At 71.3% G+C, this 112,998-nt stretch carries 105 protein-coding genes, 23 tRNA genes and 2 pseudogenes (2 of these 130 only partly in view); 39 read left to right on the forward strand and 91 right to left on the reverse strand.

From position 1 onward, the window contains the following. On the reverse strand, positions 1–185 hold the 5' portion of the coding sequence (locus AB0368_RS16645; RefSeq protein ID WP_366154748.1) for a potassium channel family protein. Its footprint begins 268 nt before the window's first position; only the first 185 of its 453 coding nucleotides appear in the window; the start codon lies at positions 183–185; the stop codon falls past the left edge of the window. A gap of 65 nt (positions 186–250) precedes the next feature. Here AB0368_RS16645 and AB0368_RS16650 point away from each other — a divergent pair, with 65 nt between their 5' ends. Next, positions 251–715, forward strand: a complete 465-nt coding sequence (locus AB0368_RS16650) for a GNAT family N-acetyltransferase (protein WP_366154749.1) — start codon at positions 251–253, stop codon at positions 713–715. Here AB0368_RS16650 and AB0368_RS16655 read toward each other — a convergent pair. The 4 genes from AB0368_RS16655 to AB0368_RS16670 all read right to left on the reverse strand — a co-directional run bounded on the left by AB0368_RS16655 (position 699) and on the right by AB0368_RS16670 (position 3,658). After that, positions 699–1,442: a 2-phosphosulfolactate phosphatase gene (locus AB0368_RS16655; RefSeq protein WP_366154750.1), complete on the reverse strand. Its 744-nt coding sequence runs from the start codon at positions 1,440–1,442 to the stop codon at positions 699–701. The two genes, AB0368_RS16650 and AB0368_RS16655, sit on opposite strands and share 17 nt — an antisense overlap. 4 nt (positions 1,443–1,446) lie before the next feature. Continuing rightward, entirely contained in the window at positions 1,447–2,478 is a 1,032-nt protein-coding gene (ligD, locus tag AB0368_RS16660; RefSeq protein ID WP_366154751.1) for a non-homologous end-joining DNA ligase, read from the reverse strand. A 78-nt stretch (positions 2,479–2,556) separates the two neighbouring features. Then, the gene (locus AB0368_RS16665) at positions 2,557–3,075 is read right to left on the reverse strand and encodes an LPXTG cell wall anchor domain-containing protein (protein WP_366154752.1); all 519 of its coding nucleotides are present in this window, start codon (positions 3,073–3,075) and stop codon (positions 2,557–2,559) included. Positions 3,076–3,169: 94 nt separating this feature from the next. After that, positions 3,170–3,658, reverse strand: coding sequence for a PH domain-containing protein (locus tag AB0368_RS16670; RefSeq protein WP_366154753.1), 489 nt, complete (start codon positions 3,656–3,658; stop codon positions 3,170–3,172). A gap of 69 nt (positions 3,659–3,727) precedes the next feature. Between AB0368_RS16670 and msrB the strand changes: the two genes are divergently transcribed. Beyond that, positions 3,728–4,135, forward strand: a complete 408-nt coding sequence (gene msrB, locus AB0368_RS16675) for a peptide-methionine (R)-S-oxide reductase MsrB (RefSeq protein WP_366154755.1) — start codon at positions 3,728–3,730, stop codon at positions 4,133–4,135. Between the two features lie 20 nt (positions 4,136–4,155). Here msrB and AB0368_RS16680 read toward each other — a convergent pair whose 3' ends face one another. The 7 genes from AB0368_RS16680 to AB0368_RS16710 form a co-directional block, all read right to left on the reverse strand. After that, positions 4,156–4,572, reverse strand: coding sequence for a hypothetical protein (locus tag AB0368_RS16680; RefSeq protein WP_366154756.1), 417 nt, complete (start codon positions 4,570–4,572; stop codon positions 4,156–4,158). Positions 4,573–4,620: 48 nt separating this feature from the next. Continuing rightward, entirely contained in the window at positions 4,621–5,100 is a 480-nt protein-coding gene (locus AB0368_RS16685; RefSeq protein ID WP_366154757.1) for a dihydrofolate reductase, read from the reverse strand. Then, positions 5,097–5,894 (reverse strand): thymidylate synthase, encoded by a 798-nt coding sequence (locus AB0368_RS16690; RefSeq protein WP_366154758.1) that lies wholly within the window; start codon positions 5,892–5,894, stop codon positions 5,097–5,099. The genes AB0368_RS16685 and AB0368_RS16690 overlap by 4 nt, the downstream gene beginning before the upstream one ends. Positions 5,895–5,966: 72 nt before the next feature. Continuing rightward, entirely contained in the window at positions 5,967–6,215 is a 249-nt protein-coding gene (locus AB0368_RS16695) for a hypothetical protein (protein ID WP_366154759.1), read from the reverse strand. Between the two features lie 74 nt (positions 6,216–6,289). Then, the gene (locus tag AB0368_RS16700; RefSeq protein ID WP_366154760.1) at positions 6,290–6,496 is read right to left on the reverse strand and encodes a DUF397 domain-containing protein; all 207 of its coding nucleotides are present in this window, start codon (positions 6,494–6,496) and stop codon (positions 6,290–6,292) included. A gap of 31 nt (positions 6,497–6,527) precedes the next feature. Further along, complete coding sequence (locus tag AB0368_RS16705) at positions 6,528–7,133, reverse strand: NAD(P)H-dependent oxidoreductase (RefSeq protein WP_366154761.1); 606 nt, start codon at positions 7,131–7,133, stop codon at positions 6,528–6,530. Positions 7,134–7,205: 72 nt separating this feature from the next. Continuing rightward, positions 7,206–7,481, reverse strand: a complete 276-nt coding sequence (locus tag AB0368_RS16710; protein ID WP_366154762.1) for an isoamylase early set domain-containing protein — start codon at positions 7,479–7,481, stop codon at positions 7,206–7,208. A gap of 74 nt (positions 7,482–7,555) precedes the next feature. On the opposite strand from AB0368_RS16710, the gene AB0368_RS16715 reads away from it, so the two are divergent. Continuing rightward, the gene (locus AB0368_RS16715) at positions 7,556–7,999 is read left to right on the forward strand and encodes a GNAT family N-acetyltransferase (protein ID WP_366154763.1); all 444 of its coding nucleotides are present in this window, start codon (positions 7,556–7,558) and stop codon (positions 7,997–7,999) included. Here AB0368_RS16715 and hemQ read toward each other — a convergent pair whose 3' ends face one another. Beyond that, positions 8,000–8,704, reverse strand: a complete 705-nt coding sequence (hemQ, locus tag AB0368_RS16720; RefSeq protein WP_366154764.1) for a hydrogen peroxide-dependent heme synthase — start codon at positions 8,702–8,704, stop codon at positions 8,000–8,002. After that, positions 8,701–10,104 (reverse strand): FAD-dependent oxidoreductase, encoded by a 1,404-nt coding sequence (locus AB0368_RS16725; protein ID WP_366154765.1) that lies wholly within the window; start codon positions 10,102–10,104, stop codon positions 8,701–8,703. The genes hemQ and AB0368_RS16725 overlap by 4 nt, the downstream gene beginning before the upstream one ends. A 100-nt stretch (positions 10,105–10,204) precedes the next feature. On the opposite strand from AB0368_RS16725, the gene AB0368_RS16730 reads away from it, so the two are divergent. Continuing rightward, the gene (locus AB0368_RS16730) at positions 10,205–10,387 is read left to right on the forward strand and encodes a hypothetical protein (protein ID WP_366154766.1); all 183 of its coding nucleotides are present in this window, start codon (positions 10,205–10,207) and stop codon (positions 10,385–10,387) included. On the opposite strand, the gene hemE is transcribed toward AB0368_RS16730, so the two are convergent. Next, complete coding sequence (gene hemE / locus AB0368_RS16735) at positions 10,377–11,411, reverse strand: uroporphyrinogen decarboxylase (RefSeq protein ID WP_366154767.1); 1,035 nt, start codon at positions 11,409–11,411, stop codon at positions 10,377–10,379. The two genes, AB0368_RS16730 and hemE, sit on opposite strands and share 11 nt — an antisense overlap. An 86-nt stretch (positions 11,412–11,497) precedes the next feature. Here hemE and AB0368_RS16740 point away from each other — a divergent pair, with 86 nt between their 5' ends. Then, positions 11,498–12,067: a DUF3000 domain-containing protein gene (locus AB0368_RS16740; RefSeq protein WP_366154768.1), complete on the forward strand. Its 570-nt coding sequence runs from the start codon at positions 11,498–11,500 to the stop codon at positions 12,065–12,067. Positions 12,068–12,148: 81 nt separating this feature from the next. Here the strand turns inward: AB0368_RS16740 and AB0368_RS16745 are convergent, their stop codons facing one another. Next, the gene (locus tag AB0368_RS16745; protein ID WP_366154769.1) at positions 12,149–13,141 is read right to left on the reverse strand and encodes a S1C family serine protease; all 993 of its coding nucleotides are present in this window, start codon (positions 13,139–13,141) and stop codon (positions 12,149–12,151) included. A gap of 169 nt (positions 13,142–13,310) precedes the next feature. Here AB0368_RS16745 and AB0368_RS16750 point away from each other — a divergent pair, with 169 nt between their 5' ends. The 6 genes from AB0368_RS16750 (at position 13,311) to AB0368_RS16775 (ending at position 21,473) form a co-directional block, all read left to right on the forward strand. Next, positions 13,311–14,630, forward strand: a complete 1,320-nt coding sequence (locus AB0368_RS16750; protein ID WP_366154770.1) for an HRDC domain-containing protein — start codon at positions 13,311–13,313, stop codon at positions 14,628–14,630. A 247-nt stretch (positions 14,631–14,877) separates the two neighbouring features. Continuing rightward, entirely contained in the window at positions 14,878–16,074 is a 1,197-nt protein-coding gene (locus AB0368_RS16755; protein WP_366154771.1) for a thiolase family protein, read from the forward strand. 5 nt (positions 16,075–16,079) lie between these two features. Next, positions 16,080–18,140: a 3-hydroxyacyl-CoA dehydrogenase NAD-binding domain-containing protein gene (locus tag AB0368_RS16760; protein ID WP_366154917.1), complete on the forward strand. Its 2,061-nt coding sequence runs from the start codon at positions 16,080–16,082 to the stop codon at positions 18,138–18,140. Between the two features lie 148 nt (positions 18,141–18,288). After that, on the forward strand, positions 18,289–19,137 hold the full coding sequence (locus AB0368_RS16765; RefSeq protein ID WP_366154772.1) for a hypothetical protein: 849 nt from the start codon (positions 18,289–18,291) through the stop codon (positions 19,135–19,137). A 107-nt stretch (positions 19,138–19,244) separates the two neighbouring features. Next, complete coding sequence (locus AB0368_RS16770; RefSeq protein ID WP_366154773.1) at positions 19,245–20,252, forward strand: hypothetical protein; 1,008 nt, start codon at positions 19,245–19,247, stop codon at positions 20,250–20,252. A gap of 165 nt (positions 20,253–20,417) precedes the next feature. Continuing rightward, complete coding sequence (locus tag AB0368_RS16775; RefSeq protein WP_366154774.1) at positions 20,418–21,473, forward strand: DUF2637 domain-containing protein; 1,056 nt, start codon at positions 20,418–20,420, stop codon at positions 21,471–21,473. Between the two features lie 170 nt (positions 21,474–21,643). On the opposite strand, the gene AB0368_RS16780 is transcribed toward AB0368_RS16775, so the two are convergent. The 6 genes from AB0368_RS16780 to dxs form a co-directional block, all read right to left on the reverse strand. Continuing rightward, a complete protein-coding gene (locus AB0368_RS16780; RefSeq protein ID WP_366154918.1) occupies positions 21,644–22,843 on the reverse strand; it encodes a HAMP domain-containing sensor histidine kinase in 1,200 nt (399 codons plus the stop codon). Positions 22,844–22,869: 26 nt separating this feature from the next. Beyond that, complete coding sequence (locus AB0368_RS16785) at positions 22,870–23,559, reverse strand: response regulator transcription factor (RefSeq protein ID WP_366154919.1); 690 nt, start codon at positions 23,557–23,559, stop codon at positions 22,870–22,872. Between the two features lie 87 nt (positions 23,560–23,646). Beyond that, the gene (locus tag AB0368_RS16790; protein WP_366154775.1) at positions 23,647–24,972 is read right to left on the reverse strand and encodes a hypothetical protein; all 1,326 of its coding nucleotides are present in this window, start codon (positions 24,970–24,972) and stop codon (positions 23,647–23,649) included. Positions 24,973–25,050: 78 nt separating this feature from the next. After that, positions 25,051–26,412, reverse strand: coding sequence for a PQQ-binding-like beta-propeller repeat protein (locus tag AB0368_RS16795; protein WP_366154776.1), 1,362 nt, complete (start codon positions 26,410–26,412; stop codon positions 25,051–25,053). 2 nt (positions 26,413–26,414) lie between these two features. Beyond that, a complete protein-coding gene (locus AB0368_RS16800; protein ID WP_366154777.1) occupies positions 26,415–27,734 on the reverse strand; it encodes a PQQ-binding-like beta-propeller repeat protein in 1,320 nt (439 codons plus the stop codon). A 44-nt stretch (positions 27,735–27,778) separates the two neighbouring features. Further along, positions 27,779–29,701, reverse strand: a complete 1,923-nt coding sequence (gene dxs / locus AB0368_RS16805; protein ID WP_366154778.1) for a 1-deoxy-D-xylulose-5-phosphate synthase — start codon at positions 29,699–29,701, stop codon at positions 27,779–27,781. Between the two features lie 126 nt (positions 29,702–29,827). Here dxs and AB0368_RS16810 point away from each other — a divergent pair, with 126 nt between their 5' ends. After that, positions 29,828–31,231, forward strand: coding sequence for a cation:dicarboxylase symporter family transporter (locus AB0368_RS16810; protein ID WP_366154779.1), 1,404 nt, complete (start codon positions 29,828–29,830; stop codon positions 31,229–31,231). Here AB0368_RS16810 and AB0368_RS16815 read toward each other — a convergent pair. Both AB0368_RS16815 and AB0368_RS16820 read right to left on the reverse strand, forming a co-directional pair. Further along, positions 31,161–32,414 carry a TRAM domain-containing protein gene (locus AB0368_RS16815; RefSeq protein ID WP_366154780.1) on the reverse strand — a complete coding sequence of 418 codons (1,254 nt, stop codon included), beginning with the start codon at positions 32,412–32,414 and terminating at the stop codon, positions 31,161–31,163. The genes AB0368_RS16810 and AB0368_RS16815 overlap by 71 nt on opposite strands. Next, the gene (locus AB0368_RS16820) at positions 32,411–34,483 is read right to left on the reverse strand and encodes an APC family permease (RefSeq protein WP_366154781.1); all 2,073 of its coding nucleotides are present in this window, start codon (positions 34,481–34,483) and stop codon (positions 32,411–32,413) included. The genes AB0368_RS16815 and AB0368_RS16820 overlap by 4 nt, the downstream gene beginning before the upstream one ends. A 111-nt stretch (positions 34,484–34,594) precedes the next feature. Between AB0368_RS16820 and AB0368_RS16825 the strand changes: the two genes are divergently transcribed. Continuing rightward, the gene (locus AB0368_RS16825) at positions 34,595–35,260 is read left to right on the forward strand and encodes a TrkA family potassium uptake protein (RefSeq protein WP_366154782.1); all 666 of its coding nucleotides are present in this window, start codon (positions 34,595–34,597) and stop codon (positions 35,258–35,260) included. A 1-nt stretch (position 35,261) separates the two neighbouring features. After that, positions 35,262–35,936, forward strand: a complete 675-nt coding sequence (locus AB0368_RS16830; RefSeq protein WP_366154783.1) for a TrkA family potassium uptake protein — start codon at positions 35,262–35,264, stop codon at positions 35,934–35,936. A gap of 5 nt (positions 35,937–35,941) precedes the next feature. On the opposite strand, the gene AB0368_RS16835 is transcribed toward AB0368_RS16830, so the two are convergent. The 4 genes from AB0368_RS16835 to dut form a co-directional block, all read right to left on the reverse strand. Beyond that, on the reverse strand, positions 35,942–36,709 hold the full coding sequence (locus tag AB0368_RS16835) for a DUF3159 domain-containing protein (protein WP_366154784.1): 768 nt from the start codon (positions 36,707–36,709) through the stop codon (positions 35,942–35,944). After that, positions 36,706–37,083 carry an OB-fold nucleic acid binding domain-containing protein gene (locus tag AB0368_RS16840; RefSeq protein WP_366154785.1) on the reverse strand — a complete coding sequence of 126 codons (378 nt, stop codon included), beginning with the start codon at positions 37,081–37,083 and terminating at the stop codon, positions 36,706–36,708. The genes AB0368_RS16835 and AB0368_RS16840 overlap by 4 nt, the downstream gene beginning before the upstream one ends. 141 nt (positions 37,084–37,224) lie before the next feature. Beyond that, on the reverse strand, positions 37,225–37,947 hold the full coding sequence (locus tag AB0368_RS16845; protein ID WP_366154786.1) for a DUF3710 domain-containing protein: 723 nt from the start codon (positions 37,945–37,947) through the stop codon (positions 37,225–37,227). Between the two features lie 20 nt (positions 37,948–37,967). Further along, positions 37,968–38,459, reverse strand: a complete 492-nt coding sequence (gene dut, locus AB0368_RS16850) for a dUTP diphosphatase (RefSeq protein WP_366154787.1) — start codon at positions 38,457–38,459, stop codon at positions 37,968–37,970. Between the two features lie 93 nt (positions 38,460–38,552). Between dut and AB0368_RS16855 the strand changes: the two genes are divergently transcribed. Next, entirely contained in the window at positions 38,553–39,035 is a 483-nt protein-coding gene (locus AB0368_RS16855; RefSeq protein ID WP_366154788.1) for a DUF3093 domain-containing protein, read from the forward strand. On the opposite strand, the gene AB0368_RS16860 is transcribed toward AB0368_RS16855, so the two are convergent. Next, entirely contained in the window at positions 39,022–39,792 is a 771-nt protein-coding gene (locus AB0368_RS16860) for a hypothetical protein (RefSeq protein WP_366154920.1), read from the reverse strand. The genes AB0368_RS16855 and AB0368_RS16860 overlap by 14 nt on opposite strands. A 204-nt stretch (positions 39,793–39,996) precedes the next feature. Then, complete coding sequence (locus AB0368_RS16865) at positions 39,997–40,293, reverse strand: DUF4193 domain-containing protein (protein WP_023561654.1); 297 nt, start codon at positions 40,291–40,293, stop codon at positions 39,997–39,999. A 387-nt stretch (positions 40,294–40,680) separates the two neighbouring features. On the opposite strand from AB0368_RS16865, the gene AB0368_RS16870 reads away from it, so the two are divergent. Then, a complete protein-coding gene (locus tag AB0368_RS16870; protein WP_366154789.1) occupies positions 40,681–41,220 on the forward strand; it encodes a LytR C-terminal domain-containing protein in 540 nt (179 codons plus the stop codon). A 17-nt stretch (positions 41,221–41,237) separates the two neighbouring features. Here AB0368_RS16870 and AB0368_RS16875 read toward each other — a convergent pair whose 3' ends face one another. Then, positions 41,238–42,056 (reverse strand): inositol monophosphatase family protein, encoded by an 819-nt coding sequence (locus AB0368_RS16875; protein ID WP_366154790.1) that lies wholly within the window; start codon positions 42,054–42,056, stop codon positions 41,238–41,240. A gap of 254 nt (positions 42,057–42,310) precedes the next feature. Between AB0368_RS16875 and AB0368_RS16880 the strand changes: the two genes are divergently transcribed. Both AB0368_RS16880 and AB0368_RS16885 read left to right on the forward strand, forming a co-directional pair. Further along, positions 42,311–43,858, forward strand: a complete 1,548-nt coding sequence (locus AB0368_RS16880; RefSeq protein ID WP_366154791.1) for an RNA polymerase sigma factor — start codon at positions 42,311–42,313, stop codon at positions 43,856–43,858. A gap of 498 nt (positions 43,859–44,356) precedes the next feature. Beyond that, entirely contained in the window at positions 44,357–44,596 is a 240-nt protein-coding gene (locus tag AB0368_RS16885) for a hypothetical protein (protein ID WP_071805837.1), read from the forward strand. Between the two features lie 96 nt (positions 44,597–44,692). On the opposite strand, the gene AB0368_RS16890 is transcribed toward AB0368_RS16885, so the two are convergent. From AB0368_RS16890 to AB0368_RS16900, 3 genes are all read right to left on the reverse strand, one after another. Beyond that, positions 44,693–46,423: a DEAD/DEAH box helicase gene (locus AB0368_RS16890; protein ID WP_366154792.1), complete on the reverse strand. Its 1,731-nt coding sequence runs from the start codon at positions 46,421–46,423 to the stop codon at positions 44,693–44,695. Positions 46,424–46,513: 90 nt separating this feature from the next. After that, positions 46,514–47,128 carry a TRIC cation channel family protein gene (locus AB0368_RS16895; RefSeq protein WP_366154793.1) on the reverse strand — a complete coding sequence of 205 codons (615 nt, stop codon included), beginning with the start codon at positions 47,126–47,128 and terminating at the stop codon, positions 46,514–46,516. A gap of 16 nt (positions 47,129–47,144) precedes the next feature. Next, positions 47,145–47,363 carry a DUF3039 domain-containing protein gene (locus tag AB0368_RS16900; protein WP_366154794.1) on the reverse strand — a complete coding sequence of 73 codons (219 nt, stop codon included), beginning with the start codon at positions 47,361–47,363 and terminating at the stop codon, positions 47,145–47,147. Between the two features lie 166 nt (positions 47,364–47,529). Here AB0368_RS16900 and AB0368_RS16905 point away from each other — a divergent pair, with 166 nt between their 5' ends. Together AB0368_RS16905 and AB0368_RS16910 are read left to right on the forward strand one after the other, a co-directional pair. Then, positions 47,530–48,477 (forward strand): pseudouridine-5'-phosphate glycosidase, encoded by a 948-nt coding sequence (locus tag AB0368_RS16905; RefSeq protein ID WP_366154921.1) that lies wholly within the window; start codon positions 47,530–47,532, stop codon positions 48,475–48,477. Next, positions 48,474–49,364, forward strand: coding sequence for a PfkB family carbohydrate kinase (locus AB0368_RS16910; protein ID WP_366154795.1), 891 nt, complete (start codon positions 48,474–48,476; stop codon positions 49,362–49,364). The genes AB0368_RS16905 and AB0368_RS16910 overlap by 4 nt, the downstream gene beginning before the upstream one ends. Here the strand turns inward: AB0368_RS16910 and AB0368_RS16915 are convergent. After that, positions 49,361–49,705: a DUF3099 domain-containing protein gene (locus AB0368_RS16915; RefSeq protein ID WP_366154796.1), complete on the reverse strand. Its 345-nt coding sequence runs from the start codon at positions 49,703–49,705 to the stop codon at positions 49,361–49,363. The two genes, AB0368_RS16910 and AB0368_RS16915, sit on opposite strands and share 4 nt — an antisense overlap. A gap of 171 nt (positions 49,706–49,876) precedes the next feature. Here AB0368_RS16915 and AB0368_RS16920 point away from each other — a divergent pair, with 171 nt between their 5' ends. Continuing rightward, on the forward strand, positions 49,877–52,201 hold the full coding sequence (locus AB0368_RS16920) for a bifunctional diguanylate cyclase/phosphodiesterase (protein WP_366154797.1): 2,325 nt from the start codon (positions 49,877–49,879) through the stop codon (positions 52,199–52,201). On the opposite strand, the gene AB0368_RS16925 is transcribed toward AB0368_RS16920, so the two are convergent. Then, positions 52,155–52,733 carry an HhH-GPD-type base excision DNA repair protein gene (locus AB0368_RS16925; protein ID WP_366154798.1) on the reverse strand — a complete coding sequence of 193 codons (579 nt, stop codon included), beginning with the start codon at positions 52,731–52,733 and terminating at the stop codon, positions 52,155–52,157. The two genes, AB0368_RS16920 and AB0368_RS16925, sit on opposite strands and share 47 nt — an antisense overlap. Positions 52,734–52,804: 71 nt before the next feature. Here AB0368_RS16925 and AB0368_RS16930 point away from each other — a divergent pair, with 71 nt between their 5' ends. Together AB0368_RS16930 and deoC are read left to right on the forward strand one after the other, a co-directional pair. Continuing rightward, positions 52,805–53,533, forward strand: coding sequence for a GntR family transcriptional regulator (locus AB0368_RS16930; RefSeq protein ID WP_366154799.1), 729 nt, complete (start codon positions 52,805–52,807; stop codon positions 53,531–53,533). After that, positions 53,530–54,234: a deoxyribose-phosphate aldolase gene (gene deoC / locus AB0368_RS16935; RefSeq protein ID WP_366154800.1), complete on the forward strand. Its 705-nt coding sequence runs from the start codon at positions 53,530–53,532 to the stop codon at positions 54,232–54,234. Before AB0368_RS16930 ends, deoC begins: the two co-directional genes overlap by 4 nt. On the opposite strand, the gene AB0368_RS16940 is transcribed toward deoC, so the two are convergent. Next, positions 54,228–57,455: a hypothetical protein gene (locus AB0368_RS16940; RefSeq protein ID WP_366154801.1), complete on the reverse strand. Its 3,228-nt coding sequence runs from the start codon at positions 57,453–57,455 to the stop codon at positions 54,228–54,230. The two genes, deoC and AB0368_RS16940, sit on opposite strands and share 7 nt — an antisense overlap. A gap of 119 nt (positions 57,456–57,574) precedes the next feature. Between AB0368_RS16940 and AB0368_RS16945 the strand changes: the two are divergent. Then, positions 57,575–57,757, forward strand: a pseudogene (locus AB0368_RS16945) (hypothetical protein); the annotation flags it as partial. A 19-nt stretch (positions 57,758–57,776) separates the two neighbouring features. Continuing rightward, positions 57,777–58,199, forward strand: a complete 423-nt coding sequence (gene dtd, locus AB0368_RS16950; RefSeq protein WP_366154802.1) for a D-aminoacyl-tRNA deacylase — start codon at positions 57,777–57,779, stop codon at positions 58,197–58,199. On the opposite strand, the gene AB0368_RS16955 is transcribed toward dtd, so the two are convergent. Further along, positions 58,196–58,981, reverse strand: coding sequence for a sporulation protein (locus AB0368_RS16955; RefSeq protein ID WP_366154803.1), 786 nt, complete (start codon positions 58,979–58,981; stop codon positions 58,196–58,198). The two genes, dtd and AB0368_RS16955, sit on opposite strands and share 4 nt — an antisense overlap. A 268-nt stretch (positions 58,982–59,249) precedes the next feature. Here AB0368_RS16955 and sigB point away from each other — a divergent pair, with 268 nt between their 5' ends. Beyond that, positions 59,250–60,248: an RNA polymerase sigma factor SigB gene (sigB, locus tag AB0368_RS16960; protein ID WP_366154804.1), complete on the forward strand. Its 999-nt coding sequence runs from the start codon at positions 59,250–59,252 to the stop codon at positions 60,246–60,248. A gap of 64 nt (positions 60,249–60,312) precedes the next feature. Beyond that, a complete protein-coding gene (locus AB0368_RS16965; RefSeq protein WP_366154805.1) occupies positions 60,313–60,663 on the forward strand; it encodes a YrdB family protein in 351 nt (116 codons plus the stop codon). A 26-nt stretch (positions 60,664–60,689) separates the two neighbouring features. Here the strand turns inward: AB0368_RS16965 and AB0368_RS16970 are convergent, their stop codons facing one another. The 4 genes from AB0368_RS16970 to AB0368_RS16985 all read right to left on the reverse strand — a co-directional run bounded on the left by AB0368_RS16970 (position 60,690) and on the right by AB0368_RS16985 (position 65,673). Continuing rightward, complete coding sequence (locus AB0368_RS16970; RefSeq protein ID WP_366154806.1) at positions 60,690–61,439, reverse strand: SRPBCC domain-containing protein; 750 nt, start codon at positions 61,437–61,439, stop codon at positions 60,690–60,692. After that, positions 61,436–61,747: a metalloregulator ArsR/SmtB family transcription factor gene (locus AB0368_RS16975; RefSeq protein ID WP_366154807.1), complete on the reverse strand. Its 312-nt coding sequence runs from the start codon at positions 61,745–61,747 to the stop codon at positions 61,436–61,438. Before AB0368_RS16975 ends, AB0368_RS16970 begins: the two co-directional genes overlap by 4 nt. Positions 61,748–61,836: 89 nt before the next feature. Beyond that, positions 61,837–64,392 carry a GNAT family N-acetyltransferase gene (locus tag AB0368_RS16980; protein WP_366154808.1) on the reverse strand — a complete coding sequence of 852 codons (2,556 nt, stop codon included), beginning with the start codon at positions 64,390–64,392 and terminating at the stop codon, positions 61,837–61,839. Between the two features lie 96 nt (positions 64,393–64,488). Then, positions 64,489–65,673 (reverse strand): acetoin utilization protein AcuC, encoded by a 1,185-nt coding sequence (locus AB0368_RS16985; RefSeq protein WP_366154809.1) that lies wholly within the window; start codon positions 65,671–65,673, stop codon positions 64,489–64,491. Positions 65,674–65,901: 228 nt separating this feature from the next. Here AB0368_RS16985 and AB0368_RS16990 point away from each other — a divergent pair, with 228 nt between their 5' ends. Then, positions 65,902–66,600, forward strand: coding sequence for a metal-dependent transcriptional regulator (locus AB0368_RS16990; protein WP_366154810.1), 699 nt, complete (start codon positions 65,902–65,904; stop codon positions 66,598–66,600). Between the two features lie 63 nt (positions 66,601–66,663). Here AB0368_RS16990 and AB0368_RS16995 read toward each other — a convergent pair whose 3' ends face one another. Together AB0368_RS16995 and AB0368_RS17000 are read right to left on the reverse strand one after the other, a co-directional pair. Beyond that, positions 66,664–67,218, reverse strand: a complete 555-nt coding sequence (locus AB0368_RS16995; protein ID WP_366154811.1) for a hypothetical protein — start codon at positions 67,216–67,218, stop codon at positions 66,664–66,666. Positions 67,219–67,282: 64 nt separating this feature from the next. After that, positions 67,283–67,516 (reverse strand): DUF5522 domain-containing protein, encoded by a 234-nt coding sequence (locus AB0368_RS17000; RefSeq protein WP_366154812.1) that lies wholly within the window; start codon positions 67,514–67,516, stop codon positions 67,283–67,285. Between the two features lie 60 nt (positions 67,517–67,576). Here AB0368_RS17000 and AB0368_RS17005 point away from each other — a divergent pair, with 60 nt between their 5' ends. Continuing rightward, a complete protein-coding gene (locus tag AB0368_RS17005) occupies positions 67,577–68,059 on the forward strand; it encodes a hypothetical protein (RefSeq protein ID WP_366154813.1) in 483 nt (160 codons plus the stop codon). Continuing rightward, the gene (locus AB0368_RS17010; protein ID WP_366154814.1) at positions 68,049–68,957 is read left to right on the forward strand and encodes an alpha/beta hydrolase; all 909 of its coding nucleotides are present in this window, start codon (positions 68,049–68,051) and stop codon (positions 68,955–68,957) included. The genes AB0368_RS17005 and AB0368_RS17010 overlap by 11 nt, the downstream gene beginning before the upstream one ends. On the opposite strand, the gene AB0368_RS17015 is transcribed toward AB0368_RS17010, so the two are convergent. From AB0368_RS17015 to AB0368_RS17030, 4 genes and pseudogenes are all read right to left on the reverse strand, one after another. Further along, a complete protein-coding gene (locus AB0368_RS17015; protein WP_366154922.1) occupies positions 68,932–70,110 on the reverse strand; it encodes an MFS transporter in 1,179 nt (392 codons plus the stop codon). The genes AB0368_RS17010 and AB0368_RS17015 overlap by 26 nt on opposite strands. A gap of 133 nt (positions 70,111–70,243) precedes the next feature. Next, a complete protein-coding gene (locus tag AB0368_RS17020) occupies positions 70,244–73,156 on the reverse strand; it encodes a vitamin B12-dependent ribonucleotide reductase (RefSeq protein WP_366154815.1) in 2,913 nt (970 codons plus the stop codon). Positions 73,157–73,496: 340 nt separating this feature from the next. Beyond that, positions 73,497–73,919: pseudogene (gene nrdR, locus AB0368_RS17025) on the reverse strand (transcriptional regulator NrdR); the annotation flags it as partial. Between the two features lie 689 nt (positions 73,920–74,608). Then, the gene (locus AB0368_RS17030) at positions 74,609–74,935 is read right to left on the reverse strand and encodes a LysM peptidoglycan-binding domain-containing protein (protein WP_366154816.1); all 327 of its coding nucleotides are present in this window, start codon (positions 74,933–74,935) and stop codon (positions 74,609–74,611) included. Positions 74,936–75,244: 309 nt separating this feature from the next. Here AB0368_RS17030 and lexA point away from each other — a divergent pair, with 309 nt between their 5' ends. Then, positions 75,245–76,000, forward strand: a complete 756-nt coding sequence (gene lexA, locus AB0368_RS17035) for a transcriptional repressor LexA (protein WP_366154923.1) — start codon at positions 75,245–75,247, stop codon at positions 75,998–76,000. Between the two features lie 171 nt (positions 76,001–76,171). Here lexA and AB0368_RS17040 read toward each other — a convergent pair. From AB0368_RS17040 to hflX, 25 genes are all read right to left on the reverse strand, one after another. After that, a tRNA-Cys gene (locus AB0368_RS17040) sits at positions 76,172–76,247 on the reverse strand. A gap of 39 nt (positions 76,248–76,286) precedes the next feature. Then, positions 76,287–76,360: transfer RNA gene (locus tag AB0368_RS17045), tRNA-Arg, on the reverse strand. 8 nt (positions 76,361–76,368) lie between these two features. Then, a tRNA-Tyr gene (locus tag AB0368_RS17050) sits at positions 76,369–76,451 on the reverse strand. Between the two features lie 5 nt (positions 76,452–76,456). Next, positions 76,457–76,530: transfer RNA gene (locus tag AB0368_RS17055), tRNA-His, on the reverse strand. A 15-nt stretch (positions 76,531–76,545) separates the two neighbouring features. Then, a tRNA-Val gene (locus AB0368_RS17060) sits at positions 76,546–76,619 on the reverse strand. 405 nt (positions 76,620–77,024) lie between these two features. Next, a tRNA-Glu gene (locus AB0368_RS17065) sits at positions 77,025–77,098 on the reverse strand. An 11-nt stretch (positions 77,099–77,109) separates the two neighbouring features. Next, a tRNA-Val gene (locus tag AB0368_RS17070) sits at positions 77,110–77,182 on the reverse strand. A 28-nt stretch (positions 77,183–77,210) separates the two neighbouring features. Then, positions 77,211–77,298 (reverse strand) — tRNA-Ser (locus AB0368_RS17075). Positions 77,299–77,370: 72 nt separating this feature from the next. Further along, positions 77,371–77,445, reverse strand: a tRNA-Pro gene (locus tag AB0368_RS17080). A gap of 43 nt (positions 77,446–77,488) precedes the next feature. Next, a tRNA-Arg gene (locus AB0368_RS17085) sits at positions 77,489–77,561 on the reverse strand. A gap of 1 nt (position 77,562) precedes the next feature. Next, positions 77,563–77,639 (reverse strand) — tRNA-Ile (locus tag AB0368_RS17090). A gap of 6 nt (positions 77,640–77,645) precedes the next feature. Continuing rightward, positions 77,646–77,731, reverse strand: a tRNA-Ser gene (locus tag AB0368_RS17095). Positions 77,732–77,736: 5 nt separating this feature from the next. Then, positions 77,737–77,808 (reverse strand) — tRNA-Asp (locus tag AB0368_RS17100). A gap of 1 nt (position 77,809) precedes the next feature. Continuing rightward, a tRNA-Ala gene (locus AB0368_RS17105) sits at positions 77,810–77,886 on the reverse strand. A 14-nt stretch (positions 77,887–77,900) separates the two neighbouring features. Continuing rightward, positions 77,901–77,975, reverse strand: a tRNA-Leu gene (locus AB0368_RS17110). 37 nt (positions 77,976–78,012) lie between these two features. Beyond that, positions 78,013–78,085 (reverse strand) — tRNA-Thr (locus AB0368_RS17115). Between the two features lie 51 nt (positions 78,086–78,136). Further along, a tRNA-Leu gene (locus AB0368_RS17120) sits at positions 78,137–78,209 on the reverse strand. A gap of 6 nt (positions 78,210–78,215) precedes the next feature. Beyond that, positions 78,216–78,287, reverse strand: a tRNA-Gln gene (locus AB0368_RS17125). A 175-nt stretch (positions 78,288–78,462) separates the two neighbouring features. Then, positions 78,463–78,537: transfer RNA gene (locus tag AB0368_RS17130), tRNA-Gly, on the reverse strand. A 37-nt stretch (positions 78,538–78,574) separates the two neighbouring features. After that, positions 78,575–78,651 (reverse strand) — tRNA-Gly (locus AB0368_RS17135). Positions 78,652–78,662: 11 nt separating this feature from the next. After that, positions 78,663–78,736: transfer RNA gene (locus AB0368_RS17140), tRNA-Glu, on the reverse strand. Between the two features lie 134 nt (positions 78,737–78,870). Further along, a tRNA-Ala gene (locus AB0368_RS17145) sits at positions 78,871–78,942 on the reverse strand. 213 nt (positions 78,943–79,155) lie between these two features. Continuing rightward, a tRNA-Trp gene (locus AB0368_RS17150) sits at positions 79,156–79,229 on the reverse strand. Between the two features lie 396 nt (positions 79,230–79,625). Continuing rightward, positions 79,626–81,521, reverse strand: coding sequence for a hypothetical protein (locus tag AB0368_RS17155; RefSeq protein WP_366154817.1), 1,896 nt, complete (start codon positions 81,519–81,521; stop codon positions 79,626–79,628). Between the two features lie 141 nt (positions 81,522–81,662). Next, a complete protein-coding gene (gene hflX / locus AB0368_RS17160; RefSeq protein WP_366154818.1) occupies positions 81,663–83,054 on the reverse strand; it encodes a GTPase HflX in 1,392 nt (463 codons plus the stop codon). A 172-nt stretch (positions 83,055–83,226) separates the two neighbouring features. On the opposite strand from hflX, the gene AB0368_RS17165 reads away from it, so the two are divergent. Further along, positions 83,227–84,687: an NAD-dependent malic enzyme gene (locus AB0368_RS17165; protein ID WP_366154819.1), complete on the forward strand. Its 1,461-nt coding sequence runs from the start codon at positions 83,227–83,229 to the stop codon at positions 84,685–84,687. Here AB0368_RS17165 and AB0368_RS17170 read toward each other — a convergent pair. Genes AB0368_RS17170 through miaA form a run of 3 tightly spaced genes read right to left on the reverse strand, consistent with a single transcriptional unit; the run spans position 84,648 to position 87,237 of the window. Then, positions 84,648–85,460 (reverse strand): glycerophosphodiester phosphodiesterase family protein, encoded by an 813-nt coding sequence (locus AB0368_RS17170; protein ID WP_366154820.1) that lies wholly within the window; start codon positions 85,458–85,460, stop codon positions 84,648–84,650. The genes AB0368_RS17165 and AB0368_RS17170 overlap by 40 nt on opposite strands. Then, positions 85,460–86,305 (reverse strand): diaminopimelate epimerase, encoded by an 846-nt coding sequence (gene dapF, locus AB0368_RS17175; protein ID WP_366154821.1) that lies wholly within the window; start codon positions 86,303–86,305, stop codon positions 85,460–85,462. The genes AB0368_RS17170 and dapF overlap by 1 nt, the downstream gene beginning before the upstream one ends. Positions 86,306–86,313: 8 nt before the next feature. Next, positions 86,314–87,237 (reverse strand): tRNA (adenosine(37)-N6)-dimethylallyltransferase MiaA, encoded by a 924-nt coding sequence (gene miaA, locus AB0368_RS17180; RefSeq protein ID WP_366154822.1) that lies wholly within the window; start codon positions 87,235–87,237, stop codon positions 86,314–86,316. A gap of 172 nt (positions 87,238–87,409) precedes the next feature. Between miaA and AB0368_RS17185 the strand changes: the two genes are divergently transcribed. After that, positions 87,410–88,618, forward strand: a complete 1,209-nt coding sequence (locus tag AB0368_RS17185) for a DUF349 domain-containing protein (protein ID WP_366154823.1) — start codon at positions 87,410–87,412, stop codon at positions 88,616–88,618. Between the two features lie 30 nt (positions 88,619–88,648). On the opposite strand, the gene AB0368_RS17190 is transcribed toward AB0368_RS17185, so the two are convergent. Genes AB0368_RS17190 through AB0368_RS17200 form a run of 3 tightly spaced genes read right to left on the reverse strand, consistent with a single transcriptional unit; the run spans position 88,649 to position 92,140 of the window. Continuing rightward, entirely contained in the window at positions 88,649–90,085 is a 1,437-nt protein-coding gene (locus AB0368_RS17190) for a GGDEF domain-containing protein (RefSeq protein WP_366154824.1), read from the reverse strand. Between the two features lie 40 nt (positions 90,086–90,125). Next, complete coding sequence (miaB, locus tag AB0368_RS17195; RefSeq protein ID WP_366154825.1) at positions 90,126–91,616, reverse strand: tRNA (N6-isopentenyl adenosine(37)-C2)-methylthiotransferase MiaB; 1,491 nt, start codon at positions 91,614–91,616, stop codon at positions 90,126–90,128. A gap of 38 nt (positions 91,617–91,654) precedes the next feature. After that, positions 91,655–92,140: a hypothetical protein gene (locus tag AB0368_RS17200; protein ID WP_366154826.1), complete on the reverse strand. Its 486-nt coding sequence runs from the start codon at positions 92,138–92,140 to the stop codon at positions 91,655–91,657. 138 nt (positions 92,141–92,278) lie between these two features. On the opposite strand from AB0368_RS17200, the gene AB0368_RS17205 reads away from it, so the two are divergent. The 4 genes from AB0368_RS17205 to AB0368_RS17220 all read left to right on the forward strand — a co-directional run bounded on the left by AB0368_RS17205 (position 92,279) and on the right by AB0368_RS17220 (position 95,655). After that, complete coding sequence (locus AB0368_RS17205) at positions 92,279–93,025, forward strand: amino acid ABC transporter ATP-binding protein (RefSeq protein ID WP_366154827.1); 747 nt, start codon at positions 92,279–92,281, stop codon at positions 93,023–93,025. Positions 93,026–93,077: 52 nt separating this feature from the next. Further along, the gene (locus AB0368_RS17210; RefSeq protein WP_366154828.1) at positions 93,078–93,929 is read left to right on the forward strand and encodes a glutamate ABC transporter substrate-binding protein; all 852 of its coding nucleotides are present in this window, start codon (positions 93,078–93,080) and stop codon (positions 93,927–93,929) included. 146 nt (positions 93,930–94,075) lie between these two features. Next, positions 94,076–94,750 carry an amino acid ABC transporter permease gene (locus AB0368_RS17215; RefSeq protein ID WP_366154829.1) on the forward strand — a complete coding sequence of 225 codons (675 nt, stop codon included), beginning with the start codon at positions 94,076–94,078 and terminating at the stop codon, positions 94,748–94,750. Beyond that, complete coding sequence (locus AB0368_RS17220; protein ID WP_366154830.1) at positions 94,747–95,655, forward strand: amino acid ABC transporter permease; 909 nt, start codon at positions 94,747–94,749, stop codon at positions 95,653–95,655. Before AB0368_RS17215 ends, AB0368_RS17220 begins: the two co-directional genes overlap by 4 nt. A 148-nt stretch (positions 95,656–95,803) precedes the next feature. On the opposite strand, the gene rny is transcribed toward AB0368_RS17220, so the two are convergent. The 8 genes from rny to AB0368_RS17260 form a co-directional block, all read right to left on the reverse strand. Then, complete coding sequence (gene rny / locus AB0368_RS17225) at positions 95,804–97,528, reverse strand: ribonuclease Y (RefSeq protein ID WP_366154831.1); 1,725 nt, start codon at positions 97,526–97,528, stop codon at positions 95,804–95,806. Between the two features lie 868 nt (positions 97,529–98,396). After that, a complete protein-coding gene (locus tag AB0368_RS17230; RefSeq protein WP_366154832.1) occupies positions 98,397–99,569 on the reverse strand; it encodes a hypothetical protein in 1,173 nt (390 codons plus the stop codon). A gap of 321 nt (positions 99,570–99,890) precedes the next feature. Next, positions 99,891–100,628, reverse strand: coding sequence for a hypothetical protein (locus AB0368_RS17235; protein WP_366154833.1), 738 nt, complete (start codon positions 100,626–100,628; stop codon positions 99,891–99,893). Between the two features lie 625 nt (positions 100,629–101,253). Further along, entirely contained in the window at positions 101,254–101,943 is a 690-nt protein-coding gene (locus AB0368_RS17240; RefSeq protein ID WP_366154834.1) for a regulatory protein RecX, read from the reverse strand. A 425-nt stretch (positions 101,944–102,368) separates the two neighbouring features. Further along, entirely contained in the window at positions 102,369–103,415 is a 1,047-nt protein-coding gene (recA, locus tag AB0368_RS17245; protein ID WP_366154835.1) for a recombinase RecA, read from the reverse strand. A gap of 197 nt (positions 103,416–103,612) precedes the next feature. Further along, the gene (locus AB0368_RS17250; protein ID WP_366154836.1) at positions 103,613–103,813 is read right to left on the reverse strand and encodes a DUF3046 domain-containing protein; all 201 of its coding nucleotides are present in this window, start codon (positions 103,811–103,813) and stop codon (positions 103,613–103,615) included. A 136-nt stretch (positions 103,814–103,949) separates the two neighbouring features. Next, positions 103,950–104,612, reverse strand: a complete 663-nt coding sequence (locus tag AB0368_RS17255) for a UdgX family uracil-DNA binding protein (protein ID WP_366154837.1) — start codon at positions 104,610–104,612, stop codon at positions 103,950–103,952. Positions 104,613–104,716: 104 nt separating this feature from the next. Then, positions 104,717–106,060: an aminotransferase class I/II-fold pyridoxal phosphate-dependent enzyme gene (locus tag AB0368_RS17260; protein ID WP_366154838.1), complete on the reverse strand. Its 1,344-nt coding sequence runs from the start codon at positions 106,058–106,060 to the stop codon at positions 104,717–104,719. A gap of 46 nt (positions 106,061–106,106) precedes the next feature. Here AB0368_RS17260 and AB0368_RS17265 point away from each other — a divergent pair, with 46 nt between their 5' ends. Both AB0368_RS17265 and AB0368_RS17270 read left to right on the forward strand, forming a co-directional pair. Beyond that, the gene (locus AB0368_RS17265; protein ID WP_366154839.1) at positions 106,107–107,345 is read left to right on the forward strand and encodes a bifunctional pyridoxamine 5'-phosphate oxidase family protein/GNAT family N-acetyltransferase; all 1,239 of its coding nucleotides are present in this window, start codon (positions 106,107–106,109) and stop codon (positions 107,343–107,345) included. 542 nt (positions 107,346–107,887) lie between these two features. Continuing rightward, a complete protein-coding gene (locus tag AB0368_RS17270) occupies positions 107,888–108,766 on the forward strand; it encodes a leucine efflux protein (RefSeq protein ID WP_366154924.1) in 879 nt (292 codons plus the stop codon). A 6-nt stretch (positions 108,767–108,772) separates the two neighbouring features. On the opposite strand, the gene AB0368_RS17275 is transcribed toward AB0368_RS17270, so the two are convergent. The 4 genes from AB0368_RS17275 to AB0368_RS17290 all read right to left on the reverse strand — a co-directional run. Then, a complete protein-coding gene (locus AB0368_RS17275) occupies positions 108,773–109,594 on the reverse strand; it encodes a sporulation protein (RefSeq protein WP_366154840.1) in 822 nt (273 codons plus the stop codon). Positions 109,595–109,605: 11 nt separating this feature from the next. Beyond that, entirely contained in the window at positions 109,606–110,760 is a 1,155-nt protein-coding gene (locus tag AB0368_RS17280) for a hemolysin family protein (RefSeq protein WP_366154841.1), read from the reverse strand. Next, positions 110,757–112,052 carry a hemolysin family protein gene (locus AB0368_RS17285; protein ID WP_366154842.1) on the reverse strand — a complete coding sequence of 432 codons (1,296 nt, stop codon included), beginning with the start codon at positions 112,050–112,052 and terminating at the stop codon, positions 110,757–110,759. Before AB0368_RS17285 ends, AB0368_RS17280 begins: the two co-directional genes overlap by 4 nt. 96 nt (positions 112,053–112,148) lie before the next feature. After that, a protein-coding gene (locus AB0368_RS17290; protein ID WP_366154843.1) for a M28 family peptidase crosses the window boundary here: on the reverse strand, positions 112,149–112,998 show its 3' portion. The gene runs 656 nt beyond the window's last position; 850 of the gene's 1,506 nt are visible here — the last part of the coding sequence; its start codon lies off the right edge, out of view; it ends in the stop codon at positions 112,149–112,151.

Genomic DNA, 112,998 nt, shown 5'->3' on the forward strand with positions numbered 1-112,998 from the left:
ACGGTCGATGCGGTGACCACGGCCCACCACAGCGCCTCGCCGAACGACTTCCCCTCGAAGAACGTGAAGAGCACGGCGCAGACGAGGATCAGGACCAGGTACGACGAAGCCAGCGCCCGCGGCGAGTTGGCGAGCCAGACCATTCCCCGATAGATCTGCCGAAACGGCAGGAGCAGTAACCGCATGGCGTCATCGTGCCCCGGACCCGCCACGGTGGGGCTCAGCCCGACGGGCGTGTCACCATGACCACGTGGCCGACTTGATCTTCCGTACCGCGTCCCGCGCCGACGTACCCGCGATCCTGGAACTTCTCACCGACGACGAGATCTCCCGCTCCCGGGAGTCGTCCCCGACGCCCGAGTCGGTGGACGCCGCGTACTGGTCGGCGTTCGAAGCGATCGACGCCGATCCGCGCAACGAGCTGATCGTGGCCGACGCCGGCGGCGAGGTCGTCGGCACCTGCCAGCTCACCTTCACCCCGTCGCTGAGCCGCCGCGGCACCGAGCGGATGACCATCGAGGCTGTCCGCATCCGCCGCGACCAGCGCGGGCGCGGCCTGGGCCGGCAGATGATGGCGTGGTCCCTCGACCGCGCCCGGGCGCGCGGCTGCCGCCTGGCCCAGCTGACCACGGACAAGCGCCGCGCGGACGCGCACCGCTTCTATGCGTCCCTGGGCTTCGAGGCCAGCCACGAGGGTTTCAAGATCGCCCTCTGACCAGGAACCTGTCGCCCGAGAGGACGGGGACGCTCCGGCAGCGGTCGATCTCGGCGGCTATCTCCACGTCCTCCCCGAAACCCTTCTCGATGAGTTCCCTGCCGCTCGCGCACGCACGGAGCCTCGCCGGCAGCTCCTTCTCCACCGCGGCGAAGGCGGCCGCCGAGGCTTCGGCCTCCGGCGAGGCGTCCCGCAGGCCGGCGGCCTGCAGACCGTGGATGACAGCGCCCGCGCCCCACAGATCCTCGACAGCCGGTCGCAGGCTGCCGTCGCCCCACTTCTCACCCGCGGCGATGACCGCCACGGTCCCTCCCGGCGAATGCGCGATCCACTGCGCCACGGCGGAGAAGTTGCGTAAGGCCGCGCCCACGACCGTCGCCCCACGCTCGCCGGTCAACAGGGAGATCGTGGACCCGTTCGGCGAGGGCAGCAGGATGCGCGGCACAGGGTTCGCGCGGATGGTCGCCGGGGACAGGCTGAGGTCGCCCGGCCCGGCCACCGAACGGCCGACCGCGAGGACAGCGTGCCGCTCGGCCGCATGACGGGCGGCCGTCTCATCGTTCCAGCGGTACGGCAGGACCTCCGCGCCGGCCTCCACGGCGACGCTGAGAGTGGTCGTGAACGACAACACGTCCACGACGACCACCACGTCGGCGTCCTCCCCGACGGCCCGGGCTCCGGCCAGCCCCCAGTCGAATCGGAGCCGGTACGAGCGTTGCGAGTGCAAGGCGTCAGTTCTTGTTCTTCAGGTCCCGGTCCTTCGAGGGCTGCACCCGTTTCGGCTCGCCCGGCATCTTCGGGTGGTCCGGGGGATACGGCAGGTCCCCGGCGCCCGCCTTCTCGTCGCGTTCCGACCACTCCAGCAGCGGCGTGATGTCGTGGGCCACGTCGTCGATGCCCGCGTGCGCGTCACCGGCCTCGGCGATCCGCGCCGGAACCGTCCGCAGGTCGAAGTCGTCCGGCTCCACCTCGGTCAGCTCCGCCCACGTGACCGGGGTCGAGACTGTCGCCCGCGCGTTGGCGCGCAGTGAGTACGCGCAGGCGATCGTCCGGTCCCGGGCCATCTGGTTGTAGTCGATGAACACCTTGTCGCCGCGCTGCTCCTTCCACCACGAGGTCGTGATGCGGTCGGGGCTGCGCCGCTCGATCTCCCGGGCCAGGGCGATCGCCGCCCGGCGTACCTGGACGAACGACCACTTCGGCTGGATCCGGACGTAGACGTGCACGCCCCGGCCGCCGGAGGTCTTCGGGTACGCGGCCCAGCCCAGCTCGTCGAGCACCTCGTGGGCCACGCCGGCCGCGGCCACCACGTCACCGAAGGTCAGGCCGGGCTGCGGGTCGAAGTCGATGCGCAGCTCGTCGGGGTTGTCGGGGGCGTCGCCGCGCACCGGCCACGGGTGGAACACGATCGTGCCCATCTGCGCGGCCCAGGCCACGTGGGCGAGGTCGGCGGGGCAGAGTTCCTCGGCCGTCCGGCCGCTGGGGAAGCTGATCGTCGCGGTCTGCACCCACGGCGGGACACCGCGGGTGGGGATGCGCTTCTGATAGAAGGCTTCCCCTTCGATGCCGTCGGGGAAGCGCTGCAGGGTGGTCGGCCGGTTGCGCAGGGCGCGCGTGATGCCGTCGCCGACCGCGAGGTAGTACTCGAAGACGTCCCGCTTGGTGTAACCGCGGTCGGGGAAGCACACCTTGTCGGGGCTGCTCAGCCGTACCGTATGACCCGCGACCTCGATCTCCTCGGCGGGCGTCCTGGAAGCTGCCATGCCAAGACTCTATGGCCTTTTGAACGGCGACGGCCGTCCCCTCCGCGGAGGGGACGGCCGTGTGGCGAAGCCGGACGGTCAGGCGTTGCGACGGCGCCGGGTGTAGAAGACGGCACCGGCGCCGGCAGCGACCAGCAGCGCCCCGAAGCCGATCGTGAGGCCCATCGGCGCGCCGGTCACGGGCAGGGTGCCGCCCGCGCTGACGCCGCCGCCCGGGGTGCTCTCGCTGGGCGAGGGGGTCGGCGAGGTCGCCGGCAGCTCCCCGCCCGGCGGGACGGTGTCGACGCTGGCGGTCGGGGTGGCGGTGGTCCGCGAGGGGCTCGGGGACGTGGTCGGGCTCTCCCCGCCGTAACCGCCGTGGCCCCGGGTCGGAGCGGTGGTGGCGGCGGTCGCGCCCGGCGTGGCGCCGTACCCGTCGGTGCAGTCCTCGTCGCGCTGCCCCTCCGAGCACGGCGTGGTCATCACGGCGGGGTACTGGGCACGGGCCGCGGCCTCGTCACCCGTCGCCGCGGCGGGCGCCCCGCTCAGCGCCAGGGCGGCGAGTACGGTGACGCCGGCCGCGGGCAGTACGGCGGCCAGTCGGCGCGTCAAACTCATGAGGAGCATCCGTTCTGTTGCTGTGTGTCCGTCTTGGTCCGCTGGGAGTTTAGCGCCTTCTGCACCTTTTGCACGCAACGCCCCCCTTCGTTCGCTAAGACGGGACTCCCCCGATCCGGTGGCTGCGCCACAGATGCGACAGCGCGAAGACCTTCATCTCGAACCGCGGGTCCGCCGCGAACAACTCCCCGCTGTACGGCGCCTGGAGCTGCACACTCGCCCCGGACTCGAGGTACACGGAGACCACCGTGCGGGCACCCCGCCGCTCGGCACGCAGATCCACGACCCGGCTCCACGGCTGCACGCCGACCCCGAACGGGGTGACCGTACGGATCCCGTCGGCGCCGATCTCGGTCCGGACCCGCCGCCGCAGCAGCACCGCGGCCAGCGCGCCCACCACGGGTGGCCCGAACGCCAGCACCGGCCACACCCACGACGGCGGCGCCGTGGCCTCGATCAAGGTCAGGGAGACGACGGTGGCGAACAGCCCGGCGGCGATCCCCACCACGGCGGCCAGCACGCCGAGATAGAGACCACGGCCGAGGGCCTGCTGCCAGGTGGGCCGGAATCGCGCAGCTTCCATGCACCCCTCAACGGCCGGGGGTACGCCCGGAGGCCGCACTGCCGGTGCGCCGCGACGTACGGTGGGGGCATGGCAACTGACGAGACCACCCTTCCCACCACCGAGGACGAGTGGCGGGTCCGCCTCAGCCCGGACGAGTTCCGGGTCCTGCGCCAGGCCGGCACCGAGGCGGCCTGGTCGGGCGAGTACGTGAACACCAAGACCGACGGCATGTACCAGTGCCGCGCCTGCGGTGCCGAGCTCTACCCCAGCGACACCAAGTTCGACTCCCACTGCGGCTGGCCGTCGTTCGACGACGCCATCCCCGGAGCCGTCAAGGAGATCGACGACCGCTCCCACGGCATGGTCCGTACGGAGATCCGCTGCGCCCGCTGCGACAGCCACCTGGGCCACGTCTTCCGCGGCGAGATGATGACCGACAAGAACACCCGGCACTGCGTGAACAGCCTGTCGATCCGGCTGGACCCCAAGGCCTGACGCCGGGCGGCCGCCGACCGTCAGCCGCGCGCTGCCGGCTGGCGCCCGCGCGGGTGGAGCAGGGCGCCGGTCACCGCGGCCACGACCACCGTGCCGACGGTCATGCCGACCGCCACCATCATCGCGCCGACCATGTAGAGACCGGTGTCGTCGACGGAGGCCGCCTGCGCGGTCCAGGCGACGGTGAAGGAGACTGTCATGGCGGCCGCCGCGAACCACCGAGGCACGCCGGCCAGCACGGCGAGCACCAGCAGCACGACCATGGTCAGCACGCAGCCGGCGACCTGCGGCACCGTGTAGGGACCCGACGCGACCTGGGTGACCGGGTCGATCTGGTACCGGGTGTCGTGTCCGAGCCAGGCGAACCAGTTGAGCGCGGTCGCACCGGCCAGCACCAGAGCGCCGAGCAGGGGACGCTTGCGGAATATCGATCTCATGCGGTCGAACGTAATCGCGCGCCGGCGCCCGGGGATGAGTGCGAGTACCTAGCTCGGCTCCAGGTCTTCCACCAGGTAGCGCACGCCGTTGTCCGCGGTCTGCCAGTCGCCGGCCGCGGTGACCCGCCACTGCGGGCCCAGCGGAGGTGCGAAGGTGTCGCCCGCGACCTCGAGGTCGATCCGGGTCCGGACGATGTGGCCGGCGTGGGGCACGAGAGCGGTGTAGACCGACTGGCCGCCGATCACCCAGAAGTCGTCGTGGCCCTCGAGCAGCTCCTCGACCGACGAGACGACGGTCGCACCCACGGCGGACCAGCCGGGCTGCCGGGTCAGCACCACATTCGTGCGTCCGGGCAGCGGCCGGACCCGCTCCGGCAGCGAGTCCCAGGTGGACCGGCCCATCACGACGGTGGAGCCCATCGTGCGGTCCTTGAAGATCTTCTGCTCCCCCGGCACCCGCCAGGGGATCCCGCCGTCGGCGCCGATGACCCCGTCCCGGGCCTCGGCCCAGATCATGTGGATCGTCACACCGCCACCGGCGCCTTGAGGGCGGGGTGGTGCCGGTAGCCGGCCAGGGTGAAGTCCTCGTAGCGGTAGTCGAAGAGCGTCGGCGCCGGGGCCAGCTCGAGCGTCGGGAACTCGAAGGCTTCCCGGGACAGCTGTTCGCGTACCTGGTCCACGTGGTTGGAGTAGACGTGGCAGTCGCCGCCGACCCAGATGAAGTCGCCGGGCTCGAGGCCGACCTGCGCCGCGATCATGTGCGTCAGCAGGGCGTAGCTCGCGATGTTGAACGGTACGCCGAGGAACATGTCGGCGCTGCGCTGGTAGAGCTGGCAGGAGAGCCGGCCGTCCGCGACGTAGAACTGGAACATCGCGTGGCAGGGCGCGAGGGCCATCTCGGGCAGCTGGCCCACGTTCCACGCCGAGACGATCATCCGGCGCGAGTCGGGGTCCCGGCGCAGCGTGGCCAGGAGGTCGGCGATCTGGTCGGTGTGGCCGCCGTCCGGGGTCGGCCAGGACCGCCACTGCTTGCCGTAGACCGGTCCGAGGTCGCCGTTCTCGTCGGCCCACTCGTCCCAGATGGTGACGCCGTGGTCGCGCAGCCAGCTGGTGTTGCTGTCGCCGCGCAGGAACCAGAGGAGTTCGACCGCCACCGACTTGAAGTGCACCCGCTTGGTCGTGATCAGCGGGAAGCCGCGCGACAGGTCGTAGCGCAGCCGCTCACCGAAGAGGCTGACCGTGCCGGTGCCGGTGCGGTCCGCCTTGGGGACGCCGGACTCGAGGACCCGGCGCAGCAGCTCTTCGTACTGGGTGTCGACCATGGCCGCCACCGTAACGCGTTCCGCCGCCCGGGACGGCGACCGCCCCGGGCGAGGTGGAACACGTCGCGCCCGTCAATGGGACCAGGACTCGCTCATCGCGGAGATCTGCTGGTTCAGCTGCGCGAGGTCGCGGTTCGGCTCGTCGTCCTTCGGCTTCTGGGCCTTGAAACCCAGCTGGGTGCCGAGCTGCTGCCAGCGGTCGAACAGGATGGTCTCGATGAGGACGTCCTTGACGTCTTCGTGTGCGGCCTTGAGCTCCGTGAAGGCATTCTCGTACCGCTCCACCTTTTTCAGCAGTTCAGAGCGCTCTTGATTGGTCATGTCCGCACAGTAACGAGAAATGAACGTTCTTCGGGTTGATATCCGCAAAAGCGGGCGATGCCCGGCTTGACCCGCTACAGGTCGAACTCCCCGTCCTTGGCACCGCCGACGAACGCGTCCCATTCCGAGGGCGTGAAGAACAGGACATCCCCGTCCGGGCGGCGTGAGTCACGGACCGCCACCCCATTGTCCAGGAGCGCGACCTCGACCGCCGCGTCATCGGACGTTGCACTGCGGCGCCATTGCGCGGCGCTCAGATCCAGCTGAAACTTCTCGGCCACGGCGGACAGTGTGCCACGCCGCCGCGGGAGATCAGCTCTTGAGCTTCTCGGCGATCCGGACGACTCGCTGGGCCAGGTGGTCGAGGGCCGCGTACTGCACCTCGGTCAGCGGCGCGTCGTTCGTTCCGCCGGTGACGTGCGAGACGCCGTACGGGTTGCCGTCGGCGAACTTCAGCGGGTCCGTGTAACCCGGCGCCACCACCAGGCCGCCGAAGTGGTGGATGGTGTTGTAGAGCGCCAGCAGCGTCGACTCCTGACCGCCGTGCGCCGTCATCGACGCGGTGAAGCCGGCGTACGCCTTGTCCGCGAGCAGACCCTGCTGCCACTGCGGGCCGAGCGTGTCGATGAACTGCTTGAGCTGGCTCGCGATGTTGCCGTAGCGCGTCGGGCTGCCGAACAGCACCGCGTCGGCCCACACCACGTCGTCCGCGGTGGCCTTGGGCTCATCCTTGGTCCGGTCGAAGTGCTGGCTCCACGCCGCATTCGAGGCGATCGCCTCCTGCGGCGCCAGCTCCGCCACCTGGCGCAGGCGCACCTCGGCGCCCGCCTTCTCGCCCGCCTGCTGCAGCCGCTCGGCCATGCCGTGAATGGTGCCGGTGGCCGAGTAGTAGATGACTGCAAGGTTCACGTTAGCCACAAGGGCCCCCTCGGAAGTTGTTTGCAACGTCAACTAACCGTAGGAGGTTCCCCTCGACCGGGGGACGAAACGTCAGAGAACGAGCTCGCTGCCGTTCGGGCCGACCGCGTCCGCGTGCTCGTCGTCGAGCCAGACGCCGTCGCTGGCGAGGTAGCGGAAGCGGTAGTGGCCGGGATCGAGGCTCAGCGTCACGGTGCGCGTGCCGTCCCGCCGTGCCTTCAGCTCGTGCTCGCCCGGAGTCCAGTCGTTGAACGTGCCGACCACGCTGACATCGCCCTGCGGGGCGTCCTTGGGCAGGCAGAACGTCACCCGGGTCTTGTTGCCGAACAGCTTGCTCCGCTTGATCATCCGCACTCCCCCAATGCCGGTCTCCGCACGGACCAACGACCGGGGACGCGACAGGTCACGCATAAGATCTGCCGATGCACCCGGAACCCCGCGACGAGATCCGGGTGGCGTCGTTCCGCGACCTCGACGTCACCACCCTGTACGCGATTCTCAAGCTGCGCGTCGACGTGTTCGTGGTCGAGCAGGAATGCCCGTACCCGGAGATCGACGGCCGCGACGACGAGCCCGGCACCCGGCACGTCTGGCTGGCCCGCGGCGACGAGATCCTCGCCTACCTGCGGATCCTCGACGAGGGCGGGACCGAGCGGATCGGCCGGGTGGTCACCGCACCAGCGGCGCGGCAGGGCGGGTACGCGAGCCGGCTCATCGAGCACGCGCTCACCGTCGTCGGCAACCGGCCCACCGTGCTCGGCGCCCAGGCGCATCTGGCGGGCTTCTACGGACGCTTCGGCTTCGAGGTGTCGGGCGACGGGTACGTGGAGGACGGCATCCCCCACGTACCGATGAAGCGGTGTTGATCAGGGCAGCGCGGCGACGATCTCGGTGACCGAGCGACGGCGGCCGGTGTAGAACGGCACCTCCTCGCGCACGTGCCGGCGGGCGCCCGAGGCCCGCAGGTCACGCATGAGGTCGACGATCCGGTGCAGCTCGTCGGCCTCGAAGGCGAGCATCCACTCGTAGTCGCCGAGCGCGAACGCCGCCACCGTGTTCGCCCGCACGTCGGGGTAGCCGCGCGCCTGCCGGCCGTGCTCGGCGAGCATGGCGCGGCGCTCCTCGTCGGGCAGCAGGTACCACTCGTACGACCGCACGAACGGGTACACGCAGATGTACGGCCGTGGCTGCTCGTCGGCGAGGAACGCGGGCAGGTGGCTCTTGTTGAACTCGGCCGGGCGGTGCAGCGCCATCTGCGACCACACCGGCGTGAGGTGCCGGCCCAGAGCCGTACGCCGGAACAGCCCGTACGCCTCCTGCAGCGCGTCCGAGGAGGCCGAGTGCCACCAGATCATCACGTCGGCGTCCGCGCGCAGCCCGGCGACGTCGTACGTGCCGCGGACCGTGACGTCCTTGCCCGCGAGCTGCTCGAACAGCGCGTCCACCTCGCCGGACAGCTCGTCGCGCATCGCGGGCAGCGGCGTGGCGGCCCGGAAGACCGACCACATCGTGTAGCGGATCGTCGCGTTCAGCTCGTTGATTCGGGCGGCATTGCTCTGCGCCTCGCTCATTGCTCCTCCAGGTGTTTCAAGACGTCGTCGGCGGCGCTCTCGCCGCTGGCCACACAGGCCGGGATGCCCACGCCGTCGTACGCGGCGCCGGCCAGCGCCAGGCCGGGATGATCGAGGGCCGCCCGGGCCAGCGCGACGCGGTCGAGGTGGCCGGGGGCGTACTGGGGCAGCCCGCCACCCCAGCGCTGTACCCACGAGGCGGCCGCCGGCGGCAGTTCGGCGCCCAGGAGGCGGCCCAGCTCGGCGTGCGCGGTCGCGGCCAGCACGGCGTCGTCGTGCTGGAGCAGCTGCTCCTCGCCGGCCCGGCCAAGGGACGCGCGCACGATCACCGGGCCGCCCTCGCGGTCGAGGTGCGCCCATTTACGGGTGAAGAACGTGGCGGCCTTGACCAGCATGCCCTCGCTGGGCGGCACCAGGAAGCCGGAGAGGTCCGGCAGCGGTGTGCCCGGCGGCAGGGCGAACGCCACGAGGGCGACGCTCGCGTAGTCCAGGGTCTCGATCTCGGCGGCGGCGCTCAGGTCCACGCCGGCGAGCAGGCGCGCCGCGGGCCGGGCGGGCACGGCCAGCACGACCGCGTCGACGTCGTCGGTCTGCGGCGCGGGCACCGGCCCGAGCAGCAGCCGCCACCCGTGCGCGGTGCGGGTCAGCTCGCGAACCGGCAGGCCGAGGCTGATCCGGGCGCCACTCGCGGCGGCCGCGGCGCCGATCAGCCGGTTCATGCCGCCGTCCACCGCGGCGAAGATCGGCCGGCCAGGCACTCGCACGGAGGCGGCCTGGGCGGCGCGGACCGCCGCGGAGAGGGTGTGCTCGGTGCGCGCGGCGCGGGCGAGCGCCGGCATCGTGGTGGCCAGCGACAGGCGGTCGGCGCGGCCCGCGTACACGCCGCCGAGCATCGGGTCGACCAGCCGGTCCGCGATCTCGTCGCCGTAGCGGGCGCGGACCAGCGCGCCGACCGCGACGTCCTCGCCCTCGGCGAGCAGCGGGCGGCCCTCGTCCACATCCGCTCCGGGGGCCGGTTGCGCGACCGTTCCGAGCAAACTCAGATCCCCGGGTACGCCGACTAGCGTCCCGCCGGGCACCTTCTCCAGCCGCCCGCCGATGGCCAGCGCGGCCGGGATCGGGGACGGGTGCACGAGCGAGTCGCCGAGCCCGAGACGCCGGGCGAACCGCACCGCGGCCGACTCGCTGCCGTCGGGGGCGCCCATCAGGAACGACTCGGCGCCGCGCTCCACGGTCGTGCCGGCGAGCTCCCCGGTGCGCAGCTTGCCGCCGAGCCGGCCGGCCTGCTCGTACACGATGATCTCGGTGCCGGCGGGCGCCCGGTCCCGGACGCGGACGGCGGCAGCCAGCCCGGCTATCCCGCCGCCGACGATCGCCACCCGCTTCCGCACGCTTTCCACACTGTCAGGTCACCCCGGCCCTCGACCACCGGGGTCCTTCGATGTGATCCCGTTCGGGTAACACCGCCGGCGGCGCACCGAACGGTCCTAGCCTGGCCTCATGGACTATCAGGTGGCAGTGACCGTGGACCAGCTGGCCGAGTGGTACGTGCGACTGAAGGGACTCGCCGACGCCCACCACGGGCAGCCGACGGGCGACCGGCTCAAGGACCTCGCCCAGGAGGTCTACGAGGCCATTCCGTCGGAGTGGTGGGCCAACCAGCCGGAGCCGCTCAAGGGCTGACCGAGTGGACCAGCTCGACCAGGCGGGTCAGCACGTCCGGGTCCGTCTCCGGCAGCACGCCGTGGCCGAGGTTGAAGACGTGCCCCCGGACCGAGCGGCCCTCGGCGACCACCCGGCGGGCCTCCCGCTCGACGACCTCCCAGGGCGCGAAGAGCACCGCCGGGTCGAGGTTGCCCTGAAGCGTTCGGTCCGGGCCGACGATGTCCGCGGCCCGGTCGAGCGGCGTACGCCAGTCGACCCCGACGACGTCCGCGCCGGCCTCACCCATCGCCCGCAGCAGCACCGCCGTTCCCACTCCGAAGTGGATGCGCGGCACGCCGGCATCGGCCAGGCCGGCCAGGACGCGGGCCGAATGCGGCATGACGTACTCGCGGTAGTCGGCCTCGGAGAGCGCACCGGCCCAGGAGTCGAAGAGCTGCACCGCGCTCACCCCCGCGTCCACCTGCACGCGGAGGAAGGCGAGGGTGATGTCGGCGAGGCGCGAGCAGAGTTCGTGCCAGAGCTGCGGGTCGCCGTACATCATGGCCTTGGTCTTCAGGTACGTCCGTGACGGGCCGCCCTCCACCAGGTAGCTGGCCAGGGTGAACGGCGCACCGGCGAAGCCGATCAGGGGCGTCGCGCCGAGCTCCGGCACGAGCAGGCGGATGGCCTCGGAGACGTACGAGACGTCGCCGGGCTCGAGCGGTCGCAGCCGCTGCACGTCCGCGGCGGTGCGGATCGGCTCGGCGACCACCGGCCCGGTGCCCGCGACGATGTCGAGGTCGATCCCGGCCGCGGCCAGCGGCACCACTATGTCGCTGAAGAAGATGGCCGCGTCGACCCCGTGCCTGCGTACCGGCTGGAGGGTGATCTCGGTGACCAGATCCGGTCGCCGGCAGGACTCCAGCATGCCGACGCCCTCGCGGATCTTGCGGTACTCCGGCAGGGACCGCCCCGCCTGACGCATGAACCAGACGGGCGTGTGCGGCACGTCGAGGCCGCGACACGCGCGCAGGAAGGCCGAATCGGCGAGAGAGTTGGTCACCCGCGACATCGTGCCACGTGAGTGAACCGGTACCTGCGGCGCGCCGCGCTCGGACGGGAGGCAGTGATCGGCATAGGCTTCCTCCCATGGCGCCCACGTCCGCTGCACCCGAGGCGTTCACCCGCGCGGTGGCCGGGTTGCGGGCGTCCACACCGCGCGAGGAGATCCTGCTCGAGGAGATCGCCGCGCCGCAGCGGCTGGCGCCGTACGGCTTCGCCCTGGCCGCCACGGTGCTGCGCGACGGCGACGAGGTGGCCAGCGGCCGGCTGATCCTGCTGCACGACCCGGCGGGTCACGACGCGTGGCGCGGCAACCTGCGCCTGGTCACCCTGATCACCGCGGAGCTGGAGTCCGACCTGGCCGGCGACCCGCTGCTGCCCGCGGTGGCGTGGACCTGGCTCACCGACGGCCTCGATCAGCAGGGTGCGGCGTACACGGCGATCGGCGGCACGATCACCCAGACCACCTCGACCCGCTTCGGCGAGCTGGCCGGCCCGGCCCCGACGGCCGACCTGGAGATCCGCGCCTCCTGGACGCCCACCTCCGACGACCTCGGCGCCCACCTCCAAGGCTGGTGCGTCATGCTCGCCTCCACAGCCGGCCTCCCCCCACCCGGCGTAACGGCCTTCGACCGCCACCGCGCAACAACAAGCTGAAGGTCAAACAGCCGACGGCCAAGCGACCGCAACCAGAGTCGCATTGCGCCCGCCGGAGCGAAGCGAAGGCCATATACACAGCTAACAGATCTTGAAGGTGTCGCAGGCTGTCTTGATCGGGATGGCGAGGCCGATGCCCTCGGCGTCCCGGGCCTTCGCGGTCGCCAACCCGATGACCTCGTCGGCGGAGTTGACCACGGGCCCGCCGGAGTTGCCCGGATTGATCGGCGCGTCGAACTGGATCGACGGACCGTCCGAGTCGTCCGGCCGGTAGGCGCTCACCACCCCGGTCGTCACCGTGTCCTCGAGCCCGAGCGGCGCACCGACGACCACGACCTGCTGACCCGGCTTCACCGTCTTCGGCGCCGGGTCCAGCCCCGCGATCTCCCGGTCGGCCCGCAGCACCGCCAGATCCTTGCTCGCGCTGACCTTGACGATGGTCGCCGACATCTCGTCCTTGCCGCGCTCCAGGAAGACCTTCTTGCCGCCGGCCGCCCACACCGACTCGACGACGTGGTAGTTCGTCAGCAGGTTGGACTTGCCCTTGCCCGCCTCGTCGCCGATCGAGAACGCCGTACCCGTGAAGTTGCCGGCCCGGACCCGGAACACGCTCGGCAGCACCGACGACGAGATCGCCTCGGGGTCGAAGACCCCGGCGAGCTGCTTCTCGAGCCGGTCGGCGCGCTCGGCGAGCTCGGACTCCCGCTGCTGCGACGCGGCGAGCCGCTCGTCGAAGCTGCTGTCCGCACGGTCCAGCCGCCAGGCCATGAACCCGCCGCCGGCGAGCAGGACCAGCGCGAGCAGGGCCGGGGCCAGCCGGCCGCGGCGGCGCACCTCGGCGGGCTCGGCCACCACCGGGAACGGCGCTCCCCCGGTCGGCGAGGCCAGGTAGGGCCCGCTGTCGCGGCGCGCCGGTCGCGGATGCCCGACCCGCGGCTGGGACTGCGCCTGCGGCACGGGCCGCCGGGCGGCGGTCGCCCACTCGCCGGACGGGTGGTCGGGCAGGCTCAGCAGCGGGTCCTGCGGCGGCCGGCGCTGGCCCGGCACCCCGAAGGGGTCGTAGGCGGTGGTCATGAAGCTCCCGGATCCTCAACGGCGGGTGTTCCGGCGGGTAGTACGGACGGAACCCGCCCCGCGGACGGGTCTGCGGCGAACCCATTTTCTCCCCGCGCAGTGGATCGAGGTTCGACGCGCCGGTACCCGGCTGCACACGCGGGGGGGCATACCCCCGTACGGTTACGGAGTGACCGACGAAGCATCCTTGCGCCGTCGGGACGCGCCGGACCACGCAACCGACGGACCGCACGACGTGCCGCCCGACCCGATGTCTGGCGGTCCCGAGCCTGCCCGCACCTCCGTTCCGCTGACCGCACCACGCGACGGCACGCCGCACCCGGTGGAGACCGCCGGGGAGCTGGCCGAGATCGTCGCGCGGATGTCCGCCGGGTCCGGACCGGTCGCCGTCGACGCCGAGCGCGCGTCCGGCTACCGCTACACCCAGCGCGCCTACCTGGTGCAACTGCGCCGTGAGGGCGCCGGGACGGTCCTGATCGACCCGATGCCGCTGGAGGACCTGAGCACGCTGGACGCCGCGCTGGCCGACAGCGAATGGGTGCTGCACGCCGCCAGCCAGGACCTCGCCTGCCTCGCCGAGATCGGCATGAAGCCGCGCCGGCTGTTCGACACCGAGCTCGCCGCGCGGCTGGCCGGCTTCGAGCGGGTCGGCCTGGCCGCCCTCACCGAGCAGCTGCTCGGCTATTCGCTCGAGAAGCACCACTCGGCCGCCGACTGGTCGACCCGGCCGCTGCCCGAGTCCTGGCTGACGTACGCGGCCCTGGACGTCGAGCTCCTCACCGACCTGCGCGACCACCTGGCCGACGAGCTCGAGCGCCAGGGCAAGGCCGAGTGGGCGGCCGAGGAGTTCGCCGCGCTGGTGGCGAGCGCCGACCGGCCGCCGCGTACCCGCCCCGATCCCTGGCGGCGCACCTCGGGCATCCACCGGGTCCGCGGCGCCCGCGCCCAGTCCCGGGTCCGGGCCCTCTGGTACGCCCGTGACGGCGTGGCGGCCCGCCGCGACTCGGCCCCCGGCCGGGTCCTGCCCGACTCGGCGATCATCGCGGCCGCGGAGCTCGACCCGAAGGACGAGCGCACCCTGCTGAGCCTGCCGGGCTTCGGCGGCCGTTCGGTGCGCCGGCTGGCCCGGGTCTGGCTGGACGCGCTGGACAGCGCCCGCGCGCTGGCCGACGAGGAGCTGCCGGTGAACCAGGCGGTCGAGGGCCCACCGCCCCCGCACCGCTGGGCGGAACGCGACCCGATCGCCGCGGCCCGGCTGCAACGCTGCCGGCAGGTCGTGATCGGTACGGCCGAGGCGCACACCCTGCCCCCGGAGAACCTGATCAGCCCGGACTTCATCCGCCGCCTGGCCTGGTCCCCCCCGGCCGAGGTCACGCCGCAGACAGTCGCCGACACCCTCCGCGGCCTCGGCGCCCGCTCCTGGCAGGTCAACCTGATCGCCGAGGACCTCACCAAGGTCCTCCCCGATGTCCCCACCGTCACCGACTGATCGCCCCTACGCTCAGAAGCGCAACCAAAGTCGCACTGCGCCCGCCTGTGTCGAGGGTGCCGAAACGGACTAGGCACCCTTTGCCGTGGTCCGTTTCGGTGCCCTCGACACAGGCTCCTCGGGGCGCAGCGCCCGCCGGAGCGAAGCGCAGGCCATATCACAGCCCCACTCGCTGGCTCGTTTATTTACCGGCGAGTAACATTGCCGGCGTCACAGCCCTGGGTTCACGCCTGCAAGGAGGCTTGTTGTGCCCCGAGTAAGTCGCGAGGTCGTCTTCGTCGACGGCGTCCGCACCCCATTCGGCAAGGCCGGCGGCATGTACGCCGAGACCCGTGCCGACGATCTGGTGATCCGGTGCATCCGTGAGTTGATGCGCCGCAACCCGCAGCTCCCGCCCGAGCGGGTCGACGAGGTGGCCATCGCCGCCACCACCCAGATCGGCGACCAGGGCCTGACCATCGGCCGTACCGCCGCGCTGCTGTCCGGCCTGCCCAAGACCGTTCCGGGCTACTCCATCGACCGGATGTGCGCCGGCGCCATGACCGCGGTGACCAACGTCGCCGGCGGCATCGCCATGGGGGCGTACGACGTCGCCATCGCCGGCGGTGTCGAGCACATGGGCCGGCACCCGATGGGTGAGGGCGTCGACCCCAACCCGCGGATCCTGGCCGAGAAGCTCGTCGACCCGTCCGCGCTGGTCATGGGCGCCACGGCGGAGAACCTGCACGACCGCCTGCCGCAGATCACCAAGGAGCGGGCGGACGCGTTCGGCCTCGCCTCCCAGGAGAAGACGGCCAAGGCGTACGCGAACGGCAAGCTGCAGCCCGACATGGTTCCCGTCGCGCTGCGCAGCGTCGAGGAGGGCTGGGGCCTGGCCACGGCCGACGAGGCGCCGCGCGAGACCTCGATGGAGAAGCTCGCCACCCTCAAGACCCCGTTCCGCCCGCACGGCCGGGTCACCGCCGGTAACGCGGCCGGCCTCAACGACGGCGCCACCGCGGCCCTGCTGGCCGACGAGGAGACCGCTCGTGAGCTTGGCCTGCCGGTCGCTATGCGGCTCGTCTCGTACGGCTTCGTCGGCGTCGAGCCCGAGGTCATGGGCTACGGCCCGATCCCGTCGACGGAGAAGGCGCTGCGCCTCGCCGGCCTGACCATCGGCGACATCGGCCTCTTCGAACTGAACGAGGCGTTCGCCATCCAGGTGCTCGCCTTCCTCGACCACTTCGGCATCGCCGACGACGACCCGCGGGTCAACCCGTGGGGCGGCGCGATCGCCATCGGCCACCCGCTCGCCTCCTCGGGTGTCCGGCTGATGACGCAGCTCGCGCGGCACTTCGCCGAGCACCCCGAGGTCCGCTACGGCCTCACGGCGATGTGCATCGGCATCGGCATGGGCGGCACGGTCATCTGGGAGAACCCGAACTGGGAAGGTGCGGACAAGTGACGGCTCTGCCTGAGTACCCGAACGAGGTCGTGACCAACGCGATCGTTCGCCTGGTCAAGGTGCCGGGCCTGGACAAGCCCGCCGCGCTGATCACGCTCGACAACGGGTTCGACTACAAGAAGCCCAACAGCTTCGGCCCGGGCGGCCTGCGCTCGCTCGACGAGGCGATCACCAAGGCCACCGAGGCGGAGCCGGCGTTCATCGCGGTGACCGGCAAGCCGTACATCTTCTGCGTCGGCGCCGACATCACCGGCATGCCGTTCATCACCCAGCGGGAGCAGGCCGTGGCCCTGGGCGAGCTGGGCCACCGGGTCTTCGCGCGCCTCAAGAACTCCACCATCCCGACGTTCGCGTTCATCAACGGCGCGGCGCTCGGCGGCGGCCTCGAGGTCTCCCTGCACTGCCACTACCGCACGGTCTCCAGCGGCGCGGCGGCGCTGGGCCTGCCCGAGGTCGCGATCGGCCTCGTCCCCGGCTGGGGCGGCAGCCAGCTGCTGCCCAACCTGATCGGCGCGCCGGGCGCGGCGCAGGTCATCCTGCAGAACCCGCTCACCCAGAAGGTCCTGCGGCCGAAGCAGGCCGCCGAGATGGGCGTCGCGGACGTGCTGTTCGAGGCCGCCGACTTCCTGGAGCACTCGCTCGCGTGGGCGGCCGGGGTGGTCAAGGGCGAGATCACGCCCACCCGTCCCGAGGTCGACAAGGACATGTGGGACGGCGTGCTCTTCTTCGCCAAGCAGCAGCTCGACGAGCGGCTGCACGGCGCCGTCCCGTCCGCCAACAAGGCGCTCGAGCTGCTCGCGCTCGCGAAGGACGCGTCGTTCGAGGACGGCACCGCCGCCGAGACCGAGGCGCTCGCCGACCTGATCATGGGCGACGAGGCCCGGGCCAGCCTGTACGCGTTCGACCTGGTCCAGCGCCGCGCCAAGCGGCCGGTGGGCGTACCCGGCAAGGAACTGGCCCGGAAGGTCACCAAGGTCGGCATCGTCGGTGCCGGTCTCATGGCCTCCCAGCTCGCGCTGCTCTTCGCCCGTCGCCTGCAGGTGCCGGTGGTGCTCACCGACCTCGACCAGACCCGGGTGGACAAGGGCGTCCAGTACGTCCGCGACCAGATCGACAAGATGGTCGGCAAGCGCCGGATGGACGAGGGTACGGCGGCGAAGCTGCGCGGCCTGGTCAGCGGCTCGGTCGACAAGTCCGTCTTCGCCGACGCCGACTTCGTCATCGAGGCCGTCTTCGAGAACCTCGACCTCAAGAAGCAGATCTGGGCCGAGCTCGAGAAGATCGTCGGGCCGGAGGCCGTGCTCGCCACGAACACGTCGTCGCTGTCGGTGTCCGAGATGGCCGCCGACCTCGAGCACCCCGAGCGGGTCGTCGGCTTCCACTTCTTCAACCCGGTCGCGGTCCTGCCGCTGCTCGAGATCATCAAGGGCGAGCGTACGGACGACGCCACGCTGGCCACGGCGTTCGCGGTCGGCAAGGAGCTGAAGAAGTCCTGCGTGCTGGTCAAGGACGCCCCGGCGTTCGTGGTCAACCGCCTGCTGACCCGCTTCACCAGCGAGGTCTTCAAGGCCATCGACGCCGGCACCCCGCTGGCCACGGTGGACTCCGCGATGGACCCGCTGGGCCTGCCGATGCGCCCGATCGCGCTGCTCCAGCTCGTCGGCCCGGCGGTCGCGTACCACGTGGGCGAGACGTTGCACCGGGCGTTCCCGGACCGCTACGCCGACAGCCCCAACCTCAAGAAGATCGTCGACGCCGGCCTGCCGCTGATGGCCGACGACGAGATCAACCCCGAGGTGGTCAAGCTGGTCGAGGGCGGTTCCGCCCCGCTCACGGCCGATGAGGTACGCCAGAAGGCGCTGGACGCGCTCGCCCAGGAGATCCGCCTGATGCTGGACGAGGGCGTCGTGGCCGAGGCGCAGGACATCGACCTGTGCATGATCCTCGGCGCCGGCTGGCCGTTCCACCTGGGCGGCGTGACGCCGTACCTGGACCGCAGCGGCACCTCTGAGCGGGTGACCGGCAAGCGCTTCCTGCCCGTGGGAGTGGGCAGCCTGCCTGCCTGACGCACGACATCGACGCCCCCGCACCGTTGCCGGTGCGGGGGCGTCTTTCGTGACAGCACTGTGTTCCCACAATGACGGGTAGACGACGCACCAGGTCGTCGCAGGTGGGTAGGCTCCGGCGGCTGACTTCTTTGATTCTGGAGCTCCCATGTCACAGCCGCCGTATCAGCCCTATCCCGGCCAGCCCGGACCCGAGCAGCCGGGCGGTGGCTACCAACCGCCGGCGGCTCCGGGCTCGTACCCGCCCGGGTCCTACCCGCCGCCCGCCCCGGACGCGGGCGGATACCCGCCGCCGTCCTCCGGCGCCGGTTCGTACCCGCCGCCGGGCCCCGGCTCCTACCCTCCGCCCGGACCCGGCTCCTACCCGCCGCCCGGTGGTCCCGCGCCCCAGTACGGCATGGGACCCGCGCCCAAGAAGAAGAACTCGGCGCTCAAGATCGTGCTGATCGTCGTCGGCGTGGTGGCCCTGCTCTGCGTCGGCGGCATCGGTGTGGCGGTGTTCAAGGCCAAGGACAAGGTCAAAGAGGTCGTCGACGCCGCCAAGATCTCCGTCGTGGAGCCGGAGACCCTCGGCGGCCGCGCCAAGGCCACCGACCCGGCCCTGCAGAGCAGCGTCGACGGCCTGGACAGCGAGATGTCCAAGATCCCCGGCGCGACCGGCTCCGTCGGCGCCATCTACGGCGACGCCAAGGAGCAGGACATCGTCATGGTGGCGGCCACGTCGTCCATCAACGGCTCCGCGCAGAGCCGCTACGACGAGTTCACCGAGGGCCTCGGCCAGGGCGGCATCAAGCTCGACAACCTCGCCGACACCGACCCGGGCCCGCTGGGCGGCATCGCCAAGTGCGGCGACAGCGACACCAGCGGCGTACCGATGGCGGTCTGCGTGTGGTCCGACAACGGCAGCGTCGGCATGATCGCGATGCTCTTCAAGGGCAAGGACGACCTCGAGAAGGAATTCATCGACATGCGCGGCCAGATCGAGAAGAAGGCCTGACGGCCCGCGAGCCCCGGCCGTCCGGCGCGCCGGGGCTCGCGGAACAGGGGACGCAGCCCCTGGACCGGTACGGCTAAGCTCGGCCCAGCCCGAACCATGGAGCGTTGATGTCGCAGCCCCCGTACCCCGGCCAGCCGTATCCGCAGCAGCCGTCGGGACAGCCCTACCAGCAGCCCGGTCCCGGATACGGCGGCCAGCCGATCCCCGGGCAGCCCCATCCGGGGTCGCCCTTCCCCGGGCAGCCCAACCCGGACGTCCCGTCGTCGGTGCCGCCCGGCTATCCGCCGCAGCCGGCGTACGGCCAGGTGCCGTCCCAGCCGGAGTACACGCAGGTCGACTACGGCCAGCCCGGATACCCGCAGCCGGGATACCCGCAGGCCGACTACGGCCAGCCGGGATATCCGCAGTCCGGACCGCCGATGGCCGCCGGATACCCGCCCCCGCCGAAGCCGAAGAGCCGGGCCCTGCCGATCACGCTCGTGTCGATCGCCGTCTTCCTGGTGCTCTGCGTGGGCGGCGGCACCGCCGTCTACCTGGCGGGCCGCAACGCCGCGGACGAGAGCACCACGGCCAGCCCGACCGTGGCGCCCACGGTGACGGCCGAGACCGAGGCCACCGAGGAGCCGACGACCGAGCCGACGGCCGAGACCACCGCGGAAATCACCGTCGTCGAGCCCGCCAAGCTGGGCGGACGCCCGAAGCTGACCGACCCGCAGTTCGCCGGCGCGGTGAAGCAGCTGGAGGAGGGCCTCGACAAGGTGCCCGGGGCGACCGAGACGGTCGGCAGCCTCTACGGCTCCCCGGCCAAGCAGAACATCGTCATCGTCGCGGCCGCGGCCGCCGAGGTGGACGACCCCCAACGCGAGCTGAACGGCACCTTCCTCGGCGCCGGCGTCGGCGGACTCAAGATCACCGGAATCACCAGCGCCCCGCCCGGCGCCCTGGGCGGCGTCGCCAAGTGCGGCCGGGGCGAGGCCGGCGGCGCGCCCCTGATCATGTGCGGGTGGGCCGACGAGGGCAGCGTGGGCTGGATGATCTGGTACTACAAGTCGATGAGCGGCGCCAAGGCCGAGTTCCCGAAGCTGCGAGGGCAGGTCGAGAAGAAGTCAAACTGACACGCCGGGGGGCTGCGTCACACGTTCGTCTCACCTAGGACACGAACGCGACGCGGTCCTGCGGGGTTAAGGCTCGATGCCGTACCGAAACATCGAGCGGCCAGGATGGTTCGCCGGGCCCGCCGGGCCCGCCGCCACCCATCTCGACTGGCAGAGGAGCGCACGGTGATACTCCCGCAACTTCGGCGCGTCCGCTGGGCCGTGCGAGCGACCCTCGTCCTGGGCGTCGCGGCCTCCGTGGTCGCCAACGTCCTGCACGCCCTGGACAACCCGATCAGCCAGGCCATCGCCGCCTGGCCGCCGCTCGCCCTGCTGCTGACGGTCGAGCTGATCTCGCGGGTCCCGGTCCACCGCCGCTCCCTGGCCTTCGCCCGGCTCGTCGCCACCGCCACGATCGCGGGCATCGCCGCCTGGGTGTCCTACTGGCACATGGCGGGCGTGGCGGCCCGGTACGGGGAGACGGGCGCGTCGCCGTACCTGCTGCCCCTGTCGGTCGACGGCCTCATCGTGGTGGCGAGCATCTGCCTGGTCGAGCTGGGCGGCCGCATCTCGGCCCTGGAGCGGGAGAAGCGGGAGCCGGAGCAGATCCCTGCGGTCGAGGCGTCGCTCGCTCCGGCCGCCGCGGCAGCCGACGACGGCGTTCCGGGCCTGATCCCGGTCCCCACCGCCGTGTCGCCGGCCGCGGCGCTGGCGCCGGCATCGGCATCGGCGACGGCATCGGCATCGGCATCGGCGCCCGCTTCGGCTTCGGCTTCACGGCGATCGACGGCGGAGGCGCTGGCCGAGGTTGCGGCCGCGCTGCCGAAGAACAGCCTGCCCAAGACCCGGGGCGCGGAGGTCTCGTCGTTCACGCCGAGCATCACCCGCGGCGCCCGCCCGGTCGCCGCCGCCAAGTCCGGCCCGGCTCGCCCGACAGCAACGGCCTCCGTCCGCCCGGCGAGCTCGGCCTCCGTCCGCCCGGCGAGCTCGGCCTCCGTCCGGCCGGGAGGCTCAGGCCCTGCCAAGAGTTCGACGAAGCCGGCCGCGAAGCCTTCCGCCAAGTCCGCCCCGAGGGTCCGGCGAACACCGGCCGACACGATCGCGGCGGCCGAGAAGATCAAGGCGGGGCGTCCGGACGTGACGGACACCGAGCTCGCCGCGGAGCTGGGCATCAGCGCGTCGCGCTGGCGTACGATCCGTCGCGAGGCTGAAGCGAGCGCGGAGCTCCGCCTGGCCGCCTGACTCGGCCCCCGGCTCCGGGCCTTAGGCTCCGGGGCTTCGGCCCGGCCCCGGCCCCGGCCCCGGCCCCGGCCCCGGCCCCGACCCTCGGCGGTGAACGGGGCGGCGAGGTCAGCCTGGAACGTCCGTCAGCTGGGCACACGGGCCCGCGGCGGCACGGGCCCGCGGGCGGCTCAGCTCGGGGCGATGCCGAGACCTTTGGCGCGGGGGACGGTGGCCGATGCGGCCACCACGGGGGTCGTGTCGGCGGCCGGCAGGCTCACCGTGACCTCCAGGCCGCCCCCGGGCTGCGCGATCGCGGACACCGTTCCGCCGTGCGCGTCGCAGACCGCCCGGACGATGGAGAGGCCCAGGCCGGAGCCGCGGGAGCCCGTACGCTCCCACCCGCCCCGCCGGAACGGCTCGAACAGCCCCGGCACGTCCCCCGGATCCACCTCGTAGCCGGTGTTCCCGACCACCAGCCGGGCCTGCCCGTCCACGTTGTCGGTACGCAGCCAGAGCTTGCCCATCAGGTGGTTGTAGCGGATCGCGTTCTCGATGAGGTTGCCCGCCAGCCGGTCCAGCAGGCTCGGGTCCCCCACCACGTTCGCCGCCTCGAGGTCCGTCGTCACGTCGAGTTTCATCCGCTCGGCCTCGGCTTTCACCGCGGACAGCGCGTTGTAGACGCTCGTCGCGAGGTCGGCGGGGACCTTGCGGACCAGCCGGCGGCCGGACTGGGCCTCGCTGCGTGCCAGTACGAGGAGCGCGTCGACCAGGCCGTTGGCGCGTTCGGAGGCGTTGCGGACCACCTTGGCCATGCGGCGGTACTCGGCGACGTCCGCCTCGTCGTCGCTGAGGGTCACGTCGATCTCTGTTCGCATCACCGCCAGTGGCGTCCTCAGCTCGTGGGACGCGTTGGCCACGAACCGTTTCTGGGACTCGAACGCGCCCGCGAGGCGGTCCAGCATGGCGTCGAACGTCCGGGCGAGCTCGGCCACCTCGTCGTCCGCGCCGGAGTAGCGGATGCGCTGGTCGAGCGTCTCCTCGCCGAGGCGGCGGGCGGTCGCCGTCACGTGGTGCAGCGGGCGCAGGGCCCGGCCGGCCACCGCGTACGCCCCCGCGATGCCGATGATGCCGATGGCGAAGAGGGCGACCAGGCCCTTGACCAGGAGCTCGCGGGAGGCGCTCCGGACCAGCTCGGTCTGCCATTTGAGGGCGTCGAGGCTTCTGCCGTCGTCCAGCAGGACCTGGGTGCCGGGTTGCAGTTTGTCCGAGGGGTGCAGCGCGTCGCCGACAAGCAGCCACGCGAGCAGCACGAGGATCGCGCCGGCACCGACGAGGAGGATGCCGTTGAGGAGGGTGAGCCGCAGCCGGAGGGTGGGCCGCAGCCGCATCTGCTCCCGCCGGCTGGCATAGACGGTCACGCGGGACTGCCGGGTGTGACGACGACCGGTTCGGGAACCCGGTAGCCGGCGCCGACCACCGTCTCGATCAGCGGTGGGTCGCCGACCTTCTTCCGCAGCGTCATGACGGTGACCCGTACGGTCGTCGTGAACGGGTCGGTGTTGGCGTCCCAGACGCGCTCGAGCAGTTCCTCGCTCGACACCACGCCGCCGCGGGCCTTGAGCAGCTCCTCGAGGACGCCGAACTCCTTGTTGGTGAGGTCGATCGGCGCCCCGCCGCGGGTCACCACCCGGCGGGTCTGATCGAGCACGAGGTTGCCGACGGTGAGCACCGGCGGCGCGGCCGGGGTCGCCCGCCGGCCGAGGGCCTGGACCCGGGCGACGAGCTCGTCGAAGGCGAACGGCTTGGGCAGGTAGTCGTCCGCGCCGAGCTGGAGGCCCTCGACCCGGTCGGCGACCGTGCCGCTGGCGGTGAGCATCAGGACCCGGGTCAGGGCGCCGGACTCGACCAGCGCCGCGCAGATCTCGTCGCCGTGCATGCCGGGCAGGTCCCGGTCCAGCACGACGACGTCGTAGCGGGTCACGTACGCCATCTCGTGGCCGTTCAGGCCGTCGTACGCGACGTCGACCGCCATCCCCTTACGCCGCAGTCCCCGCGCTATCGCATCGCAGAGGTTCCGCTCGTCTTCCACTACCAGCACGCGCACCCGCGGGTCCTCCGGAATCCTTCTCAGCCCGCCGACCAGCTTCGACGCTGCCACGTTAAGCGGGTGTGAGTGCAGGCTACCTCTATGTCACGACTCGGTAAGGGGCCAGATCGCGACCGAGGCGTCGATGCCCCGGCACACCAGCACGCCGGTCGCGGGCTGGCAGTCGCCGGAGACCCGGGTCGCCCGGCCCAGCACCCGTACGGCGAGCGTGCGCGGGTCGAGTGACGCGTACCAGACGACGTCGTCGCCGATGCGCTGGCGCAGGCCCACGACCGTACCGTCGGCTCGGACCTGGCCGACCGACCGCCACATCCCGAAGTCGCCGTGCAGCTCGCCGGTCCGCGGGTCGACGACCGCGAGCGGGTATCGCGCCTCGAGGCCCTCCCTGCCGGTGACCAGCAGGAGGTTGCCCACGTCGACGGCGGAGGTCCAGCGCGGGCTGGACCAGCGGAAGGCCCCGGTGAGCGGGTCGATCACCTGGACGCCGCCGCGGTAGCCGAAGAGGCAGATGCCGCCCGCGCAGCCGGGTTGCACCCAGCGCCCGGAGAGGTCGAGCGAGCCGGTCCAGCGCTCGCGGAGGTCGGCGAGGGCGTACGCGGTCACCCCGCCGAACCCGCCGAGCAGGACGAGATCCCCGGCCGCCCAGACGGTGATGCCGCGCCGCGACCAGCTCGGCGGCGAGGGGATGTCCGCGGTGGCCACGATCCGCCCGCGCACCGTGTCGCGGACCTCGAGGTGGCCGTCGACGGTGGCGGTGACGAGGCGGAGCGGGAAGCCGTCGGCACCGTGCCCGGCCTCGGTCGTGTAGCCGAGCACGGGCTGGCGGAGGATCCACCGGTCCCGCCCGGTGGTGAGGTCGACGCCGTACCAGTTGAGCCGGCCGAACTGGGGGCTGTTCTCGCGGAGCAGCACGACGCCGTACGCGCGGGACACGCTGAGCAGCCGGGCGGGAACCCGCCAGAGCGTGCGGTCGGTGCCGGCCGCGACGGCGACCGTGGCCTCGGCACCCACGGTGTCGACCTGGTACGACACCAGCACCGTGTCCCCCGCGGACGTCACGTCGAAGACGGCGCCGGTGACCGTGGCCGTCGTACGGGAGAGCAGCACACCGCCGGGCAGGGCGTACGTGCTGATGACCCGGCTCTGCACGGCGGTCGTCGGCTGGGCGGGCGGGGCGTCCACGACGTACAGGCGGTCTTGCTCGACGAACATCGAATCGCCCAGCCGGGCCGGCACGATCACCGGCCGCGCCGGTTCCGCGCGCGGGACCGAGCCGGTCACCAGCCAGAGCAGAACCGCCGCGGCGACCGAGAGGGCGGCCCGGTACGGGTGCGGTGACACCCGGGCGGCCACCGGTGCCGGCTGCTCCTGGTGGCGCAGCTCGCCGAGGTCGATGACCACGTCGCCCACGCCGTCATTGTGCGCCGCGGACCACCGCCCGGCGACCGCACGAGGCACGAGGCGCCGCAACCAAAGTCGCACCGGCTCCTAGGGGCGCGGTGCGCGCCGAAGCGGAGCGTAGGCCATATACACAACGACACCGCCCGGTGCGCGGCAGGCCACGGCGGCGGTGTCGGCCCGGCACTCGCCGGTGGTCTCCGGGATCCGGCCGAGCGGCTGGACCGCCGTCGAGCCGGGCCGCAGCATGCCGGTCACCGTGCTTCTGGTGGCGGCCTCGAACCTCGTCAGGAGGTACGCGTCCGCCCGCGGCGAGCTGGTGTAAGTCATCCAGAACCGCAGGTCGGTGATCGTGCGTCCGGTACGCCCGTCGGCGATCCGCAGCGGGCGGCTCGAGGACCGCGCCTCCAGCACGGACCCGGCGCCGAACGCGATCAGGTCGTCACCCGGCGCCGGCCGCCACAGCAGCGCGCCGGTCCGCGCATCGAGCAGGGCCAGGTCCGTGCGGCTCTTCGCGCAGGGCAGCCCGGCACACGTGACCGCGCTGCCTTGCGAGTCGGGTTCGTCCCGCTGCCACAGCAGATCGAGCGTGTCCTGCGCGTACGCGGCGACCCGTCCGCCCTCGCCGAACTCGCCGTAGTGGATCAGCAGGACGTCGGCTATAGGCTCGAACCACGCCGGTCCCCGGCCGCCGATCCGCGGCACCGCCTGCTCGCGGACGACGGCTCCGGTCGAGGCGGACCGTACGGTGAGACGGTCGGCGGACAGCACCGCGACGCTCCCGCGTTCCGGGCCGAGCCACTGCGCGGAGACCGATCCGGGCGTGACGGCGGACCACAGCCGGCGTCCGGTGGTCATGTCGACGCCGGACAGGGACGTGCTGCGCGCGGGCTCGGTGTGCAGGATGTCGCTGGTGGAGCCGTACAGCCGGCCGGGCTCGCCGGACTCGGGGTCGTACTCCGTGCCGGGCCGGAAGCGTTCCTCCTGGACGAGCCCGATGTGGTCGCCGAGGCGCTGTACGAGGTGGGGCGTCCGCCAGCGCTGCTCCCCCGTTCGCCCGTCGAGGACGGTCGTCGACCGCCCGGTCCGGATCATCACCAGGCCGGCCGAGGCGTCGGTGATGAAGTAGGGCTGGTCCTGGTTGCCCGGCGGCCCGGGGACGCTCCACAGCTCGCGGACCGGGTCCGTCGTCCGGGCCCGGATCCGCGGCGGCACGCTGCTGTAGTCGACGGTGTAGAGGCGGCCGTCGAAGAGTTGGAAGTCGCCGGCTTCGGGCAGCGGCACGACGCCGGTGCGCCGCCAGAGCAGCGGCGACGCGGGCGCCGACCCCCCGAGGGCGAGCAGGAGGAGCGCGGCGAGGAGGAGGCCGGCTCGGCGGTAGACGTACGCGGGTGGCGGGGTGGCCGCTGCGGGCGGAGCCGGGTTTTCGGGGCTCAGCTCGATCAGCGCCACGCCTATCCCTTCCGCTGGTACGCCCAGACCACGAGTTCGCCCGCCGTCGACCGGCAGACCAGCCGGCCGGGTGCCGCCTGGCAGTCGCCGGTGCCGGCGGGCAGGTAGGAGAGCAGCTCCGGTCGCGCATCGCCGGGGGCGGCGACGGCGACCATGGTACGGGCACCGGCGCCCACGATCCGCGTCACGAGCAGGTGGTCACCGCCGGAACCGGGGACCAGCCGCCAGCCGTGGAGGTCGGCGAGGACCCGGCCGGTGGCGGGGTCGACGATGCCGACGGGGTCGGATTCGCCGGCGGGCGTACCGAAGGCGACGACGATGCCGGCCCGCTGTTCGACGCTTCGCCAGGCGGGGCGGAACCAGGCGGGGCTGCCGTCGGCGGGGTCCACGGCCCGGACCCCGTCGGGGCCGGCGAGGCAGGCCAGCCGCCCGCAGGTGGTGATGCCGAAGGCGAACCCGGCCGGCCGGGTCCAGCGTTGCCGCAGCGTCACCGGGTCGAAGGCCGACACCATGCGCCCGGTCAGGGTGGGGTGGCGCAGCAGCAGGAGACCGCCGGAGACGACCGGGTTGTCCGGCCCGTAGTCGGCGGCCGGCAGCTCGCCGCGGGCCAGCACGGCACCGGTGGTGAGGTCGTGGACCGCTGCCGTGCGGTCGTCGTGCACGAGCAGCATCCGCGGCGCGAGGTCGCCCGGCCCGGGCACACCGAGCAGCACCGCGGTCGACGGCACGGGCACCTGCCAGCCGGTCCGCCCGGTCGCCGGGTCGACCGCCGCCACCGCACCCTGCACCCGGCGGCCGGGGCCGGAGAAGCTGCGCACGCTGGAGACGGCGAGCAGGGTGGACGAGCCTGCGACGGTGACGACGCTGCCGGAGCGCCGCCAGAGGGCGGAGCCGTTGGTCAGCGAGACGGCGGTGGTGCCGGGATCGATCCGGGCCGTTCCCGTGTACGGCCGCAGCAGCGCCAGCCCGCCCCCGGTGCGCAGCCGGTACGTGGGCGCCTCCGAGCCGGCCTGCCACCGCAACCGCCCGTTGCCCAGGTCGTACGAGACGAGCGTGCCGAGGCTCTGGACCAGCAGGTCGCCGGCGTCGGTGAGCGCGTACGGGTCCGCCGGCCCGATCCGCACCGCGAGCAGGGCCGACAGGGCGGGTAGGGGCGGGGCGGCGGACGCGGCGGAGCCGAGCAGCACGAACACCGCGATGACGACGGGCGCGAACCAGCGCGGCACGGTGGAGCGCACCGGCGAGGCGTACTCGTCGGGTTCGCCCCGGGCCAGGCCGAGGTCCATGACTACCGTCGCGCCGCCGAACGTCTCCGCCGCCATACCCTCAAAGGTAACGGCTTAATAACGAAAACGCGCGCCAGGCGTCAGGTGGCCGGCTGGCGCACCGCCGCGGGATCTTCCAGCTGCGACACCCACTCGGTCACGTCGCGGGCGATGTCCTGGGCGGTGAGGCCGAGCGAGGCGAGGATCTCGGCCCGGCTGCCGTGCGGGTGGAAGCCGACCGGCACACCGAGGCCCCGCAGCGGCACGTCGACGCCGGCGTCCCGCAGCGTGCTCGCCACGGCCTCGCCGACCCCGCCGGCCCGTACGCCGTCCTCCAGCGTCACGACGAGGCGGTGGCCGCCGGCCAGCCCCACGAGCTCGATCGGCACCGGGCGGACCCAGCGCGGGTCGACGACCGTCACGCCGTACCCCTGCTCCGCGATCCTCTCCGCGACCTCCATGCCGAGCTTGGCGAAGGCACCCACGGCGACCAGAAGCACGTCCTTGCGGTCCTCTTCGCGCAGGACGTCGACCGGGCCGACCCGGCGCAGCGCCGGAAGGTCCGCGGCGACCGAGCCGGTCGGGAAACGCACGATGGTCGGGCCGTCGTCCACGGCGACCGCCTCGCGCAGCTCCTCGCGCAGGGTCGCGGCGTCGCGGGGCGCGGCGATGCGCAGGCCGGGGACGACGCCGAAGACGCTCATGTCCCAGATGCCGTAGTGGCTGGGGCCGTCGGGGCCTGTGATGCCCGCGCGGTCGAGCACGAAGGTGACCGGCAGCTCGTGCATCGCCACGTCCAGCAGGACCTGGTCGAACGCGCGGTTGAGGAAGGTCGCGTACACCGCCACGACCGGGTGCAGGCCGCCCATGGCCAGGCCGGCCGCCGACGTGGCGGCGTGCTGCTCGGCGATGCCCACGTCGTACACCCGCTCCGGGTATTTCTTCGCCAGCGCGGCGATGCCGGTGGGCTCGGCCATCGCGGCGGTGATGCCGACGATGTCGGGCCGCTCGTCGGCGATCGCCACCAGCTCCTCGGCGAAAACATGGGTCCACTTGACCGTCGGGGCCGCCAGCAGCTTGCCGGTCTCGATGCTGAACGCGCTGCCCGGGCCGTGCAGGCAGTCGGCCTCGTCGTCCTCCGCGGGCCGATAGCCGTAGCCCTTACGGGTCACCGAGTGCACGATGACGGGCGCGTTGAAGCCCTTGGCGCGGCGCAGCGCCGACTCCATGGCCTGGGTGTCGTGCCCGTCGACGGGGCCGATGTACTTGATGCCGAGGTCCTCGAACATCGGTTGCGGGCTGACCGCGTCCTTGATGCCCTTCTTGACCGCGTGCAGCACCTCGTACGCCGGCTTGCCCACCAGCGGCGTGGAGCCGAGGGCGTTCTTCACCAGGTCGAGCACCCGCTCGTAGCCGGGGTTGAGGCGCAGCGTGGAGAGGTGGTCGGCGAGCCCGCCGATCGTGGGCGCGTACGACCGGCCGTTGTCGTTGACGACGATGACCAGCTTGTTCCTGGCCGCCGCGATGTTGTTGAGCGCCTCCCAGCACATGCCGCCGGTCAGGGCGCCGTCGCCGACCACCGCGACGACGTGCCGGTCCTCGCCGCGCAGCGCGAAGGCCTTGGCGATGCCGTCCGCGTACGACAGGGCGGTGGAGGCGTGCGAGTTCTCGACGAGGTCGTGCTCGCTCTCGGCGCGGCTCGGGTAGCCGGAGAGGCCGCCGCGCTGCCGGAGCAGGTCGAACCCGTCCTGGCGGCCGGTCACGATCTTGTGCACGTACGCCTGGTGGCCGGTGTCGAAGAGGATCTTGTCCCGCGGCGAGTCGAACACCCGGTGCAGCGCCAGCGTGGTCTCCACCACGCCGAGGTTGGGTCCGAGGTGCCCGCCGGTGCGGGACACCTTGGCCACGAGAAAGTCGCGGATCTCGGCGGCGAGCAGAGTGAGCTGCTCAGCGCTCAACCGCTTGAGATCGCCGGGCGTCTTGATGGTCCCGAGGATGCCGGTCTGGTCACTGCGCTCGCTCATGAGGCGTCAGTCTATCGGCGTACCGCACGCGCGCACGTGGCGCGATGCATTACTGCGACGTCCTCCACAGAACCTGCACAACTCGATGATCGTGACTCAGATCACAAGGTGCGGTAGGAAGGACGTATGACCGTCGATGCGCCCCCCGCCCGCCGTGACCGCAGTCATCTGCTCTACATCGCCGTGATCGTCGCGATGGCGCTCGGCATCGCCGTCGGGTTCCTCTTCCCCGACTTCGGCAAGGAGCTGCGCCCGCTCGGGACCGGCTTCGTCGCGCTGATCCGGATGATGATCGCGCCGATCATCTTCTGCACGATCGTGCTGGGCGTCGGTTCCATTCGCCGCGCCGCCCAGGTCGGCCGGGTCGGTGGCCTGGCGCTGCTCTACTTCCTGATCATGTCGACCGTCGCGCTGGCGATCGGCCTGGTCGTGGGCAACATCCTGCATCCCGGCGCCGGCCTGCACCTCAACGCCGAGCTGGCCGAGACGGGCCAGGCGCAGGTCAGCGACGAGGCCGTGTCCGGCGTCGACTTCGTGCTGGGCATCATCCCGGACAGCCTGCTGAGCGCCCTGACCAGCGGCGAGGTGCTCCAGGCCCTGCTGGTCGCGCTGCTCGTCGGCTTCGCTGTGCAGGCCATGGGCAGCCGCGGGGAGCCGGTGATCCGGGCGATCGGGATCCTCCAGCGGCTGGTGTTCAAGATCCTCTCGATGATCATGTGGCTGGCGCCGATCGGCGCGTTCGGCGCCATGGCGGCGGTGGTTGGCGCGACCGGCTTCGACGCGCTCAAGAGCCTCGCCGGCATCATGGTGGGCTTCTACACCACCTGCGTGCTCTTCGTCTTCGTCGTGCTCGGCCTGCTGCTGCGCCTGGTCGCCCAGGTGTCGATCTTCAAACTGCTGCGGTATCTGGCCCGTGAGTTCCTGCTGATCCTGTCCACCTCGTCGTCCGAGTCGGCGCTGCCGCGGCTGATCGCCAAGATGGGACATTTCGGGGTGAGCCGTCCGGTGGTCGGCATCGTCGTCCCGACCGGGTACTCGTTCAACCTCGACGGCACGGCCATCTACCTGACGATGGCGTCGCTGTTCATCGCCGACGCGCTCGACAAGCCGCTCTCCGTGGGCCAGCAGATCGGCCTGCTGCTGTTCATGATCATCGCTTCCAAGGGCGCGGCCGGCGTGACCGGCGCGGGCCTGGCGACGCTGGCCGGCGGCCTGCAGAGCCACCGCCCCGACCTGGTGCCGGGCGTGGGCCTGATCGTCGGCATCGACCGCCTGATGTCCGAGGCGCGGGCGCTGACCAACTTCGCCGGCAACGCCGTCGCCACGGTCCTGATCGGCACCTGGACCGGCGAGTTCGACCGCGAGCAGGCCCGGGCCGTGCTGGCCGGCGAGGCCCCGTTCGACGAGACCACCTACGACGACGACCCGCACGAGACCCACGAGACGCCGGAAGCGGCGGTCAGCGACCGGGAACCAGCAGAGCCACGCACTCCACGTGCTGAGTCATCGGAAAGCAGTCGTACGCCCTGAGCTCCGCCACCCGCCAGCCCAGCCCGGTGAACGTCTTCACGTCCCGGGCCAGGGCCGCGGGATCGCACGCCACGTAGGCCACCGCCCGGGGTCGCGCCGCGGCGAGCGCCCGGACCACCTTCGCCCCGGCACCGGCCCGCGGCGGATCCAGCACCACCAGGTCGACGGGACCGGCGATCCGGCGGCGGGCCAGTGCGACGTCCACCTTGGCCGCGACCACCTCGGCGCTGAGATCGGCCAGGTTGCGCCGGGCCGCCGCCACGCCCACCGGCGACGACTCGACGACCGTGGTGCGAGCCCCGGTCCGCTCCGCCAGCGCCGCCGCGAACAGGCCCGCGCCGCCGTAGAGATCCCACGATGACTCGCCCGGACGCGGGTCGAGCAGCTCCAGCACCGCCGCGACGAGGGTGTCCGCGGCGGCCGGATGGATCTGCCAGAAGCCCTCGGCGGGCACGTTCCATTCTCGGCCCGCCGCGAACTCCCGCACGTGCGCCGAACCGTCGAGCAGGGCCCTGTCACCGCCGTGCGTCTCGTCCAGCAGCGACTCCCCTGGTGCCGAGCCGTCGCGGGCGGACACCGTCACGTCGCCGCCGGTCGACGCGACCGCCTCGATCGCCGAGACGTCCGGCCAGCGCCGCGCGGTCACGTCGAGCTGCTGCAACGCCGGGTGGGCGATCCGGCAGCGGTCGATCGGGACCACCTCGTGCGAGCGGTGCTTGAGCAGGCCGGGGCGGTCGGCGGCGTCGACCGCGTACCGGATCCGGGTGCGCCAGCCGAGGAGGCCGCCGGGCAGGGGCTCCACCCGTACGCCGAGGGTGTCCTCGAGGCCGCCCATGCGCGTCAGCAGCTCGCGCACGACGGCGGTCTTCCACTCCAGCTGCGCCGCCGGCGAGACATGCTGCAGGTCGCAACCCCCACAAGCATCAGGGCGGGCGTACGGGCACGGGGGCGTGACCCGGTCCGGCGAGGCCTGGTGCACGGTCACCGCGTCGGCGCGCAGGTATCCCCGGTGCAGCTCGGTGATCTCCGCCGTGACCCGCTCCCCCGGTAGCGCGTGCCGGACGAAGACGACGTGCCCGTGCTCGCCGCCGATCCGCGCCACGCAGTGCCCGCCGTGCGCGGGCGCACCCACCGTGACCTCGACCCGGTCCCCTTCGACGAGATCGTGCTCCGCGGGGCTCACCGGGGATCGTCCGGCACGGAGGCCGGAGCCGCCGGCTGGTCGTCCGGCACGGCCGCCGGAACCGCGGCGCCCATGTCCGTGCGGCGGGTGCGGGGACCCCGGGCCGGCGCGCGGCTCAGGTTCTCGTCGAGCCGGTCCAGGTCACGGTCCTGGCTGGAGCGCAGCTGCCACGGCACGCTGGTCACCATCACGCCCGGCTCGAAGAGCAGCCGGCCCTTGATCCGCAGCGCGCTCTGGTTGTGCAGCAGGTTCTCCCACCAGCGGCCCACGACGTACTCGGGGACGAAGACCGTGACCACGTCGCGCGGCGAGCCCCGCCGCACGCTCTTGACGAAGTCGATGATCGGCCGGGTGATCTCCCGGTACGGCGAGTCGACGACGGTCAGCGACACCGGGACCTGCCGCCGCTCCCACTCCGCCTGGATCTTGCGGGTGTCCTTGTCGTCCACGTTGACCGTCACCGCCGTCAGCGTGTCCGGCCGGGTCGCCTGCGCGTACGCCACGGCCCGCAGTGTCGGCAGATGCACCTTGCTGACCAGGACCACAGCGTGGTTACGCGACGGCAGCACCGGGCGTTCCTCGGTCGGCTGCAGCTCCGCCGCGACCCGATCGTAGTGCTTGCGGATGCTCAGCATGAGCACGTAGATGACCACCATGCCCGCGATCGCGATCCAGGCCCCGAGCAGGAACTTGGTGATCAGTACGACCACCAGCACCGCGCCGGTCAGCGCCATGCCGACGGTGTTGATGCCCCGCGAGCGGTACATCTGCCGGCGCTTGGTCGGATCGCGCTGGGTCCGCAGCAGCCGGTTCCAGTGCCTGATCATGCCGGCCTGCGAGAGCGTGAACGACACGAAGACGCCCACGATGTAGAGCTGGATCAGCCGGGTGACCTCGGCGTCGAACGCCATGATCAGGACCATCGCGGCGACGGCGAGGAAGATGATGCCGTTGCTGAAGGCCAGGCGGTCGCCTCGGGTGTGCAACTGGCGCGGCAGATATCGGTCCTGGGCCAGGATCGAGCCGAGCACCGGGAAGCCGTTGAAGGCGGTGTTCGCGGCCAGGAAGAGGATGAGGGCGGTGACCGCGCCGACCAGGTACAGCATGATCGAGCCGCTGCCGAACACCGTCTCACCGAGCTGGGTGGTGACCGTCTTCTGCACGTAGTCGACCGGCCCGCCGACGATCTGCGAGCTGTCCTCGACGTACTGCAGGTGAGTAGAGCGGGCCAGCAGCACGATGCCGACCAGCATCATGATCGCGATGCCGCCGAGCATCAGCAGCGTAGTGGCGGCGTTCTTGCTCTTCGGCGGCTTGAAGGCGGGCACGCCGTTGGAGATGGCCTCCACACCGGTGAGCGCCGCGCAGCCGGACGAGAACGTCCGCAGCAGCAGGAAGACGAACGCGAAGCTGGTCAGGTGACTTTCCTCGGCGTTGATGACCAGGTCGGCGCTGGGCGCCTGCAGATCCTGGCCCAGCACGAAGACCCGGACCATGCCGGTGATGATCATGCCGAGGATGATCACGATGAAGGCGTACGTCGGGACGGCGAACGCCGTGCCGGACTCCCGCAGCCCGCGCAGGTTGAGCGCGGTGAGCAGGGTGACCGCCGCGAGCGCGATGCCGATCTTGTGCTCGGCGACGAACGGCACCACCGAGCCGAGGTTGTTCACGCCGGCGCTGACCGACACCGCCACCGTGAGGATGTAGTCGACCAGCAGGGCGCTGGCCACGGCCACGCCGAAGCGGGGGCCCAGGTTGACCGTCGCCACCTCGTAGTCGCCGCCGCCCGACGGGTAGGCGTGCACGTTCTGCCGGTAGCTCGCCACGACGGTGATCATCACGACCGCGACGGCCAGCGTGATCCAGGGCGAGTAGACGAACGCACTCGCTCCCGCGATGGAGAGGGTCAGCAGGATCTCATCGGGCGCATAGGCGACGCTCGACAGCGCGTCGGAGGCGAACACGGGCAGCGCGATCCGCTTCGGCAGCAGCGTGTGCTGCAGCCTGTCGGAGCGGAAGGGCCGGCCGAGCAGCAGGCGCTTGGCTAAGGACGTCGAACTCGCCACAAGGGCCAAGCGTACGGCTGCCCGCGCCACGCCGTCTTCCGCCCCGGGCAGCGCCCGCCGCGCGGGCATGGCACGCTCTGCTGAGAACGCAACCAGCGGGAAGGCAAAACGGTGCACGTGGTGATCATGGGCTGCGGGCGGCTCGGCTCGACGCTGGCCCACAAGCTCGATGCCCGCGGCCACTCGGTCGCCATCATCGACCAGAATTCCGACGCCTTCCGCCGGCTCGGAGCCGAGTTCAACGGCCTCACGATCACCGGCATCGGCTTCGACCGGGACGTGCTGCTCCAGGCCGGCATCGAGCGCGCGGACGCCTTCGCGGCGGTCTCCAGCGGCGACAACTCCAACATCATCTCGGCTCGGCTGGCCCGGGAGACGTACGGCGTCTCGCGAGTGGTCGCCCGCATCTACGACGCCCGCCGCGCGCTGGTGTACGAGCGCCTCGGCATCCCGACCGTGGCGACGATCCGCTGGGCGGCCGACCGGATGGTCCGGCACCTGGTGCCCGAGGGCACGGTCGAGGTGTTCCGCGACCCGACCAGCGCGGTCTCGATCGTCGAGGCGCCGCTGCACCGCGAGTGGGTGGGCCGCACGATCAAGGCGCTGGAGGAGGCCACCGGCGCCCGCGTGGCCTACCTGATGCGCTTCGGCATCGGCTCGCTGGCCACGCCGTCCAGCGTCCTGCAGGACGGCGACCAGGTCTTCATGCTGGTCACCGACGACATCGTCGATCAGGTGCTCGCGGCGGCCGCGACCACCGAGGTGGGGGGTCACTGACATGCGGATCGCCATCGCGGGCGCCGGCAACGTCGGCCGCTCCATCGCGCAGGAGCTCATCGGCAACGGCCACCAGGTCATGCTCATCGAGCGTCAGCCCCGCCAGCTGCGCCCTGAGCGGGTGCCGGAGGCCGAGTGGGTGCTGGCGGACGCGTGCGAGGTCAGCAGCCTCGAGGAGGCCGACGTGGCGGGCTGCGACGTGGTCGTCGCGGCCACCGGCGACGACAAGGCGAACCTCGTCGTCTCCCTGCTCGCCAAGACCGAGTTCGCGGTCGGCAGGGTGGTCGCCCGGGTCAACCGTGCCGAGAACGAGTGGCTCTTCACCGAGCAGTGGGGCGTCGACGTCGCGGTGAGCAAGCCACGCCTGATGGCCGCCCTGGTGGAGGAGGCGGTCACGGTCGGCGACCTGGTCCGGATCATGACCTTCCGGCAGGGCGAGGCCAACCTGGTCGAGATCACCCTGCCGGCGAGCGCACCGTACGTGGGTCAGCCGGTCCGGGCGGTGCCGATGCCGCGCGACTCGGCGCTGGTGGCCGTCGTGCGGGGCAAGCGCGTGCTGGTGCCGACGCCGGACGACCCGCTGGAGGCCGGCGACGAGCTGATCTTCGTCTGCACGGCCGAGGTGGAGGACGCGGTCCGGGCCGTGGTGCTCGGCAAGACCGGCGATCTCGGCTGACGGCCTCAGGCGATCTCCGCCTCTCCGTTCTCCGCCGCCTGGGCCGCCGTCACCCGGTGCACGGCCCAGGCGGTGTACGCGAACGTCGCCGCGTAGATGGGCCAGCTGATCAGGACGCGCACGATGCCGATGGCGTTGGCCTCGTCGGCGAGGTAGAGCCAGCCCTGCACGCCCGCGCGGACGAAGAGCGAGGCGGCCCAGACCAGGGTCAACCACTGAAAGGTACGGAAGAGCCGCTGGTTGCCGAACCAGTCGTGCTTCCCGCCGTTGGCCAGCACGCCCCACACGTACCCGATGAGCGGCCTGCGGACCGCGACCGACGCGATCAGCAGGACCACCTGTCCCAGGGTCAGCAGGATGCCCGGAAGGTAGAAGTTCTTGGCGTCGCCGGTGCGCCACGCCAGGAAGGCGCCGACCGCGATGCCGAAGATGCCGTTGACCGCGTGCCGGACCGGCTGCTTGCGGCTCAGCCGGTAGGCGCCGATCACCAGCGCCGAGCCCACGCTGCCGCCGATCGCCCAGTAGAGCGCGGTCTTCTTCGGCAGGTCCAGGACGGCGTCCCCGAGCAACACGTTGAGCACCACGAACACGAGCACCGGCAGGCTGGACTCGATGAGCCCGCGCACCCCGCCCAGCTGCTCGGCGATCTGCTCGCTCATCGAGGGCAGCGGCTCCTCGACGGGGTGCAGGTCGAGTTCCTCGACAACCTCCTCGGCGACCCGCTCCTCCACCGTTTCGTGCGCGGCGTGACGGGGCTCGCTGCCGGGTGTCACCGGGGCGCCTCCAGCTCGTAGTACGGGTTGTAGATGACCTTGCGGTCGTCCCGGATCGCGATCCGGCCGCGCGCGGTGAGCTGACGCCCCGGTTCGATGCCGACGATCGAGCGGCGGCCCAGGAAGACGAGCGTGACCACGTCGCTGCCGTCGTAGAGGTCGGCCTCCAGCGTCGGCAGGTTGGTCCGGGGAGTGTACGCCACCGTGCGCAGCCGTCCCGACACGGAGACGACCTGACCGCGCTGGCACAGGCCGGCCGGCATCGCGCCGCACTTCGCGCTGTCGCGCTGCAGCTCCTGGGCATCCAGTTCCGCCTCGGAGGCGGTGAGCCGTTCGAAGAACCGGCGCAGGCCGGTGCGCTCATCGGTCGTCATGACCCTCGTGCCACCTCTGTCGGCAAGCCACGGTTTCCACCGGCGGGGGTACCGGCGGACGGCCCCAGTGTGAGCAGGGGCCGTCTCTCCACGGTACGCCGGAAGCGCCCCGGTGACCTGGGTCACCGGCGACGAATTCGATCACCTGCCCGCGTGGCGCCCGTTCACTCCGGGCATCTGCTGATTCGGGGCGACATCCGGCGGCGTCGGGTCCTCGTGCTCATGGTGGGCGTGCTCCTCGGCCACCTCGGCCATCTCGCGGGGCAACCGCAACGGCAACGCCTCGCGCACCGGCCGGGCCTCCTCGTCGCGGACGACGACCAGCCCGCGCAGGCACTCGCCGAGCACGCCCTCCTGCGCCGGGTCGGCCGCGGCCAGGCCCTGGAACAGGGCGCGCACCATCCAGCGCGGCCCGTCCACGCCGACGAAGCGCACGTCGGCCGGGCCGTCCGGGGTGTTCACCCGGGCCGTGAGCTCCACGCCCCACGGGCCCTCCAGCTCGCGCGGCGCGGCGCCGTCGGCCTTCATCGCGCCGGCGATCTCCTCGCGCACCTCGTCCCAGATGCCCTCGGTCCGCGGCGCCGCGAAGACACCCAGCTGCAGGGCGCTGTTGCCGTGCACGAGGACGATCTGCTCGACCCCGCCCTCGGGGTTCGCCTGCACGCGCACCTCGACCCCCTCGACCGCGGGGATCAGCAGGCTGCCGAGGTCGAGGCGCTGGACCCCCTCCGGCGCCTGCGCGCCGTCCCAGGGGCCGAACTCGGGCGCCGGCGGCAGGTCACCCATGCTCTGGGCGAGGGCCGCCGTCTGGGGCGCGTCGTCCGGGCGTACGTGCCGCGGGCCTCCGCGCTTGCGGGAGAACATCTGCTTGCCACCTTCCCGATCTAGAGCTGCTGCTGCGCCGGCTCGACCCCGGCCCTCGTACCCTGCTGCGGCAGGGCGCCGTGGCCACCGGTGGAACCGTGGCCACCCGTGCCGCGCGCGCTGTCGTCGAGCTCGTCGACGACGTGGAACACGGCCCGTTCGACCCGCTGGACGACAAGCTGGGCGATGCGGTCGCCCCGGGAGATCTTGACGGTGTTCTCCCGGTCGTGGTTGATGAGATTCACCAGGATCTCGCCGCGGTAACCGGCGTCGACCGTACCGGGCGCGTTGAGGACCGTCACACCCAGGCGAGCGGCCAGCCCGGAGCGCGGGTGCACCAGCCCGACGCAGCCCTCCGGCAGGGCCACGGCGACACCGGTCGGCACGCACTTCCACGCCCCCGGAGCGAGCTCCACGGTCTCGGCGGCGTACAGGTCGGCACCGGCGTCGCCGGGGTGCGCGTACGACGGCAGCGGCAGGCCGGGATCGAGGAGACGGACCTGGATGTCCACGGGCGGAAAGTCCTCACGTCGAGCGGATCGGGCGGCACTCACCCTGCCATCCTGCCGTCGCCGGGGACGGAGGCGCGCCGTACCCTCACCAGCGTGACATCCGAGCCCTCCGCACGCACGGCCCGGCCCACCCCGTACGCCGAGAAGCTGCGCGCCCCGTGGTGGATGTGGCCCTCCGCGGTGGGGGTCAGCGCCCTGCTCGCGGCCGAGATCTGGATGGGTAGCGACGGGCTGAGGGCATGGATGCCGTTCGCCGTGCTGCTGCCGCTGTCGGCGCTGCTGCCGTGGTGGCTGGGGCGGATCCGGGTGGCCGTCACGGCGACGGAGTTCCAGGTCGACGATGCCCGGCTGCCGGTCGCGGTGATCTCGGACGTGGTGGCGCTGGACGCCGACGGCAAGCGCGAGGCGCTGGGTGTCGGCTCGCACCCGCTGGCATTCGTGGTGCAGCGGCCGTGGATCAAGGGCGCGGTTCAGGTGGTCCTCGACGACCCGGCGGACCCGACCCCGTTCTGGGTGGTCAGCACCCGGCACCCGGTCGAGCTGGCGACCGCCCTGCTGGCGGCTAAGCGGGGTTGATCGGGCGCTTCCTGCGCAGATCCTTGACGAGCTTCTCGCCGAGCGAGCGGGTGGCCCGGCGGTTCAGGTAGCTGGCCACGGCCGCGCCGGTCAACAGCGGTCCCATCGTGGTCAGATTGCGCCCGAAGCGGCGTAGCAGCGTGCTCTGGAGCTCCTTGCGGGCCGCCGTGCCGAGCACGGTGGCGACCCCCACCCCGGGAACCAGGGGGTTCACGCCACGCTGGCCGGACCACGCCTGCACCAGCGACACCGACTTCTGCCCCGGGGAGCCGGGCACGGGCTGCCCGTACACCTCGTGCAGCTCGGCGATGAGCTTGAGCTCGACGGCGACCACGGCGACCGTCTCGGCGGCCAGCAGCACCGGCGCGGAGAGCAGGGTCGGAGCCGCGGCCCATTCGAGCGAGGCGACTCCGCCGCCGGCCGCACCGATCCCGGCGGTGGCCCGGGCGGCGTTGCGGATGAGACGCTCGGCGATCGCGTCTTCGTCCAGACCTTCGAAATGGCGGCGCAGCGTCGCCACATCACGGACCGGTACGTGCGGAGCGACGTCGGCGACCACATCGGCCATCCAGCGCATCGCCGCCCGCGGGCGGAACAGCCGGCCGAGTCCCCGCCGGCGCACCTCGCCGACCAACCGGCCGAGCAGATGCCGACGCTTGTCGGGCGCCAGGTCGTCGGCCGTCAGCGCGGCCACGGTGGCACCGATCCCGGCGTCCTCCGCGACCTGCTCCGGCGTCCGGACCGGGTCGACCTTCATGAGCTCATGCCCCGGCTCTGCGGTCGGTGCCGAGTTCTCATCTGGGCGGCTCATGGTGGTCGACCTCCCCGTCACGTCTGCCGTCGACGACCCTGTACCCAGTGAAGCAGGCGGGCACACGGGTCACACGCCACGCACCCCGTCAGGGGTGGCACGGCGCCCGGCCGTCGACGACGGCCGGGTGGTCCTGCTGCCAGGGCGCCGTCAGGCGCACTCGCGGCAGATCAGTTCCCCGTTGCGCTCGACCGCCAGCTGGCTGCGGTGATGCACGAGGAAACAGCGGGCGCAGCGGAACTCGTCGGTCTGCATCGGCAGCACCTTGACGGTCAGTTCCTCGTCGGCCAGGTCGGCGCCGGGGAGCTCGAAGCTCTCCGCCACCTCGACCTCGTCGACGTCCACTGCCCCCGACTGCGAGTCGGCGCGGCGGGCCTTGAGCTCCTCGAGGCTGTCCTCGCCGAGGTCGACCTCATCGCGACGCGGAGCGTCGTAGTCGGTGGCCATCGGATTTCACTCTCCTGTATCGATGTGTCACTTGGCGTAAGTAACGCCGGCGACGACGTTTCGGTTCCCGTTGCGACGGACTTTTCTCCCCGGCCCGGACAGCGGGGACGACCATCCGCCGAGGTGCCCCCATCCCCTCGTGAAACGACCCCGGCAAACGCGGCACCTTACCGCCCTCGTGGGACGCTTGTACGTCCATGGGCGGCCAATTGTTCCCGATGTGACTGAGGCGACATCAAAGTAGGGGGCCGACGGCGTGGATCATCGTCGCCGCGCCGGAAACATTCCCTCTTTCCGCGCGCCCGACAGCCAGACGCTAACCTCACCGGCAGACCCTTACGCCACGCGGCCACCGGCCTGCCCGCCCGACCCGGGAGTACTCCACCCATGAGCTTTGCGCGCGTCCGAGCGCTCGTCGTGGTCGGCGTACTCGCCGTCGCCGCCGTGGTCTTCGTCGTCGTCGCGCTGGTCCGCGACACCCAGGGCGGTGCGGTGGCCGGCGGCGGATGCCCCGACGGGTCGGTCATGGCCAACGTGACGCTGCCCGACGACCCGCAGCAGGTCACCGTCAAGGTCTACAACGGCACCGACCAGCCCGGCCTCGCCGACAACGTGACCAACGAGTTCAAGAACCGGCGCTTCCAGACCCAGAAGCCGGCCGAGAACAACAAGAAGGTCGACGGCGTCGCGGTCATGCGGTACGGCCCCGACGCGGTCGGCTCGGCGTGGCTGCTGCGGGCGTACTTCCTGAACCAGGCCGACCCGCAGTACAACCCCAAGCGCAAGGGCGCCGTGGTCGACATCGTCATCGGCAGCCAGTTCCAGCAGCTCGCCACCACGACCGAGGTGAACCAGTCGCTCGTGGAGCTGGGCGAGCCGCAGGTCCCGCCGGGTGCTTGCCCGGCACCGGACAAGAAGGACTCCTGACGGCCCGCCCGGTGCCGTCAGGGACCGCCGGCAGCGTCCAACTCCACGAGGACGTCGTGCAACGCGGGGAAGATCGCGGGCGGCGCCGCCACGAGCATCTCCAGGCCGGCCGGACGACCGTCGAGTCCGGACACGCGCAGGCCGGCCTCGGCCGCGACGAGCCCGCCCGCCGCGTGGTCCCAGGCGTTGAGCCCCTTCTCGAAGTACGCGTCGAGGCTGCCCTCCGCCGCCATGCACAGGTCCAGCGCGGCGGAACCGAAGCGTCGGATGTCGCGCACCCGGGTGATCAGGCCCGCCAGCACGGCGCCCTGATGCGCGCGGCGTGCCGGGTCGTAGCCGAAGCCGGTCCCGACGAGCGCCTGGTCGAGGGTCGTCCGAGCCGAGCCGGCCAACCGCCGGTCGCCACGCCACGCGCCGCCGCCCCGGGTGGCCGTCCACTCGTCGCCGGTCGCGGCGTTGCGTACCACGCCGGCGACGACGGTGCCGTTCACCTCCGCCGCGAGGGACACCGCGTACTGCGGGAGGCCGTAGAGGTAGTTCACCGTGCCGTCGATCGGGTCCAGGATCCAGCGGATCCCGCCGGCGGCTGCGGTGCTGTCGCCGTACTCCTCGCCCAGCACGCCGTCGCCCGGCCGCTCGCGCCGCAGCGCCTGCACCACCTGCCGCTCGACGGCCTTGTCGGCCGCCGTCACCACGTCGGTGTCGGTGCTCTTGGTCTGCACGTCCGTGATCGCCTCGGTGCGCATGCGCCGGGCCGTCTCAGCGGCCTCCCGCGCGATCCGTACGGCGATCGCCAGCAACTCGTCCGGCGTCGGTTCCCCGGCGTCATCCGCCACTTCACACCGCCCTTTCAGCAGCTACCATTCTCTCGCCCGGCAGCTCACGGGAGGTCGGCGACCCCCCGCGGCGTGCTGCGGCGGGAGGATCTCGCTGGACGGCGCTACAATTCACCCCTGCCCACGCTTCACGGACACCGCCTGCAAGCCCCGTCCGCGTCCCGCGGGCTCCCACACCACACCGGCCAGCCTCGTTTCGCCGCGTGCTGCGCTGGGCCCATGGCCGTGTTTCATCGCCCTCCGGAAGGTCATTCGTGACAGAAGCCCACCAGACCGGTGCCGACGTTCGCTCTCTCACCGAGGCCCTGATCGCCCACGCGCAGGGTGCGGGTGGGCAGATCACGTCGGCCGAGGTCGTGCAGACGGTCGAGTCCGCCGAGGTGACACCGGCCCAGGCCAAGAAGATCCTCCGCGCCCTCGTGGACGCGGGCGTCACGGTCGTCGTGGACGGCTCGGCGAGCACCCGCCGCCGGGTGGCCGCCGCCCGGGCCGCGACCCCGGCCTCGAAGGCCACCACCGCCAAGGCGACCCGCGCCCCGGCCAAGAAGGCCGCCCCGGCGCAGGCCTCGGCCGAGGGCGACGCTGCCGCCTCTCCGGCCACCGCCGCCAAGAAGGCCGCCGCCAAGAAGGCCGCTCCGGCGAAGAAGACCGCCGGCCCGGCGAAGGCGACCAAGGCCGGCGAGGGCGAGCCCGCCGACGGCGAGGAGATCGATCCCGAGGAACTCGCCGCCGACATCGAGGACGTCGTCGTGGAGGAACCGCCCGCCCTGGTGCAGGCCGCCGCCACCGACGCCGCCAGCTCGGCCACCGACGGCGACTTCGAGTGGGACGACGAGGAGTCGGAGGCGCTCAAGCAGGCCCGCCGCGACGCCGAGCTGACCGCCTCGGCCGACTCCGTCCGCGCCTACCTGAAGCAGATCGGCAAGGTCCCCCTGCTGAACGCGGAGCAGGAGGTCGAGCTCGCCAAGCGCATCGAGGCGGGCCTGTACGCGGCCGAGCGCCTGCGCGCCTGCGAGGAGGGCGAGGAGAAGCTCGACCGTAACTTCGAGCGTGACCTGCGCTGGATCGGGCGGGACGGCGAACGCGCCAAGAACCACCTGCTCGAGGCCAACCTGCGCCTCGTGGTGTCGCTGGCCAAGCGCTACACCGGCCGCGGCATGGCCTTCCTCGACCTCATCCAGGAAGGCAACCTCGGCCTGATCCGCGCGGTCGAGAAGTTCGACTACACCAAGGGCTACAAGTTCTCCACGTACGCCACCTGGTGGATCCGCCAGGCCATCACCCGCGCCATGGCCGACCAGGCCCGCACCATCCGCATCCCGGTGCACATGGTCGAGGTCATCAACAAGCTGGGCCGCATCCAGCGCGAACTCCTCCAGGACCTGGGCCGCGAGCCCACCCCGGAGGAGCTGGCCAAGGAAATGGACATCACCCCGGAGAAGGTGCTGGAGATCCAGCAATACGCCCGGGAGCCCATCTCGCTGGACCAGACCATCGGCGACGAGGGCGACAGCCAGCTGGGTGACTTCATCGAGGACTCCGAGGCCGTCGTCGCGGTCGACGCGGTGTCGTTCTCGCTGCTGCAGGACCAGCTCCAGCAGGTGTTGCAGACCCTCTCCGAGCGTGAGGCGGGCGTGGTCCGGCTGCGCTTCGGCCTGACCGACGGCCAGCCGCGCACGCTGGACGAGATCGGCCAGGTGTACGGGGTGACCCGCGAGCGCATCCGGCAGATCGAGTCCAAGACGATGTCGAAGCTGCGCCACCCGTCGCGGTCGCAGGTGCTTCGCGACTACCTGGACTGAGGCGTCCCGGCTCTGCCGGGTGTGCGGCCGTACGGCGGTCCGCTGGTGGGTGCTGTGCAGACAGGCCACCGGCGGACCTCGCTGTCCCGGACGGGTTCGCGACTCTGCGTGCTGGGGCGTGGCGGGCGGGGTCTACTCTGCCCAGGGGCGAGGTGCGCGACAGCCGGTGTCCCAGGACTTCGGGAAGGACCGGCGAGTCCAAGATCAGCTTTCCGGGACTGAACACGGACAGCTTGATCGATACTGGACGACCGGTCATTCAGTCAACACTGCGTGCCCTTTTGGTCACCACTCGTACATCATCCGGTGGTGATCAGACCGTTGTGCAGAAGTGATCGTTGACGTGGCACCCTTGGGGCACGGCACACTAGCCGGACCACGTGTGACTTGGGTCCCCCCAGGGCACTGTGGGAAGGCTGCAAGGGCCAAGGGTGTTGCACGATGGGTGAGCAGTAGCCGAGGAACATGTTCATCGGTGACGACCAGAGGAGGAAGGCGATGACCCCGACTCTCACGCCGCCGGCGGGAAGCGTGGCCGGAACAGCAGCCGATGAACGGTGCGACCGCTGCAACGCAGCCGGGAAGCTCCGTTTGACCCTGGCTGGTGGCGGCGAGCTGGTGTTCTGCGGACACCACGCCAACCGGTACGCCGAGGACCTGGTGAAGATCGCGGTGCAGTACGCGGCCGACCCCGAGTTCACGTGGCGCGGCGCGGAAATGATGTCTAACTCCAACTAATCCCCAGATAGACAGCGGAAGGGCGTCCCGGTGTGGGGCGCCCTTTTCCCATGCCCACCGGCCGCCGGAGAACGGCTTCCGGGGTGCGGGGTCCGCTCAGAGGGTCTGGACCGTCGCGATCCGCTCCTCGAGCTGCTCGATGGTCGCCTGGGCGCTCGGCGGCCCCCCGCACAGCCGCCGCAGCTCCGCGTGGATCTTCCCGTGCGGCAGGTTGGTGCGATGGTGGTGGGCGGCCACCAGGGTGTTCAGCTGGCGCCGCAGCGCCACCCGGCGTTCCGCCGCGCTCATCGTCGCCACCGGCTCGCGGGGGGCCGGTACGGCGTCCTTGGGGGCCGTAGCGGCCGCTCGCTTCTGCGCCGCGATCTGCTCCGCCTGGCGCTTGTTCAGCAGGACCGCCACCTGGTCCGGGCTCAGCAGCCCCGGCAGCCCCAGGTATTCCTCCTCCTCGGGCGTGCCCGTACGGGCTCCCGTGCCGAAGGAAGCGCCGTCGTAGATGACCTGGTCCAGTTCCGCCGTGGCGGACAGGGCCTCGAAGCGCTTCTCGAGCTCACCCTCGGCGTCCTCGGCCCGCTGGGCTCGTTCGAGGAGGGCGTCGTCGAGGCCGTCGGGGTCCTTGGGGGCGCCGAGGATGTGGTCGCGCTGCGCTTCCATCTCGCTGGCGAGACCGAGCAGGTGCGGGACGCTGGGCAGGAAGACCGTCGCCGTCTCGCCCTGGCGGCGGGCGCGGACGAAGCGGCCGATCGCCTGGGCGAAGTAGAGCGGGGTGGAAGCGCTGGTCGCGTACACGCCGACGGCCAGGCGGGGGATGTCGACGCCCTCGGAGACCATGCGGACCGCGACCAGCCAGCGTTGTTCGGAGGCCGCGAACTGGGCGATGCGGGCCGAGGCCCCCTGGTCGTCGGAGAGGACCACGACCGCCTTCTCGCCGCTGATCTCGTCGATGAGCTTCGCGTAAGCCCGGGCGGTCTGCTGGTCGCTCGCGATGATCAGGCCGCCCGCGTCCGTCATGCCGTGCGAGCGCAGCCGGGACAGGCGGGCGTCGGCGGCGCGGAGGACCTGCGGCATCCAGTCGCCGCGGTGGTCCAGGGCGGTGCGCCAGGCCTGGGCTACCAGGTCCTTGGTCATCGGCTCGCCGAGACGGGCGGCCAGTTCGTCGCCCGCGCTGGTGCGCCAGCGGGTCTCGCCCGAGTACGCGAGGAAGATCACCGGGCGGACGACGCCGTCGCGCAGGGCGTCGCTGTAGCCGTACACCGAGTCGGAGCGGGAGCGTTGCAGGCCGTCCTGGCCGCGCTCGTAGTCGACGAAGGGGATGGGGTTCTCGTCGGAGCGGAACGGGGTTCCCGTCAGCATCAGGCGGCGCTCGGCCTCGTCGAAGGCCTGCTTGACGCCGTCGCCCCAGGTGCGGGAGTCGCCGGCGTGGTGGATCTCGTCGAGGATGACCATCGTGGGGCGGGTCATGGTCCGCCGCCGGTGCACGGCCGGCGCCATGCCGACCTGGGCGTACGTGAGCACGGCCCCGTGGAAGTCGCGCGCGCTGTGCACGTCGGCGTTGCGGAACGCCGAGTCGAGCTGGATGCCCACCCGCGCCGCGGCAGTCGACCACTGGGTCTTCAGGTGCTCCGTGGGGCAGACCACGGTGACCGCCTCGATGGTGCCGTCACAGAGCAGCTCCGCCGCGATGCGCAGGGCGAAGGTGGTCTTGCCGGCGCCCGGGGTCGCGACCGCCATGAAGTCCGAGGACCGTTTGCGCAGGTAACGCACCAGCGCCTTGCGCTGCCAGTCGCGCAGCGGGGGGAAGGTCTCCAGGTTCGGCAACGGCGGGCTCAAGCTGCGACGATCCCTTCCACTCACACAAACGCCCCCGCGGACTGCCGCGGAGGCTGACCCCAGCATAGCGGCGGGGGCCGACAGGAACGGCTACGGCACGGCCACGGGGGCCGACCACCGGCGGTACAGGGCGAGCATGCGTACCGCCGTCATGCCGGCGGCCGCGGCGGCCAGGGTGACCGGGTCGGCGACATCGAGCCAGCTCAGCACGGTGACCGCGACGGCGCCGCCGAGGGCGACCACCGCGTAGATCTCGCGCTGGAGCACCGCGGGGATCTCTGCGGTGAGCAGATCGCGGGCCACTCCGCCGCCGATCCCCGTGAGCATGCCCACCAAACAGGCACCCACGGGCGGCACGCCGGCGTCGAGGGCCTTCAGGGTGCCGGTGACCGTGAACAGGCCGAGACCGGCCGCGTCGAGCAGCAGGACGCCGCGACGGAGCCGGTTGAGCTGCGGGTGCAGCCAGAAGACGGCGAGGGAGGCCGCGACGGCGGTGAGGGCGTACCGCCAGTCGGCGAAGGCCAGCGGCGGCACGGCGTCGATGACCAGATCGCGCAGGATCCCGCCGCCGAGCGCCGCGACGAAGCCGACGAAGGCCACGCCGAACAGGTCGAGGCGCTTCGCGACCGCGGCGCTGGCGCCGGAGGCCGCGAAGACCGCCACTCCGATCAGGTCCGCGACGAGCAGGCTGTAGCTTCCCGGCAACGTACGGACCCCCCGATCAGAGCTGCATCGACTCGTAGATCTCCTTGCACTGCGGGCACACCGGAGAACCCGGCTTCGGCGACTTCGTCACCGGAAACTTCTCCCCGCAGAGAGCTTCCACGAAGGTGCCCATGACGGCGCTCTCGGCGATCTTCTCCTTGCGCACGTAGTGAAACATCTCCGGCCCGGTGTCGGCGTCTTTCGTCTCCGGGCGCTCGAGGATCTGCGTGCTCACGGCATCTGCCTCTCGTCGGTAACCAAGTTCTGCCCGCCACGTGCCCCCCGGTCTCCGCGGCAGAAGCTCCAACCCGCAAGTCTGACACCTCACGCCTGGTCGGTCCAACGACGGTCGCCCGCGGCGGCGCCGTACCGTTGCCATCGTGACCGATTCCACGCGGCCGGTGGGCCGCTTCACCATCCGTTACGGCGACCACGTGACCCGGGCCCGCCGCGACGGCCGCCCGGTGGTGGCGCTGGAGAGCACGATCGTCTCGCACGGCCTGCCCCGCCCGGACAACCTGCGGGTCGCCCGCGAGATCGAGCAGACGGTACGGGACAACGGCGCCGTACCCGCCACGATCGGGATGATCGGGGGCGAACTGATCGTCGGCCTGGACGACTCGCAGATCGAGCACCTGGCCGGCGCCGACGGCGTCGCCAAGCTCTCCATGCGCGACCTGGCCGTCGCTGCCGCGTCGGGGGCCGACGGCGCCACGACCGTCGCCGCCACGAGCGCGGTGGCCGCGGCGGCCGACATCGGCGTGTTCGCGACCGGGGGTCTCGGCGGCGTGCACCGCGAGGCGAGCGCGACGTTCGACGAGTCGGCCGACCTGACCACGCTGGCCCGGACCCCGATCGTCGTGGTCTGCGCCGGGGTCAAGTCGATCCTCGACGTCGGCGCCACCCTGGAACGCCTCGAGACCCTGGGCGTGTCCGTCGCCGGGTACGGCACCCGCCGCTTCCCCGGCTTCTTCGTCACCGACGGCGGCTTCGACGTGGACTGGGAGCTCGGCTCCCCCGCGCAGGTGGCGGCCGTGATGGCGGCCCGGGAGGAGCAGGGCGTGGGCGCCGGTGCGCTGGTGCTCGGCAATCCGCTGCCGGTGGACGAGCAGCTCGATCCGGAGCTGCACGACCGCACCCTCGCCGAGGGGCTGGAGCTGCTGGCCCGGGACGGCGTCACCGGCAAGGAAGTGACGCCGTTCCTGCTCGCGCACTTCCACAGCAGCACCGAGGGCAAGAGTCTGGAGGTCAACGTCCGGATCATCCTGCGCAACGCCGCGCTGGCCGCGCAGATCGCCGCGGCGGCCACCCCGGCACACCCGGCGCTCGGTTTCGCGCTTCCGGGGTGAGCGGGCGGCAAGGGCAGGTCATCGTCGTCGGTGATCTGGTCACCGACGTACTGATCGTGCAGGCCGGGCCGCTCGCCGCCGGGTCGGACACCGATGCGCGGATCCGCGTCGGCGGGGGCGGCCAGGCGGCGAACACGGCCGCCTGGCTGGCCCGCACCGGCGCGGCGGTGACTCTGGTCGCGGCGGTCGGCGACGACACCGCAGGGCGGGAGCGGGTCGCCGAGCTGGCCGCCGCCGGGGTGACTTGCGCGGTGCGGCGGCACGCGGGCGCGGCGACCGGCAGCGTCGTGGTGCTCAGCTCCCCCGAGGAGCGCACGATGATCACGGACCGGGGTGCGGCGCTGCTGCTGGACCCCGCGGACGTCACGGCGGCGGTCAGGGAGGTTCCGGACGCGGTGCACCTGCACCTGTCCGGCTATCCGCTGCTGCACGCGGGCTCCCGGCCGGGCGGGCTGGCAGCGCTGGCAGCGGCCCGCGAGCGGGGGCTCACCACCAGCGTCGACGCGGCCTCCGCGGCACCCTTGCGGCGGTCGGGTGACTTCCTCGATCTGGTACGCGGCACCGACCTGCTGCTGTGCAACGCCGACGAGGCGGACGTGCTGGCCGGGCCCGGGCGGCCGGAGGACCAGGCAGGGTTCCTCACCGCCTCCGCCCGGAACGTGATCGTCAAGCGTGGCGGCGACGGCGCTGTCTGGAGAGTCCGGGACGGGGTGTTGCGGTCGGTCACGGGTGTCCGCGTACCGTCGATCGATCCGACCGGAGCGGGTGACGCCTTCGCTGCGGGCCTGCTCCGGGCATGGTGTTCCGGCGCGGAGCCGCAGGCCGCGCTGGAAGCCGGAGCGGCACTCGGCGCGGCGGCCGTGCAGCAGGTCGGCGCGCGGCCCTAAGGCTCGAGGTCGATGGTGCGAGGCGCGGGGTCCGGCGGCTCCTCCAAGGCGCGCGGGGAGGGCTCCGGGCGAGGAGCCGGCGGGTGGGCCCGGCTCTTCGGAGGGCGATCGTTGGCGATCAGGACGGCCGCCCAGGGCAGGAAGACCATCCCGGCAGCACAGAGGATCAGCCACAGCGAGAGCAACGGGGGCCGGACGCTGATCAGGATGGCGCCGGCGATGAGGCACCCGGCGCGCACGGCCATCATCGAGACGTAGCGGATCTCGCGGCTGCGGAGCTGGTCGCTCTGGCTTCGGGCGGCGTCGGTGATCAGCACCGGCCGCTCCGGCGGCTTCTTCACCGGCCCATCCTTGCACCGCGGCGACCCCGGGGACCAGAATCGACGCAGCGCAGATGCGGGCGGTCCGTCCGGTTCCTTCATTCCGGCGCCCGGCGACCGATCTAGAGATCTGTGCGGATCACCACACCGGTCTTGCAGCGACGCCGAAGGGCCGGCGTCGCGCTAGTGGTCGTGGTGGCATTGATCGGCATCGCCGCGTCGTGGGCTGCCGCGCTCAACGCCCGCGCCGCCGAGCAGCGCTATGCCGCCCAGCTCATGGACCGCTACACCAGCGATCTCACCCGGGCGATCAACACCGAGATCCAACGGTACAGCGACACGCTCACCGACGTGGCGATCGCCCTCGGAGCCCAGACCGACCTCACCGGCGACGACTTCACGTGGATCACGTCCAAGGTGAGCAACCGCCGCCTGCCCGGCGCGACATCCCTCGGCTTCGTCGTCTCCGCGCAGGACACCGGCGTCAAATCCCTCGAAGGCTTCTGGCGCGAGCAGGGCGCCCACGACCTGCGGCTCCAACCCATCGGCAGCGGCATGGAGCACACCTTCATGGTGTTCACCCGCTCGTTCGACGGCTCGGTGGTCAAGGCGGGCTGGGACCTCAACTCCGCTCCCGAGGTGGACAAGACCCTGGACGAGGCGCGGATCATCGGCGGGCTCGCGGTCAGCCGGGCGTACGTGTTCCCCGAGGACCGGAACCTGCCCGTGGCGGAGCAGCAGCAGTCGGTCACCCTCGCCGTGCCGGTGTACTTCCTGGGCGGCACCTTCCGCGGCTGGCTGACCATGGGCGTGCACGGGGGCGACCTGCTGAACGAGACCCTGCGTACGCAGTCGCACGGCGCGGTCAGCGCCGAGCTCATCGACCCGAACGGCGCCGGCGACGGTTCCATCGCCCGGTCGGCCACGAACGACGCCCGCCCGTCCCAGGCGTTGAACCGCGTGTCGTACATCGGCGCCGGGCTGCGCACCTGGACGCTGCGGATCCACCCGACCGCCCTGCTGCTGCAGGAGTCCGACCGCGGCATCGTGCGTTCCACCTGGGGCGTCGCCCTGACCATCGCCCTGCTGCTGACGGCGCTCGTCGGCCTGCTCACCGGAGCCCGGAACCGGGCGATGAGCAAGGTCGACGCCGCCACGGCCGCGCTGCGCCTCGACATCGAGCGCCGCCAGGAGGTCGAGACCAAACTGCGGCAGCGGGAGAACGAGCTGCAGCAGATGGCGTTGCACGACCCCCTCACCGGGCTCGCCAACCGGGCCGGCCTGGACGCCCGGCTGGCCCGCACGGTCGGGCGCCGGGAGGACGTGGCGCTGCTGCTCATCGACCTGGACGACTTCAAGCTGGTCAACGACGCGTACGGGCACGCCGCGGGCGACACCATGCTGACCGAGTTCGCGCACATCCTGCGCTCGGCCGTACGGACCGAGGACCTGGCGGCCCGCATCGGCGGGGACGAGTTCGTGGTGCTGCTCACCGACATGCCGGACGACGACGGGGGTGTCACCGCCGCCCAGCGCATCCTGGCCGCTGCCGCGGCGTCGCCGGTCCGCCTGGGCGAGGACACCGTGCCGGTGCGCGCAAGCGTCGGCGTGGCCACCTCCCGCGTCGGCGACACCCCGAAGGAACTCCTGCGCCGCGCCGACATCGCGATGTACCAGGCGAAGCACCTCGGTACGCACGGCGTCCAGCTGCACGACCCGTCGATGAGCGACCGCCGCGCCGCCGACGCCCAGCTCGGCGAGGACCTGGCCGGCGCGGTCGAGCGCGGCGAACTGACCCTGCTCTACCAGCCGCTGGTCGACCTCTCCGACAGCCGCCCGATCGGGGTGGAGGCGCTGGTCCGCTGGCAGCACCCGACCCTCGGCGTGGTGTCGCCGGCCCAGTTCATTCCGATCGCCGAACGCAACGGCACCATCAGCGGTCTCGGCCTTTGGGTCCTCGAGGAGGCGTGCGCCCAGGTCGTGGGATGGGACGCCGACACGTACGTCAGCGTCAACCTGTCCCCGCGGCAGCTCCAGGAGCCGACGCTCGTACAGGACGTGCTCGACGTCCTGCACCGCACCGACCTCGAGCCCGCCCGCCTGGTTCTGGAGATCACCGAGTCGGCGCTGGTCGACGACTCCGCGGGCATCAGCATGCTGGCCGCGTTCCGCGAGCACGGCATCCGGGTGGCGATCGACGACTTCGGCACGGGCTACTCGTCGCTGCACTACCTGACCCGGCTGCCCGTCGACATCCTCAAGATCGACCGCAGCTTCGTGGCGGAGCTGAACGGCACCCCGGAGGGCGCCGGCATCACCGAGGCGATCCTGCGCCTCAGCCACGCCCTGCACCTCACCACGGTCGCGGAGGGCATCGAGACCACCGAGCAGGCCACCGAGCTCCAGCTGCTCGGCTGCGGCGTCGGCCAGGGTTACCTCTTCGCCCCGCCGCTGCCCCCGCAGGAGATGCTCAGCCTGCTGGCACGCTCTTCGCCGCCGCCTTCATCTCTTTCTTGAACGCGCGGACCTTGCCCAGCGACTCGCCGTCCACGATGTCGGCCACCGACCGGTAGGCGCCTGCTTCGCCGTACGCGCCCGCGGCCTCCCGCCAGCCCGAGGGCTGGACGCCGTACTGCTTGCCGAGCAGGGCGGCGAAGATCTGCGACTTCTGCTTGCCGAAGCCGGGCAGGGCGCCGATCCGCTTGACGAGCTCCTTGCCGTCCGCGGCGTCGTTCCACAGGTTCGCGGCCTCGCCCTCGTACGTGCCGACGAGCGCCCGGCACACCTCCTGCACCCGCGCCGCCATCGCCTTGGGGAAGCGGTGCAGGGCGGGCGGCTTGGCGAAGATCGCGATCAGCGCGTCCGGGTCGAACGCGGCGAGCTCCTCGGCGGTGGGGACGTGACCGAGCCGCTGCGCGAGGACGTACGGCGAGCTGAACGCCTTCTCCAGCGGGATCTGCTGGTCCAGCACCATGCCGATGAGCAGGGCCAGCGGGTCGGTGGAGAGCAGCTTGTTGGCCTCGGCGTCGATGGGCAGGGAGAGCGTCATGGCGCACATCCTATGGACTTCCGGGTGCCGATCGTGCAACCTCTAGGTTGTCTAGACGACCTGGAGGAGTCATGGCGAAGACGCCGCTCTATGTGCGGATCGAGCGGGCCCTGCGCGCCCGTCTCGCGCGCGCCGAGCCCGGCGACGTGGTCCCGGCCGAGTCGGCGCTCGCCGAGGAGTTCGGCGTCGCCCGGATGACCGTGCGGGCCGCCCTCAACGCGCTCGAGGCCGACGGGCTGATCGAGCGGGTCCAGGGCCGGGGCACGTTCGTGCGGCAACGTCCCGCGCCGCGTGCCGCCGGCACCCTGATGAGCTTTCACGACCAGGTGATCAGCTGGGGCCGGACGCCGTCGTCGCGCCTGGTCGAGGCCGAGGTGCGGCCCGCGACGGCCGAGGAGGCGGCGGCCTTGCAGCTGACGGCGGCGGCTGCCCGGGTGGTCTCGATCGTCCGGGTACGGCTTGCCGACGACGTCCCGTGGGCGATCGAGTACGCCTGCTTCCCGCCCCACCTCACCGCCCTGCTCGACGTCGACCTGGAGGCGGGCTCGCTGCACCGCGCGCTGCACGACCTCGGGCTGCGGCCGACCCTGGGCTCCTCGACGCTCAGCGCCCAGCTCGCCGGCGCCGACGCCGGGCACCTGCAGATCCCCGCCACCGAGCCGCTGCTGGTGGAGAGCCGGATCATCGTCGACCAGCACTCGCAACCCCTCGAACACTCGGTCAGCCGCTACGTCGGCGACCGCTACTCGCTGCACGTCACCTTCGACGTGCAGCCACCCCGGACAGGAGACACCCGATGAACGTGGCCAAGATGATCGACCACGCGCTGCTGCGCCCCGAGCTCACCACCGACGACGTGCGGCGAGGCTGTGAGGTGGCCGCTCGGCGCGGGACGGCGTCGGTCTGCGTACGGCCGGTGGACGTGGAGCTCGCGGCGGCCGCGCTCGCCGGCACGGGTGTGCTGGTCGGCACGGTGGCCGGCTTCCCGCACGGCAGCATCGCCACGGCGGTCAAGGTCGCGGAGACCCGGGCGCTGGCCGACGCGGGCGCCGACGAGATCGACGTGGTGCTGGCCGTCGGGCGGCTGCGCGGCGGCGAGACCGGCTACGTGTACGACGACCTTGCCGCGGTGGTGGCCGCCGCTCAGGGCCGGGTCGTCAAGGTGATCCTGGAGACCGCGTACCTGACCGACGAGCAGAAGGTGGCGGGGTGCCGGATCGCCGAACGGGCCGGGGCCCACTTCGTGAAGACCAGCACCGGCTTCGCGCCGGGCGGCGCGACGCTCGAGGACATCCGGCTCATGCGCGCGACCGTGTCGCCGTCCGTCGAGGTCAAGGCCTCGGGCGGCGTCCGTACGCTGGACACGCTGCTGGCCCTGCACGAGGCGGGAGCGACCCGCTTCGGGACGACCGCCACCGAGTCGATCCTCGACGGCCTCGCGGCCCGGGAGCGCGGCGAGCTTCCGGCGTTCGCCACGGTAGGCGCCGACGGGGACTACTGATCCAGCGCCCGCTCGACGCGCGCCGCGAGCGAGCGGTCCGCTGCCAGCACCTCGCGGGCCTCGGGGTCGGCCATCGCCGCCGCGGCGTCGGGCACCAGATGTTCCCGCAGGCTGCGCAGGTACGCGTGCAGCAGACTGCCCTCCAGTTCGTGCAGGGCGGCGAGGGCCCGCAGCTGGTCGGCGGGCGCCAGGCGGAGCCGGCGGAGATCCATCTCGCCGAGCAGCTCGGCCAGGCCGTGACCGCCCGGCGCCCGCACCGCCACGAGGCACTCCAGCACCTCCGGGACCGCGCGCCGGAGATAGCCACTGACGGCGACGAGCCGCAGCCAGGCGAGCACGTCCCGGACCGGTAGCCGGCCCGCGTCCCGGGACAGCATGCCGAGCAGCAGCCGCGCGGCCCGCCCGAAGTGCAGCTGCGAGGCCGCCTGTTCCGGGCCGCCGCCGAACAGCGTCCTGACTGCACGGTCGTAGTCGGCGGCGAGCCCGGCGGACCGGCGGGCCGAGCTGACCCAGACCCGGACCAGGCAGTGCGCGACCGTGTCGGCGTCCTCCTCGTCCACCGCCACGACGGTGGTGAGGGCGTCCGGCATCCACCGGGCGAGCGGTTCGGCGGCCATCCGGAGCAGATCGCCGCCGGTGTCCGCGGTCAGGTGGAGTCGGTTGGCTACCCGGTCGTAGGGCACGGCCGCACCGGTGGTGAGCCAGTCCAGGTCGACGGCCGGGAAGCGGCGCTCGGACGTGGGATCCAGCACGAGGTCCCGGCGGTCGCCGTCCCGGGTACGGATCACCGTCAGCGTGGCGACGAGCTCGGCCCAGATCCCGGAGGGCACCGCCGCTTCCCACTGCAGCGCCGCGCCGCGCAGCCACGCCGCCGGGTCTCCCGCGTGGACGAAGAGCTCCGAGGCGCGCAGCGGCTCACCGCAGGCGAGGGCGAGCAGGGTCAGATTCAGCGAGTACGTCGCCATCATGTGATCGACCCGCTTGTCGACCGGCCGGTACTCGTACGCCGGGTACGCGGGCCGGGTCAGGGCGGCGCGCAACGCGTCCACCAGCCACTCCCGGATCGCGGTGCGGTCCTCTCCGCCCAGCAGGGACGAGACGAAGGGCAGGACGGTCGCCCGCGCCGCCAGCGGGGAGTAACCCAGCAGCGTTTGCACGAGCCCGTCGTCACGGCGCCCGCCGCCGAGGGGCAACCGCGCCACGGCCGCCCGGGCCGCCGTCTCGCGCAGGGCCCGCACCACCAGCCGGGCCACCAGGAACTCGCCGAAGGTGGCGTGCAGGAACTCGTACGTCTGCAGGACCCGGTCGTCCTGCGTGGCACGGGACCGCTGGATGAAGAAGAACCGCCCGATCAGCTCCTCCCCCGCGGTCAGCGGCCGGTGGAACGCCTCGGTACGCCCCGGGCCCGCCGACGTGATGTCCAGCGCGGCCAGATCCGCGTCGAGTTCCCGCTCGGTGATCGACTGCCGCAGCCGGTTGAACATCGCGAACGCCACCACGGACAGCCTGACCAGTTCCTCCTCGACCAGCCGGGGCACCGCCGCCTCGGGCTCCCGCGGGTGCAGCCGGCGTACCTCGCGCTCGGCGAAGCTGCTCAGCAGCCGTTCGTACAGCTCGGCGGTCTCGAGCGTGTCCCCGCTCTGCAAGGCGTGCGTGGCGGCGTCGTAGAGCGCGAGCATGAGCAGCAGCAGCGGCTGCTCGCAGAAGTCCGGGAAGCGCGCGAACACCCCGGCCGGCAACGGCCGATACCCCGCGCGGCCGGCGTTGACCCGGTCCCAGGTCGCCAGCCAGGCCGCGACCTGGGCCTCGTCGAACCCCTCCAGCCGTACGGCGAGCGCGCCGCCGGGAAGCCGGGCGCGGTCGGCCACGGCGAGGCGGCTCGTGACGACGACGGCCACCGGGCGGCCGAGGACGGACTCGCGCTGCTGGAACGCTGCCACCCGCTGCAGGTAGTCGGACTGGTGGATGCCGGTGGCCTGGATCAGCTCGTCGAACCCGTCGAGGAGGATGACCGGCAGGGCGCCCGCCGCCGCGCGGGTCAGCTCCGGCCAGGCGACGGTCTCCCCGATCGCGGCGCGGACGGCGAGCTCCACCTGGTCCTGCACGCCGGCCTCGGCCGGCACCTCCCGCAGCACCACCCGGACCACGAGAAAGTCCGCGGCCGGCAGCCGGGCGGCGAGCACCCGGGTCAGCGCCGACTTGCCCGCCCCCGGCTGCCCGAGCAGCACCAGCGGCGCCTCGGCGGCCTGCGGCGTGGTGAGGTAGCCGGCGAGGAACGCCGCGAGGTCGTCGCGGACCTCACCGGCCCACCACGACTCCTCGGCCGGGTTCGAGCCGGGCGCCGCGGCCCGGGCTCGGAACCGCGGATCGAGGTACGCCTCCCCCAGCGTCGGAACCCGCACCTCCCCGGCGTCCCCGCGCACCACCGGCGCTTCCAGGTCGGCCCGGTACGCGGCCGCGAGCGCCGCCCGCCAGCCCTCGGCGCGCCGGTCCGACCCGGCCCGCTCCAGCAGCTCCCGCAACCCGTTCAGGCTGTGGCCGATCGCCCGTGACTCGGCCTGCTGCACCCACACTCCGAATTCCGGAACGTCCAGCGCCAGCCGGCGGCTCATCTCCTCGTACCGCCGCAGCGCCAGCCCGGGGAGCCGGTACTGCAGGAGCTCGCTGGCGGCCCGGCGCTCCCCGTGGCTCGCGACCTCCCACACGGCCAGGCCCGCCACGAAGTCGTTCAGGCGGACGCTCGCCGCCGTGAAGTACGCCGACAGGCCCGCGCACAGGTCCTCGTAGGGAAGCTCGGGGGCGGGGACCGGGATGGGCGCGGTGACGAGGTGCTCGAGCCAGGCGCCGTCGACGCGGGTGCCGGTGGCCAGCCTGATCTGCTCGTCGCGAGTCAACCCCGGCGAGGCCACCCCGCTGATGGTCACCACTTCGTCGAAGGCCTCGAAGAAGGCGGTCACCACCAGGACGCCGTGCGAGGCCTGGAGGCGGCTGCTGCGGTCGTGGCGCGGCAACCCGCGTACCGTTTCATGGATCTTGCCGGCCACCGCGTGGCCGAGCCGGACCATCTCGGTCTTGGCGTCGAAGAGCGACAGGGCGAGGTCGGAGCCGCCGGCGGTGGCGACCGACAGCACGCCGCCGATGAGGTCGTCCACGGCCTTCGCCGCGGGGCCCGCCCCGTCCAGGAGCTTGACGGCATCGACGTAACGCAATCCCCGTGGCATCTGACCATGATGTCGGCGCCGAGCCCGGTTTGTCACCGCGCACTTCGGGCACCACTGCCACCATGAGCGACTACAAGGACGACGATCCGGGCCTGTCCAGCACCATTCCCGCGGGAACGGACCCGGAGCAGCTCAAGGACGGCGGCCCGCCGCCCGAGGGCGGCGGCATCATGACCACCACCGGCGGTACGGCCGGCCCCAACAGCTTCAAGCCGCAGGCCCGGCACGGCGCGGGTGTCGCGAACACCACCACCGGCGACGCGACCACCGGCGCGATGGACCCGGACCCCGCGGCCGACTGACCCGCTATCGTCTGCGGCGATGAAGGCGCTGATCCAGACCGTCAGCCGGGCGAGCGTGACCGTGGACGAGCAGGTCGTCGGGAAGATCGAGGACGGCCTGCTCGTGCTGCTCGGCGTCACGCACACCGACACCGCGGCGCTCGCCGAGACCATGGCGCGCAAGGTGCACGAGCTGCGCATCCTCGACGACGAGCGCTCCGCTCTTGACGCGGGCGCGCCGCTGCTGGTGGTCAGCCAGTTCACTCTCTACGGCGACGCGCGCAAGGGCCGGCGGCCCACCTGGTCCGCCGCCGCCCCCGCCGAGGTGGCCGAGCCGCTGGTCACGGCGTTCGTCGAGGCTTTGCGTGCCCGCGGGGCGACGGTCGAGACCGGCCGGTTCCGGGCCCACATGCTCGTGGAGAGCGTGAACGTGGGCCCGCGAACCGTCCTGCTGGAGCTCTAGAAGAAACCGCGGCGCTGCGCGGACTGCTGCAGCCAGCCGTTGAGCTGTGCGGTCCAGTCGACCTGGTCGACGGTGTGGTAGTCGACGTCGAACCGGCCGAACGCGTCGTGACCCTCGGTGAAGAGGCCGCCGCGCTTGTCGATCTCGAGCACCACCTGCAGCTGCTGCGGCGTCGGGATGAACGTCACCTCGAGCTGGTTGATGCCGTGCGCGTACTGGGCCGGCGGGTAGAACTCGATCTCCTGGTAGAACGGCAGCGTCTGCTGCACGCCGTACACGTGGCCGCGCTCCACGTCGGCGCGGCTGAAGCGGAAGCCCAGCCGCAGGAAGGCGTCGAGGATGCGCTCCTGGGCCGGCAGCGGGTGCACGGCCACGGCGTCCAGGTCACCCTTGTCGACCGCCCGGGCCACCTCGAGTTCGGTACGCAGCCCCATCGTCATGCCGTGCAGGTGCTGGCCGTACACCTCGGTGATCGGGGTCTCCCACGGCACGTCGAAGCGGAACGGGATGTCGTGGCGCGCGCCCGCGTCGAGCTTGAACGAGCCGGTGAGGCGCTGGCGGTGGAACTCCTGATCGGTGTTGTACTCGCTGTCGCCGCTCTCCACCTCGACCCGGGTGGTCAGCCCGACCGCCACGTACTCGACGTCGACGGCGTGGTCGCCGCCCACGACGTGCACCTGGCCCTCCAGGTATCCGCCGGGCCTGCAGTTGGGATTGGTGAGCACCGTCTCGACGGACGGCCCGCCCACGCCCATCGCCTGCATAAACCGCTTGAAAACCACCGAACCTCCTCGTCGACCCCGTTCCTCCACGCAGATTACCGGTCTCGGACAAGACATTCGGAATTGCACCGTGGTCGGTAAATGTCCCCTCAATCCGGGCGCACTGTCGGGTCCCCGACCTCAGGGTTCTCCCCGATTCATGCCACCCGTACGGCTGCCTCACCTCCGCTTAACGCCCCCCGGTCCAAACTTTTGATCACCGGCACGAATGCGGCTGGGTAGCACGACATCGGTTGAGCGGGGAGGGGACTGAAAGGTGGTCCTGCAGATGAAGGCGACGGAGTCCACGGTGGTTACCGCCGAGAACATCATTTCAGACGGTGTCGAGGCCCTGGCCGATTTGGACGCCACCGACGAGCGCGGAGTCTCCGCGGACCTCGTCCGGGCGTACCTCAACGGCATCGGCCGGACCCGCCTCCTCACCGCTGTCGAGGAGGTGACCCTCTCGAAGCGCATCGAGGCCGGCCTGTACGCCGAGGAGAAGCTCCCCGCGGCCGGCGACGACCTCGGCCCGCTCCTCGAGATCATCATCGCCGAGGGCCGCGCCGCGAAGAACCACCTGCTGGAGGCGAACCTCCGGCTCGTGGTCAGCATCGCGAAGCGCTACACCGGCCGCGGCATGGCCTTCCTCGACCTCATCCAGGAAGGCAACCTCGGCCTGATCCGCGCGGTCGAGAAGTTCGACTACACCAAGGGCTACAAGTTCTCCACGTACGCCACCTGGTGGATCCGCCAGGCCATCACCCGCGCCATGGCCGACCAGGCCCGCACCATCCGCATCCCGGTGCACATGGTCGAGCAGGTCAACCGCATGGTCCGGGCCCGCCGCGACCTCGCCACCCAACTCGGCCGCGAGCCCGGCGTCGCCGAGATCGCCCAGGCCATGGGCGTGCCCGAGTTCCAGATCATCGAGCTCATCTCGTACGACCGCGAGCCGGTCAGCCTGGACCAGGCGGTCGGCGAGGACGGCGAGAGCGCCCTCGGCGACTTCGTCGCGGCGGTGGACCCGAACGCCGAGCCGGGCGGCGCCGTCGCCCAGGGCGAGCTCCGCAACGAGGTCGAGATCGTCCTGGCGACCCTGTCGGAGCGCGAGTCCGCCGTGATCCGCCTCCGCTTCGGCCTCGACGACGGCCGCCAGCGCACGCTCGACGAGGTGGGCCGCGAGTTCGGCCTGAGCCGCGAGCGCATCCGCCAGATCGAGAAGGTCACGATGTCGAAGCTGCGCGACCCGGAGCGGGCGTCGCGGCTGGAGGCGTACGCCAGCTGATCGTTCGCAACGGCCGGCCGCATCCCGCGGCCGGCCTTTGTCATGTCCTGGCATCATCCGCGGCATGAAGGCGATCAATCTCGTCCTGCGCTTCGCCCTGGAGGTCGCGGCACTGGCGGCCCTCGCGTACGGCGGCTGGCATCTTCCGGGGCCGGTGTGGCTGCGCATCCTCACCGCGGTGGCGTTACCGCTGGCCGGGGCGGTGGTGTGGGGGCAGTGGGTGGCGCCCAAGGCTCGCCGGCCTCTTGCGGACCCGCTGCGCCTGCTGCCGGAGTGGGTGGTGTTCGGCGGGGCGGCGGTCGCGCTGACGGCGACTGGCCACATCGTTCTCGCGGTGCTGCTCGCCGCCCTGGCCGCGGCGAACCGCCTCGCCCTGCGCCTCTTGGGGACCACGACCGGCGGCGAACCGGCCTGACCGGGCTCGCCTCATCCGGTGGCCGGTCAGGTCAGCGCCGTGCCGGTGATCATCGGTGTCCAGGGTCGAACGTGGACGTCGAGGACGCCGGCGGCGACGCTGCTGTCGTCCTCGGTGGCCGCGCGGACCACGTCCGGCACTTGGGAGGCCTCGCTCAGGCGCAGAATGGTCATGCCCTCACCGCTCAGCGGAAACGGACCGGCCGCGACGAGGATTCCTCGTTCCCGCAGCTGTGCCAGAAAGGCCGGATGACCGCGGAATCCAGGATGATCGAACACGTTGTCGACGCCGGGTGCCGGCGTGTGGTGCAGCACGAGCCACACCGGCTCACCGTCATCGGCGTTCCCCGGGAGCTGCGCCGCGAACGCGCCGACGACAGCAGGCCATCCGTTGCGGTATTCGTCCCGGCCGGCGACCGGGTCCGCGTACTTCTCCCAGCCTGAATGTTCGATCGTCACGAGGGTCTGCGTCGGGGTGACCGGCACGAACGACACTGCGACCTCTCCGCCCTGGTCGGGGCCTCGCCCGGGGTGCCACGTCATGCGCAGCTCGTGCGGCGGCTGCCAGTGCAGGACCGTGCCCCACTCGGCGACCTCGCCGTCCGGGCCGGTCTCGATCAAGCGGCCGTCGCGGAACTCGACAGTCGCCTTCTCGCCGTGGACGCTGAACCGGGCCAGTGGCCACCAGGCTCCGATCCGTTCGGCGAAGACCCGGAACGCGACGTCGGCGGCGGCCGGCACGACGACCTGGCGGCGGACTGGCGGCAGGGCGTTCATTTCTCCTCCTGCTGATCGGCGACGTCGTCCGCGTACGCGGACAGGGCTGCGTCCCAGGTCTGCACCAGCCACTGCTGGAGGGCGACGAACCCGAGCGGCGCCAGCAGGTAGAGGTTGCGGGTGCCGACGCTGCGGTGCTCGACCAAGCCGGCACCCTCGAGAACTTTGAGGTGCTTACTGACGGCCGGCCGGCCGACCGGCAGGGTTGCGGCGAGCTCACCGACCGGCAGCGGCCCGGTGTGCAGCCGTTCCACGATGCGTCGCCGCATCGGGTCACCCAGGGCGTCGAAAACCGCGTCCGCAGTCATAGGTTCCTCTCTGGTAACGGTTACCGTAGAGGAACCATTGCTCGCGAGCAACCCTTGTCCCGGCCTGCTTTCGCCGTCGTGGCTCGGGATCAGGCGGTGTAGAGCCGGCGGGGGCCGGTGTCCTGCCGGGTGCCGCCCTCGCCGAGCTCCATCGAGGCGTGCAGGACCGCGTACCCGTCCGGGCGGGCCAGGACCGGGTTGAGGGAGAGGGCGCGCAGGCGGGGATGCTCGTCCGCCAACCGGCCCACGCGGAGCAGGAGGTCGATCAGCGCGTCCCGGTCGACCGGTTCGGAGCCCCGGTAGCCGTGCAGCAGCGGCGCCGCGCGTGGCTCGTCGACGAGGGCCTCGGCGGCGCGGTCGGTCAGGGGCGCCGCTCGCCAGGCGAGGTCGCCGAGGAGTTCGCTGGCCACGCCGCCGAGGCCGAAGCCGACCACCGGGCCGAACGCCGGGTCCTCCACCACCTCGACGGTGCACGCGACGCCCGGCGGCACCATCGACTGGACCAGCACGTGCGGCCCGAACGCCCCCGACAGCTCCCGGTAGGCCGCGCGTACGTCGTCCTCGTCTGCCAGCGCCAGCCGGACCGCGCCCAGGTCGATGCGGTGGCGCAGCGCCCGTCCGGCCGCCTTGAGCGCGACCGGGTAGCCCAGGGCGGCCGCCGCCGCGGTGGCCTCCTCGACCGTCGACGCGGACGTGGAGGGCTCGACCGGGATCCCGTACGCGGCAAGCAACTCGGACGGCGGCCCCTTGATCTCGGCCGCGTCCGCGTCCACACCGGACAGCACCGGCAGGACACCCGGCGGCCGCCGCAGCCAGTCGGCGTACGTGGCGACCCGGCCCAGCGCGCGCACCGCCTCCTCCACCGACGGGTACGACGGCACCTTCGCGGGCAGCCGGCCGAGCAGGAACGTCGCCACCGTCGGCTTCTCCCCCGCGAGCGCCACACTGCCCAGCGCCGCCGCGAAGTCGGCGTCCTCGTCCGGGAGCTGGCCGGGCAGCGGCGGGGCGAACACCACCACAAGGGCGTCGACACGGTCGTCCACCGCCGCGTCCGCCAGCGCATCGGCGAAATCGTGGGCGCTCGCCTGCGGGCTGATGTCGTGCGGATACCCCTCGGCGACGGTGAGCCCGTCGGCCCGGCAGGCGGCGACCGCGAGCCCGGACAGCGCCGAGGAGTTGCCGACCACGGCGACCCGGCGGCCGGACGGCAGCGGCTGGTTGGCGAGGAGGACGCCCACGTCGAACAGCTCGGCGACGGTGTCGACCCGGATGACGCCGGAGCGGGCGAACAGCGCGGTCACCGCCTTGGTGTCCGGGCCGGGCAGGTCGCCCGCCAGTCCCGGCGGGCGGCTCGCCGACGCCACCGCGACGACGGGCTTGACCCGGCTCATCCGCCGCGCCAGCCGGGCGAACTTGCGCGGGTTGCCGAACGTCTCCAGGTAGAGCAGGACCACGTCGGTGCCGGGATCGTCCTGCCAGTACTGCAGCAGGTCGTTGCCGGAGACGTCGACGCGGTTGCCCGCCGACACGAAACTGGACAGCCCCAGCCCGCGGCGGTCGGCCTCGGCCAGCAGCGCCACGCCGAGCGCACCGGACTGGCTGAAGAAGCCCACCCGGCCCGCCGCCGGGAGCAGCGGTGCGAGCGTGGCGTTGAGGCGTACGGAAGGATCGGTGTTCGCGATTCCCAGGCAGTTGGGGCCGACCACCCGCAGGCCGGCCGCGTGCGCCGCGTCGACCAGGGCCCGCTGCGCGGTCGAGCCCTCCGGCCCGGCCTCCGCGAAGCCGGCCGAGACGACCACCAGGCCGCCCGCGCCCGCCGCGGCAGCGTCGGCCACGGCGTCCGCAACCCCGTCCGGCGGTACGGCGATGAGCGCCAGATCAACCGCAACACCGGCCCCGGCCGCCGACCGGTAGGCGGGCAGCCCCGCCACCCGCTCGGCGCTACGGTGCACGGGCACGATGCTGCCGGTGTAGCCGCCGTCCCGGATGTGGGCCAGCACGGCCGCGCCGACCCCCTGCCCACTGGCGCTGGCGCCGTACACCGCCACGGCGCGCGGGTGGAGCAGGCGGGCGATGGACTTCGCCTCCGTCCGCTGCTCGCGGCCGTCCTGCACCTCCCGGGACTTCTCGGTCGGGGCGATCGGGAAGCTGAGGTGCACGACACCGTCGGCGTACTTGCGCTGGACCTGGTAGCCGAAGTCGCTGAACACGCGCAGCATCCCGCCGTTCTGCGGGAGCACCTCGGCGACGAACCGTGAGATGCCGTTCTCCTGAGCGGCGTCGGCGAGATGCTCGAGCAGCACCGACCCGATGCCCCGCCCCTGATGCGCGTCCTCGACCACGAACGCCACCTCGGCCTCGGGCGACTCGTGCCCGAGCCGCTCGTACCGCCCGACAGCCATGATCCGAGGGCCGGAGACGATGACGAACGCCTCCCGATCGCGGTGGTCGACGTTGACGAACCGCTCGAGGTCGCGCTCCGGGATGCGCGGGTAGGGCGAGAAGTAGCGCAGGTAGCGGGTGCGGTCGCTCATCCGGGAGTGGAACTCCACGAGGGCGGACGCGTCATCCGGGCGGATGGGACGCAGGTGCACGGCGCTGCCGTCCGAGAGCAGCACGTCGGCTTCTCTGGTCACCGGTGTCACCTCCCAAGTCTGGCGCCGGACGGGCGGCCGTGCCGTACGCATCGCCCGGCTCGCTGCAACCCGGGCCGATCACGGGCCCGGGATCGATCCGGCTGGTCAGTCGCGGGGGTCGTGGGGGTCGAGGCCGTGCAGGGGGAAGACCGCCATCCGGGTCGCCATGATGGCCTTGTCGACCGGGTCTTGGGCCGTGCCCGGTTCCCATCGCTCGACCGGTGGCGTGACGCCGTCGGTGAGGTCCTCGGGGACCGTGCGGCCCGGGCAGCGGGTCGCCGCGAGCTTGCGCCAAGCCGGGGGCGTCGCCGTTCCCGGGTCCAGGGGCTCGCCGGTCGCCACGGCCAGCAGGTGGGTCCAGGCTCGGGGCACCACCTCCACCAGCGCGTACCCGCCGCCGCCGGTCGCCACCCAGCGTCCGTCGCACAGCTCGTCGGCCAGGGCTCGCAACGCGATGTATGCGGCCCGCTGCCCGTCCACCGTGAGGCGCAGGTCGGCGAGCGGGTCGAGCCGGTGGGCGTCCGCGCCGCACTGGGTGAACAGGAGCTGCGGCTCGAACGCGCGCACCACCGACGGCACGATTGCATGGAAGGCGCGCAGCCAGCCGGCGTCGGTCGTGCCGGGCGGGAGGGCGACGTTCACCGCCGTACCCTCGGCTTGCGGTCCTCCGGTCTCCTCGGGGTAGCCCGTGCCGGGGAACAGGGCCAGGGGCGACTCATGGAGGCTGACGGTCAGGACGCGAGGATCGTCGTAGAAAGCCGCCTGCACGCCGTCGCCGTGGTGCACGTCGATGTCCACATAGGCGACGCGCTCCGCGCCGAGGTCGAGGAGGCGGGCGATGGCGACCGCGGGGTCGTTGTAGACGCAGAAGCCCGACGCGCGCGCGGCCATGGCGTGATGAAGCCCACCCGAGACGTTGACGGCGCGTGTGGCGTCGCCGGACCAGACCGCCTCGACCGCCGCGATCGTGGCGCCGCAGATCCGGGCGGACGCCTCGTGCATGCCTTCGAAGACGGGGTTGTCGGGGGTGTTGAGGCCCCAGCCGCGGAAGAACGGATCGATCGGCGCCATCCGCACGGCGTCGAGGTAGTCGGGCCGGTGCACCCGGGTGAGGGCCTCGTCGCCGGCCGGCGTCGGCACGACCGTCCGGACACCGGGCCGGTCGAGAATGCCCAGCTCACGGGCGAGCGCCATGGTCAGCTCGACCCGCACCGGGTTGAGCGGGTGATCACCCATGTCGTACGCGAGCAGCGCCTCGTCCCAGATCACTGCCGTCGTGCCGTCCGCCATGAAAGCCACTCTGCCACGCCGGTACGACAGAAACGGCGCGGTGCCCGAGCCGGATTGCACGCCTGTTGATCGTGACCGCCCGACAGCGATCAGCGCGCCCCACAGCCGGGCGATTTGTCCCTTCCGGGCATCGTGGTGAACGGTCCGGTAAGGTCTGCTCACCCACCTCGTCGGCGCGAAAGTCAACCCCCGGCTACGAGGTAATATCGCTGCTGGGAGGGCCTTACCGTGAATGATCTCGTCGATACCACCGAGATGTACCTGCGCACTGTTCTCGAGCTCGAGGAGGAGGGTGTGCCGCCGCTGCGCGCGCGCATCGCCGAGCGCCTGCACCAGAGCGGCCCCACGGTCAGCCAGACGGTCGCGCGCATGGAGCGCGACGGGCTCCTGACCGTCGAGAACGACCGCCACCTGCTCCTGACCGAACAGGGCCGGGTCGCGGCGGTCGCGGTGATGCGCAAGCACCGCCTCGCCGAGCTGCTGCTGGTCAACGTCATCGGCATGCCCTACGAGGAGGCGCACGAAGAGGCCTGCCGCTGGGAGCACGTGATGAGCGACTCCGTGGAGCGCAAGGTCTACGAGCTGCTCAACCGGCCGACCCGCTCGCCGTACGGCAACCCGATCCCGGGCCTCGAGGTGCTGGGCCTCCCGCCGGAGGAGCCGCTGGACAGCAGCGCCTCGGTCATCAACGCCGGCGAGCGCAACCTGGCGTTCCCGGGCCTGAGCGGCAGCGTCGTGGTGCGGCGGATTTGCGAGAGCGTCCAGACGAATGCCGGGGTGCTGCGGCAGTTGCACGCGGCCGGCATCGACCCGGGCGCGACGGTGACGGTGGCTCAGGAGCGGGACGGCGTCACGATCGACCGGTCCGGCGACAAGATCCGGCTGCCGCGCGAGGTCGCGTCGCGGGTCTTCGTCGACGCACACTGACCCGCCGACGCCGTTTGAGCGCGGCGGCGCGGGGCGCGAGACAGGGCGGGCCGAGCCGGCCGCTCAGCCCTCGGTCGTGTCCATGGCCTTCGCCAGGGACAGCAGCTTCGTCTGCATCTGCTTGACGTCGCCGCTCGCCGCGCCCTTCGCGAAGGTGAAGCGCAGCGTCTGGAGTTGCTTCGCCTCGCTCAGCCAGCCGATCTCCACCGTCGGGCCGTGCCCGCCGGACGCCTTCGTCACGAGGCGGTAGCCGGCCTTGCCGAGGCCCTTGAGCTTCGTCGCCTTCGCCGGCGTGAGCTCCTCGGTGAACAGCTCCGCGTCGGCCTTGGTGCTTTCCACCACGGAAAGCGCCAGGTACGGCCACTCCGCCGTCGTCGTCTGGACCACGCAGGTCGACGTGTCGTCCACCTGGTCCGACGCCGCGATCGAGAAGTCGACGCCGATCTTCTCCTTGATGAACGCGTAGTCCCAGAGGATGCACGCTCCCCCGGCCGACGCCGCCGGCTGCTGCACGATGCGGACGGGAGGCAGGCTCGCGGCGTCGGCCTTCTTGTCCGAGCAGCCGGCGAGTGCGAGCAGCGCCACGGCGGCGCCGAGGGCGATGGGACGCTTGCGCACCTGTGTCCTCCCGAATAATTCGGGCACACCGTACTTGGCTCGGGGGCGCCGACGGAAGTCCGGCTCAGACACCGTCAACATACGGACAGTGACGGCAGCCGCGACTACAGCAGGTGCCGCGCTTGGCGAGGAAGGCGGCGGTGAGCACGAAGAGTCCGGTGTCCGGGTCGGGGTAGCCCGCCTGGCCCGCGGTGAGCGCCTCGGCGTGGGCCGCGAGGATCTCCGCCCGGCGCGGATGGCCGGGGGCGAGGCGCGACGGGTGGGGCTCGGTCAGCGGTCGCGGTGCCGGCGTGTCCACTCCTGGACCATAGCGGTCGCTACTTGACACCGCCCGTCAAGTAGCGGAAGGATTGCCGGCGTGCCGACGCGAGCGGAACTGGTCGAGCACATCGTGCGGCTGCTCGACGTACGGCTGCTGGATCCGCTGGAGATCCTCCTCGAGGGCGACGACGCGGTGGACCCGCTGCGGCGGCTGATGCGGATCCGGGCAGGCCGGTGGGCCGATCTGATGCGGGGCGACGACGACCGGGCCGCCGCCGGGGCCGTGCTGCGGCTGATCGCCACGCTGTACCCGTCCGACCGGGCCTTCGATCCCCCGCTGGAGTGGTGGCGTACGCCGCTCGGGCGGGTGGTGGCGAAGCGGGTGGGGCACCCCTCGGCCGAGGCGGTGTCGCTGGCCACCGCCGGGGCGATGCTCGGGATCACCAGGCAGGGCGTGCACGACCTGGTACGCCGCGGCAAGCTGCCCCGGCATCCGGACGGCGGGGTGCCCTCCGCGGCGATCCGGGACCGGTTGAGACTCAGTGACGAACGCGAGCAGGGAGACACCAATGATCAATGACCGGCTGGTCGACGCCGGGGAGCTTCCGATCGCCGTACGGGACTTCGGCGGCGATCGTCCCCCGCTGCTGCTCCTGCACGGTGCCGGTGGCAACCTGGCGATGCTCACCACGCTGGCTCGCGCCCTGCGGCCCCGGCACCGCGTGATCACTATGGACCTGCGGGGACACGGGCGCTCCGGGGACGGCCCGTGGTCGTGGGACGCCGCTCTCGGTGACATCGCCGCGGTGACCGTACAGATGGAACTGGACCGTCCTGCCGTGGCCGGGCACTCGCTCGGTGGGATGCTGGCCGTGCTGTGGGGTCAGCGGCACCCGGAGGCACCCGGGGTGATCGGTCTCGACGGCAACCCGCCGCCCACGCGCCCCGAGCACCTGCCGGGGCTCGACCCGGAGAAGGCGGCCGGCGAGCTCGCGCGGCTGCACTCGCTCTTCGACGCCATGCAGGCGCAGGCGGGCGGGACGATCCCGGCCACGGACCTGCCCGACCTGGTCGAGCGCCAGCAGATGGCGGCCCGGGACATGGGCGCCAACGAGAAGGTGTGGGTCGAGGGGTTCCGGCGCAACCTCGTGCATCGCGACGGCGAGACGTCGACACGGCCGACTGCGGAAACGGCCGGCTCTCTGCGTACCCTGATGAAAGATCTTGATTTGGGTACGGTGTACGCCTCGACGCCCGCGCCGACGCTGGCCGTGCTCGCGACACGGGACCTGCCGGAGCAGGAGGCGTTCGCCGATCTCTACGCCGCGCACCGCCGTTATCTGGTGGAGCAGGCGGCGGCGGGCGCCAAGGCGAATCCCCGGATGCGCTATCTGCAGCTGGCGGACGCGTCGCACGCGATGGTGGTCGAGCAGCCGGAGCCGCTGGCCCAGGTCATCGGCGACTTCCTGGAGCGGTGACGGGCTCGAGGGGGCGGGCTGCTCCCGAGCCGAGCAGGCCCAACCCGATCGCCGCGACCACCACGCACAGGGCCCGCAGCACGCCGAAGTGCTGGGCGAGCAGGCCGATCAGCGGCGGGCCCGCCAGGAAGGCGCCGTAGCCGATGGAACCCGCCACCGATACCCGGATCGCGGCTTGCAGCGGGTCGTCGGCGGCCGCGCTCATGCCGATCGGGAAGCCCAGCGACGCGCCCGCGCCCCACAGCAGGGCGCCGGCCAGCACCGCCGGCACCCCGATCCCCGACACCACGAGGAGCAGCCCCGCGAGCGCCGACGCCGCGGTCAGCCGGAGGGTGACGACGCGGCCCCAGCGTTCGATCGCCGTACCGCCGACGAGCCGGCCGAGGGTCATCGCGGTGACGAAGAAGCCGAAGCCGATCGCGCCGACCGCCTCGGTCGCGTGGTAGCCGTCGACCAGGCCGATCGCGAGCCAGTCGTTCGCCGCGCCCTCGGTGAAGCCGAAGCCCAGCATGATCACGCCGATCAGCAGCGTGCGGGGTTCGCGCCAGGCGTCCCGTACGCGACCCCGCGGCCCCTGCGCGACGTGCGACGCAGACACGGGCAGGAAGCGGCGCACGGTACGCACCATGATCACGGCGGTCAGCGCCGCGGTCGCGAACACCTGCGTGGTGACGGACACCCCGGTCGCGGCCGCCGCAGCGCTCACGCCCGCGCCGGCCACCGTGCCGAGGCTGAAACCGGCATGAAAGCGGGGCATCAGCGTACGGCCGAGCCGCCGTTCGACGTCCGCACCCTCGACGTTCATCGCCACGTCCCAGGTGCTGTTCCCCATCCCGATGAGCACGAGCCCCACCCCGGCGACCGCCACCACGCCGGCGGCCGCGCCGATGCCGAGCCCGACCAGGCCGAGCACGACGGACATGCTGCCGAGCAGGACCGAGCGGGCCGGACCGAAGCGCTGCACGAGCGGCCCGGCCAACGGGATCGCGGCGACGGCGGCCCCGGAGAGACAGAGCAGGAGCAGGCCGAAACCCGCCGGGGACAGGCTCAGATCGTCACGAATGGCGGGAGCGCGCGCGAGCCACCCGCCGAAAGCCAGCCCATTGGTGGCGAAGGTGACGCCGACGGCGACCTTGGCCCGCTCATCGGTCATCACCCTACGAACTTAACCGTTAAAGCGACGGTCAACCACCCGGATCGCGTCGTGCGCCTTGGTCGGCGACCCGAGCTAAAGGAACCGGGCGCCTCCGCGTCAGCGGAAGCGCCCGGTTCGCCGATCTTCTAGCTCAGCTGCAGCCGGACGTGGAGCCGCAGCCCTCGCACACGTAGCAGCTGCCAGCAGGCCGCATCTTCGTCCCACAGGTGAAGCACAGCGGTGCATCCGCCGACGTGCCGAGGACGATCTCGAGCAGCTCCGTCGAGGAGTGCGCCTCCTTCTCCGTCTCGGCGGGAGCCTTGGCCTCAGCCGGAGCCTTGACCTCGGCCGCCGGGACCGCCGCCGCCGGGGCGGTTGCCGCGCCCACCGGGGCGGAGACCGGGGCGGACGCGGCCATGCCGGCCAGGTCCACGTTGCCCGCCTCCGCCGCCGCCTCGGCCGCGATCTGGGCCGCGCGCTCCTTGGCGGTGAAGATGCCCAGCTCGGCGCGGGTGTCGTACGGCAGGAAGTCCAGTGCCAGGCGGCGGAAGATGTAGTCCATCACCGACGCGGCCATGCGGACGTCCGGGTCGTCGGTCATGCCGGCCGGCTCGAAGCGCATGTTCGTGAACTTGCTGACAAACGTCTCCAGCGGCACGCCGTACTGGAGCCCTATCGAGATCGCCACCGAGAAGGCGTCCATGACGCCCGCCAGGGTCGAGCCCTGCTTCGACATCTTGAGGAAGACCTCGCCGAGGCCGTCGTCCGGGTAGGACGATGCGGTGAGGTAGCCCTCCGCGCCGCCGACCGAGAACGACACCGTCTCCGACGGGCGCTTCTTGGGCAGACGCTTGCGGACCGGGCGGTACTCGACGACCTTCTCCACGACCTTCTCGACCTGGGCCGGGGTCTCGGTCGAAGCAACGGCCTTGTTGGGCTTCGCCGCGGACAGCGGCTGACCGACCTTGCAGTTGTCGCGGTAGATCGCGAGCGCCTTCAGGCCCAGCTTCCAGCCCTGGAAGTGGATGTGCTCGATGTCCTCGACGGTCGCCGACTCGGGCATGTTGACCGTCTTGGAGATCGCGCCGGAGATGAACGGCTGCACGGCGGCCATCATCCGGACGTGGCCCATCGGGGCGATGGACCGCTCACCCATGGCGCAGTCGAACACCGGGTAGTGCTCCGGCTTGAGGCCGGGGGCGTCGACGACGTTGCCGTGGTCGGCGATGTGCTCGACGATCGCCTCGACCTGCTCCTCGGGGTAGCCGAGGCTGCGCAGGGCACGCGGCACCGTCTGGTTGACGATCTGCATCGAGCCGCCGCCGACGAGCTTCTTGAACTTGACCAGGGCCAGGTCGGGCTCGATGCCGGTGGTGTCGCAGTCCATCATCAGGCCGATGGTGCCGGTCGGCGCGAGCACGGACGCCTGCGCGTTGCGCCAGCCGTTCTTCTCGCCGATCTTGATGCCGTCCTGCCACTGCTTGGTGGCTTCCTTCACCAGCGCCGTGGCGACCGGGCTGCTCGGGCGGACCTCGTCGTTCGCCGCCGCGTGCTTGCGCATGACGCGCTTGTGCGCCTCGGCGTTGCGGGCGTACCCGTCGTACGGGCCGACGACCCCGGCGAGCTCCGCGGAGCGGCGGTACGCCGTACCCGTCATGAGCGAGGTGATGCCGGCGGCGACGGAGCGACCACCCTCCGAGTCGTACGGCAGGCCGGACGCCATCAGCAGCGCGCCCAGGTTCGCGTACCCGATGCCGAGCTGGCGGTAGGCCCGCGTGGTGTCGCCGATCTTCGGGGTGGGGAAGTCCGCGAACGCGATGGAGATCTCCATCGCGGTGATGACGAACTCGACGCTCTTGACGAACTTCTGGACCTCGAAGCCGCCGTCGGCGTTGAGGAACTTCATCAGGTTGAGCGAGGCCAGGTTGCAGGACGAGTCGTCCAGCGACATGTACTCCGAGCAGGGGTTGGACGCGGTGATGCGGCCGGTCTCGGGGTTGGTGTGCCAGTCGTTGATGGTGTCGTCGTACTGCATGCCCGGGTCGGCGCACTCCCACGCCGCCTTGGCGATGTCGGTGAACAGCTTCTTGGCGTCGATGGACTCGATCACCTCGCCGTGCAGCCGGCCGCGGAGGTCGAACGCGCCGCCCTCCTCGACCGCCCGCATGAACTCGTCGCTGACCCGCACCGAGTTGTTGGCGTTCTGGTACTGGACGCTGACGATGTCGCTGCCGCCGAGGTCCATGTCGAACCCGGCGTCCCGCAGCGCGCGGATCTTGTTCTCCTCGCGCGCCTTGGTGAAGACGAACTCCTCGATGTCGGGGTGGTCGACGTCGAGGATGACCATCTTGGCCGCGCGCCGGGTGGCGCCGCCGGACTTGATGGTTCCGGCGCTCGCGTCGGCGCCGCGCATGAAGCTGACCGGGCCACTGGCCGTGCCGCCCGAGGAGAGCAGTTCCCGGGAGGAGCGGATCCGGGAGAGGTTGACGCCGGAACCGGAGCCGCCCTTGAAGATCAGGCCCTCTTCCTTGTACCAGTCCAGGATCGAGTCCATCGAGTCGTCCACGGACAGGATGAAGCAGGCACTGACCTGCTGCGGCGACGTGGTGCCGACGTTGAACCAGACCGGCGAGTTGAAGCTGAACACCTGGTGCAGCAGCATCCACGTCAGCTCGTGCTCGAACACCTCGGCGTCGGCCGGCGAGGCGAAGTAGCGGTGGTCCTCGCCCGCCTTGCGGTAGGTCTTCACGACCCGGTCGATCAGCTGCTTGAGCGACCACTCCCGCTCGGGCGTGCCGACCGCACCCCGGAAGTACTTGGTGGTGACGATGTTGGCGGCATTGACGCTCCAGAACGTCGGGTACTCGACCCCACGCTGCTCGAAGTTGATCGAGCCGTCCCGCCAGTTCGTCATCACGACGTCGCGGCGTTCCCACTCGACCTCGTCATACGGGTGAACACCCTCGGTCGTCCAGACCCGCTCGACGCGCAGCCCCCCGACCGCGGCGCCCCCGTTGCCAGCGCGAGTGCGCTGCCTACCTGCTGTCATGCCGTCACCGGCCATATGTGTGCTCCCCCTCGAACGATCGCGGCTTCCCCACCGCGATCCGCTTTCCGACATCGGCGCCGGCTGTCGAGCCGCGCCATCTTTCAAGCCTTTTCAGTACGGGCCCAGCAAGGCCTGGTGCTCACGGGTCCGGGACCACGTCGCCCGGTTGCGTCACGTCACGCCGCTAGGGCGACCGATCCCCGATCTTGGGCGCCCGACCACCGGACCGCGGGGCGACCACGTGCCGCAACCCCGCCTCCTTGGCAACCGTGGCCTCGCGCGCCGCCGCGTCCTTACCGCCGTCGCGCCCGCCCGCCGAGTCCTCGCCGTCGCCGCCGGCCGCGCGCAGTTCGGAGATCTCCCGCTCGAACTCGTCGAGCGAGTCGAACGACTTGTAGACGCTCGCGAAGCGCAGGTAGGCCACCTGGTCGAGCTCCCGCAGCGGAGTGAGGATCGCCAGCCCGACATCGTGGCTCGGCACCTCGGCCGCGCCCTTGGCCCGGACGGTCTCCTCGACCCGCTGCGCGAGCAGGGCGATCGAGTCCTCCGCGACGGGCCGCCCCTGGCAGGCCTTGCGCACGCCGCTCATGATCTTCGTCCGGCTGAAGGGCTCGGTCACGCCGCTACGCTTGACCACCGCGAGCACGGCCTCCTCCACGGTCGTGAACCGCTTGCCGCACTCGGGGCAGGCGCGACGGCGACGGATCAACTGACCGTCGTCGGCCTCACGCGAGTCGACCACGCGCGAATCGGCGTGTCGGCAGTACGGACACCGCACCGCAATCCTCCTGTCGCCGGGCTGCCGTTCCCAGGGAGTTGACTGCGGTGTTCCCGTGATCCGGGCACGCCGAACATCAGCCCCGAGGTGATCATTTTCCGCCTCGGAACTGTGGACGAGCCTGTGGATGACGGAGGGACCTGACCCCAACCTGTGGACGACTTACACCCTTGTAACTACTAGATGTTGGGGTCGACGTTAGGCCGCTGCCGACCCCGGCGCAAGTTCACCGGCGGTTCGGCGCGCCGCATTTTCTACCTCAACACGACGGGTGCCACGGCAGTCACGGCCAGCACCGGGTCGCCTTGATCAAGAAGCCGCGGACAGCCCGGAGCGGCAAGATCAGATCGTCATCGGCGTGGATGGAGCGGTGGGCCGCCGCGGGAGGCGGTGAGCCGCGCGGGAGGCGGTGAGCCGCGCGGGAGGCGGTGAGCCGCCGCGGGAGGTGCCGGCCGCACCAAGGTGCCGCACCACGAGGCCCGTCCAACGGGCAGAAGGGCGACCGATAGCGGAAGCCGACGAGTCGCTGGGCGTCCATCGGCTTCTCGAGGCCGCTGCACCACAAGCTCGCCGCGCGACAACCGTCCGAGCCGCATGAGTCCAACCGGAGGTGCCCCGGACCTCTCTGGAGGCTGAGAGCCGTGTCGGAGCAGGCGCACGGGGACGCTGCGGGAGGCCGCCGGCGCGGTTCAGTTGCCTCGGGGGACGAGGAGGGTGTCCCCGGCGTACACGTAAGAGCCTTTGAAGTTGTTGAGTTCGCGGATGTCGTCGATCACCTCGCGGGGCGCACGGTCCGGTGCCACGCGCTCGGCGATGGACCACAGCGTGTCGTTCGGCTGCACGACGACCGTTGGGGCGGGACCTCGGGACGGCTCGTCGGCCCGGGAAGCAGTGGTCCACAACACTGCGCTGGCAAGCGAGGCCAGGAGGAAGAAGAAGGTCAGCACGACGATCCGCCCTCGTCGCGTCAATCGCAACGGGGCCGGTTGCCCCTGACGCATACCGGTGGCTACCACGGCATATTCCTTTCCTCGCATACGTCCCTCGTACGGGCGTTCGATCGAACGCCCGTACGACGGTGTATCAGAACAGGCGTACGGAAGTCGAGCACTTCCGGGCGACACGCCGAGAGAAAGTCGTACAGATGTTTGAATCTGTCGTACGGCGCCGATACGGTTCTGCATCAAGAGGGGTCAGCCGGGCCGACGTCCATCCCCACGGCGAATGCCCGGCTCCGCGAGCACCACGTGCCCTGAGGGCAGTGGCCGACAAGGAGGGCGGACGTGTCGACCGACGACCGGACGAGCCGGCAGCACCAGAAGGACATGAAGCCCGAGGCCACGAGCACCAGAGCTGCCATGCGACGCCGCACCCCGGCCCGGGCCCGCAGCGCCGACGCCCCGCAGCTGCGCTCCGTCACGCCGGTGGTCAGCCAGTTCCCGGACCTGGTCACCGCCGACCTGACCGCCCGTCAGCGGCGCATCCTGGAATTCATCAAGGACTGGGTCGAACGGTACGGATATCCGCCGAGCGTCCGTGAGATCGGCGAGGCGGTGGGCCTCGTGTCCCCGTCCAGCGTCGCCTACCAGCTGAAGGAGCTCGAGAAGAAGGGCTTCCTGCGCCGCGACCCCAACCGCCCGCGCGCGGTGGACGTGCGCTCGCCCAGCGACATGGTCGACGACGAGACGCTGCGGTCGGCCCGGCCCACCCCCGCGTACGTGCCGCTCGTCGGCCGGATCGCCGCCGGCGGGCCCATCCTCGCGGAGCAGGCGGTGGAGGAGTTCTTCCCGCTGCCGCGTGAGCTGGTCGGCGAGGGCGAGGTCTTCATGCTCGAGGTCAAGGGCGACTCGATGATCGACGCCGCCATCTGCAACGGCGACTGGGTGGTGGTCCGCCAGCAGCCCACGGCGAACCCCGGCGACATCGTGGCGGCCATGATCGACGGGGAGGCGACGGTCAAGAGCTACCGGCAGCGGGATGGGCACGTCTGGCTGATGCCGGCCAACCCGGCCTTCGACCCGATCCCGGGCGACGACGCGACGGTGATGGGACGGGTCGTGGCGGTGCTGCGCCGGATCTGAGCCCGTTCGGCGACCGCGAGCGAAGGAACTTCGGGCCGGTCGGCACCGGTGTGGCGGCCGGCCCACTCAAGTTCTACGGCTGGGCTTGGTGCGCTGCGGCTCGGAGTTTCTGCGATCAGGCTCGGGCTCGCGGCGCCCGCATCGGCAACTCACAGTGGATGACATAGTCCGAGGCCTCGCCCGGAGTCGAACCGGAAGGGTCTCCCGCTTTGCAGGCGGGGCGCTCCACCCGGAACGCCACGAGGCCACCCCCGGATCCGCGCGGTGCGCCCCGGACGGTGGTGCGTGCCCCCGGCCGGATTCGAACCAGCGACCCCCAGGTTCGGAACCTGGTGCTCTACTCCGCTGAGCTACGAGGGCAGTACGAGTGCGGGCGGAGGGATTCGAACCCCCTGAGCAGCAAGCACCTGGTTTACAGCCAGGCCCGACTCTCCAGCTTCGGCGCGCCCGCGCGAGGGTGACCGACCGGACTCGAACCGGTCGCCTCCAGGGTCACGACCTGGCGCTCTGACCTGATGAGCTACGGCCACCATGGGTGTCACACGTGCCTGCGGGAGGACTCGAACCTCCGACATCCGTCTTGTAAGGACGGCGCTCTTCCTGGTTGAGCTACGCAGGCAGGCCGCGGCTCAATACCCGCGGCGGAAAACGGTTCATGCGGCTGCTGGGACATGCGTCGTTGACGACGTCGCAGGGCCGTCAAGCGGGAGCCGCCGCGCTCCGCACGCGATACAGGCTGCGAGGCGGCTTGCCGTTCCGCTCGTCGCCTCCTGGACCGACATCGGCCACGGCCGAGCGACGCGGTGAAGGTGGGATCCGACGCCGGATGAAAGTGCCCTGGGTGGGATTCGAACCCACGTCCCCTGGTCGACGGTGAGGCAACGAGCTTCCCTGCCGGGGGCTGAGGTTCCCTGCCCCCGGGGTCTTCTACACCACGGGCCCGGTCCCGGTGCATCCGCAACTCTCCCGCCGTGCCGCCGCTGACGTTTTCGGCCGCTCTATCCGCTGAGCTACCAGGGCATCGCAGCGCGGACGGGACTCGAACCCGCACATTCCCGGGTGAAAGCCGGGCGACTCTACCTGTTCGTCCACCGCGCCGAGCTGGTGCGTGTTCCGGCCTGGACTCGAACCAGGGACTTCCGTCTTGTCGAGGCGGCGCTCTGCCAACTGAGCTACCGGAACGGGATCAGGGCCGCTGACGGCCTGGGAGCGGAGGAGGGCGGGGTCGAACCGCCACGGGCGAATGCCCCAACCGTTTTCGAGACGGCGGCCGGCGCCAACTTTCGGCTGGCTCCTCCAGGTCGGGCGGGTGTCGCCTTGAGGGGTGCGGTGCCGCACCGCACCCGTCCAAGGTCTCCCTCGCCGAGGAGTCGGGCTGGCCGGATTCGAACCGGCGTCCTCTCGGTCCCGAACCGAGCGCGCTGACCAAGCTGCGCCACAACCCGCGGGGAACGGCGCGCCGGGCTGGGCGCGCCGTGTCCCGATACGTACCCCGAGCAGGATTCGAACCTGCGGCCTTCCGGTTCGTAGCCGGACGCTCTTTCCCCTGAGCTACCGAGGCATGGTCTCGCCGGGTGGAGTCGAACCACCGCCCTCCTCGTTATCAGCGAGGCGCCCCTACCAACTGGGCCACGGCGAGACGGTGCGGAGGGTGCAGGGATCGAACCTGCGCAGGACAGCGCCCTGTCGACGGCGTAGCAAACCGTAGCCTTCCCACTCGGCCAACCCTCCCTGCGCGCCGACGACGGGACTCGAACCCGCGGCCTACCGCTCGACAGGCGGTTGCTCTCCCACTGAGCTACGTCGACGTGGTGGACCCGGTCGGATTCGAACCGACAACCCCCGCTGTGCAAAAGCGGTGCTCTACCAATTGGAGCTACGAGCCCAAGAACGTGCTGCGTACCCGGGACGCGATTCGAACGCGCACTGTGCTGGTTCTAAGCCAGCCGCCTCCTACCAGTTGGGCTACCCGGGCATGTGGTCGCGCCGCCGCTCGGGCGGGCGATCCGGTGAGCCAGCGGCCGGACTCGAACCGGCTACCTCCGCTTTACGAGAGCGGTGCACCACCTGTCGTGCTGCGCTGGCACTGATCGAACCGATGGCCGGTCTTGAAACCGGCGACAAGGCGGCTACTTGTGCCCTCGGCGCGAGTCGAACGCGCACTGCACGGCCCCTCAGACCGTCGCCTCTGCCATTGGGCTACGAGGGCGGGAAGCTGCGAGCGGAGGATTCGAACCTCCATCGTCCGGGTCAGAGCCGGGTGTGCTGCCGGTTGCACCAGCTCGCATCGCCGGCAGGCGGGGGTAGCGATCCCGCCGGCCGGGTGCAGCGCTCGGTGAGCTCGGCCCGGCTGGGGACCGCTGGAGGGTCCGCAGGCCATCCGGCCTCGGCCGGGGTCCGGTCACCATTGCGCTGGTTGCGGCCGCCGGAGGCGGCCACCGTGTTGAGTTCTCGTTCGATCGTGGAGTGGCTACGGGGAGTCGAACCCCGGTCTCCGCCATGGCAAGGCGGCGCACTGACCGTTGTGCTACAGCCACGTGTCACGCCTCGGCGGGCACGAGGGCGTGCAGGGTTTGGAGCGGCAGCGGGGTCTCGAACCCCGCACCCCCACGGTGGAAGCGTGGCGCTCTGGCCTGATGAGCTACTGCCGCATGGTGGTGCGTCGCCCGTCCGGGGGTCGAACCCGGTCTTCCGGATCGAGAGTCCAGTGGTCTACCTGCCTCAGCCTCACGGGCGTTGTTACCGGCCACCAGGCCGGTCGTGCCTTCCCCCCGAGTCGAACGGAGACCCCACGGGCTTCAGCCGTGTGCGCTGCCGCTTGCGCCAGGAAGGCTTGGTCAGGCCCGCCCGTCCCGGGTGGTGCCTGCCTGTGGACCTGGGCGGATTCGAACCGCCGACCCCCGGTCTGCCGAACCGGTGCGCTACCGCTGCGCCACAAGCCCATCTGCGTCCGGACCCCACGAGTCGAACGTGGTGTCTCCTGCTCGGAGAACAGGCGGGTTGCCGTCTCCCTCGGTCCGGTCGCCCCGGCGCGTGACATGGCAGTCACGCGCCGGGTCGGCACCGACGTACCCTCGATCGGGCCGTCGGATAAATACATGCCATCCACTGTTGAGTTGACAATGAGCAATTCCCCGAAACGTATTCAGGGCACGCACGGGCGGCAGGATTCGAACCTGCAACCTTCGGTTTTGGAGACCGGTGCTCTATACCGTTGAGCTACACCCGTAAGGCGATTTCCGGGAACGAAAAAGCCGCCCGGTCCTCGATGGCGAGGTGGGCGGCGTAGGCGCAGACGCTGCTGCTCTACCCGCTCCACCGCTCCAGGTCACGACTCTGCTCGCTACCTCGGAGGTGCAGCTGGGCCGTCACGACGGACGTGGCAAATCCATACGCCACCCATGACTGGGCGATCGTGCAATTCGGCTGCCACGACATGACGGTTCAACTCCCCTCGAGGCTCTGGTGCGGTGTCGGCATCCAGGATGACCCGGCCCCGCTGTTTTCGTCAACGCTTTTCCGGAGCTATTTCTCGGCTCCCTCGGCGTCGGTACAGATTCTGCTCATCGAGAGCGGCTCTGCGCCAGTCATTTAAATCCGGCGAAGAAGGCGCCGCCGATGCGCCCTATGCGCCGAAGAAGCCGGTGGGACCGGACGAGCCGGCCTGCCGGCCGCCGCCTCCCGGCGGAGGAGGCGGAGGCGGGGCTCCGTAGACGCCGCCGCCAGGCCGGGCACCGGGCTGACCGCCCTGAGCCGGGCGCCCCGGCGCCGCACCGCGGCCGGGTTGACCACCGGCCGGACGACCCTGCTGACCACCGCTCGGACCCCCCGGCTGACCGCCGGCAGGACGAGCAGGCTGCCCACCACCGGGCTGCGGCTGACCGGCACCCGGACGACCCTGCGGGCCACCCGCCGGACGACCCTGGCCACCAGCCGGGCGCGCAGGCTGCCCACCCGCCGGACGAGCGGGCTGACCGCCACCAGGACGACCCTGCTGGCCGCCGCCGGGCTGCACCTGACCGGCCCCCGGACGACCCTGCGGACCACCGGCGGGACGACCCCCCTGCCCACCCCCGGGACGACCCGGCTGGGCGACACCCGGACGACCCGGCTGCGCGACACCCGGACGGCCTTGCGGAGCGCCTCCCGGGCGTACCGGCACCGGCGGGGCGGCGCCGGGGCGGCCTCCCGGAGCGGCTGCTCCCGGTCGGCCCGCAGCGCCTCCGTAGACGCCGCTGCCCTTCGCGGGCGGCTTGGCGCCGCCGTACACGCCGGGTGCCGAGCCTGCGCCGTAGACGCCGGAGCGTTGGGCCGGGCCGCCCACGGACAGGAGCTCCGTTTCGGCGTCGCCCGGTTTGGGGCCGCCGGTCGGGTCGGTGCTCTTCGCGGCCGGTTCCGGTAGGGGCTTCTTGCGGGCCCGGATGATGCCCAAGATGCCGGCGCCGACGAGGAGGGCGCCGAGGATGCCGATGCCGCCCACCAGGTAGGTGAGATCGGAGAGGCTCAGGTCGGAGAGCCAGCTGGGGCCGCCGCTGGAGGCCGCGCTCTTCTTGGCCGCGTCCGTGTTCGCCTCGACCACCTGGGTGGCCGGGGTGTAGCGGAGGATGTTGTTGACCGATTCCTCGTCGTCGATGTCGCCGAAGTCCGAGACCGTCGCGAACGTCTTGCCGTCCGCGCTGTAGGTGATCGCTTCGCCGAACGGCTCGCCCGGCAGGCCCGTGCCGCGCGGCTTGTTCTTCAGCGCGGCGAGGATGTTGCCGTTGGTCACGTCCCACTCGAAGGCGTCGAGGTACGTCCGGATGACGATCTTGTCGCCGCCGGGGGCGATCGCGGCGCCGGTGACCACGCCCTGGGCCAGGCGGGCGAACGCGGTGCCCTGTGTGTCCGTACGCGGAAGCTCGAGCTGCCCGACCTTCTTGAGCGGTACGCCCTCACTGTTGTTCGTCTTGAGCGCCGCCGCCGGGGTGTAGAGCATCGCCGGCCCGGTGACCTCCTTGGTGACGATGATCGGCTTGCCGTCACCGTCGAGCAGGAGGGCCTCGGCGTCGTGGTAGTCGCCGGCGGGGTACGTCAGGCGGTGGATCTTGGGTTCCTTGGAGCCGTCCACCGGCATGGTCCAGACGCTGACGGTTTCGCGGTGTTCCGGTGGCCTCTTGCGGACGCCGTTGTCGCCGGTGTCGGCGATCCAGAGGGTCTTCCCGTCCGGCGACAGGACCATGTCCTCGGTGTCGCGGGGGCCGTTGCCGCTGAAGGGGACCCGCTTGATGATGTCGCAGCCGTCGTCGAGGAAGAAGACCTTCTGGCGCTGCGCGTCGGAACCGTCGTTGATCACGACGTAGCCGTCGTCGGTCGCCACGATGCCCGAGAGCTCGTTCAGGAGCGGATCGGTGACCTTGCACACCTTCTTGCCGGCCGCGGCCTTCCCCGAGGTGGCCGCGGGGGCCGGCTCGGCGGAGGCGGGCACGGCACCCATCATCACCAGCCCGGAGGCAAGCATGACCGGGAACACGAGACGCCGCATCCGATCAGTGTCGCATGCGGCGTCCCGTACTGGCGTTACGCGCGGATCAAGGCAGGTCAGACGGGGCGCGCCGGGGTACGTAACGGGCAGATCGCCCAGGTGTCCCACGTCACAAAGCCCGTTTTCCACAAGGGAGCGACCTCAGGCTTTGAATGCCTCCAGCTCCGCGGCGAGCTGTTCGTCGACCCGTACGCGAAGCTCGGTGCCCTCGTCCGTGTGCCGGGTGTCGAGAACCTGTCCCCGCCGGTGGATCCGCGCCACCAAGTCGCCCCGGTCGTACGGGAGCAGCACCCGCAGGTCCACCGCCGGCCGCGGCAGCCGCTGCGCGATGGCCGCATGCAGGTCGGCGATGCCCTGCCCCGAGCGGGCCGAGACGAACACCGCGTCGGGCCAGGTCCGCTTGAGCCGCAGCATCGTCTCCTCGCCCGCGGCGTCGATCTTGTTGACGACCAGCAGCTCCGGGATGCGGTCGGCGCGGACCTCGCTCAGGACCTCGCGGACCGCCGACACCTGTCCCTCCGGGTCCGGGTGGGCGCCGTCGACCACGTGCACGACGAGGTCCGCATACGAGACCTCCTCCAGCGTCGAGCGGAACGCCTCGACGATCTGGTGCGGCAGGTGGCGGACGAAGCCGACCGTGTCGGAGAGGGTGAAGACGCGCCCGTCCTCGGCGGCCGTACGGCGGGTGGTCGGGTCCAAGGTCGCGAAGAGCGCGTCCTCGACCAGCACGCCCGCCGACGTCAACTGGTTGAGCACGCTGGACTTGCCCGCGTTGGTGTAACCGGCGATGGCCACGGCCGGCACGCCGCTGCTGGCGCGGCGCGAACGCTTCGTCTGCCGTACCGTGCGCATGGCCTTGATCTCACGCCGCAGCTTCGCGATGCGGTGGTTGATCCGGCGCCGGTCGGTCTCCAGCTTCGTCTCACCGGGACCACGTGTGCCCACGCCGCCGCCGGAGCCGCCGGCTCCACCACCCTGCCGGGACAGCGAATCACCCCAGCCGCGCAGCCGCGGCAGCAGGTATTGCAGCTGGGCCAGCTCGACCTGCGCCTTACCTTCCTTGCTCTTCGCGTGCTGGGCGAAGATGTCCAGGATCAGCGCCGTCCGATCGACGACCTTGACCTTGGCCTTCTGCTCGAGGTTGCGCAGCTGCGACGGGGAGAGCTCGCCGTCGCAGATGACGGTGTCGGCGCCGGTGGCGACGACCACGTCGCGCAGCTCCTCCACCTTGCCGCGGCCGATGAAGGTGGCCGAGTCGGGGCGGGAGCGGCGCTGGATGAGGCCCTCGAGCACCTGGGAGCCGGCCGTCTCGGCCAGCGCGGCGAGCTCGCTGAGCGAGTTCTCCGCGTCCGAGACGCTGCCCTCGGTCCAGACGCCGACCAGGACTACTCGTTCGAGCCGCAGCTGCCTGTACTCGACCTCGGTGATGTCCGTGAGCTCCGTGGAGAGCCCGGCTACCCGCCGTAGCGAGTGCCGCTCCTCCAGTTCCAGCTCACCCGTGGTGACGTCGGGTTCGAAAAGCTCAGTTCGCAAAAGGTGACCTCCTCAGCCCGATCGTGGCACGCCAGGGTTGCCGGCGCATCCACATAACGCGGCTGAACGTTGTCGCAGAGTGTCTGACTCATCAGTAACCACCGCGATGGCCGCCGTCATTCCCGAAGCGCAAGAATGCGAAGACTCACCCGCCAACGACGGAGGGACTCCCGTGGTGACCACCCGCCTGCCCAGCGCAGGATTCTCGATCACGATCCGGATCGCCGTGACCGCCGACGCCTCGTCCATCGGCCGGCTCACCACCTGTGTGGGTGAGGCGGGCGCGATCGTGACCGCGCTCGACGTGGTGGACTCCGACCCCAGCCGGGTCCTCGTCGACCTCACCTGCGACACCGCCGACTCCACCCATGCCGACCAGGTGGTGAAGAACCTGGAGGAACAGGACGGCGTCGACGTCCGCAAGGTCTCCGACCGTACGTTCCTGCTGCACCTGGGCGGCAAGATCGAGGTGTCGTCGAAAGTCGCGCTACGCAACCGGGACGAGCTTTCCCGGGCGTACACGCCGGGCGTGGCGCGCGTCTGTATGGCGATCGCGGAGAACCCGGCGGACGCGCGCCGGCTGACCATCAAGCGCAACACGGTCGCCGTCGTCAGCGACGGCTCGGCCGTGCTCGGGCTGGGCAACATCGGCCCGGCTGCCGCGATGCCCGTCATGGAGGGCAAGGCGGCGCTCTTCAAGCGCTTCGGCGGGGTCGACGCGTGGCCGGTGGTGCTGGACACCCAGGACACCGACGAGATCGTCAACATCGTGAAGGCGATCGCTCCCGCCTACGGCGGCATCAACCTGGAGGACATCGCCGCGCCGCGCTGCTTCGAGATCGAGATGCGGCTCCGCGAGCTGCTGGACATCCCGGTGTTCCACGACGACCAGCACGGGACCGCGATCTGCGTGCTGGCCGCGCTCACGAACGCGCTGCGGGTGGTGGGCAAGAACCTCGCGGACGTCAAGGTGGTCGTCTCGGGCGCGGGTGCCGCGGGTACGGCGATCATGAAACTGCTCCTGCGCCAGGGGGTGGGCGACATCGTCGCGTACGACCGCAGGGGCGCCCTGCACCGCGGCATGGACGACATGACCCCGACGTGGCAGTGGCTCGTCGAGCACACCAACCGCGACAACTACTCGGGTGACCTGCCCGGGGCGATCGTCGGCGCGGACGTCTTCATCGGGGTCAGCGCGCCCAACCTGCTCACCGGCGCCGACATCGCGAAGATGGCCGACAAGTCGATCGTGTTCGCGCTGGCCAACCCGGATCCGGAGGTGGACCCGCGGGAGGCGCGGCAGCACGCCGCCGTCGTGGCGACCGGCCGCTCAGACCAGCCCAACCAGATCAACAACGTGCTGGCCTTCCCCGGGGTGTTCCGCGGCATGCTCGACGTGAGCGCCGAGGAGTTCACCGAGGAGATGGCGCTGGCCGCGGCGATGGCGATCGCCAACGTCGTCGGCGATGACAAGATCAACCCGACCGTGATCGTCCCCAGCGTCTTCGACGCCCGGGTGACCCCGGCGGTGGCCGCCGCCATCCGGGCGACGGTCAAGGGCACGCCGGCGCCGCACAACCCGGCCGCGACGCCTCAGGCCGAGCTGGACAAGGCCCCCGGAGAGACGTTCTGAGCCCAGCCGGTCAGCTCCCCGGTGTGGTCGGTGATCAAGCCGGCCACACCGGCCTCGACCAGGTCCGCCCAGAGCGTCACGTCGTTGGCGGTCCACGGCATGACCGCCACCCCCGCGCCCGCCAGCGCGGCGACCGTCTCGGGCGAGCCGAGCACCGCGTTCATGGACGGGTTGCAGTAGCTGACGCCCAGCTCCTGCGCGACCTCCACCTGCGAGGTGTCGAAGGCATCCCGCAGCAGGCCCCGGCGCACGTCGGGGGCGACCTCACCGGCGAGGCGGACGACGGCCGGGTCGAAGCTCTGCACCACGGTACGGCCGAGCAGCCCCGCGTCCGCGACCTGCCCGAGGATGACCTTCACCTGTTCGAGGGTGGCCGGCGGCTTGATCTCCAGCAGCAGCTCGACGCGCGGGGCGACCGCCGGCGTCACGCCCGCATCGCCCGCCGAGTCAGCGAGGACCGCGTGCGGGCGCAACAACTCGAGCACCTCGGCGAGCCGCGGTACGCCGATCCCCGCGTAGGCGGGCGAGAACCACGACCCCGCGTCGAGCCGGGCGATCTCGTCCAGGGTCAGCTCCCAGACCTTGCCGGCGCCGTCGGTGGTGCGGTCGACCGTACGGTCGTGGATCACCACCGGCACGCCGTCGGCGGTCGTACGGACGTCGAACTCCATGAACGTGGCCCCGGCCAGGACGCCGGCGGCGAAGGCGGGCAGCGTGTTCTCCGGCGCGACCGCCGAGTAGCCGCGGTGCGCCACGCGGTGCAACGACCCCATCAGACGAGGGCCGCCACGTCGACCTCACCGGTGGCCACGAGCACGGCCGGGCCCGCCAGCCACCACCGCCCCTGGTCGTCGGCGGTGACGGTGAGCCGTCCGCCCGGCACGTCCACCGCGACCACGCCGGTCTCGCGGCCCGCGTCGCGCAGCGCCACCGCGGCCACCGCGAGGACGCCGGAGCCGCAGGACAGGGTCTCGGCGGAACCACGCTCGTAGACGCGCATGTGGACGTGCAGATCGGCACCGTCGACGGGTGCGCCCGGGGTGGTGAACTCGACGTTGACGCCCTCCGGGAACAGCGCCGGGTCATGGCCCGGTGCCACGTGCAGGTCCAGCGAGGCCAGGTCGACCCCGTCGTGCAGCGCGCTCACCAGGTGCGGGTTCCCGCAGTCCACGGCCAGCCCGGGCACGGTCAGCTGGCCCACGGTCGCGGTGCCGGCCGCGTACACCCGGGGGGAGCGCATGTGGACCGAGATCTGGAGCTCACCGACCACCGCTCGCACGACGCCGGCCCGGGTGGCGACCGGCAGGCCCTCGGGGCCGGCCGTCGCGAGGCCCTGGCTGATCAGATAGCGGGTGAAGACGCGGACACCGTTGCCGCACATCTCGGCGGACGAGCCGTCGGCGTTCCAGTAGTCCATGAACCACTCGGCCTCGGCCGCATGTCCCGCGCTGTCCGGATGCTTGGCGCTGCGCACGACGCGCAGCACGCCGTCCGCGCCGATGCCGCGGTGGCGGTCGCAGAGCGCCGCGACGAGCGACGGCGTCAGGTCGAGCGCCCCGTCGGGGTCGGGCAGGATGACGAAGTCGTTGCCGGTGCCGTGGCCTTTGGTGAACAACACGCGCTCCATCATGGCGCAGCCGCGCGGCACGCTGCCAACGCGTCCTCCGTCAGGGTCGCGGAGGCGCCGTCGAGCCAGGTCACCCGGTCGTCGCGGCGGAACCACGAACGCTGGCGGCGGACGAAGCGGCGGGTTCCGCGTACGGTGTCCTCCTTCGCCTCCTCCTCGCCCAGCACGCTGTCGATCTGGGCGAGCGCCTGCTGGTAGCCCAGGGCGCGGCTCGCCGTCCGGCCCGCTCGCAAACCGGCGCGGTCCAGCTCGCGCACCTCGTCGATCAGGCCGGTCGCCCACATCAGGTCGACCCGCTCGGCGATCCGCCGGTCCAGCTCCTCGGTCTCGCGGTCGACGCCGATCTGTACGGAGTCGTAGAAGGGCTTCGGCTCGGGCAGGGCCGCGGTGAAGGGCGCCCCGGTCATCTCGATGACCTCCAGCGCCCGGACGATGCGCCGCCCGTTGGACGCGAGGATCCGAGCTGCGGCGTCCGGGTCTGCCTCGCGCAGCCGGGCATGCAGCGGCGCCGGGCCGCCCTCGGCCAGCTCCGCCTCCAGCCGTTCCCGAATGGCGGGATCCGTGCCGGGAAATTCGAACTCCTCGAGAACGGCCCGCACATACAACCCCGAACCCCCGACCAAGATGGGTACGCGGCCCCGCGCGGCGATGTCCTCGACGGCCGCCCGGGCCGCCTCCTGGTACTCCGCGACGCTCGCCGGGAACGTGACGTCCCACAGGTCGAGGACGTGGTGCGGAACGCCTTCCCGCTCGTCGGGCGGGAGTTTGGCCGTGCCGACGTCCATACCGCGATAGAGCTGCATCGAGTCCGCGTTGACCACCTCGCCGCCGAGGGCGTGAGCGAGCGCGAGGCTGAGCGCGGTCTTCCCGGCGGCGGTGGGCCCGACGACGGCGACCACTCCGGGGGGCGGGAGCAATGGCACGGAGTCACCGTAACGGGCTGGTCACGGTCATCCTCGGGCGCTTCCCCGGAACCGGGTTGGACCTGTGACAATGCGCGGGAAAGAATGCCGGTGGAATGATGGCATTCGACTGCGCTATGGCGGCCGTCGGCGGGCAGCGAGGCCCGCGACGCCGGGAGAACGAGGATGGCTCATGAACGACTGGACGACCTTCGGGCGCGTGGATGCCGACGGCACCGTGTACGTGAAGACGGCCGAGGGCGACCGGGTGGTCGGCTCATGGCAGGCGGGCACTCCTGAGGAGGGCCTGGCCCACTTCGCCCGGCGCTTCGCGGACCTGGTCACCGAGGTCGACCTCGTCGAGGCCCGCCTCAAGTCCGGCGCCGCCGACGCGTCGCACTCCCTGGCCAGCATCAAGCGGCTCCGGACCACCCTCGACGAGGCGCACGTCGTCGGCGACATCGACGGGCTCGCGGCCCGGCTGGACCGGCTGACCGCGATCGCCGACGAGAAGGCCGGCGAGGCCAAGGCCGCCCGCGAGGTGGCCCGCACCGAGGCGCTCGCCCGCAAGACCGCCCTGGTCGAGGAGGCGGAGGCGATCGCCGCCGAGGCCACCGGCTGGAAGAGCGCGGGCGACCGGCTCAAGGAGATCCTCGACGAGTGGAAGACCATCCGCGGCGTCGACAAGAAGACCGACGGCGAGCTGTGGAAGCGCTTCGCCACCGCCCGGGACGGCTTCACCCGCCGCCGCGGCGCCCACTTCGCCACCCTCGACGGCCAGCGCAAGCAGGCGCAGACCGCCAAGGAGGAGCTGGTCAAGGAGGCGGAGACGCTCGCCGAGTCCAGCGAGTGGGGACCGACCGCCGCCCGGCTCAAGGAGCTGATGAGCGAGTGGAAGGCGGCGCCGCGCGCCGCCAAGGAGGCCGAGCAGCGCCTCTGGGAACGCTTCCGCGCCGCCCAGGACGCCTTCTTCACCCGCCGCAGCGAGGTCTTCTCGGCCCGCGACGCGGAGTACAAGGGCAACCTCGAGAAGAAGCAGGCCATCCTCGCCGACATCGAGGCGGTGGACGTCGAGGCGGACCCGCGCGGCGCCCAGAACAAGCTCCGCGACGCCCAGGCCGCCTGGCACGACGCCGGCCGGGTGCCGCGCGAGTCGTCCGCCTCCCTCGACCGCCGCTGGCGGGCCGCCGAGGAGCGCATCCGGATCGCGATGGACTCGGCGTGGCGCAAGACCACCCCGCAGGACAACCCCCTGCTGCGGCAGATGCGCGAGCAGGTCGCGGAGGCCGAGCAGCGGCTGGCCCGGGCCCAGGCCGCCGGCGACAGCCGCCGGATCAAGGAGGCCGAGCAGGCGCTCGCCTCCAAGAAGCAGTTCCTGGCCCTGGCCGAGCAGGCCAGCTGAGCGAATGAGCCCCGGGCACGCGCCCGGGGCTCACGCCATGGCGAGGCTCAGGACACCCAGGGACTTGGACCGCTTCGCCTCGTACATCGCGAGGTCGGCGCGGTTGATCAAGTCGTCGGTGGTGGCGGCCGGGCCCGCGAAGGCCGCGCCCGCGCTGACACCGATGCGGACCTGCTCGCCGCCGGCAGTGAACGGCTCCCCGACCATCGCGCTCACCCGGTCGCAGACGAGCTCCACCGCGCGGCGGGGATCACGGTCACGGCACACGATGACGAACTCGTCGCCGCCGAAGCGGCTGACCAGGTCGGTCTCGCGGACGCAGCCGCGCAGCCGGTCAGCGACGGCGATCAGCAGCTCGTCCCCGGCGGCGTGACCCAGGCGGTCGTTGACCGGCTTGAACCCGTCGAGGTCGCAGAAGATCACCGCGAGCCCGGACCGGTGGCCCGCCCCGGCGTCCAGGTCGCCGGTCAGCCGCTGCAGGCACGCGGCCCGGTTCGGCAAGCCGGTCAGCGGATCCGCGGTCGCCAGGCGCAGCAGCTCCCGCTCGGCGCGCCGGCGCTGGGTGGCCAGCCGGGCGACGCGCAGCATGACGAGCGGGATCAGCATGGCCGAACCGACCGCGATCAGGACACCGTCGGCGGGAAGGCCGAGGATCACCCGGCCGCCGCCGACGACCGGGATCAGCGCCAGCATCAAGCCGAGGAACATCAGCCGGCCGGTCGTCAGGTCGTCATCGGGAGCCGGGCCCGGCTGGGTGAGCATCGGGGCGGACGGGTGCAGAACGGCGCAGCCGATGCCCACGTACGCCAGCAGGAACGGCACGTTCGCCCAATCCGGGAACACGTGCGTGACCGGGTCGGTGGCGGCGGCGAGGACCACGTTGCCGACCATGCAGGCGGCCAGGCCGGCCGCGAACAGCCAGACGGCGACGAGGCGCTCAGGTGACACCAGGGCGACCCGCAGCAGGGCGCCGACAATGCCCATCATGACGAAGACGTCGACGAACAGGATCGCCTGATTCGCCTCGGACACGTGAGCGACCTGCTGGAACGGCAGGAACACGACCTCCCACAACACCCCGCCGAGCGCCAGAGCCGTGATCGCCGCATCGATCATCCCGCCGACGTCGCCGTGGCCGCGGCGCACGACGATCGCCACCGCGGCGGCCAGCAGGATCACGTACCCGAGGGCGTAGAGAACGGCGGACGCCGGGTCGTCGCCGCTGACGCCGCCGGCGAGCCAGGTGGACCGGACGTAGGCGACATTGCCCGCGTTCAGCACACCGAGGGCGGTCAGGAGCAGCCACCACGGCCGCCGCGCCCGGCGCGCGCTCCGTCGCATCCCCTGGGCGACCGCCAGGACGGCCGCGAGGGTCACCAGCAGGAACGTCAGCAGGCGCAGCTGGGGAAACGCCAGGTACCCCCCGATGAGCGCCAGCGACACGACGGCATACCCACGGGACGACACGACTGACCCATCGGTCAGGCAAATGCCGAGTTGAGGGCTCCTACAACGCGCAGCCGCCGGTGGTGGCCGGCAGCGGGGCCGGGACGCCGATGGTCGGCAGGCCCAGGGACACACCCGGCATCTTCGGCATGCGGCCGGCCTCGTACGCGTCGCCCGCCCGGGTGCGGCGGTGGCTGAGCGGCTCGCCGTCGGCGTTGAGGTGGTGCGGGGCTGCGTACGTGATCACGGTCTCGACGACGTCACCGGGCCGCGGGCTGCTGACTCCCGTGGCGAAGTGCACCAGGCGGCCGTCGCGGGCGCGGCCGCTCATCCGGCCCGTACGCTCGTCCTTGCGTCCCTCGCCGACCGCGACCAGGACCTCGACCTTCTCCCCGACCAGGCGCTTGTTCTCGGCCCAGGTGATGTCCTCGAGGAGGGCGATGAGCCGCTCGTAGCGTTCCTGCACGACCTGCTTCGGCAGCTGCTTGGCCATCGTCGCGGCGGGCGTGCCCGGGCGCTTCGAATACTGGAACGTGAAGGCGCTGGAGAAGCGGGCCTGCCGGACCACGTCGAGGGTGTGCGCGAAGTCGTCCTCGGTCTCGCCGGGGAAGCCGACGATGATGTCGGTGGTGATCGCGGCGTCCGGCATCGCGGCCCGGACCTTCTCGATGATGCCGAGGTACTTCTCCGAGCGGTAGCTGCGGCGCATCGCCCTGAGCACCTGGTCGGAGCCGGACTGCAGGGGCATGTGCAGCGAGTGGCAGACGTTCGGGGTCTCGGCCATCGCCGCGATCACGTCGTCGGTGAAGTCCTTGGGGTGCGGGCTGGTGAAGCGGACCCGCTCCAGCCCGTCGATCTCGCCGCAGGCGCGCAGCAGCTTGCCGAACGCGAGGCGGTCGCCGAACTCGGCGCCGTACGAGTTGACGTTCTGCCCGAGCAGCGTGACCTCGAGGACGCCCTCACGGGCCAGCGCCTCGACCTCGGCCAGGATCTCGCCCGGGCGGCGGTCCTTCTCCTTGCCGCGCAGCGACGGCACGATGCAGAAGGTGCAGGTGTTGTTGCATCCGACAGAGATCGACACCCAGCCCGCGTACGTCGACTCGCGCTTGGTGGGCAGGGTCGAGGGGAACACCTCGAGCGCCTCGAGGATCTCGACCTCGGCCTCCTGGTTGTGCCGGGCGCGCTCGAGCAGCGCCGGCAGGGAGCCGATGTTGTGCGTACCGAAGACGACGTCGACCCAGGGCGCGCGCTTGACGATGTCGCCGCGGTCCTTCTGGGCCAGGCAGCCGCCGACGGCGATCTGCATGCCGGGGTTCTTGATTTTGGTGGGGCGCAGATGACCGAGGTTGCCGTAGAGCCGGTTGTCCGCATTCTCCCGGACCGCGCACGTGTTGAAGACCACGACGTCGGCCACGTCCGCGTCCACGGCGCGGACATAGCCCGCGTCCTCCATCAGGCCGGAGATGCGCTCGCTGTCGTGCACGTTCATCTGGCAGCCGTACGTACGCACGTCATAGGTGCGGGGTACGGCGCTCTGCGGGGTCTCAGTCATGGCAATTGACCAGGGTAGTCCCCCGCAGGCCGGAAGCCCTAAGCGGCCGCGGGTCGCTCCGGGGCGGCCGACGGCTTCCACCGGGAACGCGAACAGCCGGGGCCGGCCGCGCACGCCGGGTCGGAGCCGGTGCACGGGCGTACGTGGCGTCTCTCCGTACCGTCGTCGGTCTCGGTCTCGTCCACGTGCACGGCCCGCAGCGTCCCGTCGGGCTCGGCCAAAACGTATCTCGTGGGGTTGAGTGTGTCGTCGGCGAGCAGGAGGTCAGCGCCGAGCCGGACCGCGACGGCGCTGGCCATCGTCGCCTCGCAGAGATCGTCGGGCGTGAGGTAGCAGTCGATCAGCGTCGGGAAGTCGCCGCCGACGTGCCAGACGTCGCACAGCACTGCATTCCCGGATGGAGCGTCCAGGGTGGTCACTGGTCGTTGCAGGGCACCGGAGACGGCCTCGCGGACCACCTGCGCCTCGACGGCGCCCGCGGCGCACCAGTTCCAGAGACCGTCTGTCGGATCGGCGTCAGCCATACCGCTCATCGTGGACATCCCTTCCCCTGTACACCTGCGGTGTTACTGCTCCGTGACCATTCTCGGCGCGAACCGATACACCCGCCCCCTAGAGTGACCCCATCCGAGTGAACCCAACGACGGGACGGTGGTCAGACGGTGACGACGAGTGAGCCTCTCATCGTCCTCGAGCACGTCGACAAGTACTTCGGCCCGTTGCACGTCCTGCAGGATGTCAGCCTCTCCGTAGCCCGCGGCGAGGTGGTCGTCGTGATCGGACCGTCCGGTTCGGGCAAGTCGACGCTGTGCCGGGCGATCAACCGGCTGGAACCGATCAACTCCGGCACCATCACCTTCGACGGCCGCCCGCTGCCCGCCGAGGGCAAGGCCCTCGCGCGCCTGCGCAGCGAGGTCGGGATGGTGTTCCAGTCGTTCAACCTCTTCGCGCACAAGACCATCCTGCAGAACGTCATGCTCGGCCCGGTCAAGGTCCGCGGCGAGAAGGCAGCGGTCGTGCACGAGCGGGCCATGAAGCTCCTGGACCGGGTCGGCATCGCCAACCAGGCGGACAAGTACCCGGCCCAGCTCTCCGGCGGCCAGCAGCAGCGCGTCGCGATCGCGCGCGCCCTGGCCATGCAGCCCAAGGCCCTGCTCTTCGACGAGCCGACCAGTGCGCTCGACCCCGAGATGGTGGGCGAGGTGCTCGACGTCATGACGTCGCTGGCCAAGGAGGGCATGACCATGGTCGTGGTCACCCACGAGATGGGCTTCGCCCGGCACGCGGCGGACCGGGTCGTGTTCATGGCCGACGGTCAGCTCGTCGAGGAATCCACGCCGGCCGACTTCTTCGAGAACCCCAAGAGCGAACGCGCCCGGGACTTCCTGTCGAAGATCCTGACGCACTGATCCGTCCATTCCGGACACCTTGTATATGCATCTCAGTAGGAGGAGTGTGACGATGCGCATCATCCGATTGACGGCAGCGGCCGGAGCGATCGCCCTGGCCATGGCCGCGGCTGCATGCGGCGGCGACGACGGCGGATCGGGTTCGGCCAGCGGCATCGTCGGCAAGACGAGCAGCGCCAAGAAGCTCGTCGTCGGCGTCAAGGCCGACCAGCCGGGCCTCGGCCTCCAGACCGGCAGCGCCTACACCGGCTTCGACATCGAGATCGCGAAGATCATCGCCAAGGGGCTCGGGGTGCCCGACGGCGGCATCGAGTACAAGACCACGGTGTCCGCCAACCGCGAGCCGTACCTCCAGCAGGGCCAGGTCGACATCGTCGTGGCGACGTACACGATCAACGACGAGCGCAAGAAGGTCGTCAACTTCGCCGGTCCGTACTACGTCGCCGGCCAGGACCTGCTGGTCCCGACCGCGTCGACGATCACCGGGCCGGAGTCGCTGGCCGGCAAGAAGGTCTGTTCGGTGTCCGGCTCCACGCCGGCCAAGCGGATCCAGACCGATTACAAGGACGCCAAGCTCCAGCAGTTCGACTCCTACTCGAAGTGTGTGCAGGCACTGTCGGACGGCTCCGTGGACGCGGTCACCACCGACGACATCATCCTCGCCGGTTACGCCGCGCAGGAGCAGTACGCCGGCAAGTTCAAGGTGGTCGGCAAGAAGTTCAGTGACGAGCCGTACGGCATCGGCCTGAAGAAGGCGGACACCGAGGGTTGCAACAAGATCAATGACATCCTGAAGACGGCGGCGACCGACGGCTCGTACAAGGCCGCTTGGGACAGCACGCTCGGCAAGAGCGGCACGCCGGCACCTCAGCTGGACGTTGCGAAGCTGACCAACTGCAGCTGAACCACCGCAGTGCGGGCGGGGCCGGTGTCGAGCCGGCCCCGCCCCGCTGTCACCGGCCACCTGCGGTCTTCCGAAAACACCTTTCCTGACCGGCGTCGCCCTGCGGCGCCCCAGAGCACCTCCAGCGTCGCGAGGAAGCGAGGGCGATGGACGTCTTCTCCGACCCCACCAACATCGACACGTACGTCACCGGATTCCTCTGGATCCTGAAACTCACCGCGGTTGCGACCGTCTCTTCCGTGGTGCTCGGCGTCGTGCTGGCCGCGATGCGGGTCTCGCCGGTCCCTGTGCTGCGCGGCTTCGGTACGGCCTGGGTCAACCTCTTCCGGAACACGCCGCTGACGCTGATCGTCTTCTTCTGCTACTTCGGCCTGTTCTCAGCGCTGGGGCTCGAGCTGGCGGACGACATCGACCTCAACAACTACTGGCTGGGCGTGATCGGCCTTTCGGTCTACACCGCTGCGTTCGTGTGCGAGGCGATCCGCTCCGGCATCAACACGGTGCCGGCCGGGCAGGCCGAGGCAGCCCGCGCTATCGGGATGTCCTTCTTCCAGACCCTCACCATGATCGTCCTGCCGCAGGCCGGTCGGGCCGTGGTCGCCCCGCTGGGCAGCATCTTCATCGCCCTCACGAAGAACTCCACCATCGTCGGCACGATCGGCCTGATGGAATCCTCCAGCGCGATGAAGGAGCTGATCAACGCTAACGGGAACGCGGTCGTCCCGATCTTCCTGGTGTTTGCGGGCACCTTCGCCATCGTCCTGATCCCCACCGGCTACCTGTTCGGCTGGCTGGCCAACCGCCTGGCGGTGAAGCGGTGAGTTCCCACACCGACGCAGTCCTCTACGACCATCCCGGTCCGCGGGCCAGAACCCGGAACATCATCCTCACCATCGTCTTCGGACTCGCCCTCGTCGCGCTGCTGTGGTGGATCTACCGCAAGTTCGATGAGAAGGGCCAGTGGGCAGGATCGTTGTGGCGCCCCTTCCTCGAAGCTTCCACCTGGACGGACTACATCCTCCCCGGCCTCTGGGGCACCGTCAGCGCCGCTGCCATCGCCATGGTGCTGTCGCTGATCTTCGGCCTGGTCTTCTCCGTGGGGCGGCTCTCCGACCACTGGTGGTTCCGCGTGCCGTCCGGTGTGGTGGTGGAATTCTTCCGGGCAGTACCGCTGCTGCTGATGATGTTCTTCATCTTTTTCGGCATCCCCTTCCTCACGCATCAACCGATGCCGCCGTTCTGGGCAGTCGTTGTCGGCCTCACCCTCTACAACGGCTCCGTTCTGGCGGAGGCGTTCCGCGCGGGCGTCCACGCGGTGCCCCGTGGGCAAAGCGAGGCCGGGTACGCGATCGGCATGCGCAAGAGCGATGTGATGATGGAGATTCTCATTCCCCAGGCGGCCCGGGCGATGTTGCCGGTGATCGTCAGCCAGCTGGTCGTCCTGGTCAAGGACACTGCGCTGGGCTACATCATCGGTTACACGGAGCTGCTCCAGCTCGGCGTGAACACCCTGGGCGCCAACTTCGGCAACATCGTGGCGGCGGCACTCGTCGCGATCGGCCTTTACGTCCTGCTCAACGCCTCGCTGACGTTCTTCGCCGGGGTGCTGGAGCGTCGTACCCGGCGCAGCGGCCGGGCGCCGCGCGTCCCGAACATCGCCGACGGAACGGACAACTCGGCGGCACTGGCGGCCGTCGACGGCGGTGTGGCGGAGCCGCAGGGCTGAGCGAAGGTGAGCACAACCATTCACGCAGGCCGAGGGCGCGAAGAGCCGTTCAAGAGCCGCAAGGCTCCTGGCTCTTCGTGCCCGACCTCGGCGTGAGCGAAGGTCTGCACCACCCACTCCGCTACGACAGCCAGCTCTTCCAGCTCTTTCAGCGGGCCAGCTCGGTGACGCGGGACTCGCGGACGACCGTCACCCGGATCTGGCCGGGATAGGTCAGCTCCTCCTCGATCTGCTTGGCCACATCGCGGGCCAGGACCGCCGCGCCGATGTCGTCGACGTCCTCCGGACGGACCATGACGCGGATCTCGCGGCCGGCCTGCATGGCGAAGACCTTGTCGACCCCCGCCTTGCCGCCGGCGATCTCCTCGATCCGCTCGAGCCGCTTCACATACGCCTCGAGGCTCTCCCGGCGCGCGCCCGGGCGGCCGCCGGAGCAGGCATCGCTGGCCTGGGTCAGGACGGCTTCGACGGTCTGCGGCGGCACCTCGTTGTGGTGGGCCTCGATCGCGTGGACGACGTCCTCGGACTCGCCGTACTTGCGGGCCAGGTCGGCGCCGATCAGGGCGTGGCTGCCCTCGACCTCGTGGGTCAGTGCCTTGCCGATGTCGTGCAGGAAGGCCGAGCGCTTGATCGTAGGGACGTCGAGGCCCAGCTCGGCGGCCATGATGCCGGCGATGTGGGCGGTCTCCACCAGGTGCTTGAGGACGTTCTGGCCGTAGCTGGTGCGGTAGCGCAGCCGTCCCAGCAGCGTCGCCAGCTCCGGGTGGATGTCGGTGATGCCGACGTCGACCAGGGCCTCCTCGGCGGCCCGCTCGCAGAGGCGGTCGACCTCGTTCTTCGCGCTCTCGAACACCTCTTCGATGCGGTGCGGGTGGATGCGGCCGTCGAGGACGAGCTTCTCCAGCGTGAGGCGGCCCACCTCCCGGCGTACCGGATCGAAGCAGGAGAGCAGCACCGCCTCGGGGGTGTCGTCGATGATCAGGTTGACGCCGGTGGTCGACTCGAAGGCCCGGATGTTGCGGCCCTCGCGGCCGATGATGCGGCCCTTCATCTCGTCGCTGGGCAGGTGCAGCACGCTGACGACGCTCTCGGCCGTCTGCTCGCTGGCGATGCGCTGGATGGCGTCCACGACGATGTGCCGGGCGCGGGTGTCGGCGGTGCGCTTCGCCTCGGTCTCGATGTCCCGTACCAGGATGGCGGCCTCCCGCTTGACCTGGCCCTCGATGTTCTCGATCAGCTCGGCCCGGGCCTGGTCCGCGGTGAGGTTCGCGATCCGCTCCAGCTCTCGGCGGCGCTGCTCCTCGGCCTCGGTGAGCTCGGCCTCGCGGGTGCTCAGGGCACCCTCGCGAGCGGTCAGGTCGGCGTCCATTGCGGCGAGGCGCCGCTCGCGCTCGACGAGGCGCTCCACCTCCTCGGCGTGCAGGCGCTCCCGCTCGTCGATCCGGGCGGCCCGCCGCTCGACCTCCGCGGCCTGCTCCTTGACCGTGGTGTTCAGCAGCGCGACCTCGCGTTCGCCGCTGCGCCGGGCGGCCGTGCGAACCTGCTCCGCGTCGGACTCGGCCTGGCGGTGGGCGTGCTCGAGGACCGTGTCGGCTTCCTCGTGGGCGGATTCGAGAACCCGCCGCGCCTCGGCCCTGGCGGCGGTCGCTTCGGCCTTCGCGGCGGCGACTTCCGCGCGTACGGACGCAGCCTTCGCGTTCGCGTCGTCGACCTTGGCCTTGGCGGTCTGCAACGTGCGCTCGCGGTTCTCCTGGTCGGCGGACCGGGCCTCCTGAAGCTGGCGCAAAGCCCGCGCGCCGAGTATCAGGCCGGCCACGACAGCGGCGGCGAGAACGACGACCGCCACCACGAGCACCCAGTCCAGGGGCGTCATCTCGCCGCTTCTCCCTTCGCCACGCCGCAGGGTCTGCGGGCCGGTCTGTATCCTGCGCGGTGCGCGGGTAAGGGATGCCCGACCAAAGGCTGATGACCGCAGGTGCTATCGGTCGCTCTGCTCCGGGTTCCGTTCGGTGGGACCGTACGGGCTTCGGTGCCGGCGACCGACCGCGGGGTGGGGCTTGCCGCTGCCCGTGCGGTCTTCGGGCTGCTGCGTTTCGCCTTCGGCTGGGCGGCCTTGGCGGGCTTTCGCCTGCCTTGGCCGGCTTGGGCCTGCCGTTGCCGGTTGCCCTTCAGCCTTGGCCTTTCCCGGCTTCGGCCCTTTTGCGGCCTTGGCCCTTCCAGCCTCGGTCTTCTTGCGGCCTTGGCCTTTGGGACTTGGCCTTTGGGGCCTTGCCGGTCTTCCGGTCGTGGGCGTGGTTCGCCGGCTTGCACCGGTTGACCGAGCTGGGACCAGCTTTGCCGATCCCGCCCTGGTGCCACCGTCTGCGGAGCCCGGCCGGGCGGGCCGACGGGTTACCGGCCTTGGTTGTGCCGATGCTCCGCCGGACGTTCCGGTCGACGGTGTACGGTCTGCGCCGTCGCACCGCCACGGGTACCGGCCTGCCGGTGGCGAGGTTGCCGCCCACCGGTCGGGCGGTCGGCTGGCGGCGATGGGGTCGCCGGGCGTCCCGTCCAAGACCGGAAGTGATGCCGAAAAGTAATGCGATCTATGTTGTGCGCGTAGCCTTCGATGGTCGAGAAAACCTGTGTAACGCGAGGCTAGGTCGCGGAAGCCGGTTCGGTCAAGGACTCATGATTCGGCAGCGGATGGGACGTACGGCACAGACCCACTCACGCCCAGGTCACGCACGGTGAGGGGCATTTCAGGCGTAGCGGGCCCAGACGTCGCGCATGGGATCCCACTTCTCACCCGTGCCCTCCTCCCAGTACGCGAGCAGGTACGCCGCGACCGGCGTCGCCGTGTCGTCCCACCAGATGCCGGCGACGGTACGGTCGGTGACCTGGTAGGCGTACTCGACGTAGTTGCCGTTCGTACGCCCCGACGGAGTGGCCCGCTCGGCAGTCGGACCCACGCCGGGGGTGAGCGTGCGCGCGTCGACGTTCTGCCCCAACGCGGTCACCCGGGCCTTGTCCCGGTCGGCGGTGGTGGCGTACTCGACGAAGATCACACTCATGGCGTCCATCTCGCAGCGGACGCGGACCTTCTCGCCCCGGCCTGGCTTCGGCCCGTCCTTCTCACCACTACGAGAACAACCCGAAAGGTACGGGAGCCAGCCCTGCGCGACGGGCCCGAGCGGACCGGCGAACTTCGGCTGGTTGATCGCAATCTGGTTCTGCTCGTAGACGCCCTGGGCGGTGGGGGCGGGTGCGGCGGTGGGAGCTGCCGGCGCCGGTTTGGGGTTCGGGGCGGTGGAGCGGCCGAGGAACCAGCCGCCCGTACCGAAGATCAGCAGGCCTGTGGTGAGGCCGATGAGGGCCGGGATGAGGAAGCGGCCTCGGGGTTGCTTGGGGGTGGGTTCGATCCGCGGGCCGGAGCTGTAGGCCGGGGTGGGCTCGAAGCCGAAGCGGTCCGGCAAGGCTGCACCGGCGCCGCTCGTGGGGGCGAAGGGGGCCGGCGTGCCGGCGCCGCTCCCGGGGGCGAAAGGGGCCGGCGTGCCGGCACCTGCGCCGCTGGTGGGGCCGAAGCGGTCGGGGCCGGCTATGTCGAGGCCGTACTGGTCTACGCCGGCGCCGGAGGTTGGAGTGGGCCATCCCGGGGGTGCGGAGGTGGGATCGGCTCCTGAGGCCGGAGGCGGAGTCGCGTCCGGGGTGGGGTTCCACCCCTGGGCTGTGTTGTGGAACGGGCCGTAGGACGGGGTGGCTCCTGGGGCGGGGTTGCCCGGTGCCGCGTCGTAGTAGGCGGCGCCTGCCTGCGGCGGCAGGCCGGAGGTCGCATCCGCCGTGGGACTGCCGGCGACCGGCTCGGTTCCCGCGACGCTGCCTTCAGGGTCTTCATACGGAGTCGTCGTTCCATATTCGTGGTCCGTTCCACTCACCGGACCCGTCCCCTCGACTGCGCTGTTCCGATGGTCCCCATCCGCGCCTGCCGAACCACCGGGCCGGGGCAGAACAACCATCTCGGGATGATCGACAACTCCGGCCGACCGTGCGGCCGCGGACGTCTCCTCGGTGTCCCCGGGGAGGGGAACGCCGGCGTCCTGGGCGCCGTGGGAGTCGTCTGTCACGACGATGCAGATTACCAGTCGGCTGCGATCGACGAGGTCCCGCGAAGATCCACCGAAGGGAATGGACCCGCAGCCCAGAGGGCCGCGGGTCCATCGGTTACCGCTTGTCGCCAGGCGGCCGAGGGAGACGGATCAGGTGGCCGCGTCCTCCGTGCGACGACGCCGCGTCACGAGGATGAGACCAACGCCACCCGCGGCGATCGCCGCACCGACGCCCGCGATGCTGACGACGTTGACGCCGGTGACCGGGAGGCCACCGCTCGCGTCGGAGCTGGCAGCGGTGCCGCCGTTGTTGCCGCCACCGTTGTTGTTGCTGCCGTGGTTGTTGCCGCCGCTGGAGCCACCGTTGTTGTTGCCGCCGTTGTCGCCGGTGCCGCCGCCTTCGCCGGATCCGTCGCCGCCCGGGAGCCCAGGGTCATCCGGCGCGCCCGGGTCATCCGGCGTGCCCGGGTCATCCGGCGTGCCCGGGTCATCCGGCGTGCCCGGGTCATCCGGCGTTCCCGGGTCATCCGGCGTGCCCGGGTCATCCGGCGTGCCCGGGTCATCCGGCGTTCCCGGGTCATCCGGCGTTCCCGGGTCATCCGGCGTTCCCGGGTCATCCGGCGTGCTCGGGTCGGTGGGAGTTCCCGGGTCGTTGGTGCCGGAGTCTTCGCCCTCCTCGCCCTCCTCGGCGGCCTGGGTAGCCGAGTCGTCGCCCGAAGTGGCGGCAGGCTCGTCGAGTACCACGACACCGCGGGTGTGGATCTGCGTGGTGGAAGCCGCCGCGGCTGAGGCACCCGCGAGGGCGGCCACGCCGACGGCACCGACCATGAAGCCGAGCCGCGCAACGGCACGCACGCCACGGTGGCGTGCGAGCTGATTGGTTCGCATGTTCCTCCCCGTACTTCAGACTGATCAGTCTTCAGTGGACAATCATTTCCATGAGTCCGAAGAGGCAGATTACCGGCAAGGAGCGGAGCACTTCCATCCACCAGTGACAATGTGGGTGAAGTCGGACGTTGAACCGAACCGATATCGACTCACCGTAGGGGCATGCTCGCTCTTTCGAGCGTCGTTCGACCAGCGGCCGGGCGGCGCACGGACAGATTCGACTGACGTGATCAACGTGCGATGACGAGGTGGACGCCGGCGTCCACGCGCGGTCTTGCTGGCATGACGGCCGGCGCCAGAAAGGCTGGTCCGTCCCTTGATCTGGACGGGATCAGGCCGACGCTCGGCGCGCAACATCCTGGCCCTGCACACATCCGGCCGGCAACTCGGACTTGTCGAGCCGTTCGATTCATAACGCGCGGCGAGCCACCGACCACGCATGCTCTCAGCCGTCGGATGGAGGCGCCGCCGAATAGAGATACCGAATTGAGTCCGTCTCAGCTCCGCACCGGCTCTCGACGAGGCGATCCGGAGCGGCTGTCGATTTCGTAGCCGGCCTTGGCATCAACTCTCGGCAAACGGCCAGAAGGAGCTGTGCGAGCAGACGAAGGAGCTGTGCGAGCAGTCAGGACGAGCTGTCGATTTCGTGATCGGCCATGGCGTCGGCGTCGATCTGATCGGCGAATTCGGCAGCCTCGGCATCGCGGGCCGCCAGTGTGTCCTTGACGGCGCGAATGGCCACGCCGGCGGGGTATCCCTTGCGGGCCAGCATGCCGACCAGACGGCGGAAGACCTGGTCCGGCGTACCGGTGGCCGTGCGGAGTTTGCGGTCCACCAACGCCCGGGCGGTCGCGGCCTCCTCGTCCTCGTCCAGGGTTTCGAGCGCCTCGGTCGCCACCTCGGCGTCGACCCCTCGCTGCCGGAGTTCGTTGGCAAGAGCGCGGCGCGCCAGCCCACGACCTTGGTGGCGGCTGGACACCCAGGCCCGGGCGAAGGCTGCGTCGTCGATGATGCCGACCTCGTCGTAGCGGTCGAGGACCTCGGCGATGACCTCCTCGGAGATCTCCTTGCGGGTCAGCACCTTGGCCAGCTCGGCGCGGGTGCGGGGGCGTACGGCGAGTTGCCGGAGACAGATCTCCCTGGCCAGCTCGGACTCGGACTTCGGCGGCTCGGCCGGGCGGTCCGCAGCCTCGGCGGAACGGGCACGGCGGCGCCCTCTGGCGGGGCTGTCGCGGTCAGGAGAGTCGTCCCGGGGAGGCCTGGGTGGGATCGCGTCCCAGCCCCGCCCGGACCGCGCTCCACGTCGTCCAGCCACTGCTCAGCGTCCCCTCGTTCGTATGTTTCGCCGGTCCGCGGTCACGGCGATTCATGAGCGCGGACGAGCTGGGCCGCCGCTTGAAGAGGACCCGCGGCCCTCCTCGACTCAGAGGCCAAGGAGGGACAGCAAGCTCTTCTGGCGGCGAAAGTGAACCGCCGCGTCCGACGAGCCCGGCGGATAAGACCGGGGCGACCGCAGACCGGACCAAACCGCACGACCGGGCCAACCGCACGACCAGAATCACGCAGGTCCGGGCGACCGCAGGACCGAGTGACGCAAGACCGAACCGACCGCGCGGACCGGCCCGATGGCGAACCGGATCGCCGGCTGGGCCGATAGCAAGCAGGCCGCCGATAGCGACCTGGGCCGCCGATGGCGATCCGGGCCGGGCCGATAGCGAGATCGGCCCGGCGGGCGTTCGATCAGAAGTCGACCGGCGGGAGCTCCGGGCCACCCGCGGCGTCGCCGGTGGTCTGGCCCACGCCGAGCTTCTCGAGGATCTTCTTCTCGATCTCGGCGGCGACGTCCGGGTTCTCCTTCAGGAACTCGCGCGCCTTCTCCTTGCCCTGGCCGAGCTGGTCACCGTCGTACGTGTACCAGGCGCCGGCCTTGCGGATGATGCTCTGCTCGACGCCGACGTCGATCAGCGAGCCCTCGCGGGAGATGCCCTTGCCGTACATGATGTCGAACTCGGCCTGCTTGAACGGCGCCGCGACCTTGTTCTTCACGACCTTGACGCGGGTGCGGTTGCCGACCACGTCGGTGCCGTCCTTGAGGCTCTCGATGCGGCGCACGTCGAGGCGCACCGACGAGTAGAACTTCAGGGCGCGGCCACCGGTCGTCGTCTCGGGCGAGCCGAACATGACGCCGATCTTCTCGCGCAGCTGGTTGATGAAGATGGCGGTCGTGCCGGAGTTGTTGAGGATACCGGTGATCTTCCGCAGCGCCTGGCTCATCAGGCGGGCCTGCAGACCGACGTGGCTGTCACCCATCTCGCCCTCGATCTCGGCGCGCGGCACGAGTGCGGCGACCGAGTCGATGACGATGACGTCGAGTGCGCCGGAGCGGATCAGCATGTCCGCGATCTCGAGCGCCTGCTCACCCGTGTCAGGCTGCGACACGAGCAGTGCGTCCGTGTCGACGCCGAGCGCCCGGGCGTAATCCGGGTCGAGCGCGTGCTCGGCGTCGATGAAGGCGGCGATGCCGCCGGCCCGCTGGGCGTTGGCCACCGCGTGCAGGGCGACCGTCGTCTTACCGCTGGACTCGGGTCCGTAGACCTCGATGACCCGGCCGCGCGGCAGACCGCCGACGCCGAGTGCCACGTCGAGGGCGATCGAGCCGGTCGGGATGACGGCGGTCTGCACGACCGGCCGCTCTCCCAGCCGCATCACCGAGCCCTTGCCGAACTGCTTGTCGATCTGTGCCAACGCCAGATCGAGAGCCTTGTCCCGGTCGGGTCCTGCCACCATGTCCGCCACCCCTGTATTCGACTTCGCAGGCGTCTTCGCCGATGAGCTTCTGTTCAACACGCGAGTCACGCTAGACGGTGGGTCTGACAGAAACTGCCGCCCGGTCGTGAGCTGTGGATGAGTACGCCGTTGGCGACAATAGCCGAACACCTGTACGACGATCGAGCGACACGCCAGAACAAACGTACGAAAACCTGTCAGTGGAGCTGTCCGGGCACCCGATCGGGGTACGCAGCCACGACAGCTCGCCAGATCGTGGCCGTACCAATACCCTGCGCGATGGCCTCGTCGATCGTCCGTCCACCGAGGTCCGAGAAGGCGTGATCGGCGGCGATGCTTCGCGCGTACGTGGCCCCGAAGGCCTGCTCAAGGCGCTGCCAGAAGTCCGTCAATCGCACTCGAAAAGCCTACTCGCGGAGCCGCGGCAACCGAGCGGGCCCATGGCACTCCGAGCACGTTGATGAGATCCGAATCACTAACGTCGATGTTGCCTCCGGTCGCCCGGAAGGTGGGCGAGTCGTCCAGGCGTACTCATCAAGCGAGTGCCGTGGCGGCGACCTTGAGATCGTCGACCAGGCCCTTATACGCGGCGTCGCGGTCGTCGGCCCGGAGCACGGCGGACGGGTGGATGGTGGCGAGCGCCTGGATCTCCGCCACCGGGAAGTCCTCGGGATGCTGGGCGGACGCCGGCCATGGCATGAGCTGGCCGCGCGACCGGGTGACCCGGAACGACGGACCGAGCAGCGCCTTGGCGGCGGTCGCCCCGAGCACCACGACCAGCTCCGGCTTGAGCAGCGCGAACTCGGCCACGAGCCACGGGCGGCAGGCCGTGATGTGGGCCGGGCCCGGGCTCTGGTGGATGCGGCGCTTGCCGCGCAGCTCGAAGCGGAAGTGCTTGACCGCGTTGGTGATGTAGACGTTTCCGGGGTCGATGCCGGCGTCGTCCACGGCCTCGCGGAGGAGCCGTCCGGCGGGGCCGACGAAGGGCAGACCCTTCTGGTCCTCGACGTCGCCCGGCTGCTCGCCGACGAAGACGACACGCGCGTGGGCGGCACCGCGGCCGAACACCGTCTGCGTCGCGTTCTGGTAGAGCTCGCAGCCCTCGCAGTGGGCTGCGGCGGATTTGAGCTCGTCGAGCTCGTGCGCGTTCGGCGGAACGAAGTGCTGCGCCCCGATGGGAGCCTCGGTCCTCGGCATGTCACCGTTCTACCCCTTCCCGTGTTGTCCACGCCGGGCGGTATCACCTGAAGGGGGTTGACCAGGACCAGCTGCCGGCATGCGGTGCGCACGAGCCGCCGACGTCATCGGCCCGGGATGGTCACGCCGGGCGGGTAGGCGGCAGCGGCCACGCTCTCGGCGAAAGGCTCGATCGCGGCGTCGTCGAGCGGGCTGACGGTGATCCGTACGCCCGGTGGCGCGTCGATGCGGAACAGGGAGCCGGGCGCCACCGCGTATCCCGCGTCTCGTAGTGCTGTCACCAGGCGGGTCTCGTCGGGTGTGCGTACCCATAGATTGATGCCCGTCTCGCCGTAGGCCTTGACCCCCCGGGAGGTCAGCGCGTCGCGGAGCGCGCGGCGGCGGCGGTCGTAGCTTCTGCCGGCGTCGGCGATGTGCGCCGTGACCTCCTCTTCCTGCCAGAGCCGGAGAAGTAGTCGCTGCAGCACCGTGGAGACCCAGCCGGCGCCGATCCGCATGCGGCCCACCACGCGCGCGATGGTCGCCTCGTCCCCCGCCATGACGGCGATGCGCAGGTCGGGGCCGAAGGGTTTGGACGCTGACCGGATGAAGGCCCAAGACCTGGTGGCACCGATCAGGCAATGCAACGGTACGCCGGAGAGCTCCGCAGCGTGATCATCCTCGATCAGCAGGACGTCGGGGCGATAGGACAAGACCTCGCGAATTGCGGCGGCGCGCTCGGCGGTCACGGCGGAGCCGGTCGGGTTCTGGGCGCGGGTGGTGATGACGACTGCGCGCACACCGGCGGCAAGCGCGCCCAGGAGGTTGTCGGGAAGCGGACCCTCGTCGTCGACCGGGACCGGCACGACGGTCAGGCCGAGCGCCGCGAGCAGATCAAGGAGATTGGCCCAGCCCGGGTCCTCGACGGCCACGGAGTCACCGGGCCGCAGGTGGATGGTGAGGAGGCGTTCGATGGCGTCGAGTGTGCCGTTCGTGACCGTGATCGCCGCGTCCGCAACCGGGACGCCGTCGGCCTCGAGGCGGGGGCGCGCCGCGTCGATCAGCTCGGGCATGGCGCCGGCTGCGTACCCGCAAGGAGGGTCGACCACATCGGACAGCGCGCGAAGGTGCACACCTAGAGCGGGCAGCAAGCGGACGTCGGGGTCTCCGGAGGAAAGGTCGACCGCGCCCGCGGGCACCGGCAGGCGCATCGCCGCTCGCGGGCCGGCGACCGGAGGGCGGGGTCTGATGCGCGTGCCACGCCTCCCGGAGGTCTCCACGATGCCGCGTTGGCGCAGGTCCTGATACGCCTTCGAGACCGTGGCGGGGCTGACGTGCAGCTGGTCGGCGAGCACCCGGATCGGAGGAAGCGCGGCTCCCCAGACCCAGTCGCCGCGCCGGACACCCGCCTCGATGCTGTCCGAAATCGAGGCGGCGTTCGAGCCGCTGACCTGATATTGTTCTGACACAGCGCCGATTCTGTACTAGTACAGAGGTCTTGGCAAGGAGGATCTTGTGACCGACCTCTACCAGCCCACCGCACGCACGACAGCGACCCGCTACCGCGACCGCATGCACTACGAGCGCGACGCTGCGCACGCGATCTTGGACGAGGCGTATGACTGCACGGTGGCGTTCGTGGTCGACGGGGAGCCTCGTGCCCTGCCTACACTGCACGTCCGCGTCGGCGAGACCCTCTATCTCCACGGCTCGACAGGGGGTCGGATCGGCCTGACAGCACGTGCCGACGGCGTGCGCGCATGCGTCTCGGTAACCCTGCTGGACGGGCTCGTCTACGCGCGCTCGCAGTTCCATCACAGCGCCAACTACCGGTCCCTGGTCGCGCACGGCATGGCGCGGCCCGTCACGGACGCGGGCGAGAAGAGCGCCGCTATGACAGCCCTGGTCGAGAAACTGGGAGCGGGCCGGGCGGCCGACAGCCGCCCACCCACAACCCGGGAGTTGGCGACTACCGCCGTTCTGGCACTGCCGTTGACAGAAGTTTCGGTACGCGCACGCGCAGGCGGAGTGGCCGACGAAGCCGAAGATCTCCCCCTCCCCCACTGGGCCGGAGTGCTACCACTGCAACGCGTGGCCGGCCCGCCACAGCCGGACGCCGGAGTGGCACCGCCCCCACCGGCGTACCTCCCCCGGCGGACCTCACCGTGGACCACAGCCGCGCCGATGCGAGGTCAGCACGTAGCGCTGGAGCCTCTGGCGCCGGCCCACGTCGACGGCCTGCTGAGCGCATTGGCAGACGACGAGGTGTGGCAGTTTCTGCCGACCCCTCGCCCGAAGACCCGCGAGGAGATGGCGGAGCAAGTCGCGCTCGCCGGCCGCCAGCAGTGGGCAGGCAGCCACGTCTCGTGGGCGCAGTGCGACCCGAACACCGGCGAGGTCATGGGGAGGACCAGCTACCACGACGTGGACGAGGAGCGAGGCTCACTCGGCATCGGACACACGATCCTCGGGCGCCGATGGTGGCGTAGCGGGGTCAACACCGAGGCCAAGCTGCTGCTGTTGGAGAGAGCTTTTGAGGTGCTGGGCGCGGAGCGCGTGTTCTGGTACACCGACATCCGCAACGAACGGTCGCAGCGGGCCATCGCGCGGCTGGGCGCCAGCCGTGACGGGGTGATCAGGCGGCACCGGCTCCGGCAGGACGGGACTTGGCGGGATTCCGTGCTGTTCGCGATGACGGCCGACGAATGGCCCGCGGCCCGGGAACGGCTGCGGACCCGCTTGGAGGCCGCCTGACCACTGATCATCCCTAACCCTGACCCAGAGCCTGGGCCGCCCCGGCTATGGCCATGGCCCTGGACCCTGCCCCGTGGCCGCCGGCCCCGTGGCCGCCTGCGCCGTGGCCCCCTGGCCCCTGGCCTCCTGGCCTTTGGCCTTGGACCTGGACCTGGCCGTGGCCCCGGATCCCGCCCTGTCGCCCCTTGTCCCCTGCCCGTCTGACCGCCTGGCCACGGGGGCTGGCGGGCAGGCGGGCAGGGGACAGCCGATGAGAACTCGCAACGCACCCGAGGCGACGTCGGGGCCGAGGGAGAGACGCGGTCATCCACTAGCCGAATTCGGGCGGGCAGGCTGCGAGCTGGCGGACAGCCGGGTGACGATCCGGACGGCGCCGGAGGCGACGCGGCGACCGCGGAAGCATGGATGCGGTCGTCCGGTAACCGGCGTGGCAGCCGAGCCAGCGAGCGAGCCAGCGGAAGCAAAACGCCGTGGGCAAGGCCACAGCTTCTTGGCCATGCGGACCAGTGCCTCCGCCTCACCACGATGCCGAAGATAAGAACGTGTTGGGTATCACCGAATTCTGGACGTACGTGCTTGGAACCGTGGCAATCGTTCTATTGCCCGGCCCCAACTCCATCTTCGTGATCTCCGTCGCCGCCCAGCGCGGCGTACGGGCCGGCTATCGCGCCGCCTTCGGAGTCTTCTTGGGCGACACCGTTCTGATGGTGCTCGCCGCCGCCGGGGTGGCCTCTCTTCTCCAGGCGTACCCACCGATCTTCATGGTGGTGAAGTACGCCGGCGGCGCCTACCTCGCATGGCTGGGCGTGGGAATCATCCTGAGCGCCTGGCGGAAATGGCGGGCGCGGGGCGCGGCGGCCGGCAGATCCGACGCGGCGACACACCACCGCCGGGATGCGCGGCCACAAGATTTCCATCTGGCCGCGCGCGATTCGAGTCGGGCGCGCCGGGACTCCGACGAGCTGGACCCCGCGACCGGAACCGGTGGGCTCGAACAGAAGCGGACGCCCGCGCTCTCCGCCGTAGTGGCCACCGGCGCCTCCACCGTACTGGCCACCGGCGCCTCCACCGTCGTGGCCACGGGCGCCTCCACCCCGGCCCCCGAGACCCCCGGCGTGCGGAGGCCCTTCCGGCGTGCCCTGGTTGTCAGCCTGCTGAATCCCAAGGCGATTCTCTTCGTCGTCTCGTTCTTCATCCAGTTCGTCGATCCCGGCTACGCGCATCCGGCTCTGTCGTTCCTGGTGCTCGGCGCGATCCTGCAGTTCTTCAGCGTCCTCTATCTGAGCGGACTGATTTTCGGCGGGCAGTTCCTGGCCGGGCAGTTCCGGCGGCGGCGCCGGCTGTCCGCCGCGGCTTCCACCGGGATCGGGGTCGTTTTCGTCGGTTTCGGCATCAAGCTCGCCACCGCTACCGCGGGTTGAACACCGCTACCGCGGGTTGAACGAGGAAGGCGCGTGCATTCCGCCATCTCTCGGCAGCCCGGGCGCCCCGGCGGGCAAGGCCCCGCGAATCGCGGACTCCACCTCCAGAGCCCAGTCTTTCGACGCCACCTCGAGGTGTGAGAGGCGGAGCCGGGCGTACCGGTCCTCGGCCCGGTGCCACAGGCCGCCGTGCTTCTCCAATTCGAGGATCACCTCGACCCCCTCCGGATCCGCCACGAAGGTCAGTTCCATCTCGTCCATCGCCGCCGCCACCACCTGCGGTGGGGTGAACTCGATTTCTTGGTAGAACGGCAGCTCCTGGCGTACGCCGAAGATTGCTCCTCGTTCCACGTCGGCGTGGCGGAAGTGGAAGCCGAGGCGTTCGATCGCCGCGAGCACCGCCTCCTGCGCGGGCAGGGGACGCACGGCCACCACGTTCACGTCACCGTTGTCGACCGCCTTCTCGACCGTCAGTTCCGTGCGCAGGCCGAGGGACATTCCGCTGAGCTTTTTCCCGTACGCGTGGGTCAGGGGTGTCTCCCACGGCAGCGTGATGCTGAACGGGATGTCCTGGTGCTCCCCCGCCGCCAGGGTGAAACCCGCGGCGACCCACGCGCGGTGGAATTCGACGAGGGCGTCGCCGTCCTCGGCCTCCACGCGCGTCACCAGGCCCACCGCCAGGGTTTCGATCGCCACGTCGTATTCGCCGCCCGTGAGCCGGGCCACGCCGAGGAGTTCGCCGCCCGGGTAGGCGTCGGGGGTGGCCAGGACGGTTTCGACGGCCGGGCCGCCCACGCCGAATGCGCGCAACACCTTCTCGAAGACCATCCCGCTCCCTCTCAGCGCATGCGCCTGCCCACCGGTACGGGATCAGTCTCGTCGTCGAACTCGCCGATGACCTGCTCCAACAGGTCTTCCAGGGCGACGAATCCCACTCTTTCCCCGCGTCGGGTGACCATGGCGAGCTGCGCCCGGGCCCCGCGCATCGCGGTCACCGCGTCCGTGACCGTCGTGCCCGCGTCCAGGACGAACGCCGGGTCCATCAGATCCTGGGCGGTCGCGGGCCTCCCGGCCGTCGTGGCCCGCAAGGCATCGCGCACATGCACCACGCCTACCACCACATCAGCCGGCGAAGCCGCCGAAGCCCGCGAGGCCGCGGAAAGGGAAACCCGCGAGGCGGCGGAACGCGAAGGCGAGGAAAGCGAAGCCGCGGAAGCAGAAGGAGCAGGCGAGACGACAGCGAGCCGAGACCGCCCGCTCCGCAGCGAAGCCTCCTCCACCTCCCCCGCGGAAGACCCCGGCCGAACCGTCACCAGCTGCTCGTCCGGGATCAGCAGATCCCCCACCTTCATCTCCTGGAGCTTCAGCATGCTGGTCAGCAGCTCGGTCTGCTCCGCCCCGATCAGCCCCTCCGCCCGCGACCGCTCCAGCAGGATGTTCATCTCCTCCGGCCCGTGCGCCTGCGCCAGCTGGTCCTGCGCGTGCACCCCGAACGGCTTGAGGGCCACGTTCGCCAGGCCGTTGAGGCCCAGCAGCGCCGGGCGGGCGAGCCGGACGAAGCCGCGGAACGGCAGCGCGAGCAGGGTTGCCGAGCGTTCCGGGTCGGTGATCGCCCAGGACTTCGGCATCATCTCGCCGAGGACCAGGTGCAGGAACGTCACCACGATCAACGCGACCAGGAGGGCGACGACCGCGCTGGGGACGTCCGGGAGGCCGGCCGCGTGCAGCAGGGGGTGCAGGAGGTGCTCGATCGCCGGTTCGGCGAGGGCGCCGAGGCCGAGGGAGCACAGCGTGATGCCGAGCTGGGCGCCGGCCAGCATCACGGACAGTTCGCGGCTGCCGTCGAGGGCGGCGCGGGCGGCGCGGCTGCCGTCCGCCGCCGCGTGTTCGAGGCGGTAGCGCTTGCTCGCCACCAGGGCGAACTCGGCCGCGACGAAGAAGCCGTTCCCGGCCAGGAGCAGGAGCGAACAGATGACGGCCCAGGTGGTGCTCATGGGGCCACGATCCGTACCGACTCCGGGACGTGGCGGTCCACCGAGAGCACCGCCAGGTCCGCTCCGGAGTCCAGGGACACCGAGTCGCCGACCTCGGGAACCCGGCCGAGGTGGGACATCACCAGGCCGGAGATGGTGTCGTAGTCCGTACCTTCGGGGAGGTCCACTCCGGTCGCGTCGGTGACCTCGTCGATGCGCCAGCGGGCCGGGACGATCCAGGAGCCGTCGTCCTGGCGGGCCGGGGCCGGTTCGGGCAGGTCGTCCTCGTCGCGGATGGGGCCGACGAGTTCCTCCGCGATGTCCTCGAGGGTGATGATGCCGGCGAAGCCGCCGTACTCGTCGACGACGCAGGCCAGCTGGCGGTGGCCGGTACGGAGGCGGTCGAGGACCGTGGGGAGGCGCAGCGACGCGGGGACGAGCAGCGGCGGCACGGCGATGTCCGAGATCGGCGTCGTGGCGCGGTCTCCCGGCGGCACGGCGAGGAGGTCCGTGATGCCGACGACGCCGACGATCTCGTCCACGCCCGTACCCGATCGGACCGGGAAGCGGGACCGGCCCGTCCGCAGGAGGTCGACGATCTGCGATGCCGGCTCGGCGGCCTGCACGGTGTGGACGTCCACGCGCGGCACCATCACCTCGGAGGCTGTCCGGCGGCGGAAGTCGAGGCCGCGGTCGAGCAGCGCGGAGAGCTCCGGGCCGAGGTGTCCCTGGGCGCGCGACTCGGCGATGATCTGCTCGAGGTCCTCCTCGGTCGCGCCCTCGGGCAGCTCCTCGATCGGCTCGATGCCGAGGCGGCGCAGCAGCCTGGCCGCGGCGATGTCGAAGAGCTTGATGACCGGGCCGAAGACGGTGAGGTAGAGCAGCGTCGAACGGCTGAGGGCCTTGGCGATCGTCTCCGCGCGGGCGATCGCCAGGTTCTTGGGGGCGAGTTCGCCGAGGACCATCTGGACGACGGTCGCGATGACCAGGGCCAGCACGACCGAGACGGGCATCGCGACGGCTGCGGGAACGCCGGCGACGCCGAAAAGGTCGGCCATGCCCTCGCCGAGGAACGGCTCGGCCACGTAACCGACGATCAGGGCGGTGACGGTGATGCCGAGCTGCGCGCCGGACAGCACGAACGAGAGACGTTCGGTGACGGTCAGGGCTCGGGCGGCGGCCTTGTCACCGCGCTCCGCCTGCTGGCGCAGGCGGTTGCGGTCGACGGCGACGTAGCCGAACTCCTGGGCGACGAAGTAGCCCGTGACGGCGGTCACCACGATGACGAGCAGGAGGCCCACCAGGATCAGCATGGCGGGACCAGGGACCGGAAAGGCCGGGCAGAGCCCGGCCTCATACTGCCACTCATCGGAAAAAGGGTAACAGCCCGGCGGAAGGTAGGGCCTGCCCTAAGCCTGGGTGATCACGATGTCGTCCACGGCCGCCTCGACCAGGCTGGCCGTGCCGGTGTCCGCCGCCTCGACCTGCAGGCGGATGGTCTGGCCGGCGTACGGGGTAAGGCTCACGGTCGCCTTCTGCCACGCGGCGGCCCGGTCGGTGGCCGCGCCGGCCTGGCTGAACACCGTGGTGGCGGTGGTGCCGGAGATCACCTGGACGCGGAAGTAGTCGCCATTGGTGGCGTTGCTCAGGTGGGCCAGGTACCACGAGAACGACAGTGACGAGGCGCCGCCGGGCAGGATGATCGCGGGTGAGCGGATCGTCGTGGTGCCGCCGTCGACGTCGTTCGCGCCCGCGCTGGACCCGGCCGGGGCGCCCGTCACCAGGTCGTTGCTGCCGTTGACGGTGGTGCCGAGCTGGGTGGCGACGCCGGACGAGGTCGCGGCGGGGTCCCCGCGCTCCCAGGCTCCGGTGGTGGCGGTGTCGGTGCCCGCGGCGTTGGTGGTCCAGCCCTGGGCCGTCTCGAAGTCGTCGGCGAACACCGACGGCCCGGGCGGGGTGGCGGCGCCGGCCAGCGTCCAGACCGCGTACGCGATGGCGTCGGAGTCACGGTCCAGCGCGGTGTCGTTGATGTTGGAGATCGTGTCGCAGGACCGGTGGTAACAGGCGTCGAACGCGGCCTGCGTGCCGCCCCAGAGCTGGACCTGCGCCGCGGTCTTGCGGCCCTCGGCGCCGGTGAAGATGCCGCCCGCGGGGATGCCCGCGGCGATGAACGGGCCGTAGTCGCTGCGGCCGTCGAAGTCGGTGCCGCGGGTCGGTACGCCGATCGACGTGAAGTACGCCTCCAGCGTGTCCTCGATC

Source organism: Actinoplanes sp. NPDC051475 (assembly GCF_040689425.1).
Lineage (GTDB): Bacteria > Actinomycetota > Actinomycetes > Mycobacteriales > Micromonosporaceae > Actinoplanes.

Excerpts from the sequence above, each read along its gene's own strand:
- ligD (WP_366154751.1), bottom strand. The coding sequence starts at position 2,478 with ATGGCAGCTTCCAGGACGCCCGCCGAGGAGATCGAGGTCGCGGGTCAT.
- AB0368_RS16665 (WP_366154752.1), bottom strand. The coding sequence starts at position 3,075 with ATGAGTTTGACGCGCCGACTGGCCGCCGTACTGCCCGCGGCCGGCGTC.
- AB0368_RS16670 (WP_366154753.1), bottom strand. The coding sequence starts at position 3,658 with ATGGAAGCTGCGCGATTCCGGCCCACCTGGCAGCAGGCCCTCGGCCGT.
- msrB (WP_366154755.1), top strand. The coding sequence starts at position 3,728 with ATGGCAACTGACGAGACCACCCTTCCCACCACCGAGGACGAGTGGCGG.
- AB0368_RS16680 (WP_366154756.1), bottom strand. The coding sequence starts at position 4,572 with ATGAGATCGATATTCCGCAAGCGTCCCCTGCTCGGCGCTCTGGTGCTG.
- AB0368_RS16690 (WP_366154758.1), bottom strand. The coding sequence starts at position 5,894 with ATGGTCGACACCCAGTACGAAGAGCTGCTGCGCCGGGTCCTCGAGTCC.
- AB0368_RS16695 (WP_366154759.1), bottom strand. The coding sequence starts at position 6,215 with ATGACCAATCAAGAGCGCTCTGAACTGCTGAAAAAGGTGGAGCGGTAC.
- AB0368_RS16710 (WP_366154762.1), bottom strand. The coding sequence starts at position 7,481 with ATGATCAAGCGGAGCAAGCTGTTCGGCAACAAGACCCGGGTGACGTTC.
- AB0368_RS16715 (WP_366154763.1), top strand. The coding sequence starts at position 7,556 with ATGCACCCGGAACCCCGCGACGAGATCCGGGTGGCGTCGTTCCGCGAC.
- hemQ (WP_366154764.1), bottom strand. The coding sequence starts at position 8,704 with ATGAGCGAGGCGCAGAGCAATGCCGCCCGAATCAACGAGCTGAACGCG.
- AB0368_RS16730 (WP_366154766.1), top strand. The coding sequence starts at position 10,205 with ATGGACTATCAGGTGGCAGTGACCGTGGACCAGCTGGCCGAGTGGTAC.
- AB0368_RS16740 (WP_366154768.1), top strand. The coding sequence starts at position 11,498 with ATGGCGCCCACGTCCGCTGCACCCGAGGCGTTCACCCGCGCGGTGGCC.
- AB0368_RS16745 (WP_366154769.1), bottom strand. The coding sequence starts at position 13,141 with ATGACCACCGCCTACGACCCCTTCGGGGTGCCGGGCCAGCGCCGGCCG.
- AB0368_RS16765 (WP_366154772.1), top strand. The coding sequence starts at position 18,289 with ATGTCACAGCCGCCGTATCAGCCCTATCCCGGCCAGCCCGGACCCGAG.
- AB0368_RS16770 (WP_366154773.1), top strand. The coding sequence starts at position 19,245 with ATGTCGCAGCCCCCGTACCCCGGCCAGCCGTATCCGCAGCAGCCGTCG.
- AB0368_RS16780 (WP_366154918.1), bottom strand. The coding sequence starts at position 22,843 with ATGCGGCTGCGGCCCACCCTCCGGCTGCGGCTCACCCTCCTCAACGGC.
- AB0368_RS16800 (WP_366154777.1), bottom strand. The coding sequence starts at position 27,734 with ATGGCGGCGGAGACGTTCGGCGGCGCGACGGTAGTCATGGACCTCGGC.
- dxs (WP_366154778.1), bottom strand. The coding sequence starts at position 29,701 with ATGAGCGAGCGCAGTGACCAGACCGGCATCCTCGGGACCATCAAGACG.
- AB0368_RS16810 (WP_366154779.1), top strand. The coding sequence starts at position 29,828 with ATGACCGTCGATGCGCCCCCCGCCCGCCGTGACCGCAGTCATCTGCTC.
- AB0368_RS16830 (WP_366154783.1), top strand. The coding sequence starts at position 35,262 with ATGCGGATCGCCATCGCGGGCGCCGGCAACGTCGGCCGCTCCATCGCG.
- AB0368_RS16840 (WP_366154785.1), bottom strand. The coding sequence starts at position 37,083 with ATGACGACCGATGAGCGCACCGGCCTGCGCCGGTTCTTCGAACGGCTC.
- AB0368_RS16845 (WP_366154786.1), bottom strand. The coding sequence starts at position 37,947 with ATGTTCTCCCGCAAGCGCGGAGGCCCGCGGCACGTACGCCCGGACGAC.
- AB0368_RS16860 (WP_366154920.1), bottom strand. The coding sequence starts at position 39,792 with ATGAAGGTCGACCCGGTCCGGACGCCGGAGCAGGTCGCGGAGGACGCC.
- AB0368_RS16865 (WP_023561654.1), bottom strand. The coding sequence starts at position 40,293 with ATGGCCACCGACTACGACGCTCCGCGTCGCGATGAGGTCGACCTCGGC.
- AB0368_RS16870 (WP_366154789.1), top strand. The coding sequence starts at position 40,681 with ATGAGCTTTGCGCGCGTCCGAGCGCTCGTCGTGGTCGGCGTACTCGCC.
- AB0368_RS16885 (WP_071805837.1), top strand. The coding sequence starts at position 44,357 with ATGACCCCGACTCTCACGCCGCCGGCGGGAAGCGTGGCCGGAACAGCA.
- AB0368_RS16925 (WP_366154798.1), bottom strand. The coding sequence starts at position 52,733 with ATGACGCTCTCCCTGCCCATCGACGCCGAGGCCAACAAGCTGCTCTCC.
- AB0368_RS16930 (WP_366154799.1), top strand. The coding sequence starts at position 52,805 with ATGGCGAAGACGCCGCTCTATGTGCGGATCGAGCGGGCCCTGCGCGCC.
- deoC (WP_366154800.1), top strand. The coding sequence starts at position 53,530 with ATGAACGTGGCCAAGATGATCGACCACGCGCTGCTGCGCCCCGAGCTC.
- AB0368_RS16940 (WP_366154801.1), bottom strand. The coding sequence starts at position 57,455 with ATGCCACGGGGATTGCGTTACGTCGATGCCGTCAAGCTCCTGGACGGG.
- dtd (WP_366154802.1), top strand. The coding sequence starts at position 57,777 with ATGAAGGCGCTGATCCAGACCGTCAGCCGGGCGAGCGTGACCGTGGAC.
- sigB (WP_366154804.1), top strand. The coding sequence starts at position 59,250 with ATGAAGGCGACGGAGTCCACGGTGGTTACCGCCGAGAACATCATTTCA.
- AB0368_RS16965 (WP_366154805.1), top strand. The coding sequence starts at position 60,313 with ATGAAGGCGATCAATCTCGTCCTGCGCTTCGCCCTGGAGGTCGCGGCA.
- AB0368_RS16970 (WP_366154806.1), bottom strand. The coding sequence starts at position 61,439 with ATGAACGCCCTGCCGCCAGTCCGCCGCCAGGTCGTCGTGCCGGCCGCC.
- AB0368_RS16975 (WP_366154807.1), bottom strand. The coding sequence starts at position 61,747 with ATGACTGCGGACGCGGTTTTCGACGCCCTGGGTGACCCGATGCGGCGA.
- AB0368_RS16985 (WP_366154809.1), bottom strand. The coding sequence starts at position 65,673 with ATGGCGGACGGCACGACGGCAGTGATCTGGGACGAGGCGCTGCTCGCG.
- AB0368_RS17010 (WP_366154814.1), top strand. The coding sequence starts at position 68,049 with ATGATCAATGACCGGCTGGTCGACGCCGGGGAGCTTCCGATCGCCGTA.
- AB0368_RS17015 (WP_366154922.1), bottom strand. The coding sequence starts at position 70,110 with ATGACCGATGAGCGGGCCAAGGTCGCCGTCGGCGTCACCTTCGCCACC.
- AB0368_RS17020 (WP_366154815.1), bottom strand. The coding sequence starts at position 73,156 with ATGGCCGGTGACGGCATGACAGCAGGTAGGCAGCGCACTCGCGCTGGC.
- lexA (WP_366154923.1), top strand. The coding sequence starts at position 75,245 with ATGAAGCCCGAGGCCACGAGCACCAGAGCTGCCATGCGACGCCGCACC.
- AB0368_RS17155 (WP_366154817.1), bottom strand. The coding sequence starts at position 81,521 with ATGCGGCGTCTCGTGTTCCCGGTCATGCTTGCCTCCGGGCTGGTGATG.
- AB0368_RS17170 (WP_366154820.1), bottom strand. The coding sequence starts at position 85,460 with ATGGGGTCGTTGCACCGCGTGGCGCACCGCGGCTACTCGGCGGTCGCG.
- AB0368_RS17185 (WP_366154823.1), top strand. The coding sequence starts at position 87,410 with ATGAACGACTGGACGACCTTCGGGCGCGTGGATGCCGACGGCACCGTG.
- miaB (WP_366154825.1), bottom strand. The coding sequence starts at position 91,616 with ATGACTGAGACCCCGCAGAGCGCCGTACCCCGCACCTATGACGTGCGT.
- AB0368_RS17200 (WP_366154826.1), bottom strand. The coding sequence starts at position 92,140 with ATGGCTGACGCCGATCCGACAGACGGTCTCTGGAACTGGTGCGCCGCG.
- AB0368_RS17210 (WP_366154828.1), top strand. The coding sequence starts at position 93,078 with ATGCGCATCATCCGATTGACGGCAGCGGCCGGAGCGATCGCCCTGGCC.
- AB0368_RS17215 (WP_366154829.1), top strand. The coding sequence starts at position 94,076 with ATGGACGTCTTCTCCGACCCCACCAACATCGACACGTACGTCACCGGA.
- rny (WP_366154831.1), bottom strand. The coding sequence starts at position 97,528 with ATGACGCCCCTGGACTGGGTGCTCGTGGTGGCGGTCGTCGTTCTCGCC.
- AB0368_RS17235 (WP_366154833.1), bottom strand. The coding sequence starts at position 100,628 with ATGCGAACCAATCAGCTCGCACGCCACCGTGGCGTGCGTGCCGTTGCG.
- recA (WP_366154835.1), bottom strand. The coding sequence starts at position 103,415 with ATGGTGGCAGGACCCGACCGGGACAAGGCTCTCGATCTGGCGTTGGCA.
- AB0368_RS17255 (WP_366154837.1), bottom strand. The coding sequence starts at position 104,612 with ATGCCGAGGACCGAGGCTCCCATCGGGGCGCAGCACTTCGTTCCGCCG.
- AB0368_RS17275 (WP_366154840.1), bottom strand. The coding sequence starts at position 109,594 with ATGGTCTTCGAGAAGGTGTTGCGCGCATTCGGCGTGGGCGGCCCGGCC.
- AB0368_RS17280 (WP_366154841.1), bottom strand. The coding sequence starts at position 110,760 with ATGAGCACCACCTGGGCCGTCATCTGTTCGCTCCTGCTCCTGGCCGGG.
- AB0368_RS17285 (WP_366154842.1), bottom strand. The coding sequence starts at position 112,052 with ATGCTGATCCTGGTGGGCCTCCTGCTCGTCATCGTGGTGACCGCCGTC.